This window comes from Telluria sp. ZB2R32 (assembly GCF_059685715.1).
Genome location: NZ_JCASIG010000001.1, coordinates 571062 through 686404, shown reverse-complemented (window position 1 = coordinate 686404; position 115343 = coordinate 571062). Strand labels below are relative to the sequence as shown.

Below are 115343 nucleotides of genomic sequence, written 5' to 3'. Positions count from 1 at the left end.
ACCGGCCTGCGCCGGGTCGTCACGCCGGATGCGCAGGGCCGCTTCCGCGCGACCGCACTGCCGAGCGGCAGCTACACGGTGTCGCAGATGAAGGGCGAGACCGTCGTTGCGACCACCCAGGTCGAGACGAGCATCGGCCAGGGTTCCGAAGCCGTGTTCGCGCAAGCCGCGCCGGCTGCCGGCCTGCAAACGGTCCAGGTGACCGGCCAGCGCCGCACCATCGACGTGACCAGCACGACCGCCGGCGCGACCTTCAACGCACGCCAACTGGCTGCGCTGCCGATCGCACGTAACGTCGAGGCAATCATCCAGCTGGCCCCGAACACCACCCGTGCCGACTCGCGTTTCGCCGGCGGTGCTTCGTTCGGCGGCGGCGCCGCATCGGAAAACTCGTACTACATCAACGGTTTCCCAGTCGTAAATCCACTGACCGGCCTGGGCGCATCCCAGCTGCCGTTCGGCGCCATCGCTGAAGCGCAAGTCCTGACCGGCGGCTTCGGTGCAGAATTCGGCCGTTCGATCGGTGGTGTGGTCAACATCATCACCAAGAGCGGTACCAACACCTGGGAAGCGGGCGGCATCGTCACCTGGGAGCCGGAACAGTGGCGCGCCAGCCCGCGCGACATCTTCTACGCGAATACCGGCGCGTCGTACAACGCCGCCACCGATGGTACGCTGCGCCTGGCACGCCGCCAGAACACGCAGGAACGCAAGGTCTACGGCGCCTACGTCGGCGGCCCGATCATCCAGGACAAGCTGTTCTTCTTCGCCGCGGCCGAGAAAACCGACACGGACGAAGGTCTGGTCAACGGTTTCCGTGTCGGCACCTCGAACGCCCTGAACGGCTGGCGCGACCGCAACACCGAGATCGAACGCTACATGGCGAAGATCGACTGGAACATCTCCGACAACCATCGCCTCGAGTTCACCACCCTGGGCGATACGCCGGAAGTGACCAACCGCGACCGCGGCTTCAGCTATGCGACCCGCAGCCCTGTCGGTCCGGTTACGTCGGAAGCAACCCGTATCAACGTCGACAACAACGGCGGCAAGACCAACATGCTCAAGTACACCGGTAACCTGACCGATGACCTGACCGTGACCGCCCTGTACGGCAAGACCACGTCGAAGCACGAGAACATTTTCCCTGGCTACCAGCCTGACCTGTTCCAGATTTCGTCGACGCCGACCACTCAGGTACCTGGCGTCAATTACATCAACCCACAGGGCATTACCGGTACCATTCTTGCACCTGGCGCCGAAGACGTCGTGAAATCCGGCCGCTTCGACATCGAATACCGCCTGGGCGCCCACACGCTGCGCGCCGGCCTGGACCAGAACAAGATCGCCTCGCTGAATGCGGGTGACTTCCGCGCCGGTGGCGGTATCTGGACGTACCTGCGCAGCCAGACCCCGAACCAGTCGATCGATACGGTCGCCGGCTTCACCATTCCTTCGCCTGCAAGCGGCGGCGGCTATGGTACCCAGGGCTACTACGTGACACGCGACCTGTTCTCGACCGTAACCGATTCGTACGGCGAGCAAAGCGCAATCTACCTGGAAGACAAATTCCAGGTCACCAAGGATATTCTGGTGACCCTGGGCGTGCGTAGCGAATCGTTCAAGAACCAGAACGATTCGAAGACCACCTTCCTGGAAATGAAGAACCAGATCAATCCACGTCTGGCTGCTTCGTGGGACGTATATGGCGACGCCAGCCTGAAAGTGTTCGGTACCGTCGGCCGTTATTCGGTGCCGATCCCGACCCACATCTCGGTGCGTGGCGCCGGTCGTTCGCTGTTCACCGCCCAGTATTTCACCTACAGCGGCGTGGACCAGACCACTGGCGCCCCGACCGGCCTGGTGCAGCTGAGCCCACCACTGTCGAACAACAACGAATACAACCAGGACAAGGTTGTTGCTACCCTTGCAGCGCTGGACATGAAGCCGTCGTACCAGGACGACCTGACCATCGGCTTCGAAAAAGCGTTCTCGCCAAGCCTGAACTTCGGCGGCAAGTTCACCTATCGTAAGCTGAAGCAGACGATCGACGATTTCTGCGACGTGCGTCCGTTCGAAGCCTATGCTGAAGCGAACAACATCGCCATCACCAACCCGCTGTGGGGCAATACCTGCCAGACGTTCAATCCAGGCCGGGACAATACCTTCATGGTGGACTTCGCCGGCGATGCAAACCGTCTGACCAAGGTGTTCCTGAGCGCAGAAGACCAGGGCTTCCCGAAACCGACCCGTACCTATGCCGCGATCGACCTCTTCGCCGAACATCCATTCCGCAATGGCTGGTACGGCAAGATCAACTACACCTGGTCGCGCAACCGCGGCAACACCGAAGGCCAGGTGCGTTCGGACAACGGCCAGGCTGACGTCGCCGTTACTTCGACCTGGGATTACCCTGAGCTGATGATCGGCGCCGACGGCTTGCTGCCGAACGACCGTGAGCACCAGGTCAAGGCCTATGGCTTCTATGAAGTCACCAAGGAAATCATGGTCGGTGGTAACCTGCTGTTGGCATCGGGCCGTCCACGCAGCTGTATCGGCAGCGAAGCGAATCCAGCCGCCAGCGGTTCGCCGAACTACGCCAACCAGACCTTCTGGTGCTTGGGCGCGACTCGTGCGCAGAACGTCATCACCCAGCGTGGTTCCCTCGGCCGTCTGCCATCGGATAACCGCTTTGACATGAACGTCGCTTACAAGCCAAACTTCGTTCCTGGCCTGCAAGTGCGTGTCGACGTGTTCAACGTGTTCAATCGCCAGGTTGCCCAGAACGTGACCGAAGCCTACAACAGCGGCTCGCTGATCAGCACCATCTACGGTACGCCGCTGTCGCTGACCACGCCACGTTATGGCCGTGTTTCGGTTTCGTACGACAAGAAGTTTTAATTGACAGCGCGCGTCCGCGGAATTCATTCCCCGGACGCTCCTGTCGAATACAACCCGGCTCGCCGGTAAATGCCGTCCAGTTAATCTGGGCGGCATTTTTTTTTTTGCGCCCGCCGAAAATCCCCGCTTTTTCTTGCCATTTCTCCCGGATGTAAATATTTCCGATCTCGCCGGGTTGCGCTAAATGCCGATATTAACTTGCGCGCATCGCAGTCTCCAAAAATCATCTTGTAATCAAACTACAGAAAATACCGGAGCGTTAAGCTGAGCGCATGAGTCATACACGATTTTCAATTGTTAAATTAAATAATACGCTGTAAATATATATTCTCTAGATAACGCGTAAATGCGATATGTTCATGCTACAAAAATAGGCATGATGGATAATTTTTGTTGTAAGTTTGCACAACTGTAACGTTTCCCGTTGACACACATGCAGCTCACATGTTTTTATTTGTAAGTTCAGTAACGTTCATTCGTCAGGGTGGAAGTTGAGCCTCGCCGGGGTCATGGCGGGGGGGAGAAGCTGGGCCGATGCAATGGTCTCTTGTGGAGACAGAGCAGCCGACAGGCTGATAAATCAAATAGGAATAGACATGTTGAGAAACAAAGTTTTGGTTCGCGCGTTACAGGTTGCCTTCGCAACCAGTGCTATTACCGTAGCCGTGATGCCGACCGCCATGGCGCAATCGAACGCCTCGGGTACGGTATACGGCAAGGTCGCCGCCGGTTCGGGCGACACCGTTGTTCTGAAGAGCAACGACACCAACGCGACCCGCTCGGCCACGCTCGACGCAAACGGTAACTTCCGCGTCACCAGCCTGCCGATCGGCACCTACACCGTCACCCTGACCAAGGGCGGCGCCAATGTCGGCACCACCCAGCTGGAAGTCCTGGCTGGCCAGGGCGTCGAAGCGAGCTTCGATGCACCAGCCGCCATCGCCGGCACCGCAGGCGTGCAATCGGTCCGCGTGACCGGCCGCCGCAACCGTATCGACGTGTCGAGCTCGTCGAACGGCGCAACCTTCACCGCGCGCGAACTGGAAAAACTGCCGGTCGGCCGCAACGTCGAATCGATCGTCCAGCTGGCACCGAACACCACCCGCGGTGACCCAAGCTACCCTGCCGGCGCCAGCTTCGGCGGCGGCGCGGCATCGGAAAACGCGTACTACATCAACGGCATGGTCGCCACCAACCCGCTGACCCAGCTGGGCGCGATGGAACTGCCGTTCGGCGCGATCGCCCAGGCACAGATCCTGACCGGCGGCTTCGGTGTCGAATTCGGCCGTTCGACCGGCGGCGTGGTGAACATCACCACCAAATCCGGTACCAACACCTGGGAAGCAGGCGCCCTGGCGTCGATCACACCGAAATCGACCCGCGCCAGCTACCGTGACCAGTACTATTCGAACAGCGCAGGCGTTCCTGCGACCGACGGCAAGCTGTACCTGCGCCGTGGCGACAACGAGCTGCAGCAGAAGCAGCTGTCGGCATGGGTCGGCGGTCCGCTGATCGAAGACAAGCTGTTCGGCTTCGTCGCACTCGAGCAGACCACCAACACGCAGGACAGCGTCGTCGGTACCTCCGCCTCGACCACGCTGGCGTCGAATGGCTTCCGTAACTCGAAGACCGAGACCAAGCGCTACTTCGGCAAGCTGGACTGGAACATCAACGACGACCACCGCCTGGAATTCACGGCCATCGGCGACATGCCGAAGACCGATTTCAAGTACCGTTCATACAACTACGGCACTCGTGCCGTCGGCAACACCGTCAATTCGTCGATCCACCAGGAATTCGGCCCGTCGAACCCGAACGGCGGCGAGCTGCAGAGCCTGCGCTACATCGGCAACATCACCGAAAACCTGACCGTCAACGCGCTGTACGGCGAGACCCAGGCCCGTCACATCTACGAGCCGACCAACTACGATCCGAGCATCCTGCAGATCCAGGCGTCGCCTGAAAACCGCGCTCCTGGCGTCGCCTACGTCGGCGGCCAGCGCGTCAGCGGTACCGTCCCGTTCAACGGCTCGACCGACCGCGTGAGCTCGAAGCGCCTGGACCTGGAATACAAGGCGGGCGACCACACCATCCGCTTCGGCCTGGACAACAACAAGGCCGTGTCGAAGAACGCCGGTGAAGCCTACGCCGGCAACGGTTACTGGATCTACCTGCGCGAAATCGGCGAAGACAAGCTGCCGGTGGTCAACGTGCCGTTCTCGGCAGGCAGCGCCATCATCCCGGCACTGGCTGGCTACGGTCCGCTGGCTGCCCAGGGTTATTACGTCGAGCGCGCCATCTACTCGACCATTTCGAATGCCTACGCCGGCCAGGATGCGCAGTACCTGGAAGACCGCTGGCAGGTAACGAAGGACTTGCTGGTGACGGCCGGTGTCCGTCGTGAAGGCTTCTACAACGCCAACCAGGACAACACCAAGTACATCGAGATGAAGAACCAGTACGCGCCGCGCATCAACGCAGCGTGGGACGTGAACGGCGACGGTTCGTTCAAGGTCTTCGGTAGCGCCGGCCGCTACACCATCCAGATCCCGAACCTGGTCGCCCTGCGCGGCGCCAACGGCTCGCTCAATACCGCCCAGTACTTCGCGTACACCGGCACCGACGCCAACGGCCAGCCGACCGGCCTGACCCAGCTGTCGGGCGTGACTTCGTCGAACAACGAATTCGGCCAGGCCAAGGATCCGAAAGTCGTTGCCGCACAGGACATGAAGCCGGCCTTCCAGGACGAAATCACTCTGGGCCTGGAGCGCCAGCTGACCCCGAACTACAACTTCGGCGTCAAGCTGACCTACCGCACGCTGAAGTCGACCATCGACGACACCTGCGACGCGCGTCCGCTGGAAGCCTACGCTGCGCGTAACAACATCAACACCGACAACTGGGCCGGTTTCGGTTGCGCCACCTTCAATCCGGGCGAAGCCAACACCTTCCTGGTCGACTACGCAGGCAACGGCACCTACACCCGCGTCAACCTGAGCCGCGAAGAGCTGGGCTTCGACAAGCCGAAGCGTACCTACGCCGCGCTGGACTTCTCGCTCGAGCACCCGTACCGCAACGGCTGGTATGCCAAGGTGAACTACACCCTGGCGCGCAACAAGGGCAACACCGAAGGCCAGACGCTGTCGGATACGGCGACTGCCCAGGGTGACGTGGCCGCCACCCAGACCTGGGATTACCCGGAGCTGATGGTCGGCTCGAACGGCCTGCTGCCGAACGACCGCAAGCACCAGTTGAAGGCCTTCGGCTTCTACGACCTGATGCCTGAAGTCACCGTCGGCGCCAACCTGTTGCTGGCCTCGGGCCGTCCGCGTTCGTGCATGGGTACCAACCCGAACACCTTCAACAACCCGGCTCTGGCAAACTACAACTACCAGTCGGCTTCGCGCTACTGCTTCGGCGCCACCGGTTCGACCAACACGCTGGTCGAACGTGGCACCCTGGGCCGCCTGCCATGGGAGAAGACGATCGACCTGAACGCCGTCTACAAGCCGAAGTTCGCACCAGGCCTGTCGCTGCGCGTCGACGTCTACAATGTGCTGAACGACCAGAGCGTCCAGAAGGTCAACGAGCGTTACAACACCGGCAACGCCCGTTACGCCCTGTACGAAATGGGTACCTACTTCACCGCACCACGCGCGGCGAAGTTCACCGCCGAGTACAACTACAAGTTCAACTAATCGAACATGTAGTTGAACCATGTTGTTGCTTGCGGCCCCCGTGGCCGCAACAAAAAACCGCAGCCTCGGCTGCGGTTTTTTTATGTCCGGGCGTCCTGCAACGCGTTCAGAACTGTCCCCATAGCGCATTCAGGGCGGCCACGGCCGCCAGTCCGGCCGTTTCGGTGCGCAGCACGCGCGGTCCGAGCGAGAGGGCGAGGGCGCCGGCGTCCAGCGCCGCCTGTTCTTCCTCGGCGCTGAAACCGCCTTCCGGCCCCACCAGCAAGGTCACCGCCTGCGGCCCGGCCGCGCGCGCCCAGTCGGCCAGCGAGGCGGTGGCGCGCGGCGAGAACAGGATGCGCGGCTGCGCGTTTTCCTCCCCCTCCGAGGCGGAAATGAAACGCTCGAAATCCGCCAGCGGCGCCAGTTGCGCCAGGCGGTTGCGCCCGCACTGCTCGGAAGCCGCCACGATCACGCCTTGCCAGTGCGCATGGCGTTTTTCGGCGCGCTCGCCGGACAGGCGCACGACGCTGCGCCGCGCCGCCAGCGGCTGGATCGCCGCCACGCCGAGTTCGACCGCCTTTTCGATGATCCAGTCCATTTTCGACCCTTCCGGCAAGCCTTGCGCGAGCGTGATCGCGTAGGGCAGTTCCGCCTCGACCGCCTGGTGTTCCTCGATCCGGGCGCTGGCGCGCTTTTTACCGGTCTCGTGCACGCTGGCCAGGTATTGCCCGCCGCGGCCGTCGAACAGCGTCAGGGCGTCGCCGGGCTGCATGCGCACCACGTGCAGATGGTGGGCGACCGCTTCCGGCAGGTCGACGATGGCGCCGGCGGCGAGCGGCTGGGGACAGTAAAAACGGGGCATGGCATTCCTGCAGGTGAAGAAGGGGAGGGCGCATTGTAAAGCGTGGATGGGCGCCCACCAATCCCCGGTGCCGGGGTAGTGCCGCCTCGCGCGGAGAGCGGACATCCGCATCCGTTGTATTTACGAATGTCATGCGCGGTGGTTTGACACTCATCAAGTCAAGATGATCATATCTCCTGAGCAAACCCGCGAGAAGGAAGATCATCATGACGAGAATAAAGGTATTGTCGCGCTCGGTACGCCTGATGTGCGCGGGCGCGCTGCTGGCCAGCAGCGGCGTTCTAGCCCAGGAACAACAAACCGCCGTGGTCGAAGTGACGGGAACGCGCATGACGGCGCCCGGCTTCAATTCGAACAGTCCGATTTCCTCGGTCACGGCGGAGGAGATCCGCGCCACCCAGCCGGTAGCGGTCGAGGAATTCTTCAAGGCGCTGCCGGCCGCGGTGCCGGCGATCGGGCCGGCCACCAACAACGGCACCACCGGCGCCGCGACCGTCGATCTACGCGGCCTCGGCGCCAACCGCACCCTGGTGCTGATCAACGGCCGCCGCCTCGTGCCCTTCAACCTGAACGGCATCGTCGACACCAATGCGATCCCCTTGGCCCTGCTCAGCCGCGTCGACATCCTCACCGGCGGCGCCTCGGTCGTGTACGGCGCCGACGCCGTCGCCGGCGTCGCCAACTTCAACCTGCGCCGCAACTTCACCGGGGTCGACCTCACCACGTCCTACGGCATGACCGGCGACGGGCACGACGCCAAACGCCGCCGCACCGACCTTACCATGGGCGCCAGCCTCGACGGCGGCCGCGGCAACGTCGTGCTCAGCATCGGCAAGACCCGCGCCGACCCGCTGACCCAGGGCGAGCGCGCCTACGGTTTCAATAACCTGAACTCGGTGAACGGCGCCCCGAACGGCTCGGCCACGACCGTGCCGGGGGCGTTCTCGACGGGCGCCGGCACGGCCGGCAATCCGGACGTGCTTTCCGGCGCCTGGCAGATCGATCCGGCCAGCGGGCGCCTGGTGCAGCCGGCGCAGCCGTACAACACCAATCCGCCGAACTACTACGTGACCGGCCTGGACCGCACCCAGGCGACGGCGCTGGCCAGCTACAGGATCAACAATCATGCCGAGGCCTACACCGAGGTGTTCGCCACCGACAGCGAGGTCGCCGCGTCGCTGGCGGCGACCGGCACCTTCGGCAACACGTTCAATGTCCCGATCGGCAACCCTTATATTCCGCAGGCGGCGCGCGAACAACTGTGTGCGCGGCGCGGCATCCCGGCCGTCGACTGCGTCCCCGGCAACGCCACGGTCGTGCCGCTGCTGGTGAACCGCCGCTTCACCGAACTCGGTCCGCGCTTCAGCGACTTCGACAGCAAGACGCTGCAGTACACGGTCGGCCTGAAGGGCGATATCGCCTGGGACTGGACTTATGACGCCTACTGGAGCCGCGGCAGCGCCGACCAGTCGCAGCTGCGCCGCAACTGGGGTTCGCTGGCCAGGGTCGGCCAGGCGCTCAACGCCCTGAACCCGACCACCTGCGTCGTCAACACCAACGGCTGCGTGCCGCTGAACGTGTTCGGCGCGGAAGGGTCGGTCACCCCGGCGCAGGCCGCCTTCATCAACAACAGCGCCTTGCTGAACCAGAGCGTCGAGCAGGACGTGGCCGCCATCACGCTGGCCGGCAACCTCGGCAACACCCTGCGCAGTCCGTTCGCGCAGGATCCGGTCAGCATGTCGCTGCTGGCCGAGCGCCGCAAGGTGACGGCCGGCACGCAGTCGGACGCCGCCTCGCAGCTGCAGGGCGAAGTGCTCGGCACCGGCGCGCCCCTGCCTGACCGTTCTGGCCGTTTCACGCTGAAGGAATATGCCGTCGAGCTGCTGGTGCCGCTGGCGAAGGACTTGCCGCTGGTGCGCAGCCTGAACATGGAGCTGGGCTACCGCCATACCGAATTTGCCACCGCCGGCAGGGAGGACGACTACGGCAGCTGGAAAGCGGGCGGCGAATGGGCGCCGCTGCCGATGCTGCGCGTGCGCGCCATGGTGCAGAAGGCGACGCGCGCACCGAACGTGAACGAACTGTTCGCGCCGGCCGTCACCGGCCTGTCGAACCTGGCAACCGATCCCTGCCAGCTGGCCAACATCAACCGCGCCGACGCGGCGCGCACCGGCACGCTGTCGAACCTGTGCGTGCAGACGGGCGTGCCGCTGTCCGAAGTGGGCAGCCTGCCGGCGCCATCCTCGGGCCAGATCAACAACCTCGGCGGCGGCAACACGGCGCTGGGACCCGAATCGGCCAGGACCCGCACCGTCGGGTTCGTGATCGAGCCGCTGCCGCGGCTGGCCATCTCGGTCGATTATTACGAGATCAGGATCCTCGACGCCGTCTCGGCGCCGTCGACCACCGATATCCTGGAACGCTGCTACAGCGCGGGTCAGAATCCGGGTTTTACCGTGAACGCGTTCTGCGGCATGATCGGCCGGAATACCATCAACGGCACCTTCAACGGCAACGAGGCCCGCGGCGTGTCCACGCCCTTGTCGAACCTGGGCACCCAGCGTACCGGCGGTGTCGACCTGAACGTTGCCTACCGCCTGGCCGCCAACCGCCTCGGCCTGGATGCGCGCTACGGCAACCTCGACATCAGCCTGGGCGCCAACCAGGTCAACAGCTACACATTCCAGGCCACCCCATCCTCGGTCGAGCGCGATTGCCTCGGGTACTACAGCGTCGCCTGCAACAATATCGTGGCGGCGCCGGTCTACAAACGCAAGTTCAACCAGCGTAGCAACTGGACGGTCGGCGCCTTTTCGCTCGGCTACAACTGGCGCTATGTCAGCGGCGTGATCGAGGAACCGGGCGGCCAGGTGTTCCTGCCGGCATTTGCCAGCATCCCGTCCTTCCACTACGTCGACCTGAACGCGAGCTGGAACGTCAACAAGCACGTGCGCGTGAACCTGGCGGTCACGAACGCCGCCAACAAGAAGCCGCCCATCGTCGGCGGCACGATCGGCGGCACCGCTGCCAATAGCGGCAACACTTTCCCGCAAAGCTATGATGCAGTAGGCCGGTACGTGACGCTGGGAGCGTCGGTCAGGTTCTGAGAAGGCAGGGAGGCACGGCTCTGGTAGAATAACGGGCTACGGCCTGACTGGGCCCCGCCGCCTTCCATTCCAGACTTACGACCTCATGACATCTATGCAAACCACCACCCTGATGGCCAACGCGATCCGCGCGCTGGCAATGGACGCTGTCCAGAAAGCCAACTCCGGCCACCCGGGCATGCCAATGGGCATGGCGGAAATCGCCGTCGCCCTGTGGGACAAGCATTACCGCCACAACCCGGCCAATCCAGGCTGGATGAACCGCGACCGCTTCCTGCTCTCGAACGGCCATGGTTCGATGCTGCACTACGCACTGCTGCACCTGGCCGGCTACGACCTGTCGATGGACGACCTGAAGGACTTCCGTCAGCTGCATTCGAAGACGCCGGGTCACCCGGAAGTGGGCATCACCCCGGGCGTGGAAACGACCACCGGCCCGCTCGGCCAGGGCGTCGCCAACTCGGTGGGCATGGCGCTGGCCGAATGGCTGCTGTCGTACGAATTCAACCGTCCGGGCTTCGAAGTCGTCGACCACTACACCTACGCGTTCCTGGGCGACGGCTGCCTGATGGAAGGCATCTCGCACGAGGTCGCCTCGCTGGCCGGCACGCTGCGCCTGAACAAGCTGATCTGGCTGTACGACGACAACGGCATCTCGATCGACGGTAAAGTCGAAGGCTGGTTCACCGACGACACGCCGGCGCGCTTCGCCGCCTACGGCTGGAACGTGATCCCGAAGGTCGACGGCCACAACGTCGCCGCCGTATCCGCAGCCATCGAGCAGGCGAAACAGTCGGACCGTCCGACCCTGATCTGCTGCAAGACCATCATCGGCAAGGGCGCCCCGAACCTGGAAGGCGGCGACAAGGTCCACGGCGCCCCGCTGGGCGACAAGGAAATCGCTGCCGTGCGCCAGCACCTGGTGTGGGACCCGATCCCGTTCGACATTCCTGGCGAAATCTACCAGGCCTGGGATGCGAAAGCGCGCGGCGCCGAACTCGAAGCCGCGTGGAACGCGAACTTCGCCGACTACCGCGCCCAGCACCCTGAGCTGGCTGCCGAACTCGAGCGCCGCATGCGCGGCGAGCTGCCGGGCAATTTCCAGGCAACCCTGGACGCCGCCATCGCCACCTGCATCGACAAGAAGGAAACCATCGCCACCCGCAAGGCCTCGCAGAATGCGATCCAGGCGCTGGCGCCGGTGCTGCCGGAATTCCTGGGCGGCTCGGCCGACCTGACCGGCTCCAATCTGACCAACTGGAAAGAGATCGTGGCCGTGCGTTCGGGCATCCCGGGCAACCACATCAACTACGGCGTGCGCGAATTCGGCATGGCCGCGATCCAGAACGGCGTCGCCCTGCATGGCGGCTTCATCCCGTTCGGCGCGACCTTCCTCACCTTCTCGGACTACAGCCGCAATGCGCTGCGCATGGCCTCGCTGATGAAGATCCGTTCGCTGTTCGTGTTCACCCACGACTCGATCGGCCTGGGCGAAGACGGTCCGACCCACCAGTCGATCGAGCACGTCTCGTCGCTGCGCCTGATCCCGGGCCTGGACAACTGGCGTCCGTGCGACACGGTCGAATCGCAAGTGGCCTGGGGCGCGGCAGTGCAGCGCCGCGACGGCCCGTCGACCCTGATCTTCTCGCGCCAGAACCTGCCGTACATGGAACGCGAAGCGGCGCAGGTGGCCGACATCGCCCGCGGCGGCTACGTGCTGCGCGACGCCGCCGACGCAAAAGTCATCCTGATCGCCACCGGTTCGGAAGTCGAGCTGGCGGTGAAGGCTGCCGATGCGCTGGCGGGCGAGGGCATCGCCGCACGTGTCGTATCGATGCCGTCGACCGACGTCTTCGATCGCCAGAAGGCAGACTACAAAGCGAGCGTGTTGACACGCGGAGTACCTCGTGTTGCCATCGAGGCTGGCGTCACCGACTTCTGGTACAAGTACGTCGGCCTGGAAGGCGCGGTCGTCGGTATCGACACCTTCGGCGAGTCGGCCCCGGCGCCGGTGCTGTTCAAGCACTTCGGTTTCACGGTCGAGAACGTTGTCGCAAAAGCTAAAGACGTTATCGCCGGCTAAAAGATAAAAAGGTCGCAGGGCGTTGTAAGGTGGGCGGGTCTTCCCGCCCACGCGTTCAACCCAAGTACGCATCAAGATGTCGTGCCCTTGAACGCACCCTGCCTGCTAACGGTTTTTTTTAATCAGGAGCAAAAAGTATGACCATCAAGGTTGCCATCAACGGCTACGGCCGTATCGGCCGTAACATCCTGCGCGCTTTCTACGAAGGCGGTAAACAGCAGGATATCCAGATCGTCGCGATCAACGACCTCGGCAATGCCGAGTCGAACGCCCACCTGACCCGCTACGACACCGCCCACGGCAAGTTCCCGGGCACCGTGACGGTCGAAGGCGACACCATGATCGTCAACGGCGATCCGATCCGCGTGTTCGCACAGCGCAACCCTGCCGAAATCCCATGGGGCGAGCTGGGCGTGGACGTGGTGCTGGAATGCACCGGCTTCTTCACCACCAAGGAAAAGGCTTCGGCCCACCTGAAGGGCGGCGCCAAGAAGGTCATCATCTCGGCACCGGGCGGCAAGGACGTCGACGCGACCATCGTCTTCGGCGTGAACCAGGACGTACTGAAGTCGACCGACACCGTCATCTCGAATGCTTCCTGCACCACCAACTGCCTGGCCCCGCTGGTCAAGCCGCTGAACGATGCCATCGGCCTGGAAACCGGCCTGATGACCACCGTGCACGCCTATACCAACGACCAGGTGCTGTCGGACGTGATGCACGAAGACCTGCGCCGCGCCCGTTCGGCGACCCAGTCGATGATTCCGACCAAGACCGGCGCCGCCGCCGCGGTCGGTCTGGTGCTGCCCGAGCTGAACGGCAAGCTGGACGGCTTCGCGATTCGCGTGCCGACCATCAACGTCTCGCTGGTCGACCTGTCCTTCATCGCCAAGCGCGACACCACCGTCGACGAAGTCAACCAGATCCTCAAGACCGCCTCGGAAGGCGCCCTGAAAGGCATCCTGACCTACCAGACCGAACCGCTGGTCTCGATCGACTTCAACCACAACCCGGCCTCGTCGAACTTCGATTCGACCCTGACCAAGGTCTCGGGCCGCCTGGTGAAAGTATCGTCGTGGTACGACAACGAGTGGGGCTTCAGCAACCGCATGCTCGACACCACCGTCGCGCTGATGAACGCGAAGTAATTTACTGCAACGCACGTTGAAAAGGCCGCTCCGATCTATGTCGGAGCGGCCTTTTCATATGCGCTGACCTGAACGATCAGCGGACGATGTCAGCGTCCGCCCGGCGGGGTGACCGGCATGGTCGGCATGATAGGCGGTCGCGCTTGCTGCTGGGATTCCTGCTCGCGCTGGCGCTGCGCCAGCATTTCGTACTCGAGTTTGCGCGCCTTGTTTTCCGAGGCTACCTGCTGCTCGGTCGCGCCTTGCCAGACGGCGAACTGCGTCGTCACGCGCTCGGCATCGCGCTGCGCTTGCGTGATGGTGGTCTCGTAAACGCGGGCCAGGTGCGTGCCGACCTGCTCCGCTTCGCGCGGCGTCAGTAGCCGGGCGACATCGGCAGGCACACGCTTACCGGCCGGCATGGCGTCGTTCATGTTCGCGACGAAGCCGTTATAGCATTGCTGCCAGGCGTTATAAGCATCCTGGGTCTGCTTGATCTCGGCGTTGGTACGCGACATCGCCGGTATCGCCGGCGCAGTGCAATTGAAGCGGCCGGACACCAGGTCTTCGCCCTTGTAGCCACTCGTCCAGTAGGCGATATCGGCGGCGCGCGCTTCGCGCTGCTTCAGGATGTCCAGCGATTCGACGGCGCCCGCATGGCCGCGTGCGGCCGCCTTCTGCATCCAGCTGGTCGCCGCAGCAATGTCGACTGTCGTACCGTCGCCATACCAGTACATCTCGCCCAGGCGGAACTGGGCTTCCGTGTTGCCGGCCTGCGCCAGCTTCGCATAGATCGGCAAGGCCTTGTCGTAGGCCTTTGCGGCCAGAAATTTGTCCGCATTTTCCAGTTCGCCGGCGCCGGCCAGTCCCGATACCCCCAACATCAGCACACAAAACAGTCGTTTCATCTCGCCTCCCAGTTGTAGTGAAAACAATATAGAACAATAAGTTTTAGATGGCAATATTTGCTTTCGACCTAACTATGCCAGCTGGGTAAAACGGCCGCACCAGAGCACTTTATAAAAAAAACGGGCGCCGAAGCGCCCGTTCCATCCGTCAGCCGAAGCCGATCAGAAGCGGTACTCCGCGGTCAGGCGCAGGCTGCGGCCCTGCACGTCCGCGGTGCTTTGCGGAATGACACCGCCGTTGCTCGAGAACTCACGCAGGTCGACCGCCGGACGGTGGTCGAAGATGTTGCGCACGTGGGCCGTCAGGGTCCAGCCCTTGAAGCCACGGTAGGCCGTGGTGTAATCCCAACGCACGTACGAACCGACGCGGCACTCCGATTCCGTCCAGCCGCGGGCGGCACAGCCATCAAGCGTATAGGTTTCGTCGTAGAAGTCGCCGCGCATCTGCGTGCTGCTGTTGAAGCTGGCGCGCAGCGCGTTCGAGAAGTTGCCCGAATCGAGCGAGACCGTCGTGTTGGCCACGACCTTCGGCGCGCCGTAGCGGCCTGCCAGGTTGTCGCCGTAGCTGCCCAGCGTGCTGCTGAAGTAGCGCAGATCGAGCAGGTAAGTGGCGTTGGCATCGACGTTGACGCGGCCGTAGGCGGTGCGGAAGCGTGCCGAACCGGTCACGTCGAAACCGCTGGTCTTGGTCTTGGACACGTTTTCGAACATGCCCGAGGTACCGACCAGCGGGCCGGTGGTGACGCCGTACTGCGCCTGCTCGGCGGCGCTGAAGGTCTTGTCGTTGGCCAGCGTTGCGCGCTCGATCACGCCCGGCGCCTGGTCGGCTTCCGCCGCCAGCAGGTCGTCGGTGCTCTTCAGGCCGATCTCGTCCTTGCGCTCGATGCGCCAGTAGTCGACGGCGACGCTGTAGCCCTTGACCGGCTCGAACACCAGGCCCAGCGTGGCGCTGCGCGAGGTTTCAGGGGCCAGGTCCGGGTTGTTGCGCACGTTGCTGAACACGCCGGCGGCGCACTCGTCGCTTTCGACGGCGTCGGCACGGGCGCTGAGCAGGGCATTGTTCGGATCGTCGCTGCCAAGGCCGTCGGCACGCGCGCGCAGGTCCTTGGCCAGGGCCAGGGCTTGCGGGCAGCGGCGTGGATCGGTGACGCCGTTGTTGAAGGCGAACTTGCTCGACTGGGCGCTTTCGGTCAGGTTCGGAGCGCGGAAGCCCGATTCGACGGTACCGCGCACCAGCAACTGCTTGTTCGCTTCCCAGCGGAAGGCCAGCTTCGGCGAGACGTGGGCGTCGAAGTCTTCGTACTTGTCGACGCGGGCGGCGCCGACGACTTCGAAGGTCTTGGTGACGGGAACGTTGATCTCGGCGAAGGCGGCGCCGGTCATGCGCTTGGCGTTGGCCGTGGCCGAACCGTTGCCGACGATGTCGCCGGCGAGCAGGTTGGCGGTCGGGTTGATCTCGAACTTCTCGTGGCGCAGTTCGCCGCCGAACGCGGCGCCGATCGAACGGTCGCCCCACTTGGCGACTTCGCCGCTGATCTTGCCGTCGACGAAGGTCTGGGTGATCTTGCCGTCGTAGCCGTATTCCGGGAACAGGGAGTTCAGTACCTCAGGCGAATTCTGGCCGCCGATGGCATAGCCGCGGTTGAAGAAATTCGGGTCCGTCGGGGTGTAGTCCGCGTCGAATTGCGCGTCGTCGCCGATGACCTGCTTGAAGCCGCTCGCACTGAAGGTGCCGCGGCCGCGCGATTTGGTCTTGCTGCCCATGACGCCGACTGCGGTTTCCCAGTCATACTGGTTCCACGAACCCTTCAGGCCGGTCAGCACGCGGTACTGCGAACTCTTGATGGCTTCGCTGCTGCCCGCATCGGTGAAGCGGTAGCGCAGGGCGGCAGGTGCGCCCGTCGTATTGAGCGGGTGGCTCGCCGGCAGCGACAGGTAAGTAAAGTTCAGGCGTTCGCCGGTGATCGGGTTGCCCCAGATCGAGTCGGCACTCGTCGAGTCGTAGGTCGGGTAGGCCGACTGGTAGGTGGTCTTGGTGCGCGAGTAGAGGACTTCGGCGAAGGCGTCGACGGTGTCGCTGATGCGCATCTTGCCCGAGACCAGGGCGTTGACGCGGTCGGCCGCGGGAATCGCCTGGAAGCGCTCGAAGCGGTCGTACTGGCACAGGCCGGATGCGACCGTGGTGCAACCCGGAACCGCATAGCCGCTGCCGTCGGCGCCGAGGATGTTGCCCGGATAGCTGAAGGTCGACGGTGCGCCGCGGTTGCCGAACATGCGGCCGCTGCCGGGCGCGACCGAGGTGAACTTCTCGCCGTAGGCCGGGTTGATGTCGTCGATCACGGAACGCCACATGACGGCGTCGCGCTTGTACAGTTCGACGTTGGCCAGCACGTTGTAGCCGTCGGTATCGAAGTCGCCCAGGCCGCCGGTGATGCTGGCGTTGCGGGTCTTGAATTCGCTGTTTTTGAGCGACTGGTTCTGGCTGGCTTTCAGTTGCACGCCGCGGTAGTCGTTGCGGGTGATGATGTTGATGACGCCGGCCACCGCGTCCGAACCGTAGACGGCCGAACCGCCGTTGCGCAGCACTTCGACGCGCTCGATCGCGTCCAGCGGCAGCGAGTCGAGGTTGGTGAAGACTTCGTTGTAGTCGGCCAGCGCATACGGCGCCACGCGGCGCGAGTTCAGCAGGACCAGGGTCGACTGCTTGCCCATGTTGCGCAGCGAGGCCGACGAGGCGCCGCCGGCGAACGAATTGCTGCCGCCGATGTCGGTCAGGCTGCCGGTCGAGGCGGTCAGGGTATTGAGGAGTTCGGTGACCGAGTTGGCACCGGTGCGCACGATGTCTTCGCGGCGCATGACGGTGACCGGGGTCGCCGTTTCCGCATCGATTTTCGCAATGTTCGAACCGGTCACGAAGACCTTCTGCACCGGCTGCGCGGCGTCTTGTTGTTGGGCGAATGCCATTTGCGAACATGCCAGCGCCACTGCAACTGCCAGCGCGCTCTGTTTGCTAACACTATGTAGTTTCAAGATTTCTCCAAATTGAATGACGAACCATCTGACAGGCATGTATGCCAGATGTCTCGATGCGTAATTTGAAGAAATAAAATGTTACGGTCAAGTGAGGAATGGATAGATTCTGGAGGAAATATTCATTTGTGTACAATAAACAACTGAAATATTTCTGCGATTATTTAAGCGACGTTACGCTGTATAGACAGGTAGATGCGGGACGTATAGACAATTCGTGGCGGCATTACGGCGACGCTTTTGTGGTCAAACGTTAAATGCAGGCGCGCCGGCGCCGTCGATGGGCATGACGCCCTTGCCGTGAAGGGGAGGGGTGCGGCGCCGCGGGCGCGGCGCTGGAAGTCGTGATGGAGAAGGGCGGGTCAGCGTGGCCAGGGCGTGAGGATTTCGAAGCCGTTCGCCGTCACGGCGATCATGTGTTCCCACTGGGCCGAGAGCGAACCGTCGCGCGTGACCACGGTCCAGCCGTCGTCCAGTTGCACCACTTCGTCGTCGCCGGCATTGATCATCGGCTCGACGGTGAAGGTCATGCCTTCCTTGAGCAGCAGGCCCGTATTCGGGCGGCCGTAGTGCAGCACCTGCGGGTCTTCGTGATAGACGCGGCCGATGCCGTGGCCGCAATAGTCGCGCACCACCGAGTAGCCAGCGGCTTCGGCGATCTTCTGGATCGCATGGCCGACGTCGCCCAGGCGCGAACCCGGACGCACGGTGCGGATGCCCGCCATCATGCATTCGAAGGTGGTGTCGACCAGCCGCTTGGCCTCCGCGCTCGGGGTGCCGGCGTAGTACATGCGGCTGGTGTCGCCGTGCCAGCCATCCTTGATGACGGTGACGTCGATGTTGACGATGTCGCCATCCTTGAGGATTTCCTTGTCGCTCGGGATGCCGTGGCAGACCACCCCGTTGACCGAGGTGCACAGGGTTTTGGGGAAGCCGTGGTAGCCGACGTTGGCCGGCGTTGCCTTCTGCACCTTGCGGATGTACTCGTGGCAGCGGCGGTCGAGTTCTTCGGTGGAGACGCCGGGCACGACGTATTCTCCGATCATGTCCAGGACCTCGGCGGCCAGGCGGCCGGCCACGCGCATCTTGGCGATGTCCTTGTCGTTCTTGAGTTTGATTGCCATTGTTTACCTTGAAGAATCGCGCCGGCCGCGTCGGCCGGGTGCGCACAATCCGCCATCATACCTGAGACCCCAAAAAAAACCGCCGGGCTTGCCGGCGGATCGGTCCTTCCTGCCGTGCCGCCATGGCGGCCGTCACGGCAATCTACCCGGTCAGAACCGGTACGAGGCGTTGACGTAGGCGGTACGGCCGCGCGCATCGTAGTAGCGGTCGTCGTAGCCGAACTGCTGGCCACGGCCCGCACCCGAGGTCGACGGCACGAAGGGCGGTTCCTTGTCGGCCAGGTTCAGGACGCCGGCCGTTACCGACCAGGTAGCGCTCGGGGTCCAGACGGTTTGCAGGTCGAAGGTGGCGAACGACTTGACCTTGTAGCGCACGTCTTCCTGGCCGGTGACATTGCCGCCGGTGTCGAGCACGTCGACCAGGGTCTCCTGGTCGGTATAGCCCGACTTGAAGTTCGCGCTCAGGGTGGTCGAGAAGTTACCGGTCTTGAGCGTATTGCGCCAGGTGCCGCGATTGCGGAAGGTGACCGTGCCCAGTTCATCGAAGTTGCCGATCGCCGAGTAGTAGTCGCCGTCGCGCTGGAGCTGGCTCTTCTCGCGCAGCATCTGCGAAATGTTCAGCTGCGAGGTGAGCGCGCCCCATGGCGTGCGGTAGCGGCCGGTGATGTCCCAGTCGATCCCGGTGGCGTAATACTTGCCCAGGTTCTGGTTGTTGGCCAGGAAGGCGAGGTAGTTGCGGCCGGTCGCCACGTCCACCTGCGAGCCCCAGGAGCTGGCGTAACGCAGCGGATCCTCGAACACCACCTGCTCGTTCAGCTGGCCGAAGGTGTCGCGGATGGCGACCGTCCACACGTCGGCGCCGAGGCTCAGCGCGCGGAAGGGCTCGTACCGGAAACCGATGGTGGCCTGGCGCGATTTTTCCGGTTGCAGGTCGGGGTTGCCGCCGGCGAGCTGGTCGTACTGAGTGCTGCCTGGACGGCAGATGGCGCCATTAGCGGCTGCGACTTGCTGCAGCGCAGGGGTGCAGGCGTAGCTTTCGCTGGTCACGCCGTAACCCTGGGTAGCCGCGTTCACCTGCGGCACCGTCGGGGCATGGAAACCATTGCCCACGGAGCCGCGCACCAGGAAGCTCGTCGTCGGCGACCACTTGAAGCTGGCCTTGCCGGTCCAGGCCGCGCCGAAGTCCGAGTAGTGGTCGTAACGTGCCGCCAGGCCCAATTCCAGGTTCTTGATGACAGGCATCACCAGCTCGGCGAACACACCCTTCGAGTTGCGTTTGGCGTCGTAGGGCAGCGCGCTGGCGGCGTCGCCGAAGCGCTGGTCGCACTCGAGACCAGCCGCTGGGTTGCACAGGATGCCGGCGGCCGGGTCTGCCAGGGCGCCCTGGGCGAACAGGCTCGGCCTGGACGCGTATTCCTCGCGGTTGAAGTTGACGCCCACGCCCAGCATCATGGCGCCGCCGGACAATTGCATCAGCGAGCGCGAGCCGTTCAGGCTGACCGAGTTCAGTTCCGAGACGCCGCCATCCCAGTAGCCATTGTAGGCCGCCGCGCTGATCGCTTGCTGCGCCGCCGGGCTTTGCTCGCCCGGGCCGATGAATGGATTGAGCAGGCCGCTGCTGGTGAGGTTGCCGACCGCGATCGCACCCGGATAGCCGGAGATGCTGCCTTCGACCTTGCTCTTCGAGTAGTTATACGACGCGTCGTAATCCCAGCCGGCATAGCTGCCGCGCGAACCGAGCACGGCGCTGGCGAACTGGGCGATGTCGTTCGACGTGCGCTGGCCCAGGTCGAACAGGCGGTAATAGGCGACGCTGTCGCCGGTAATGCCGACCGGCGCCAGGTACTGGTTGTGCAGCGGCGTGCCGGCGTCGATCGCGATCTGTCCCGGCACCGGGGCGATGCGCGAGCTTTGCTTGGTCTGCGAGAGCAGCACGTTGGCGTACAGTTCCTGGCCGAAGGCCTTGGTCGTCCCCGACAGCATCAAGCTGTCGCGCTTGCGTTCCGGGAAAATCTCGAGATCCTGCACGAAGTCGTAGCCGCAGTAGTCGTCGACATAGTCTTCGCCGCCAAAGGAATACGGCTGGATGACGCGGAAGGTTTTTGTGGGGCAGCTGCCATTGGCGCGCTGGTAAGGACTGATGAGTTGGCCGCGGTCGTCAGTGGCGTTGGCCGGAATCGGGCTGACCGAATACTGCTGGATGCGGTATTGCTTGCCGTTCTGCGAAAAGTTGCGCACGCCGGTGTTGGCGAACGAGCGGCTGCCCGAGGTCAGTTTGGTGCGCTCGTCGTGGCCGAAGGTCAGCATGACGTTCCAGCCGTCATCGTCGAGCGACCCGAAGCCCTTGGTCAGGCTGAAGCGGCGTTCGCGTGCACCATCTTCCGGATGCGAATAGCCGATCGTGATGTCGGCGTCCGTACGGTTGCTCTTGGTGATGAAGTTGACCACGCCGGCGATGGCGTCGGCGCCGTACAGCGCCGAGGCGCCGTCGGTCAGCAGTTCGACGCGGTCGATGGCCGACAGCGGAATCGAATTGAGGTCGAAGCCGGCCGCGAAGCCGGTCAGGGTCTGGCCGCCGAACTGCGCCAGGCGCTTGCCGTTGAGCAGGACCAGCGTACGGGTTTCGCCGATGTTGTGGATCGAAATACCCGAGAAGCCGTAGGTGTTGCCGCCGACCGAGCCGGTTTCGCCGGTCGAGCCCTGCACGCTGGCCATGCGCTGCACCAGGTCGGCCATCGAGGTGACGCCCGAGGCGCGGATCGCTTCGGCGGTCACGACTTGCACCGGCAGCGCCCCCTCGGCGGCGATGCGTTTGATCGAGGAGCCGGTCACTTCCACGCGTTGCATGGCAGGCTGTTCCGGTTGCTCTTGCGCCAGCACCGGCAAGGCGGCCAGGCCGACGCCGAATGCGATGCCGCCAGAAAACATGAGGCGTAATGATTGCGCCAATACCTTTTCTTTAAACATGTATGTTCCTATTTATGCAAATGGAAACCCAGGCCGGCAACGGCCGACCGACTGGTCGTAAAAAGATGGTGTAAAGGGAAACTGTTCCATTTACTTTTGCCATAAAAACATTGGGCAATAAGACTGTCAACGCGCACACTCTTGGGCGGGCAAGACTGTTGTAAATCGGCTATCGACGCTGGGTAGCCGAATGGAAGCGCAGCGCCCATAAAAATACGCTGTCACCGTTCGCTATGGATGAGGATTGAACTGCTGAGTTGTTTCACGGTCGAACCCGTATCGCCAACGATATGGATCTGCCATGAAAGCGCCAGGTTTCAAGAAGTGGTTTGCGGCATTGCCGACACTGAATCAGCCGCAGCGGCTACGGGTACTCGATGCCTTGCGGCCGGCGGCCGGATTGCAGCAACCGCTCGCACTGATCGAACAATTGCGCGGACCCGGGCGCCGCTGCCCGCATTGCCGCTGTCCCGGCTGGCACCGCCATGGCTGCGCGAACGGCCTGCCGCGCTATCGCTGCCGCGGGTGCCGGCGCACCTTCAACGACCTCACCGGCACGCCGCTGGCACGGCTGCGTCTGCGCGCCAAATGGCTCGATTACCTCGATGCGTTGCGCGCGTCGCGCCCGGTGCGCGCAGCGGCAGAGCAAGTGAAGGTGCACCGGAATACCGCATTCAGATGGCGCCACCGGTTTCTCGACCGGGTCAAGGACGACCGGCCGGTGTGTCTGAACGGCATCGTCGAGGCCGACGAAATGTTTCTACGCGAGTCGCAGAAAGGATCGCGCAAGCTCGACCGGGCGCCGCGCAAGCGCGGTGGCGCGGCGGCAGAGCGCGGCATCTCGCGCGAACTCGACTGCATCCTGGTAGCGCGCGACCGCAGCGGCCAGACCATCGACGCCGTGACCGGGCGCGGCGCCCTGAGCAAGGCGCAACTCGAGCGCCACTTGCTGCCCTACCTCGACCGGCAAGTGCTGCTGGTCACCGACGCGCATGCGGCCTATCGCGCGTTTGCGCGGGCGCACGGGATTGCGCACCAGGCCGTCAACCTGCGCGCCGGCGAACGCCTCCGCCGCGAGGCCGCGGGCGCCATCCATGTGCAGAACGTGAACGCCTGCCACCGCCGCTTTCGTGAGTGGCTGGCGCGGTTTCATGGGGTCGCGTCGCGTTACCTGCCGAATTACCTGGGCTGGCGCCGCGCGCTCGATGGTGGAAAGGTCACTTCCGCCGATCAATTGTTGCGTCTGACCATCGGCCCCATCAACAGCGAACGGTGACAGCGCCATAAAAAATGCCCGCCGAAGCGGGCATTTCGCCAATCAGGCGTTCGGAATCAGAACGACTGGTTGTAGCGCACGTAGAAGAAGCGGTCGATCGGCAGGTCGGCGTCGATCGTGGTAGCCGACGATGCGCCATCGAGCGTGAAGCGCGGCTTCTTGTTGAACGCGTTGTTCACGCCCAGCAGGATGCGGCCGTTCCACGACGTGTTGTAGCCGACGTTGAAGTCGTGGTACGTCAGCGAGCCGCGGCGGTTGGCGCCGGCCGTAGTGAAGCCAGGACGGACCACGGTCGGCAGGTTGCACTCCCAGCCGTTGCGCACGCTCAGGCAAGCGTCGTTCTGGGCGCTCTGGTAGCGCATGCCCCAGGTCGCGCTCCAGTTACCCAGCGACCAGTCGGTGGTGAGGTTCGACTTCCAGCGCGGGTAGTCGTATTCGCCCGAGAAGTCGTTCCAGCGTGCGACCGCCGAGGCCTGGGTCGAATACTCGTCCAGGTAGGTCGTTTCGCTGCGCAGGTTGACCTGGCCGAACGAGAAGCGCGGCAGGCGATAACGCAGTTCGAGGTCGACGCCTTCGGTCTTGATCTTGCCGAGGTTGGCGTTGCCGCGCGACAGGCCGATGACCTGGCCGGTGGCACGGTCACGCACGATGCTCGAGCAGAAGTCGCTCAGGCCTTCTTCGAAGCACTGGCGTGCGATGTAGGTCGACGACACGGCCACGATGCGGTTGTTGATCTTGATGCTGTACCAGTCGACGGCAGCCGAGAAGCCAGGCAGGAAGTTCGGGTTGTACACCAGGCCCAGGGTACGGGTGACCGCGGTTTCCGGCTGCAGGAAGGCATTGCCGGCACCCGAGTTGAACGGATACGCGGTTTGCGCGCCGGCGCTCGAGGTGATCGGCGAGCCGCTCTGGATACGCTGGCGGTAGTTGGCAGGGGTGCCGGCCACGCCGCCGAAACCGGCGGTGCAACGGCCGAGGACGGCCGTGTTGGTGGCAGCGGCGCCGTAGAGCGTGTCGCATGGGTCGAGCCAGCCGGTGTCGAAGCTCTGCTGGCCGCCACCGAAGGTATCGCCCACGGTCGGTGCACGGAAGCCTTCAGCCCAGGTGCCGCGCGCCAGGATATCCTTGGTCGGGCGGTAGGTGAAGCTGGCCTTGCTGTTGGTGGTGGTGCCGAAGTTGCTGTAGTCCGAGTGGCGGGTGGCCAGGTTGAAGTTCAGCGATTCGACGAACGGCAAGCCTTTCAGGACCGGGATGTTCAGCTCGGCGTAGGCTTCCTTGACGGTGTAGTTGCCGTAGGTGGCATTGCCGGCCAGGTCGGTCGAGTAGCCCGACTGCTCGAACTGGCCCGGCTGGTCGTAGCCGCTCACTTCGCGGTGCTCGAGGCCGGCCGCGAAGCCGAGCGCGCCGGCCGGCAGGGTGAACAGTTCACCGCCGAAGTCGATGGTGCCGCTGTCGACCTTGCTGCCGTAGGTGGCCTGGCCGGTCGACATGATGTACTTCAGCGCTTCCGGGGTCGAAGCCGACGGGCCGCCCAGGATGTTGAACGGTACGCATTCGCCCAGCGGGATCGCCGCCGTCGGGGTGCCGCACTGGACCACGCCCGAGGCGTTCACGAACGATGGGCCAACGGCGCGTTTCAGGGCCAGCAGGTTGGTGTTGCCGGTGCCCAGGGTGCCGCCGTCCGTACGGCTGTGGTTCCAGCCGGCGCTCCAGTTCCAAGGCAGGCCGCGCAGCGCGAACTCGCCGCTCAGGGTGGCGTCGACGTGCAGGGTACGGTTGGTGTTCTCGGTGGTACGCGGCACTTCGATGGTGCGGCGGTAGAAGAACAGGTCCTGGCCGGTGCCGGGGGCAATGCCCACGCCCTGGTTGCCGTACGGGTTGTAATAGCTGTCCTTGTCGATAAAGACCGGGAACTTGCTCTGCGCGGCCGACTGCAGCGGATAGCCCGCCGTTGTCGACATGCTCTTGCGCTGGGAGTACATCGCGGTGGTGGCGAAGTTCAGGTCGTACGGCAGCTTCAGTTCGCCCTTGGTGAACAGCGTGTCGAGCTTGCTCGGCATCGCGAACACCATCTGGCGCGTGGTATTGAACAGGTCGGCCGTGACCGGGGTCAGCGCAGTGACGTCGTGGTAATTGTTGCGATTGCGCGAGTCCGTACCCACACCGTCACCGAGCTGGGCGCCAGTGTGGTTCAGGATCTTGTCGAAGCCGGTCACAGTGCCGGTGGCGCTGACCTGGCGGATACGGCCCCATGGACCGGCGCCCAGGTTTTCCAGCGGATAATTCGGGCCGCGCGAGTAGGAAGTAATTTCGCGATCGCGCGCCCAGACGGCGCCGGCTTCGGTATGCGACAGGCCGAACATCAGGTTCGCCTTTTCGTTGCCCGCGCCGTAGGAAATCGAGAAGTCCTTGTTGCGGCCGTCGCCTTCTTCGTTCTGGCCGGTGTACAGGCTCAGCTGGCCGCCTTCCATCGATTTTTTCAGGATGATGTTGATCACGCCCGCGATCGCGTCCGAACCATAGATCGCCGATGCGCCATCCTTCAGGATTTCGATGCGCTCGATCATCGAAGACGGGATGGTCGACATGTCGGTGTAGCCGGCCACGGTCTGGGTCCAGCGCTTGCCGTTGACCAGCACCAGCAGGCGTTGCGAACCAAGGTTGCGCAGGTTGGCGTACTGGCCGCCATTCTCGCGGTTCGAAGTCAGGGCGCCGCCCTTGCTGAACGCCGGCGAACCGGCCGACGACATGTTGTTGATGACGTCGCCGACCGTGACGAGACCGGTCTTCTGGATCTGTTCCTGGGTCATCACCTGGACGGGCTGCGAGGTCGCCAGGTCGACCGTGCGGATACGCGAGCCGGTCACTTCGACGCGCTGCATGGAATCCTGTGCCTGAACAACCGACATCATCGACTGAAGGGCGATGGCGACTGCCAACGCGATCTTGGTACGTTGTTGCATGTATTCTCCGATTTATTGCACGCCTTGTGGGCGACTGTTATATCCAAGGTTCAACGTTGCGCTAATTCAATAACGCTGACGTATAAGATCATTCCATATTGATCAGAGTCAATATGAAACTGTGCATACGATATTGACAGTCGGGAAAATGCAACAAAGACAAAATTATTTCAAAAATATGACAGCAGGAAATATCACAATATGTAACAGTGGACGGTTCCACTGAAGAAAGCAGCCCCGGGGGTGGCTGCCGCTGCTGTCTCAGCGCAGGTCAGGGATGCTGCCCAGGCGCCTGGCCGAACAGGCTGCTCCAGAGCGCGCTGACGTTGGCACTGTGCACCGCCACCAGCGCAGGGGCAACGCGTGCCTCGCGGCCCTGCAGGCGCAACTGGTGCTGCAGCTTGCGCATGGCGCGGTAGGCGTCGGCGGCGCCTGCGGCAAGCTGGGCATCGATCAGGCCAAGTTCGGCGAAGCGGTGCAGCAGGTTGATATTGCCTGTATTTAAAGTCATCTGCGGATACGCTGCAGCGTGGCGCAGCACCAGGTACTGGACGATGAATTCGAGGTCGATCATCCCGCCCGTGTCCTGCTTCAGGTCGAACAGTTGGGTCCGGTTCGGCATGGCGTCGTGCATGCGCTTGCGCATTTTCAGCACCTCGGCCTGCAATTGCTCGGCTTGCGTGCTGCGGTCGCGCCGCAGCACGGCTTCGCGAATCGCTTCGAAGCGCGCGCCGATGGCCGCGTCGCCGGCGCAGAAACGCGCGCGCGTGAGCGCCTGGTGCTCCCAGACCCAGGCCGCATTGTGCTGGTAGCGCTCGAAAGCGCCGAGCGAGCTGACCAGCATGCCGCTGGCGCCGTCCGGACGCAGGGCCGTATCGATGTCGAACAGGATGCCGGCCGGGGTGTGCGCCGTCATCCAGGTAATGAAGCGCTGGCCGAGCTTGGCGTAATTCGAGGGCGCCATGTCGTCCTCGTCGTCGAACAGGAAGATGACGTCGAGGTCGGACACGTAGCCGAGCTCCTTGCCGCCGAGCTTGCCGTAGGCGATGACGGCGAAGCGCGGCTCCTCGACGTGGCGCGTGGCGATCGTCTTCCAGGCCCAGCGCACCGTGGCGTCGACCACGACGTCGGCCAGCGCCGACAGGTGGTCGGCCAGGCGCTCGACCGACAGTTCGCCCGCCAGGTCCAGCGCCAGCAGCCGGAACAGCTGGGCGTGGTGGGTTTCGCGCAGGATGTCGAGCTGGCGTTCGGTGTCGCCCAGCGCCTCCGCCAGCTTGGCGTCGAGGCTGGCCGCGAGCTGCGCCGGCTCGTCGATGCCGCCGCGGTCGTCGAGCAGTTCGTCGAGCAGGATCGGGTGCAGGGCGAGGAAGGTGGCCGCCCAGCCGCTGGCGTGCATCATGCGGATCACGCGCTCGAGCGTGTGCGGATATTCGGACAGCAGCGACAGGTAGGCCGAGCGGCGCGCGATCGCTTCCAGGAAGTCGAGCAGGCGCCCGAGCGTGGCGCCGTGACTGCCCACGCCGGCTTCGGCCACCACGGTGGCCACCAGCGGCAAGGCCAGGTTGACCAGGGCCAGCAGGCGCGCGCGGCTGGCGTCGGGCAGGCTTTGCATGCGCGGCGCGGCCCAGGTTGCGGCCAGGCGGCGGGCGCCGCCGGCCGGGTCGTCGAAGCCGAGCGTCGCCAGGTGGGTGGCGACGGCGGCGACCGCCTCGGGGTCGTTGGCGATGGCCTCCAGTTCGGCACGCTCCTCGCCCGGCGGCGCGCTCTTGTCGGCGAACATGTCGTCGAATTGCGCGGCCACGAAGGCGCGCTGCTCTTCGAGGCGGGCGAGCAGGGTGGCCACGTCGGGCATGCCCATCATCTGCGCCACGAGCAGGCGGTCGGCGTCGTTCGGGGGCAGGGTATGGGTCTGGGCGTCGTCCAGGTATTGCAGGCGGTGCTCGAGGTTGCGCAAGAAGGTGTAGGCGTCCAGCAGGCGCTCGACCGTGTCCGGCGTCATCAGCTCGCGTTCGGCCAGCAGGCGCAGGGTGGCGCGGGTCGAGCGTTCGCGCAGGGCCGGGTCGCGCCCGCCGCGGATCAGCTGGAACACCTGGGCCAGGAACTCGATCTCGCGGATGCCGCCGCGCCCGAGCTTGACGTTGTTGCTGCGGTCCGGATGCAGGCGCTCCTGGCGCTTCACTTCGGCGCGGATCTGGGCATGCAGGTTGCGGATGGCGTCGATCACGCCGAAATCGAGGTAGCGGCGGAACACGAAGGGGCGCACGATCGCGTCCAGCGCCGCGATATCCTCGTCCATGCCGGTCACGGCGCGCGCCTTGACCCAGGCATAGCGCTCCCATTCGCGCCCTTGCACGATCAGGTATTCCTCGACCATGTTCAGGCTGGCCGCGAGCGGCCCGGAATTGCCGTTCGGGCGCAAGGCCATGTCGACCCGAAAAGTAAAACCGTCTTCGATGACTTCCGACAGGGCGCCGATCAGGCGCCGCCCGAGGCGTACGAAAAATTCGTGGTTCGACAACTCGCGCTGGCCGGCCCCGGCGGCCGTCTCGCCGTCTTCCGGGTAGACGAAGATCAGGTCGATGTCGGACGAGACGTTCAGTTCGCCGCCGCCCTGCTTGCCCATCGCCAGCACCAGCATTTCCTGGGCGCGGCCGGATTCGGCGCCGACCGGCATGCCGTGGGCGGCGACCAGTTCGGCCATCAGGTCGGCCAGGTGGATGCGGATGGCGAAGTCGGCCAGGCCGGTCATGGCGCTGACGACCTCGTTCAGGTCGGACCGGCCTTCCAGCTCGCGCCGGATCAGCGCCGCCAGCAGCAGGTTGCGCAGGCGTCGCATGGCGCGCGGCAAGGGAATGCCGGCGCTTAGCTCGTGCGCCAACAACGCGCCGAAATCCGGGCAGGCCAGCGATAATTGGGCCAGTTGGGCGACGCGCTCTTCACGCCCGGGGGCGGCGGCGATCCAGCGTTGGTAGAAGCGCGAGGCACTAGCGGGAGAAACTGAAGTCATCGGGTGGTCCTGCACGGGTGTAAAAGCGTTCCGGCAGGCAGCTTGCGGTAGAATTGCCCGCCGTGTTGCCCCCGGTCAGCACGATGGTAAAGGTTGACGCCGCAATCCTAGCATGCGCTCTTCTTTGATTAACTGAATCACCAAAGTTCACGGCGAGCCTTTTTTATTAGCACCTTGATGCAAAATCCGGAACCGCAGGCGCCCCCGGCGGCGCCCGTGCCGCTGGCCGAGCGCTGGCGGCGGTTGCGTGCCGCCTATCGGGTGTGCAACCTGGCTTCGCATCATGTGCTCGGCTTTGTCGTCAAGCTGGCGCTGCTGGTCTATTTCGGGCTCGGCATCCTGTTCCTGGCGCTGCGCTACGCGATTCTTCCCAACATCGACCTGTACAAGAGCGACATCGAAGACGCCGCCAGCCGCGCGCTCGGCAGCCAGGTCGCCATTGCCCGCATCTATGCCACCTGGAGCGGCCTGAACCCGTCGCTGTTCCTGGGCGACGTCACCCTCACCGACAAGGCCGGGCGCCAGGTGCTGGCGCTGCCCTCGGTATCGGCCACCTTTTCCTGGTGGAGCGTGTTTGCCGCCGAGCCGCGTTTCGAGACGCTCGAACTGATCCGGCCGCAGCTGGACGTGCGCCGCGGCGTCGACGGCGCGATCCAGGTGGCCGGCATCCGCATCGACCCGCAGGACGACAAGGGCGGCCCCGGCGGCGACTGGGTGTTTCGCCAGCGCGAGATCGTCATCCGCGAAGGCCGGGTCGACTGGACCGATCTCCAGCGCGGCGCGCCGCCCTTGCGCCTGCGCGAGGTCGGCGTGGTGCTGCAGAACCAGTGGACCAGGCACAAGTTTGCCTTGAGGGCGACGCCGCCGGCCGAGCTGGCCCAGCCGCTCGACGTGCGCGCCAGCTTCACCCATCCGCGCTTCGGCGGCCGGGCGTCCGACGTCGCGCTGTGGCGCGGCGAGCTCTACGCCGACCTGCGCGAAGCGGACCTGGCCGGCTGGCGCCGCTACGTCGACTATCCGTTTGCGCTGACCCAGGGCCGCGGTTCGCTGCGCGCCTGGATGACGCTCGACCAGGCACGCCTGGCCGGTTTTACCGCCGACCTGGCCCTGGTCGGCGTGGCCGCGCGCGTCAAACCCGACTTGCCGCCGCTGCGCCTGGCGCGCGTCTCGGGCCGCCTGTCGGCCCAGGAAACGCTGGTGCCCGGTCAACAGGACGGCAAGCCGACCTTTGGCGCCAATGGCCACACGGTCAGCCTCGACAATTTCATGGTGGCCACTAGCGACGGCCGTGCGCTGCCGCCGGCCACGCTGACCGAAACTTTTACGCCGGCGCGTGCGGGGAAACCACAACGCGTGGCGATCCAGGCGCGCCAGGTCGATCTCGCTGCGCTGGCCGAGCTGGCCGCGCAGTTACCCCTGTCGAACCTGCAGCGCCAGGCGCTGGCCGACTTCGCGCCGCGCGGACGCCTGCTCGATTTCTCGGCGTCGTGGGATGGCCAGTACCCGAAACTCGCCGCCTACCGCGTCAAGGGGCAGGTTGCCGGACTCAGCCTGCAGCCACAGGCGGCGCGTATCGCGCAGGCGGCAACGGACACGGCCGCGGCGCAACCGGCCATGCCGGCGCTGCCGGGCTTCGACAACCTCTCGGGCAGCATCGACGCCACCGACAAGGGCGGCAGCATCGCCATCGATGCCGAGGCGCTGGCGCTGCGCATGCCGGCCTGGTTCGCGGAAGCCGCCATGCCGCTGGACCGGCTGGCGCTGGGCGCGCGCTGGACCTACCAGCCGCAGGAACAATTGCTGGTCGAAGTCGACAAGCTCGAATTTGCGCAAGGCAATCTGCGCGGCAATCTGTCCGGGCGCCACTTGCTGCCGCTCGGCCCGAACCACGGTCCCGGCGTGGCCGACATCACGGGCACGCTCGACGGCTTCCAGATCGCCCAGGTCGGACGCTTCCTGCCGCTGACCACGCCCCCCCACCTGCGCGACTGGCTGAGCGCCGCCCTGCAAGGCGGCATGCTGAACGACGTGCGCCTGCGCCTGCGCGGCGACCTCGCCGAGTTTCCGTTCCGCGCCGACAACGCGGCGGCGCGCGCGCGCGGCGAATTCCGCGTGGCCGGGCGCCTGCAGAACGCCGTGCTCGAATACGCGCCGGGCCACCGCACGCCGGAGAATAAACCCGCCTGGCCGCTGGCCGAAAGCATCAACGGCAGCATCGTGTTCGACCGCGCGCGCATGGAAATCCATGGCGAGACCCTGCGCACGCAGGGCCTGGATCTCACCAACGTCACCGCGGTCATCCCCAACCTCGGTTCGCACGACGCGCAACTCGACATCGGCGGCACGGCCGCCGGCGCGTTGCAGGATTTCCTGCGCTACGTGACGGCCAGCCCGGTGCCGGGCTGGATCGGCCACTTCACCGACGACACCCAGGGAACCGGCAACGCCCGCCTGGGCCTGAAACTGCAGATGCCGCTGGCGAACCTGCACGAGACGAAAGTGCAGGGCGCGCTGCAACTGCAGGACAACAACGTGCAACTGTTCCCCGACCTGCCGCCGCTGCAGGGCGCGGTCGGCAAGGTCGAATTCAGCGAGCGTGGCGTGAACCTGAACGGGATCGGCGCCAATTTCCTCGGCGGGCCGCTGGCGCTGGTCGGCGGCACCCAGCGCGACGGCTCGATCGCGATCCGCCTGGCCGGCACCCTGTCGGCCGAGGGCATGCGCCGCACTGCGCCGGTGCCGGCGATGGCGCGCCTGGCCGGGCGCCTGTCGGGCAGCACCCGTTATGGCGGTGCGATCACGGTACGCGACCGCCAGTTGATGGTCACGGTCGATTCCAGCTTGAGCGGCCTCGGCCTCGAATTCCCGGCGCCGCTGAACAAACCCGAGGCAACCGAATTGCCGCTGCGCTTCGTGCTCAATGGCGCACCCACCACGCCCGAGGGTGTCGGGCGCGACGAACTGCGCCTGTCGCTCGGCAATGCGGTGGCCGCGCGCTATGTGCGCAGCCGGACGCCGCACGGGGCGTGGACGGTCGAACGGGGCGGCATCGGCGTCAACCTGCCGGCGCCGGAACCGGACGAGGGCATGATGATCAACGTCGACATGAAGTCGCTGAATGTCGATGCCTGGCTGGCGGCGGGGCGCGCGATCGCAGGTGAAAGCGAAGCGGGCGCGCCGGCCGCGGGCAGCGGTCCGAATTTCGCCCAATATGTATTGCCGACCACGATCGCGGCGCGCGCCTCGGAACTGTTCATCAACGAGCGCCGCATGGCCGACGTCGTGGTCGGCGCCTCGCACCGCGGCAGCGCCTGGCAAGCCAACATCCATTCGCGCCAGGCCACCGGCTATCTCACCTGGAGCGAAGGGCAGGGCCAGGGCCTGGGCAAGGTCACGGCGCGCCTGGCCTCGCTCGTGATCCCGGAATCGCAGGCGGCCGAAGTGAAGGAACTGCTCGAATCGAACCGCGGCGCCAGCGCCACCATCCCGGCGCTCGACATCGTGGCCGAGCGCTTCGAACTCTTTAACAAGCAGTTCGGCCGCCTCGACCTGCAGGCGAGTAACGTGCAAGCGCTGGCGGGCAGGGAATGGCGCATCGACCGGCTGTCGCTGACCAATCCCGACGGCCACCTGAAAGCGACCGGCCGCTGGCTGACCAAGGATGGCAAGAGCAATACCGGCATGAATTTCACGCTCGACATCCTCGACGCCGGGCGCCTGCTGGATCGCCTCGGCTTCCCGGAAACGCTGCGCCGCGGCAAAGGCAAGCTTTCGGGCGATTTGTCCTGGAGCGGCTTGCCGTATGCGCTAGACATTCCGACGCTGTCCGGGCAGATCGAACTGAACGTGGGCGGCGGCCAGTTCCTGAAGCAAGACCCGGGCGCGGCCAAGCTGCTCGGCGTGCTCAGCCTGCAAGCGCTGCCGCGCCTGTTGAAGCTCGACTTCCACGACGTGTTCTCGGAAGGCCTGGCGTTTGATGGCATCAGCGCCAACGCCATGATCACGCGCGGCGTCGTCAAGACCGATAATCTCAAGATGCACGGCGTGGCCGCCACCGTGCTGATGGACGGCACCGCCGACATCGCCAACGAGTCGACCGACCTGCGCGTGGTCGTGATCCCGGAATTCAACCTCGGCACCGGACCGCTGGTGTATGGCCTGGCGGTGAATCCCGTCATCGGCCTCGGTTCCTTCCTGGCGCAACTCTTCCTGCGTGCACCGGTCATGAAGGCGCTGACCTACCAGATGCGCATCACGGGGCCGTGGAAATCGCCTACCATTACCAAACTCGACAACCCGCCGCCGCGCGCGGCCGCCAAAGCGAAGGAATAAGCCCATGACCCGCGTCGCCGCAGTCCAGATGGTGTCCACCCCCGACGTCGACCAGAACCTCGCCAGCGCACGGCGCCTGGTGGCCGAAGCGGCCGCCACTGGCGCCACCCTGGTGACCCTGCCCGAATACTGGCCCATCATGGGCATGAGCGACACCGATAAAGTGCGCCAGGCCGAGCCGGAAGGCGCCGGCCCGATCCAGGATTGCATGGCCGCGCTGGCGCGCGAGCACGCCATCTGGCTGATCGGCGGCACGCTGCCGCTGCGTTCGCACGAATCGGGCAAGGTGCTCAACACCACCCTGGTCTACGACCCGCAAGGCGCGTCGATCGGGCGCTACGACAAGATCCACCTGTTCGGCTTCAACAAGGGCAGCGAATCCTACGACGAGGCGCGCACCATCGTGCCGGGCGAATCGGTGGGCAGCTTCCAGGCGCCGTTCGGGCGGGTTGGCCTGTCGGTCTGCTACGACCTGCGCTTCCCCGAGCTGTACCGCGCCATGGGCGAATGCGCGCTGATCGTGGTGCCGGCGGCATTCACCCACACCACCGGCAGCGCGCACTGGGAAGTGCTGCTGCGGGCGCGCGCGATCGAAAACCAGTGCTACGTGCTGGCCTCGGCCCAGGGCGGCACCCACGCCAACGGGCGGCGCACCTTTGGGCACAGCATGCTGGTCGATCCGTGGGGCGAAGTGAAAGACGTGCTGCGCGAGGGGGAGGGCGTGGTGTCGGGCGAGCTCGATCCGGCTTTCCTGGCCTCGGTGCGCGAGAGTTTGCCGGCGTTGAAGCACCGGAAAATGTAGCTGCGCGAGGGTGCGGGGGCTGGTTGAACGCGTGGGCGGCGTTCACGCCGCCTGGTCGCAACTTGTGCCGGTGTAGCCGCCCACCCTACGGCCTGCTGCATACCGGCAGGGTGGGGGCTCTACCGTTGACGCATGAATTCCTGCACGCTTGGCGCCGCCCACGCGTCCAACCAGCCGATGCGCAGCCGCGCCCTGCGCTTCGTGCATATGGAACCACCACCCGTGTCCGCATCGGTACGATCCGGCCGGATATGGCACAATGCCCGCATCCATACGAGACACACACGCAAAATGACCCCATTCGAACCGAACCTCTCCTCCCTGGCCGTCGCGCGCGATGTGCTGTTGACGCCGTTTGGCCTGGACGAAGGCAAGTTGCTGCGCACGCTGGGCACGATGTTCACCCACAAGGTCGACTATGCCGACCTGTACTTCCAGTTCACCAAGAGCGAGGGCTGGAGCCTGGAAGAGGGCATCGTCAAGACCGGCAGTTTCTCGATCGACCAGGGCGTGGGTGTGCGCGCCATCTCGGGTGAGAAGACGGCCTTTGCCTATTCCGACGAAATTTCCGAATCGGCGCTGCTGGACGCCGCGGCCGCGACGCGCACGATCGCGCGCGCCGGCGCCGGCCGCGTGAAAGTGGCGGGCGTGACGACGCCCACCGGCGGCCGCTCGCTCTACCTGCCGCGCGACCCGCTCGCCTCGCTCGATGCCACCGCCAAGGTGCGCCTGCTCGAGCGCGTCGAAAAGATGGCGCGCGCCAAGGATCCGCGCGTGGTGCAGGTGATGGCGGGCCTGGCCGGCGAATACGACGTGGTGCTGGTGGTGCGCAGCGACGGCGTGCTGGCCGCCGACATCCGGCCGCTGGTGCGCGTGTCGGTGACCGTCATCGCCGAACAGAACGGCCGCCGCGAAACCGGTTCCTCGGGCGGCGGCGGACGTTTCGACTACGGCTATTTCGACGACGAAATCCTCGAACGCTACGCCGACGAAGCGGTGAAATCGGCGCTGGTGAACCTCGATGCGCGTCCGGCCCCGGCCGGTCCGATGACGATCGTGCTCGGACCGGGCTGGCCCGGCGTGCTGCTGCACGAAGCCGTCGGCCACGGCCTTGAAGGCGATTTCAACCGCAAGGGGTCGTCGTCCTACGCCGGCATGATCGGCCAGCGCGTCGCCGCCAAGGGCGTCACCGTGGTCGACGACGGCACCCTGCAGGACCGCCGCGGTTCGCTCAACATGGACGACGAGGGCAATCCGACGCAGTGCACGACGCTGATCGAGGACGGCATCCTGCGCGGCTATATCCAGGACACGATGAACGCGCGCCTGATGAAGATGCCGATCACCGGCAACGCGCGGCGCGAATCCTTCGCCCACCTGCCGATGCCGCGCATGACGAACACCTACATGCTGGCCGGCGACAAGGATCCGGCCGAGATCCTGGCCTCGGTCAAGAATGGCCTGTATGCGGTGAATTTCGGCGGCGGCCAGGTTGACATCACCAACGGCAAGTTCGTGTTCTCGGCTAGCGAAGCCTACATGATCGAAGACGGCAAGATCACCTATCCGGTGAAGGGCGCGACCCTGATCGGCAACGGTCCGGAAGTCATGAACCGCATCTCGATGATCGGCAACGACATGGCCCTCGATTCGGGCGTGGGCGTGTGCGGCAAGGAAGGGCAGAGCGTGCCGGTGGGTGTGGGGCAGCCGACCTTGCGTATCGATGGCGTGACGGTCGGCGGTACGGCGTAACGCTTGTTCCTCCCGCGATCAACAAATGCCCGGCGCTGCCGGGCTTTTTTTTTGATCTACCGAAACGGTGGTGCTTGACCGTAGGGTGGGCGCCCCGAGCCCACGCGTGACGTTCGCATGACGCATACGTCCGCGTGGGCACAGGGGCGCCCACCCTACCGCTCTTCGATTAAAACCTGTACGTCAGCCGCGCATACACCGTCCTGCCGAGCGGGTCCGTGTGGCGCGGATCGTAGCCCAGCTGGAAGTTGGTGACCTGGTTGGTGAAGGGCGGCTCTTCGTCGAACAGGTTCTTGATGCCGGCCGTCAGTTCGAACATCTTGTTGCCCGTAAAAGTGCTGGACAGCGCCCAGGTGGAATAGTGGCCGACGTTGTTGGCGAACTCGGGGGCGACCGAGGTGTTCTGGTCGACGTAGTGCGACATGTAACGGTTCGACAGGTTGAAGGTGTAGTCGCCTTTCACCAGGGTCAGCAGCAGGTTGTGGCGCCAGCGGAAGACCGGGGTGGCGTCGGCGTAGCGGCCGGCGTTCTCGGTAAAGGCGCCGCCGCGTTCGTTCTGGTAGTCGTACTTGTTGACATAGGTGCCGTCGAGACTGAGGCTGAGGTTGCCGAATGGATTGCGCGGCAGCCGGTACAGCAGCGACAGGTCGAGGCCGCGGGTGCGCACTTCGCCCAGGTTGCTGGTGATGTCGAGCACGTAGTCCAGGCGGTTGCCGGCGGCGTTGTAGACGAACAGGTCGCGGTAGCGCTCGAAGTTGGCGAAGATGGTCTGCTCGGCTAGCGCGGAGATCTGGTCTTTCAGTTTGATGTCCCACCAGTCGGCCGACACCGTCAGCGAAGGCAGCGGCTCGAGCACGATGCCGGCGCTCCAGGTGCGCGAGCGCTCCGGCTCCAGGTTGGGGTTGCCGCCGCCGCGGACGTTCTGCTGCTGTTCGCAGACGATGTTCGGGTTGGCGCCGGGGACCGGCGTCCCGCCAGGACATAGCAGCGGGTCGTTGTAGGTGTCGGAACTGTTGGTGGTGGTTTGCGGGCCGAACAGGTCGAACAGGGTCGGCGCGCGGAAGCCCTTGTTGAACGAGCCGCGCACCAGCAGTTCGCGGGTCGGCTGGTAGCGCAGCGAGACTTTCGGATTGAAGCTGCCGCCGACGTCGCTGTAGTGGTCGTAGCGCGCCGCGAAGTTCAGTTCCAGGTCCTTGATGACCGGCACGTTGAGTTCGCTGAACACGGCGCCGATGCTGCGCTGGCCCGACTGGTCCTGGGCGTCGGCCGAGCCCGAGCTCGATGCCTGCGAGGCGAGCGCGCGGTTGACGAAGTATTTGGCGCGGTCGCGCCGGAATTCGGCGCCGATGGCGAAGCCGAGCGGGCCGGCCGGCAGCGTCATCAGCTCGCGGCTGGCGCGCGCATCGATGGCGCTGCTGTTGATGCGCGCATGCAGGTATTCGCCCAGCAGCAGGGAGTCCTGCAGGTAGGCGGCGCCGGCCGGGCTTTGCGGCCCGAAGGGATTGAGGATGCCGGCGCCGACGCCGTCGATCACGCGCTGGTCGATGACGTAGCCGGCGTCGAAGATGCTGCGTGCGCGCCCGAGCGAATGCGAGATCGCGGTGTTGTAGTCCCAGCCGGCCAGCGTGCCTTCGAGGCTGGCCAGCACGCGCACGGTGGTGCTGCTGTCCATGTTGATGCGCCCGCCGGTCTCGGTGGGGCGCCAGCTGATGTCGAGGTTTTCGCCAGTCAGGCCCGGAAAGGCGGGATTGACACCCGCGCCCGGATAATAGGGACTGGCGCCGGTCATGGTCACGCCGATGTTCGACAGCGGGGGCGGCGCGACGCGCGATTCTGTGGTGCTGCGCCCGAACACGAATTCGATGCTGGCCAGGTGCTCGGGCGTGAGCTGGCGGTTGAACTTGCCCATCGCGCTGTACTGGCGCGTTTTCGGGATGTTGTCGACGTACTGGGTGTAATCGAATTCGCAGACCGGGTCGTCGGTGGCCGGGGCGGTGTCGGGCGACGTTCCCGTCGCGCCGCAGCCGCTGGCGAAATAGGGATTGCCGGCGATGCCGAGATCGGAAAAGAAGTTGGCCGGAAAGGTGGTGCGGCTGATCTCGTTCATGCCGCGCTCGGGGCGCACGCCGGTGCGCGAAAAGCTGCGGTCGGTCGCGCGCAGGGCGCTTTGCTGGTGGTAGTCGAGCACGCCGAACATGCTGTAGCCGTCGCTGCCGAGGTCGCCCAGGCCGCCAGAGATGTTGATGCGCTGCTCGCTGCCGCCGCCGCGCCGCAGCGGCTCGTAGCCTTCGACGGTGAGGGCGCTGCCCTTCACCGAACGGCGGGTGATGAAGTTGATGACGCCGCCGATGGCGTCGGTGCCGTAGATGGCCGAGGCGCCGTCGCGCAGCACCTCTACCCGTTCGAGGGCGGCGATCGGGATGATGTTCAGGTCGACCGTGTCGGCGAAATACGGGTGGTTCGCCAGGCGTCGGCCGTTGAGCAGCACCAGCGTCTTGTCGCCGCCCAGGCCGCGCAGGTCGGCGCTCGAGCGCCCGCCGGTGCCGGAGCCGACCGCCGACGAACTGACCGTCTGGGTCTGGTTCATCGGGATGGTGTTGAGGACATCCTGGGCCGTGGTCAGGCCCTGCTTCGCGAAGTCGGCGGCGCGGATGGTGGTGATCGGCAGCGAGGCTTCCGCCGCGATGCGCTTGATCGAGGAGCCCGTCACTTCGACGCGCTGGATCGGCTGGCCGCCCGTCTCCTGCGCAGGGGTGTCCTGGGCTGCGGCGGGCTGGCAGGCCAGCAGGCCCAGGCCGGCGGCAACGCCGCCGAACAGCCGGCGCAAGCTTGGTTGACCAGTACAGGACAAGATGGTTTCATTCATTTCGGCTCCTGGAATCGGGTTATGTGCCTTGTGTCCTGCCAGGTCAACGTGCTGGGCACAATACATTGACCGCAAGCAAGGACAAGCGGGGGGGCGGTGGGGTAGTCGAACCGAGTCTTGCATCGCATTGCGCGCGTCAGGTGATATCAATCAAATAAGCCAGCCTTCGCACGCGGCCGCCGACGCGGGCTTTAGGCAGCGCAAAACGGTTGTGACTCCCGCACCACAGCGTGCCCGGTGCAGGAATGCCGCAAGCCACGTCCGGCCATGCGGCACCGGACGTGGCCGTTCCCTGCGTCAGAAGGTGTAGCGCGCCCCCAGGCTGAAGGTGCGTCCGACCGCGCCCGCATAGTCGAGCGGGTTGTAGGCCTGGGCGCCGTAGGTCAGTGGATCGAGCGGGGCCACCTTGTCGAACAGGTTCTCGATCGTGCCGAACACTTCCCAGCCGGGGCGTGGCTTCCAGCGCGCCACCAGGTCGAAGGTCGTGAACGAGGCCAGTTCGCAACCGCTCGGCGCATCCTGCCCGTTGGCGAAGTGGCTGGCGCAGCCATCCGGGTCGCCCTTGAACAGCACATTGTCGATCGGTCCGCGGTAGTTGGCGTTGAGCGACACACGCCAGTCGCCGCGGTCCCAGGCCGCGCGCAGGTTGACGCGGTGGTCCGGGGTGCCGATGCAGTTGGTGACGTCGCAATTGCCGTGGGTGCCGGCGAAGTCGCGTTCGCTGCCATCGCGCTCGGTGCGCAGCCACTTGTCGAGGTAGGTCCATTTACCGTCGAGCAGCAGGTTGCCGTAGCCCTCGGGCAGGCGCAGCGTGGTGCGCGCATCGACGTCGATGCCGCGCACCTTGGTCGAGGCCGAGTTGACGTAGTTCGCCAGCACCGCCGTGATCGCACCGGGGTCGCCGGGGATACCCACTTGCGCCGTGCTCGGGTCGCGCGCGACCTGGCCGTTGGCGATGGCCACGTCGGTCAGTTCCTGGTTGATCTCGTTCTTGCGCTTGATCTGCCAGAAGTCGATCGAGATGCTGGTGCGCGGCAGCGGGTCCCAGATGATGCCGAAGTTGTAGCTCTTCGAGCGTTCCGGCGACAGCCCCGGGTTGGGCGAGGTGATGACCGCGATCGGGCCGGGGTCGCAGGCGATTTCCACGCCCAGGGCGCAGCGCAGCGGGTCCTCGGCGGTGGCGAAGGCCGCCAGCCCGCCGACGCCGTTCTCGGCCGCGCTGGGAGCGCGGAAGCCCTTGGCGAAGGTGCCGCGCAGTGCCAGCTGGCGCGAGGGCTGCCACTTGACGCCGACCTTGGGGGTGTAGGAATCGCCCACGTCGGTGAAATGGTCCCAGCGCATGGCGCCGGTGATCTCGAGACCGGGCAACACCGGCGCCAGTGCTTCGCCATACAGCGCGAACACGTTGCGCGCGCCGCTGTAGGCCGAATAGCCGAGCCCGATCACGTTGCCGCGCTCGGTGCCGGTGGTGGGATTCAGTTCGGTTTCCTCGCGCCGCCATTCGGCGCCGACCGCGACGCCGATGGCGCCGCCGGCCAGTTTGCCGAATTCGCGGGTGGCCTTGACGTCGCCCTGGACGATCTTGGTATGGGCATCGCTGCCGATCTTCGGTGCGATCGCCGCGTACACCCCTGGGTCGTTGAGGCCGGCATTCTCGCCGATGCGCCAGACAGCGCCGGGCGGCAGCGCCGCATAGGCGGGACTGGTGGCCAGCGCCGCCGCGATGTTGGGCGCCGACGGGTCGAGCATGGCGAAGGTGACGTCGCGCTGCAGGTAGCCGTAGCGTTCGTTGGTCACGTTGCTGCGCGAGAACAGCAGCGAGGTATCGAATTCCCAGCCCGCCACGGTGCCGCGCACGCCGGCCAGGGCGCGGATGAAGAAGGAATCGATGTTCGACTGGCGCGGGCCGACGTCGCCGGCCAGGTAGCGCAGGCGCGCCGGCGTACCGAAATAGGGGTTGTCGGGATGGGTCGCGCCGAGCTGGACGCCGGCGTTGCTGACCGGTCCGCCCGGAAAGCCGACGTTGGCGCTGACGGTATTCGGCGTGGTCGACGACGCAGTCTTGCTCGAATACAGGTTCCACTCGGTGTAGGCTTCCAGCTCCGCCGGCAGCTTCCAGGTGCCGCGTCCGAACAGGCTGTAGTTCTCCTGCTCGGGCTGCATCTGGTTGTAGACCAGGGTCGAGTCGATCAGGCAGCCGCCGCCGGGGTCGCCCTGCGGGTGGCTGGTGAAGTTGCCGCAGGCCGCGCCGGGAAAGGTCTGGGTGAAGCCGCTCGCCGGGTCGAGGCTGCCGCGGTTGAAATAGTCGTTGGTGACCGGGTTGCGCACGTTGCCGTTGATGGCGCTGCCGGCGGCATTGTTGCCGGTAATCGCCCCGGTGCCGCCCAGCGCCTCCTGCGCCGAGTAACCCCAGTTGCGCAGGTCGATGCGGCCGATGTAGCGGCGGTCGGCGCGGTCGCGCAGCCAGATGTCGTTGCTGCGCTTGAACTCGAAATTGAACAGCGCGTTGTAGCCGTCGGTATCGAGGTCGCCGACGCCGTGGGTGATGGCGAAATTCTGCTCTTCGCCATCCCATTCCTTGCTGATGCCGAGCAGGCCGCGCACGGTGGTGCCCTTGAAGTCGCGCCGCAGGATGATGTTGACCACGCCGGCGATCGCGTCCGAGCCATAGATGGCCGAGGCGCCGTCCTTCAGGATCTCGACGCGTTCGACGGCGTCAGTCGGGATCACGTTGAGGTCGGAAAACACTTTCTGGCCGTCGTCGGCCAGGCCGTAAGGGGCCATGCGCCGGCCGTTGAGCAGCACCAGGGTCGAGGCAGTGCCGAGGCCGCGCAGCGAGATGCCCGAGGCGCCGGCCGCGAAGCCGTTGCCGAAGCTGGTCGGCACCGAACCCTGGTTGTCCACCGCCAGCGTCTGCAGCAGTTCGGAGACGGTGCTCTTGCCGGAGCGCTCGATGTCGGCGCGGTTGACGGTCAGTACCGACGAAGCGGTTTCGGCCTCGGCACGGCGGATGTTACTGCCGGTGACGACGACGCGCGCGACCGGCCGCTCGGCCGCGTCCTGGGCTGCTGCCGGCGGCGGCGCCAGCAGAACCAGGCCGATCGCGCCGCCACCAGCGAACAGGCGCCGCACTGATCGGGATAACAAGGTTTCGTTCATTTCCGAACTCCCAGAGAGATGGAGATCCCGGTCGCGTGGCCGCGCTTGGCTTCGCCTCAAGCATCAGCTCTAAAGAAACTGATCCAATGCAAGGAAACATGCTGGCCGGACGGGGGCTTGACGTGACTTTTGCATTGAAGGCAACAACTTGTCTGATATCTCTCAATGGTGATCGGAGTGTTCAAAAAGCTGTCGGTTTCACGCAACCGCTTGTCCACAATTCCTGGTGCAAGCCGCAAATGACGCACTGCGACAAATTCCTTGCCAATATTCACAGCCAGGGGTTATAGTCATTTCAACCTTTTCGGATTGCTCCATGCGCCACGCTGCCTTCTTTACCTTTTATTTTTGGTTTAGCCATTCCAGCCTTCAGGCGGTGGAGTAGCGGCAGGTTCACGCGACAAGCGACCAGACCGAACACACGAAACCGCCAGCGATGGCGGTTTTTTCATTTGCAGACCATAGATACGGAGTACCGCATGCCTCGCACCGACGATTTACGCATCCGCGAAATGAAGGAACTGACGCCACCCTCGCACCTGATCCGCGAGTTTCCGGTGACGCCGGCGGCCGAGGAAACCGCGTCCAGCGCGCGCGTGGCGCTGCACCGCATCCTGCATGGCCAGGACGACCGCCTGATGGTGGTGATCGGGCCGTGCTCGATCCACGACCCCAAGGCGGCGATGGAATACGCGCGGCGCCTCGTCGAGCAGCGGCGCCGCTTTGCCGGCGAACTGGAGATCGTGATGCGGGTGTATTTCGAAAAGCCGCGCACCACCGTTGGCTGGAAGGGGATGATCAACGATCCCTACATGGACAACAGCTTCCGCATCAACGACGGCCTGCGCATGGCGCGCGAGCTGCTGCGCGACGTCAACGAGATGGGGCTGCCGGCCGGCACCGAATTCCTCGACGTAATCAGCCCGCAATACATCGCCGACCTGATCAGCTGGGGCGCAATCGGGGCGCGGACCACCGAATCGCAGGTGCACCGCGAGCTCGCTTCCGGCCTGTCCTGTCCGGTCGGCTTCAAGAACGGCACCGACGGCAATATCAAGATCGCGGTGGAAGCGATCAAGGCCGCTTCGCAGCCGCACCACTTCCTGTCGGTGACCAAGGGCGGCCACTCGGCCATCGTCTCGACCGCCGGCAACGAGGATTGCCACGTCATCCTGCGCGGCGGCAAGGCACCGAACTACGATGCCGCCAGCGTCGACGAGGCCTGCAAACAGGTTGCCGGCCTCGGCCTGGCCTCGCGCCTGATGATCGACGCCTCGCACGCCAACAGTTCGAAAAAGCCGGAAAACCAGGTGCCGGTGTGCGCCGACATCGCGCGCCAGATCGCCGGCGGCGACGAGCGCATCGTCGGCGTGATGGTCGAATCGCACCTGCTGGCCGGGCGCCAGGACCTGGTGCCGGGCAAGGAACTGGCGTACGGGCAGTCGGTGACCGATGGGTGTATTGATTGGGAAACCAGCGTTGGCGTGCTGGAGGGGCTGGCGGCGGCGGTGCGCCAGCGCCGGCTGCGCGAGGAGTAAAACCGGCGGGTTGCGCGTGCTCCGGCTTCGTTTGACGTTTCGATCGGCATATGCCGTACCGCGTGGGCTTGGAGAGCCCACCCTACATTACGCAGCGGCCAACAATACAGTGATGACAGTAGGGTGGGCACTTGTGCCCACGCGGTCGTACCGTTGCATACCGTAGTGTTTGAGGCGTACCACGTGGGCTCGAGAGCCCACCCTACAAAAAACCCGGCCGGGGCCGGGTTCGGGTTACTGCTGATTGCTTAGTACTGGTAGCGTGCCCCCACCTTGAAGTAGCGGCCGATGGCGCCGCTGGCGTCCATCGGGTTGTAGCTGAGGCCGCCGTAGGTCAGCGGGTCGAGCGGGGCCACCTTGTCGAGCACGTTGTTGATCGATGCGAACAGTTGCAGGTGGGTGTTGACGTTGTAGCGCGCCGACAGGTCGAGCGTGGCGAACGAGCCCAGGCGGCAGCCGTTCGGGGCATCGGCGCCGTTGGCGAAGCGCGAGGCGCACAGGTCGCCGTCAAAGGCGACGTTCTTCATCTCGCTGCGCCAGTTGGCCGTGGCGGCCAGGCTCAGGGCCTCGCGATCCCACGAGGCGACGGCGCTGATCTTGTTCTTCGGCGTACCCGCGCAGTTCGAGGTGTCGCAGTTGCCGTGGGTGCCGGCGTACTGGTAGCGCACGGCGGCGGACTCGGCCCGCTCCCACGACGAGATGTGGGTCCAGGTCAGGCCGAACGTGGCGCGGCCGTAGTCGCCCAGGCGGATGCGCTGGCGCAGGTCCAGGTCGACACCCTTGACCTCGGTGAAGCTCGAGTTGCGGTAGGGCGCTTTCGACAGCAGCAGGCTGCCCGTGTTCGGCAGCACGACGCCATTCACGACCAGGTTGTTGTCGGCGCGGATCGCGTCCGGCAGCGCCGCCGCCTCGTTGTACGGCATCGGGTTGATCTCGTTGCTGCGCTTGATGCGCCAGCCGTCGAGCGCGATGCTGGTGCCCGGCAGCGGATCCCAGACCACGCCCAGGGTCACGCCTTTCGAGGTTTCCGGCTGCAGGGCCGGATTGCCGACTTTCACCGCGCCGACCGCGACCGCGCAATCGGCCAGGGTGGCGCCGCCGGCGGCCGGGGTGCCGCCCGGGCAGCGGATCGGGTCGCGCGCGTTGGCGGTGCCGGTGCTCTGGCTGGCCGGACCCGATTCGGCCGGTCCCGGCGCGCGGAAGCCTTCCGAATAGGTGCCGCGCAGGGCGAAGCTCTGGACCGGGGTCCATTTCACGCCAACCTTCGGCGTGGTCGACGAGAAGTTTTCGTAGCGGTCATAGCGCAGTGCGCCATTGACTTCGACACCCTTCAGCACCGGTGCGGCGACTTCGACGAAGACCGCCTTGATGTCCTGGTCGCCCTGCGCCGCCACGTAAGAGGCGTTGATCGAACCGTTCTCGGTGCCCGACAACGACGGGTTATCGAGCTTTTCGCGGCGGTATTCGGCGCCGAAGGCCACGCCCAGGGCGCCGCCCGGCAGCTGCATCAATTCGCGCGAGGCCTTGAAGTCGAGGATGTCCAGGCGCGTGGTCGAGTGCGAAGTGGCGCTGCGCGCGATCGCCGCGTACAGCGACGCCGGATTGCGGCCGGCCTGGTTGCCGATGTAATACGGGAACAGCGGGCTGGCCGGGTTGCCGAGCGCGGCGGCCAGGGCCGGCATGACCAGCATGTTGCTGTAGTCGAGGTCGAGCGTGGAGCGCGAATGCACGTAGGCGGTGTCGTAATCCCAGCCGTACATTTGCCCCTTGACGCCGACCACGGCGCGCATGAAGGCATTGTCGGCCGAACGGGTCGAGGGGCCGACGTCGAAGGCCGAATAGCGCAGGTTGACCGGTACGCCGTAGGGATTTTGCGGGTGGTTGGCGGCCAGCACGATGGCGTTGGCGCCCGAGCCGTAGTTGATGACGCCGGTCGGGAACGCGGCGTTCGGCGGGAAGGCGACCGTCGGCGACACCGATGGCGGGATCAGCGTGAACTCGGTGTCGCGGCGCGAGTAGCCGGCTTCGGCATACAGTTCGTGGCCGCCGCCGAGGCGCTTGCCGAAGCGGGTATAAATGTTGATGCCGCTGATCTCGGGCTGCATCGAGCGGAACTGGTCGGCGTACCAGAGGCAGCCGCCTGCCGGGTCTTGCGCGGTGGTGGTCGACAGTGCCGCGCAGCCCGGCAGCGAGACGTAGTTGCCGGTCAGGGGATTACGCAGCGCGCCGGTCGGGGTCGGGCTGGAAGCGCCCGGGGTGATGAAACCGGAGGCGAACTGGGTGTTTTGCGGATAGCCCCAGCGGCGGATGTCGCCGGCGCCGATCCAGTCGCGCTCGGAGCGGTCCTCGTTCATCAGTTCGCGGTTCGAATACGACTCAATGTTGAGCAGGACGTTGTAGCCTTCCTGGTCGAGCGTGCCCAGGCCCCAGGTGATCGATCCCTTGGCCATTTCGCCGTCGTGGTAGCGCGACTGGCCGACTTCGCCCTTGAGCACCAGGCCGGTGAAGTCACGGCGCAGGATGATGTTGACGACGCCGGCGATGGCGTCGGCGCCATAGGTCGAGGAGGCGCCGTCCTTGAGGATCTCGATGCGCTCGACCGCTTCCATCGGCACGGTCGAGAGGTCGGTAAAGCTCTTCTGGCCATCGTCGGCGCGCGCGAACGGCGCCATGCGGCGGCCGTTGAGCAGCACCAGGGTCGAGGTCGCGCCGAGGCCGCGCAGCGAGATGGCGGTCGAGCCTGCGGCGAAGCCGTTGCCGAAGCCGGTCGGCAAGGAGCCGGCGCCGTCGGCGGTCAGGGTTTGCAGGTACTCGGAGACGGTGCTCTTGCCCGACTTGACGAGGTCTTCGCGGGTGACGACCTGCACCGGCGAGGCGGTTTCGGCGCTGGCGCGCTTGATGCTCGAACCGGTGACTTCGACCCGGGCCATCGGCGCGTCCGCCGTCCCGCTGACCTGGGCAAAGGCGGGCAGGGCGAAGGCGCTGGCCAGGGCCATGGAAACGGCTTGCGACATCATCGTTCTTTTATGCATCGTTACTCCAAAATAGCCAAAGGGGAATTTTTATAGAATATATGCATGTTACTTTTCGGGAAAGCGTAGTTAAAACTTTCCATGAATGCGCCATGCATATGCGATATCGTTTTTCTTGAGTCGAAATGTAGTCGGTTCATTCCGATGTATTTATAAAAACATGTGGTCAAAGCAACGTCAAGGCGGCATGAATATGCATGACATGGAAACAACACTTTGATATTCGAAACGTGTGGCGATTGACAGCTCAGCGGTATCCGGCATGGTTGGACGTTGCTGCGGTGCAGCAGATCGAAGTCGCCGGAGGCTTCCGATGTAGGGTATGGTTACGCCTTTTGGATACGGCCGGGTGCGCAGGGCGCGTTTGGTAAAAGTATGCTGGCTTACATATTGCGCCGACTCTGGCAGATGCTGCCGACCATGGCGGGCGTTATCGTCCTCGTCTTCGTGCTGTTCAACTGGGTGGGCGGCGACCCGTCCTATCTGCTGGCCGGCAAGATGGCGGACGAGGCGGCGATCGCCAACATCCGCGCCCAGCTCGGCATCGACCAGCCGTATCACATGCAGCTGTGGATCTTCGTGCAGCAGATCCTGACCTTTGATTTCGGCAATGCCTGGAGCACGGGCGAGCCGGTGTCGCACATCATCGCCAGCCGGCTCGGGCCCTCGCTGACGGTGCTGGTGCCCCTGACCATCCTCGAAACCTTGTTCGGCATCGCGCTGGCCCTCGGCATTGCCTTCGTGCGCGGCTCGCTCACCGACCGCGCCGTGATGGTGGCTTGCACGGTCGGCATGTCGATTTCGATCCTGGTCTACATCATCGTGTTCCAGTACTTCTTCGCCTACAAGCTGGGCCTGTTCCCGGTGCAGGGTTGGGGCAACAGCCTTGGCGAAAACCTGCTGCGCTATGCGCTGCTGCCGATCATCATCGGGCTGGCCGTCTCGATCGCGCCGACCCTGCGCCTGTACCGCAGTTTCGTGCTCGACGAAGTGCACCAGGATTATGTGCGCACCGCGCGCGCCAAGGGCTTGAGCGAGCGTCGCATCGTCTGGGTGCACGTGCTGAGGAATGCCGCGATCCCGATCATTACCCACGTGATGGCGAACCTGCCGGCGCTGCTGATCGGCGCGTTCTTGCTGGAACGCTTTTTCGGGATTCCCGGCATCGGGCGCGAAGTGATCCTGGCGGTGGAGCGCAGCGATTTTCCGGTGATTAAAGCGATCACCGTGTATGTCGCGGCCGCGACCATGGTGTTCAACCTGCTGGCCGACTTGCTGTATGGCGCGGTCGATCCGCGCGTACAACTCAAATGAGGGCGGCCGTGATGGAACACGCCGTATCGCCCGGCCTGTGGACACTCGCCTGGCGCCGCCTGCGCGCCGATCGCGTCGCGATGGCGGCGCTGGCGGTGGTCGGCGCTTTCCTGCTGATGCTGGTGCTGTCGAGCGCCGGGCTGGTCGCGAGCGACTGGGAAGACGAGGTGGCGGTGAATTACGCGCCGCCGGGGTTTGTCGGGCCTGACGCCGCCACGGCTGCACTGGCGCGGCCGCAGGCGCCCACGCCACCGAATGCCTTCGATCCGCTGGCGGAGGAACTCGGGCAGTTGAAGGCTGAGGTACAAGCCACGCATCCGCCGCGCCCGAAAGCGTTGACGCTGCCCTTCGGCGCCGACAAATGGGGGCATGACGTGCTCAGCAAAACCATCAAGGGCGGCGAGACCTCGATCGTGGTGGGGCTGGTGGCGGCCTTCGTCGCGGTCGCGCTCGGCACCCTGTTCGGCGCCGTGTCCGGCTTTTTCGGCGGCGTCGTCGACGACCTGTTCAACTGGTTCTACAGCATTTTTACCTCCATACCGTCGATCCTGATGATCCTGACGGTGGCCGCCGTGCTCCAGCAAAAGGGCGTGACGACAATCGTGCTGATCCTCGGCCTGACCGGCTGGACCGGCCCCTATCGCCTGATCCGCGCCGAATACATCAAGCACAAGGCGCGCGAATACGTGATGGCGGCCGATGCGATCGGGGCGTCGAGCTGGCGCAAGATGTTTTCGCACATTTTCCCGAACGTCTCGCACGTGGCGCTGGTGCAGTTGTCGATCCTGGTGGTCGGCTTCATCAAGGCCGAAGTCATTTTGTCCTTCCTCGGCTTCGGAGTGCCGGTGGGGACTGTCTCCTGGGGCAGCATGCTCAACGAAGCGCAGAACGAACTGATCCTGGGTAAATGGTGGCAGCTGGCGGCCGCGGCCGGGGCGATGGCCTTGCTGGTGACGGCGTTCTCGCTGTTCACCGATGCCCTGCGCGATGCGCTCGATCCGAAATTAAAGTGAGGTCGCAATGAGCACCGAATCCACGATGCTGCTGCAGGTGCGCGACTTGCGCATTGCCTTCCGCGTCGACAAGAAGAACACGGTCGAAGCGATCAAGGGCATTTCCTTCGACGTGCCGCACAACGCCACCGTGGCGCTGGTGGGGGAGTCGGGCAGCGGCAAGTCGGTCAGTTCGCTGGCCGTGATGGGGCTGCTGCCGGTGGAGACGACGATTGTCGATCCACAGTCGCGCGTGCTGTTCGACGGGCGCGAGCTGTTGCAGCTGTCCGTGGCCGAGCGCCGCCGGCTGTGCGGCAAGGACATCGCGATGATTTTCCAGGAGCCGATGTCCTCGCTGAACCCCGTGTTCACGGTCGGCTTCCAGATCGGTGAAGTGCTGCGCCAGCACATGGGCATGAACAAGAAAGCGGCGCGTGCGCGGACGCTGGAATTGCTGGAAGAGGTCGGCATTCCCGATCCGGCCAACAAGATCGACGCCTATCCGAGCCAGATGTCGGGCGGCCAGCAGCAGCGCGTGATGATCGCGATGGCGATTGCCTGCGAACCGACATTGCTGATCGCCGACGAGCCGACCACCGCGCTCGACGTGACGATCCAGAAGCAGATCATGGAACTGATCGCGGCCCTGCAAAGGAAGCACCGCATGTCGGTGCTGTTCATCACCCACGACCTCGGACTGGTGGGAGAAATTGCCGACCGCGTGATCGTGATGCGCCATGGCGAAGTGCGCGAGGAGGGCAGCGCCGGCCAGGTCTTCGGCGCCCCGCGCGACGCTTATACCCGGGCGCTCCTGCATTGCCGCCCGACCCTGGACAGCCGCCCGGTGCGGCTGCCGGTGATCGACGATTTTCTGCAGGGCCGCAGCGATGCGCTGGCCGCGCTGCCGCAGCGTGCGCGCGGCTATGCGCCGGACGACGAGAACGTGCTGGTGGTGAACAACCTGGCCAAGACGTTTACCTTGCGCGATGGCCTGTTCGGCAAGCGCGCCTTTCACGCCGTAAAGGACGTGTCGTTCACGCTGCCGCGCGGGAAAACCCTGGGCGTGGTCGGCGAATCGGGTTCCGGCAAAACCACGGTCGGCCTGACCCTGCTGCGCCTGCACCGCGCTACCGGCGGCAGCGCGCACTTCGACGGACGCGATCTGTTCGCCATGTCGGACCGCGAATACGCGGCTTATAAACGGCGCATCCAGATCATCTTCCAGAATCCCTACGCCTCGCTCAATCCGCGCTTTACGGTAGGCCAGATTTTGTTGGAACCGATGCGCATCCATGGCATCGGACTGGACGACCGCGAACGCACCAATAGGGTGCATGCGTTGCTGGAACGGGTCGGCTTGCCGGCCCAGGCTTTTTACCGCTATCCGCACGAGTTTTCCGGCGGCCAGCGCCAGCGCATCGCGATTGCGCGCTGCCTGACGATGAAGCCGGAGATCCTGGTTTGCGACGAATCGGTGTCGGCGCTCGACGTGTCGGTGCAGGCCCAGGTGCTGAACCTGCTGCAGGATCTGCAGGGCGAGTACAAACTGAGCTACATCTTCATTTCGCACGACTTGTCGGTGGTGCGCTATATCGCCGACCGGGTGATGGTGATGCACCATGGTAGCGTGGTCGAAATGGCGGATTCTGACGAGCTCTACCGCAATCCGCAGCACTCTTATACGCGATCGCTGCTCGCTGCCATTCCACGCGTTGCATAAACGTTACAGAATCCGGCGCCGCCAGTCCGCCGCCAGCCGATAAAGGCGAATTCCGCTACCATGGATGGATGTCACAGCTTACCGTCCTGATCCAGAACCACGGCGTCTTCCTTGTCTTCGGCACCGTGTTGCTGGAGCAGTTCGGCTTGCCGATTCCCGCCTTTCCCGTGCTGGTGCTGGCCGGCGCGATGGCGTTCGAGGGCGGCGCCAGCTGGCAGCTGTGCCTGCTGGCGGTGGTGCTCGCCTGCCTGGTGTGCGACTATTTCTGGTTCCGCGCCGGGCGCTTCTACGGCAAGCGCGTGTTGCGCCTGCTGTGCCGCATTTCGCTGTCGCCCGATTCGTGCGTCAACCAGACCGAAGACCGCTTCCGCCGCTACGGCCCCAAGTCGCTGCTGGTCTCGAAATTCGTTCCCGGTTTTAATACCATTGCCGCGCCGATGTCCGGCGCGCTCGGCACCGATACCCGCACCTTCCTCGGTTTTTCGGTCACCGGCGCGCTGCTCTGGGGCGGCACCGGGATCGCGGTCGGCGCGATTTTCCACGACAGCGTCGACCGCGTGCTCGGGGCCCTGGAAACCATGGGCAGCGCCGCCCTGATGGCGTTGGCCAGCCTGCTGGCGCTGTTCGTCGTCTACAAATACATCGAACGGCGCCGCCACCGCGCCACGCTGGTGGTGCCGCGCATCGCGATTGCCGAACTGCAGGCGCTGATGGATGGCGGGCACGATCCGCTGATCATCGATGCGCGCAGCGTGACGGCGCAGGCGCTCGAATCCGCCATTCCCGGCGCGCTGCTGTTCAATGCCTGCGAGCCGGGCCAGTTGATGGCCGGGCTGGACAAGGATCGCCACATCGTCGTGTATTGCAGTTGTCCGAATGACGTGACAGCGGCGCAGGTGGCGAAGCAATTCCTGGCCAATGGTTTTCACCGGACACGGCCGCTGCATGGCGGGCTCGATGCCTGGCATGCGCATCATGGGGCTGCGGTGGAACCACAGGCAGCGCCCCGGTTGGCGTGACGTAGTCGGACTACTTATTCTCTGCCTTGGCAATTGCGTAACGTAGGGTGGGATCTTGAGCCCACGCGGGCAGCGGTTGCGAATCAGCAAGTGCAATTTGTCCGCTGATGTACGCCTTCCGGGCTGTCGGTATCGTCCAGGCCCGGATGCACTGTCCCGCGTGGGCTCAAGAGCCCACCCTACGGTACGCCACCGCCAATATATATAAAAGAGCTGGAGTCTGTACCTAAACTACAAAATCTCCTTGTCAGTCCGCAAAGAAATCCAGTAAGCTTGGGCCTCCCCCAGCCTGATTCTCCGCAATGACTGCTTCCTTGCCCGCACACCTCGCCCCCCACGCCAGCCCGTTCGATAGCGCACGCCTGCTGGCCGACGTCGGCGGCACCAATGCGCGCTTTGCGCTCGAGCGGGCGCCGGGGCGATGCGAAGCGGTGCAGGTGCTCGCTTGCGGCGACCATGCGAGCTTTGCCGATGCGATGCGTGCCTACCTGGCTTTGCCCGAGGTGCAGGCCGCCGGCCCGGTGCGCCATGCGGCGGTGGCGATCGCCAATCCGGTCGACGGCGACCAGATCCGCATGACGAACCACCACTGGCAATTCTCGATCGAGGCGGTGCGTCGTGAGATTGGCCTGGAGACGCTGCTGGTGGTCAACGATTTCTATGCGCTGGCGCGATCGCTGCCGCATCTGCCCGAATCGGAGAAGGTGCAGGTCGGGGGCGGCGTCGCCCGTGCCGGCGCACCGCTGGGCTTGCTGGGCGCCGGTACCGGGCTCGGCGTCTCCGGCCTGATTCCGGCGGGCGCCGGCTGGACCGCACTCAACAGCGAAGGCGGGCACGTCACCTTTGCGCCGGCCAACGAACTCGAAGTGGCGATCCTGCAATATGCCTGGCGCGAGTTCGAGCATGTCTCGGCCGAGCGCTTCCTGTCGGGTGCGGGCGTCGAGCTGATCTACCGCGCGCTGGCCCACGTGCAGGGCAACGTGTCGGAAAACCTGTCCGCGCCGGAAATCTCGCGGCGCGCGCTGGCGGGGGAGTGCGCCTTGTCGGATCAGGTCTTCGATGTCTTCTGCGGCATGCTCGGCTGCGCCGCCGGCAACCTGGCCGTGACCCTGGGCGCCCAGGGCGGCGTATACATCGGCGGCGGCATCGTGCCGCGCCTGGGCGAACGCTTTGTTAATTCCCCATTCCGTCAGCGCTTCGAACAGAAGGGCCGGTTCGCTTCCTACCTGGCCCAGGTGCCTACCTACGTGATCACCGCCGAATATCCGGCTTTCCTTGGCGTGTCTGCCGTTTTGGCGGAAAAACTGTCGGCTTGAGGCCAAAGCGGCCGCGCAGCCCTTGCGCAAGTGGCCGTTCTTGTGTTTTATCGGTTACAATGACCCACAGTTGAAAGAAACGATGTCGATCGCCATCACGGCGCGCCTGTCTCCGGGCCGCGTGTAACGTCCGCGTTTCGTCGAATCAGTTTCGTCGGAAATCATCTGTAGGCCGCCCGCCTTGCACGCGTGCAGCCGTTTGAGCGTGTGAAAAAATCGTCAGGGCAAGGCGCATCGTCGAAGACAGTACGCCGGTACGGCGAGACGATGCAACGCCGCCATGGCGTTTTTTTCACGCGCTCAATGGGCGGGTCCTGTCCCGCCACCGTTATTCCGCCCGCCGCGTCCAAGCGCGGGCCTTGATTCCTGTTTATGTATGCAGCACTGCGCGAGCAGCATTGCGAACCGCGTTGGCGACTGGCCTGCGCTGCGCCCATTCCGGCCAGCCGTCCACCGCTGGACGCTTATTTGTTTGATAGTTTCCTGGCGCAAGCCTGAATAACGTCGAGAATGAAGACTGATGAGGCCAAGCGGGTCCTCGAGACCGCCTTGCTGTGCGCGCGCGAGCCGATGTCGCTGCACGGCATGAAGAAGCTGTTTGCCGACGTCGACGCCAACGGGCGCATGATTGGTAGCGGTATCGGAACGGACACCATCAAGTTGCTGCTCGAAGAATTGCGCCACGACTGGCAGGACCGCGGCATCGAGATCGTCAGCCTGGCGTCGGGCTGGCGCTTCCAGAGCCGCCCGGAAATGAAGCCGTATCTCGACCGGATCACGCCGGAAAAGCCGCCCAAGTATTCGCGGGCCACGCTCGAGACGCTGGCGATCATCGCCTACCGCCAGCCGGTGACGCGCGGCGACATCGAGGAAATCCGCGGCGTCGCGGTGAACTCGCAGACGATCAAGATGCTGGAAGACCGTGGCTGGATCGACGTCGTCGGCCACCGCGAAGTGGTAGGGCGTCCAGCCCTGCTGGGTACGACGAAGCAATTTCTCGACGATTTGGGCCTGGCGTCGCTGGGGCAATTGCCTCCGCTAGATAGCATCGCCGACGCCCAGGATGGGCGCAGCCTGGAAGCGCTGGAAGCGGCGCTGCAACAGAATTTTAACAAGACGGACGCGCCTGCGGACGTCGACGAACAAGTTACTTCACCCGTTGAAGTCCCGATACACGACCCGCAACCGGCCTTCGGCGTGGACAGGGTCAACAACATTGATACGAACGATGAATCCAACTGACACCGATACCATGCCTGGCGAACCGGGCAAGGACGAGGCGGCCAAACCGAAACGCCGCACCAAGGCTGCCGCCGCTGCGCCTGCCGCTCCTGCTGCTGACGTTGCTGCTGGCGCTGCAGCCGATGCCGCACCGGCCGCGAAGCCGAAGCGCCGCACCAAGGCGGCCATCGCCGCCGAGGCCGCCGCCGCAGCCCCTGCTACTGCGCCTGCTGTAGCCGCCGCGCCTGTTGCCGACATTGCTCCGGCGCGCGTTTCCGTACGCAAGCCACGCGCACCAAAGGCCAAGCCGGCCGAAGCGCCGGTCCAGGCGATGGAAACCTGGCCGCAGCCGGTCGCGACGCCGGCACCGGCGCCAACGACCGACAACATGGCTGCCGCCGATGCGCCGCGCCAGGGTGAAGCCAAGGCCGACGGCCAGCGCAAGCCGCGCGGTCCGCGCCAGATGCGCGAACAGCGCGCCGTGCGCGAAGCGCGCCAGCCGGCCGCCGTTCCAGCGGCCGCGCCGGAAGCACAGGCGGCCGCGCAGGCAGCCAATCCTGCGCCAGCCGCAGCCGAGCAGGGCGCCGCCAATGCCGAAGTGCGCCGCGAGCCGCGCCAGGCCAAGGGCAAGGGCAAGAACAACAAGGGTACGCCACGCAATGGCCAGCCGAACGGCCAGCCGAATGCCCAGGCATCCGGCCAGCAGGGCGGCCGCAACCAGGGCGGCAAGCAGGGTGGCAAAGGCAAGCCGGGCGGTAAACCAAGCGACGCCGACGCCGTGTTCTCGTTCGTCACCTCGGATGCATTCGACGCCAACGACGGCGGCCGTGGCCAGCAGTCGAAGGCCGTGCGCCGCGACCTGACTTCCGACGACGACGCGCCCAAGCTGCACAAGGTGCTGGCCGAAGCCGGCCTCGGTTCGCGCCGCGACATGGAAGACCTGATCGTTGCCGGCCGCGTGTCGGTGAACGGCGAGCCGGCCCACATCGGCCAGCGCATCCTGCCGACCGACGCCGTGCGCATCAACGGCAAACTGATCCAGCGCCGCGTCAACAGCAGCAAGCCGCCGCGCGTGCTGGTGTACCACAAGCCGGCCGGCGAAATCGTCAGCCACGACGATCCGGAAGGCCGTCCATCGGTGTTCGACCGCCTGCCAACCATGAAGACCGGCAAGTGGCTGGCCGTCGGCCGCCTCGACTTCAATACCGAAGGCCTGCTGCTGTTCACGACCTCGGGTGACCTGGCGAACCGCCTGATGCACCCGCGCTACAACATCGACCGCGAATACGCCGTGCGCACGCTGGGCGAACTCGAAGAAGGCATGCGCCAGAAGCTGCTGGCCGGCGTCGAACTCGAGGACGGCCTGGCCAACTTCACGAAAATTGCCGACGGCGGCGGCGAGGGCATCAACAAGTGGTACCGCGTGGTGATCGGCGAAGGCCGCAACCGCGAAGTGCGCCGCATGTTCGAGGCGGTCGGCTTGACCGTCTCGCGCCTGATCCGTACCCGCTACGGCGCGATGACGCTGCCGTCGGGCCTGAAGCGCGGCCGTTGGGAAGAGCTGGAAGAAAACGACGTGCGCAGCTTCATGGCCGCGTTCGGGATCGAGAAGAAGGGCGCTGCCGGCGGCGATCATAAAGGCAAGGGCAAAGGCGGGCAGCAGGCCGATCCGCGCCGTTCCGACGGCAACCGCATCGACCGTGCCGACGCCAATCGCAACGTCGATCCGTTCGGTCCGCCGGTGGCGCGCGTCGGCGTGCCGCCGCGTGGCGGCCAGGGCCAGGCGCCTGCCGGCCGTGGCGCTGGCGGTGCTGGCGGCAAGGGCCGCGGTGGCAATGCCGGCGGCTTCGGCGGCGGCGCATCGGGTCGTCCGGGCAGCGGTGGCAACAGCAGCCGTCCACGCCAGCCGGATCCGCTGCAGACCACCTTTGGCTTCAGCAACGCCGGCGGCGCGCGCCGCGGCGGTGGCCATGGTTCGCGCGGCGCCGAGCCGGGTTTGCCGCGTCGTGGACGTCGGGGCTAGATAGTCGAAAAGGCAGGTGATCCGCATGGGCTCGCGAGCCCATGCGGATCACCGCTTGATTATCGGCAGCGTGTCCTCATGTAGGGTGTCCGGGAATGAGGTCGTGTCCGGTCACCCGTCGCAAGGCGGGCATGCCCGCCCTACGTGCGACCGTTAGCGGTGAAATCTCGGGCCTGTTCGATATCCGCTTTAATAGCGTGCGCAGCCGTTGTTGGCTTGCCCATAAAATGGTATGTCGATTGCAGCGTGCCCTCGAATACGTTATAATTTGCAGCCTAATCGAAGTCCTTTCCCAGTATTAAATTGGTGCAAGTGCTTTCATCTGGTTGGGTTGTAAATACAAAAGATGGGCAGATGCCCATTTTTTTTTTGGTAAAACGTTTTAACGCCCTTGGAGAAGTGTCGTGCAGCAGTTTGATTTGATCGCCAAGACAGTCGGTGGCCTCGGCTATGACCTCGTGGATGTCGAGCGGGGCGAGCGCGGGATCCTGCGCGTGTTTATCGATTTCCCGGCTGCCGTCGCGGAAGAAAAGGGCCCGATTACCGTCGAGGACTGCGCAAAGGTGAGTCACCAGTTGTCGCACGTGCTGACGGTGGAGAACGTCGATTACGAACGTCTCGAGATTTCGTCGCCCGGGCTGGACCGCCCGGTGCGCACCCTGGCCGATTTCGAGCGCTTCGCCGGCCACGAATGCACGGTGAAGCTGCGTCTCGCCATGCCGGGCACCGCGAACCGGAAGACCTATACGGGCATCCTGGTCGCGCCGGAAGGCGACAAGATCGGTCTGGAATTTGAAGGTAAGGATGGGCCCGCGTTGTTGGAATTTACGCTGGCCGAATTGGACAAGGCACGATTGGTGCCGCAGGTGGATTTTAGGAGTCGCAAAGCATGAGTCGCGAAATTTTGTTATTGGTTGATGCGCTTGCGCGCGAAAAAAACGTCGATAAGGAAGTGGTGTTCGGGGCGCTCGAGTTCGCCCTGGCCCAGGCCACCAAAAAACGCTATGAAGGCGAGGTCGACATTCGCGTGAGCATCGATCGCGACAATGGCGAGTTCGAAACTTTCCGCCGCTGGCACGTCGTGCCCGATGAGGCCGGCCTGCAACTGCCGGACCAGGAAATCCTGCATTTCGAAGCAAAAGAACAGATCGCCGACATCGAAGTCGACGAATACATCGAAGAGCCGGTGGAATCGGTCGACTTCGGCCGCCGCTTCGCCCAGGACACCAAGCAAGTGGTCCTGCAGCGCGTGCGTGACGCCGAGCGCGAACAGATCCTGCAAGACTTCCTCGAGCGCGGCGATTCGCTGGTGACCGGCACGATCAAGCGCATGGAACGCGGCGACGCGATCGTCGAGTCGGGCAAGATCGAAGCGCGCCTGCCGCGCGACCAGATGATCCCGAAGGAAAACCTGCGTATCGGCGACCGCGTCCGTGCCTATATCCTGCGCGTGGACCGCAACATGCGCGGCCCGCAGGTGATCCTGTCGCGCACCGCGCCGGAATTCATCATGAAGCTGTTCGAACTGGAAGTTCCAGAGATCGAGCAGGGCCTGCTGGAAATCAAATCGGCTGCCCGTGACGCCGGCGTGCGCGCCAAGATCGCGGTCTTCACGAGCGACAAGCGCATCGACCCGATCGGTACCTGCGTCGGCATGCGCGGTTCGCGCGTGCAGGCCGTGACCGGCGAACTCGGCGGCGAGCGCGTCGACATCGTGCTGTGGTCGGACGATCCGGCCCAGTTCGTCATCGGCGCGCTGGCGCCGGCGAACGTGTCGTCGATTATGGTCGACGAAGAAAAGCACGCGATGGACGTGGTGGTCGACGAAGAGAACCTGGCGATTGCGATCGGCCGCTCGGGCCAGAACGTGCGCCTGGCCTCGGAACTGACCGGCTGGAAGATCAACATCATGACGGCCGAGGAATCGGCCAACAAGGTGGCCCAGGAAACGGCATCGATCCGCACCCTGTTCATGGAAAAGCTGGACGTCGACCAGGAAGTGGCCGACATCCTCGTCGAGGAAGGTTTCTCGAGCCTGGAAGAAATCGCCTACGTGCCGATTTCGGAAATGCTGGAAATCGAATCCTTCGACGAAGAAACCGTGAACGAGCTGCGTACCCGTGCCCGTGACGCCCTGGTGACCGAGGCGATCGCTTCGGAAGAGGGCCTGGAAGGCATGGAAGAGCAACTGGTCAACCTCGAAGGCATGGACCGTACGACCGCCGGCAAGCTGGGTCTCGCAGGCATCAAGACGGTGGAAGCCTTTGCTGGCCTGGCCTACGACGAATTCGGCGCCATCCTGGCCCTGTCGTCGGACCGCGCCCGTGAACTGATCAAGAATGAATTTAATGATGTGACCGACGATGAGATGAAGCTGGTCGACAGTAAATATGATGACCGTGTCAAAGCGTTGCAGGCGAAAGCCTGGAGCCTTGCAGAAACGGCCAAGGCATAATTTGCAAATCTTTATCATCTCCGCGACACATAGAAAAGAGGACTGAATGGCGAGTAACAACGTAGCCCAATTTGCCACCGAACTGAAGATGCCTGCAGATTTGCTGCTGACGCAGCTGCGTTCCGCCGGCGTCGATAAAAGCTCGACGTCAGATCCCTTGTCAAAGGATGATAAGGACAAGCTGCTGAACCACCTGCGCCGTACCCACGGCGCGGCGGATTCGACCGAGAAGAAGAAAATCACGGTCACCCGCAAGGAAACGAGCGAGATCAAGCAGGCGGACGCATCGGGCAAGTCGCGCACGATCCAGGTCGAAGTGCGCAAGAAGCGTACCTTCGTCCAGCGTGACGACCCAGCCCAGGCGCCGGCCGCCGCGGCACCAGTCGCACCGGTCATCGACGAAGCCGAAATCGCACGCCGCGAGGAAGAGTCGCGCCGTCACGCCGAGCTCGTCGCCCGCCAGGAAGCGGACCTGCGTGAAAAGCAGGAACGCCTGGCCAAGCTCGAAGCGGAACGTGCCGAACAAGCCAAGGCCGACGAAGAGCAGGCCAAGCGCGACGCCGCCGAAGCGTCCAAACGCGACGCCGCCGCTGCCGCTGCCGCCAGTTCGGCTGCCAGCGAGCAAGCCAAGCAGGCTGCCGCCGACGAAGCCAAGCGCAAGACCGAAGCTGCCGCCAAGGAAGCCGCCGAACGCGCTGCCGCCACCGAGCGTGCACGCAAGGCCGTGGCCGACGAAGTGGCCCAGATCAAGCTGATGATGGCGCAGCCGCGCCGCGTCATCAAGGCGCCCGAACCGGTGCCGCCGCCGGTCGTGGCCAAGCCGGCCGCACCTGCCGGCACGCTGCACAAGCCTGCCGACAAGAAGCCGGCCGACGGTACCGCCGCCAAGCCGGGCGACAAGAAGCCGGGCGACAAGAAGTCGATCAAGTCGGCCAACGTGTCCTCGACCTGGTCGGACGACGCCAAGAAGCGTGGCGCCCCTGGTGGTGCGAAGGGCCGTGGCGCCCCGAGCGCGCCGAGCGGCCGCGACGGCTGGCGTTCGGGCGGCCGCAGCGGTGGCCGCCGTGGTTCGCACAGCGATGACCGCGAAACCAACTTCCAGGCGCCGACCGAGGCGATCGTCAAGGACGTCCACGTCCCTGAAACGATCACCGTGGCCGAACTCGCCCACAAGATGTCGGTGAAGGCGTCGGAAGTCATCAAGCAGCTGATGAAGCTGGGCCAGATGTGCACCATCAACCAGGTGCTGGACCAGGAAACCGCGATGATCGTGGTGGAAGAGATGGGCCATAAAGCCTTCGCTGCCGCCGAGGACGATCCGGAAGCGATCCTGGCCGACCAGGGCGAACACGCCGAGTTCGAATCGACGGCGCGCGCGCCGGTCGTGACCGTCATGGGTCACGTCGACCACGGTAAAACCTCGCTGCTGGACTACATCCGCCGTGCGAAAGTGGCCGCTGGCGAAGCCGGTGGCATTACCCAGCACATCGGTGCATACCACGTGGATACCCCGCGCGGCATGATCACCTTCCTGGATACCCCGGGTCACGAAGCGTTCACCGCGATGCGTGCCCGTGGCGCCAAGGCGACCGACATCGTCATCCTGGTGGTGGCGGCAGACGACGGCGTGATGCCGCAAACGAAAGAGGCGATTGCCCACGCAAAAGCCGCCGGTGTGCCGCTCGTCGTGGCGATCAACAAGATCGACAAGCCGGGTGCGAATACCGACCGCGTCACGCAGGAACTGGTGGCCGAAGGCGTCGTGCCGGAAGAATACGGTGGCGATTCGCCATTCGTGCCGGTGTCGGCAAAAGTCGGTACCGGTATCGACGACCTGCTCGAGCAAGTGCTGCTGCAGGCCGAAGTGCTGGAACTGAAGGCGCCGGTCGGCTCGCCGGCCCGTGGCCTGGTGGTCGAATCGCGCCTCGACAAGGGCCGTGGCCCGGTCGCGACGATCCTGGTGCAATCGGGTACCCTGCGCCGCGGCGACGTGGTGCTGGCCGGTTCGGCGTATGGCCGTGTCCGTGCGATGCTGGACGAAAACGGCAAGGCGATCACCACCGCCGGTCCGTCGATCCCGGTCGAGATCCAGGGCCTGACCGAAGTGCCGGCTGCCGGCGAAGAAGTCATGGTCATGGCCGACGAGCGCAAGGCGCGTGAAATCGGTCTGTTCCGTCAAGGTAAGTTCCGTGACGTGAAGCTGGCCAAGCAGCAGGCGGCGAAGCTGGAAAACATGTTCGACCAGATGGGCGAGGGCGAGGTCAAGAACTTGCCGCTGATCATCAAGACGGACGTGCAGGGTTCGCAGGAAGCACTGGTCGGTTCGCTGCAGAAGCTGTCGACCTCGGAAGTGCGCGTGCAGGTCGTCCATGCAGCGGTCGGCGGCATTACCGAGTCGGACGTCAACCTGGCAACCGCCTCGAAGGCAGTCATCATCGGCTTCAACGCCCGTGCCGACGCCCAGGCGCGCAAGGTGGCCGAAGCCAATGGCGTCGACATCCGTTACTACAGCATCATTTATGATGCGATCGACGAAATCCGCACCGCACTGTCGGGCATGCTGGCGCCGGAAAAGCGCGAGACCATCACCGGCCAGGTCGAGATTCGCCAGGTCATCCTGGTCTCGAAAGTCGGCGCGATCGCGGGCTGTCTGGTCACCGATGGCGTGGTCAAGCGTACCTCCTCGGTCCGCCTGCTGCGCAACAACATCGTCATCTGGACCGGCGAGATCGACTCGCTCAAGCGCTTCAAGGACGACGCGAAAGAAGTGCGCGCCGGTCTCGAGTGCGGCCTCTCGCTGAAGAACAACAACGAGATCCAGGTGGGCGACGTGCTGGAAGTGTTCGAAGTGACCGAAGTGGCCCGTACGCTGTAATCCAAAGCGCGGCTCAAGAAGCGCCATCCGCCGGGTTTCAAAGCCCAGCCGATGGCGTTTTTTTTACGGTTGACCGTGGTGTAACGTAGGGTGGGCATGCCCACGCGTTACGCACGTATGCCCCTCGAATCCGTACGCCCCGCCCGCCCCATTCGATGTACCATCATCAAAAAAACATAAAGCAATCACCATGGCAAAACACAGCAAAACCATTCCCCAGCGCGGCCTGCGTGTCGCCGACCAGATCCAGAAAGACCTGTCGGAACTGATCGCCTTCGAACTGAAGGACCCGCGCGTCGGCATGATCACCCTGACCGAAGTCCAGCTCACGCCCGACTACGCTCATGCCAAGATCTACTTCACCCTGCTCAAAGACAGCAAGGAAGAAGTGAAGCAGACGCTCGAAGGCCTGAACAAGGCGGCCGGCTATCTGCGCAACATGTTAGGCAAGCGCCTGCATATCCACACGCTGCCGGCGCTGCACTTCATGCACGACACCTCCACCTCGCGCGGCCTGCAGATGTCGGCCCTGATCGACCAGGCGAACGCCGTGCGCGCCGCCGACTTCGACGACGGTAGCGCTCCCGCACCGGAAGCGGACGACGATACCAAGTGAACGCCCGCCCGCCCAAAAAGCCGCGCGACCTCGTCGACGGCGTGCTGCTGCTCGACAAACCGGTCGGCCTGTCGTCGAACGACGCCCTCATCAAGGCCAAGCGCGTGATGAACGCGAAAAAGGCCGGCCACACCGGCACGCTCGACCCGTTCGCGACCGGCTTGCTGCCGCTGTGCTTCGGCGAAGCGACCAAGTTTTCGCAAGACTTGCTGGAAGCGGACAAGACCTATGAGGCGACGGTCCACCTCGGCATCATGACGAATACCGGCGACACCGAAGGCGAAGCGATCGAGACGCTGCCCGTCGACGTGACGCTCGCGCAGATCGAGGCCGCGCTGGCGCGCTTCCGCGGTCCGATCCTGCAAGTGCCGCCGATGTATTCGGCGCTGAAGCGCGACGGCAAGGCCTACTACGAATACGCGCGCGAAGGCATCACGCTCGAGCGCGAGGCGCGGCCGGTGACCATCCACAGCCTCGAGCTGATCGGCTACGAAGCACCAATGCTCAAGATCCGCGTCACCTGCAGCAAGGGCACCTACGTGCGCGTGCTCGGCGAAGACATCGGCGCAGCGCTCGGCTGCGGCGCCCACCTGAACGCACTGCGCCGCATCCAGGTCGGCGCGCTGACGGCGGAGAGCATGATCACGCTGGAAGACCTGCAGGCGCACGCCGAACCGCTGTCGCTGCTAGCGCCGGTCGATGCGCTGCTGTCGACCTTCCCGTCAGTGGAACTCACGCCCGAGCTGGCGAAGCGTTTCCTGAACGGCCAGCGCCTGGCGTTGGGCAAGGAGTCGGTGACGGTGCCGGCCGAGCCGGGCAGGGTGCGTGTGTACTGTGACGGCAAGTTGCTGGGGACGGCGAATTTGCAGGAGTACGCCGTCCTCGCGCCGGAACGCTTGATTGCGGCGACGTAAGGTGGGCGGGTCTCCCGCCCACGCGTTCAATCCGAACAAGCAGGACAGCGCCGGCATTTGTTTGTTGTTATTTGAATGTCCAAAAAGCGCTAACATGGCGCATCGTTCCGCGTGGGCACAGAGTGCCCACCCTACCAAGCCATTGAAATTGCGGGCCTTTTCATGAAGCCGTCACATGAAACCTGCTATACTACGCGGTTTCCGAAATCGGCAGCATCGGAACACATCCGCGAGTTCATCCGCAACATCACGCACATCACGCTGAAAATACATGTCAAATACCAAACGCGCAATTCGTAATATTGCAATCATCGCCCACGTTGACCACGGCAAGACCACCCTGGTCGACCAGCTGCTCCGTCAGTCCGGCACCTTCCGTGAAAACCAGGCGGTGGACACCCGCGTGATGGACTCGAACGACCTCGAAAAAGAACGCGGCATTACGATTCTGTCGAAGAATTGCGCGGTCGAGTACGAAGGCACCCACATCAACATCGTCGACACCCCGGGCCACGCCGACTTCGGCGGTGAGGTCGAGCGCGTGCTGTCGATGGTCGACTCCGTGCTGTTGCTGGTCGATGCCCAGGAAGGCCCGATGCCGCAAACGCGCTTCGTGACCCGCAAGGCACTGGCCCTGGGCCTCAAGCCGATCGTCGTCGTCAACAAGGTCGACCGTCCGGGCGCGCGCGCCGACTGGGCCATCAACCAGACCTTCGAACTGTTCGACAAGCTGGGCGCGAACGACGAGCAGCTCGACTTCCCGATCGTCTACGCCTCGGGCCTGAACGGCTACGCCGGCCTGACCGAAGACGTGCGCGACGGCGACATGAAGCCGTTGTTCGACGCCATCCTGCAACACGTGCCGGTCCGTGACGACAATCCGGAAGGTCCGCTGCAGATGCAGATCACCTCGCTCGACTACTCGTCGTACGTCGGCAAGATCGGCATTGGCCGCGTCAACCGCGGTACCGTGAAAACCGGCCAGGACGTCATCGTCATGAACGGTCCTGACGGCACCCCGATCAAGGGCCGCATCAACCAGGTGCTGAACTTCAAGGGCCTGGAGCGCGTGCTGGTGGACTCGGCCGTCGCCGGCGACATCTGCCTGATCAACGGTATCGAAGAAATCGGCATCGGTTCGACCATCTGCGCACCGGACACCCCGGAAGCGCTGCCGATGCTGACCGTCGACGAGCCGACCCTGACCATGAACTTCATGGTCAACAACTCGCCACTGGCCGGCCGCGAAGGCAAGTTCGTCACCAGCCGCCAGCTGCGCGAGCGTCTCGAGCGCGAACTGAAAGCCAACGTCGCACTGCGCGTGGCGCCGACCGACGACGACACCACCTTCGAAGTCTCGGGCCGCGGCGAGCTGCACCTGACGATTTTGCTGGAAAACATGCGTCGCGAAGGCTTCGAGCTGGCCGTGTCGCGTCCACGCGTGGTCTTCAAGATGGTCGATGGCGTGCGCCACGAGCCGTACGAGAACCTGTCGGTCGACGTCGAAGAAGTCAACCAGGGCGGCGTCATGGAAGAACTGGGCCGCCGCCGTGGCGACCTGCAGAACATGGAATCGGATGGCAAGGGCCGCGTGCGTCTCGAGTACCTGATCCCGGCGCGTGGCCTGATCGGCTTCCAGGGCGAATTCATGACCCTGACCCGCGGCACCGGCTTGATGAGCCACGTGTTCCACGAGTACGCACCGGTCGACAACAGCCGTGGCGAACTGGCCGGCCGTCGTAACGGCGTGCTGATCTCGCAGGACGACGGCGCCGCCGTTGCCTACGCGATCTGGAAACTGCAGGACCGCGGCCGCATGTTCGTGTCGCACAACGATCCGGTGTACGAAGGCATGATCATCGGCATCCACTCGCGCGACAACGACCTGGTCGTCAACCCGATCAAGGGCAAGCAGCTGACCAACGTGCGTTCGTCGGGTACCGACGAAGCCGTGCGCCTGGTGCCGCCGATCCAGATGTCGCTCGAGTACGCAGTCGAGTTCATCGAGGACGACGAACTGGTCGAGATCACGCCGAAGTCGATCCGCCTGCGCAAGCGCTACCTGAAAGAGCACGAGCGCAAGAAGGCTTCGCGCGAAGCGTAATACCAGGCGCGGGACGTCAAGTCCCGTGTCCGTGAAAAACCGCTGTCACCGCATGCAAATGCGGGGCAGCGGTTTTTTTATGGGTGTCGTAGGGTGGGCACTTGTGCCCACGCGGTACGGTGGGGATGCGCCCGCAGCCATAATCCATTCCTGGGCCGTGCATGCGTACGACCGCGTGGGCTCGAGAGCCCACCCTACGAAACTTGCGCCTTACGGACCCATCCGGTGTGCGGGAATTTTATCCGGATTGCTAAGATGCCTCATGAGCATCCTCTGGACTTACCTGAAACCCCACTGGCGCCTCGGCCTGCTCGCCCTGGTCTTCGCCACCGTGTCCCAAGTACTGGCCCTGGTCGATCCGATCATCTTCGGCCGCATCATCGACCACGTCACCCAACGTCGTCCGGGCGACGCCGACCCCATGCCCTACGTGATGCGCCTGCTCGGGCTGGCGGTGCTGGTGGCCGTGCTGTCGCGCCTGGCCAAGGCCCTGCAGGAATACGTGACGCGGCTGGTGGTGCAAAAGCTGGGCGTGGCGATTTTCAACGACGGCTTGCGCCACCTGTTGCGCCTCAAATTCCAGGAGTTCGAGGATTTGCGCAGCGGCGAGATGCTGTCCTTGCTGCAGAAGGTGCGCGCGGACAGCGAGCGCCTGATCAACACCTTCATCAACACGGCCTTTGCGGCGCTGGTCGGCGTGAGCTTCCTGGCCTGGTATGCGGTGACCAAACACTGGCTGCTGGTGCCGGTGTTCCTGGTCGGGGTGCTGGTGCTGGGCGGGCTCACGGGGCTGCTCTCGCGCGAGATCAAGACCCAGCAGCGGTCCATCACGCGCGAGACCAACCGCAACTCGGGCTTCATTACCGAATCGCTCCGGAATATCGAGCTCATCAAAAGCCTGGGGCTGACCTTTCCCGAAATTCGCCGCCTGCGCAGCCAGACCGATGCCATCTTCGCGCTGGAGATGGAGAAAGTGAAGCGCATCCGGCTGCTTTCCTTCCTGCAGGGTTCGACGCTGAGCCTGTTGAAACTGGCGATCCTGTTTGCGCTGTTGTGGTTGATCTTCCGCGACGTGCTCTCGACCGGCGAGCTGATCGCGATGCAGTTCATTTCGGTGTCGATCTTCGCGCCGCTGCAGGAGCTGGGCAACATCATCCTGGCGCACCGCGAAGCCGAGGCCTCGCTGCTGAACTTCAAGACGCTGATGGACAAGCCGGTCGAGCGCCGTCCGCCCGATCCGGTCGAAGTCGGGCCGCTCACCGAACTGCGTTTCAGCGAAGTGCGCTTCCGTCACAAGGGCGCGCCCGAGGATGCGCTGGGCGGCGTGTCGTTCTCGGCCACGCTGGGGCAGACGGTCGCGTTCGTGGGGCCGTCGGGTTCGGGCAAGTCGACGCTGGTGAAGCTGCTGGTGGGCCTGTACACGCCGAATGGCGGCGAGGTGTCGTACAACGGCGTGCGCACGACCGACCTGCGCTACAACCGCGTGCGCCGCCAGATCGGCTTCGTGACGCAGGAGACCTATCTGTTCGCCGGGACGATCCGCGACAATATCCGCTTCGTGAAGAGCGATGCGACGGACGAGGAGATCGTGGCGGCGATGCGCGCGGCTTCGTGTGCCTACCTGCTCGAGCGCTCGCCCGAGGGTTTGGATACCGTCATCGGCGAGCGCGGCATGAAGCTGTCGGGCGGCGAGAAGCAGCGCCTGTCGATCGCACGGGCGCTGGTGCGCCAGCCGGCGCTGCTGATCTTCGACGAGGCGACGTCGGCGCTCGACTCGATTACCGAGGAGCAGATCACGAATACGGTGCGCGAGATTTCGGCGCGCGCGGCGCAGATGACTATTTTGATCGCGCACCGGCTGTCGACGGTGATGCATGCCGATACCATCTTCGTGCTGGAGAAGGGGCAGGTCGTCGAGAGCGGGACACATGCGCAGCTGCTCGAAGTGCGCGGTTTGTATTACGCGATGTGGCGCCAGCAGATTGGGGAGCGGCCGGTGCCGGTGGCCGCCGGTGTGAGTCCCGAGAATTGATTCTCGAGGTGCGAATGGTGTACCGCGTGGACGGAGTCCACCCTACGGTTAGTGGATGACGGTGCTGTTTTTGTAGGGTGGACTCCGTCCACGCGGTCTCACCCTTAGCGCAGCCCCAATAAAGCAAGCACCCGCTCGCGGCTGACGCCGACCAGCGCCGAGGTGATCGCCAGCAGCGACTCGTAATCGTGGTTGGCCGCCGTCGAGGCGAAATCCTGCGCCGTGATGGCGAGATCCTCGGCGCTCAGTTCGGATTTGGCGGCGCGCGCGCTGGCAGCGCTGAGCGCGGCGCTGGTGGCCTCCTGCGAGCGGCGTACGCGTTCCAATGCCTGCACCACGTCGCGCAGATTCTGGCGCAACGTCTCGGCGTTGCCGCTGCCGATGTTTTCGAGTTTGACGTCGGGCGCGATGGCCTCGGTGGCGACGCGGCCGCGGCCGGAGACGGCGATGCTGTCGCGTACCTGCGGCCAGTCGGCTTCGGCCGTCCTGAATTCGATGCGGCCCTGGCCGTCGAGAGCGGCACGCACCTTCACCGGCGCCAGCGTGCGGTCCAGGCGGGCGGCGATCTGTTCCGGCGTCATCTCGGACTCGAACGCGGCGGCCAGTTGCGGACCGCCGGCGCCGCCGACCGAGAACGACAGCGACACGGGCGCGGCCGCCTGCAGCGTGGCGGCGTCGAGGCCGTTGATGCGGAAGCGCTGCTGCGCCGGCGCGCCGTCCGAAAAGGAGAGGTGGGCGTCGACCGAGCCGCCGGCCTGGGCGCCGCGGGCGGCAAGCGTCGCGCCCAGCTGGCGGGCTTTGCTTTCCAGGTCGCGCGCGCCGCTCTTCATGCCGGCGAGTTTGGCGGAGAGGGCGGCTTTCACCGATTCGAGCTGGGCGGCGACGCGCTCGAGATAATCGCGTGCTTGCTGGGCGCTGGCGACGTCGCCCTGCAGACGCGCATCGAAGGCGTGGGGACGGCGTGCCGGCGCCTGCACGGCAGGGCGCGCGGCCGCACGCGCTTCAGGCGCTTTCTCCGGTACAGGCTGGGAACGCACGAGCGCCGACGCGCCTGTGGCGGCGCCGGCGTTGACGGTGGCATTGGTGTTGACCTGCAGTGGCGTGGAAGCGGGGCGGAGCGTGGTGTCCATCGATTACAGTGCGGAGAACAGGGACAGCGTGCCGATCCGGCCATACGCCTTGTAGGTCGCTTGCAGGGCCGTGGAATAGCCATTCAGTTCGGTCGCGGCGACGCCCATGTCGAGCTGGCCGATGTCGGTGATGGCCATCTGGTTCGACAGGCTGACGTTGCCGTGATTCGCGTCGAGCGTATCGAGGATGTTCTGCTTGCCGCCGACGACGGCGATCTTGCCCGACACCAGTTCCAGCGCGTCGTCGAAGCCGGCCAGGTTCGCTTCCAGCACGGCGCGCGTGGCCGGGGCGTTGACGTTCAGGCTGGCGCTGCCGAGCGTGGCGATGGTCGCGTCGAGGCGGTTGAGCAGCTGCTCCATGCCTTTGACGTTGTCGTTGGCGACCTGGGTCAGGCCGTTACCCACTACCACGCGCTGTTCGTTGACGTTGCCGGCATAGCTGTAGCGCGCACCGGCGGGGGCGGCAGCGTCGTAGGCCATCGGGGCGGTCGCGGTGTTCGTGCCCGAGAAGACGTAGCGGCCTTCCTGGTCGACGCTGTTGGCGCTGAACAGCAGGCTGTCGCGCAGCGCCTCGAGCGGGCTGACCATGGCTTGCAGGTCGGCCGTCGTGTTGCTGCCGTCGAGCGCCCAGACCAGCTGGTCGCGGCCGGCGGCGATGTCGTTCACCATGCTGCCCAGGTAGCCCTCGTTTTTCGACAGGCGGATCTTGATCGAGGCGATGTTGTCGCGGTACTGGCCGATGGCCGCTTCCTCGCGCTGCAGGCGCGAGACGCGCACGCTGTCGACCGGATCGTCCGACGGCACCCCGATGCGCTTGCCGCTGGCCATCTGCTGGGTCAGCTTGCTGAGGCGCTCCTGGTTCAGCGTGAGCGACTGGTTCATGTTCGACTGGTACTGGGCGGTGGCGATGCGCATGATTCTTCCTTAACCCATCATCGCCAGCGTGGCGTCGAACAGGGCGTTAGCGACCGACATGACTTTCATGTTGGCCTGGTACATGTTCTGGTATTCGACGAGATTGACGGCTTCCTCGTCCTGGTTGACGCCGCTGGTGGACTGCCAGTCGTCTACCGCATGGGTACGCATGGTCTGGGCGGTCGCCAGCGCGGCCTGGTTCTGCTGGCTGATGACGCCGAGCTTGCCGACCAGCTGGGTGTCGGCATCGGACAGCAGCACGGTGCCCAGGCCCGTGACGTTCACGGTCTGGCTGTTGATGCCGACCAGTTTCAACAGGTTGCCGGTGTCGCCTTGCGTGCCGTCGCTCGAAAAGGCGAGGTCGGTCGCCTCGAAGCCGGCGGCGACGCCCAGCATGTTGTTGGCGCCCGCGGTGAAGGTAAACAGCGGCTTGCCGGCGCTGCCGTCCATGGCATAACCGGCCGTGAGCTGGCTGTTGACCTTGTCGGCCAGCTGGCGTGCGATGTCCTCGGTGCCTTTTTGCATTGGGCGCAGCATGTCCTGCTCGTAGACGCTCAGGCCGCCGAGCTGGCCGCCGAGTTTGGCCGCATCCAGGCCGAAGGTGGTCGAGGCGAAGGTGAGCGTGAAACTCTGGGCGCCGACGCCGCCGACTGTCTTGAGTTCGGCGGCGACGTTGCCGATCACGAGGGCCTGGCCGGTCTTCAGGGAGACGTCGCGCACGCCGCCCGGCTGGTCCGACACTTCCAGCGCCATCTGGCCGGCCAGTTCGTCGATCGCCAGGTCGCGCGCATCGATCAGCGAGGATGCCGGCGCGCCGACCGCGTTCGCTGCCGTGATGCGCGCGTTGAGGGCGGCGATCTTGTTGACGTTGGCGTTGGCCGAATCGACGATCGCGCTCCTCTGCTGGCTGACCGATTGCTGCTGGGCGTTGTAGACGTTATTCAGGCTGTTGAAGCGCTGGGCCAGCAGGCCGGCGGCGGTGAGCACTTGCTGGCGCAGCGGGGTCGAGGTGGCGTTGTCGCCGGCGACCGCATTGAGCGAGGAGAAGAACTGGTCGACCGCGACGGAGAGGCTGGCGGTGTCGTCGCCCATCACGCGTTCGAGCTGGGTCAGGTAGGGCTGCGTTTGCGCATACTGGCCGGTCTCGCTGGCCGCGCGCCACATCTGCTGGCTTTTATAACCATCCGAAAAGCGCAGCAGCGAGCTGACCTGCACGCCATTGCCGACGGCCTTGCCGCTGGCGTCGGCACCGACGGCCGACAGCAGGGCGGCCTGGCGGGTGTAGCCTTTCGTCTGCAGGTTGGCGATGTTCTGGCTGGTTGCCGACAGCGCCAGCTGCGAAGCGAGCGCGCCCGACAGCGCGTTGGTCATGATGGTCATGGAGGTCTTTCTGGAGGAAACTGGGCCTACCTTGGACAGGCGACCGGCGGCGTGAAAATATTAAGTGCTGCCGGGCGTATTTTTGGCGGGCAGCAGCTGGCGCAGGATGGCGTCGGCGACACCGAAGGCGCGCTGGCCGGCCATCTGCTTCGAGAGGATGCCGTCGGCCATGTCCTGCATGTCCTGGTTGACTTTGTCCTTGAAGACGCTGTCCTCGTCGGCCATCTCGCGCGTGGTCGAACGCATGTCCTTCAACATCTGCGAGATGAAGAAGCTTTCGAATTCGACGGCGGCTTTCGTCGCTTGCGCGACGTGCGCTTCGTCTTCCGCGGCGGGCGTCACGGCATCATGCTTGACGACGCCGGCGCGCGGCAGCAGCGGATTGAGGGGCGTGGTGCGGTCCATCAGATCACCACCAGTTCGCCTTCGATGGCGCCGGCCTGGTCGAGCGCCTGCAGGATCGCCATGATGTCGTCGGGCGTGGCGCCCAGGCTGTTGACGACGTCGATGATCGTCTGCAGCTTGGCGCCGGCCGGCCACTTGAACATCTGGCGCCCGCCGCCCTGGTCGACCGACAATTGCGATTGCGGCGTGACGGCGGTCTGGCCGCGCGACAGGGGACCGGGCTGGCTGACGTTCGAACTTTCGGAGATTACGACCTTCAGCGCGCCGTGGGTGACGGCGGCCGATTTCACGCGCAGGCCATCGGCGATCACCACGGTGCCGGTGCGCGAATTGAACACCACCTTCGGTACTTCGGTGCCTGCTTCGACGGAGAGGTTCGAGAGCTTGGCGACAAAGGCCACGCGCTCGGTCGGGTTACTGGGAGCGACCACTTCGACGCTGGTACCGTCGGCGGTGGTGGCGACCTGGCCGAAGCGGCGGTTGATCGCTTCGACCACGTTGGTCGCGGTCTCGAAATGCGGGTGGCGCAGGCGCAGCAGCACTTGCGGGCGGGTGGCGAAATCGGTGGCGATTTCGCGCTCGATCATGGCGCCGTTCGGAATGCGGCCGGTGGTCGGCGTGTTCACCGTCACCGACGAGCCGCTCTTGCCGGACGCGGACAGGCCACCGACGACCAGGTTGCCCTGTGCCAGCGCATAGACCTCGTTGTCGGCCGCGCGCATCTGCGTCATCAGGAGCGTACCGCCGCGCAGGCTTTTCGCGTCGCCCAGCGAGGAAACGGTGACGTCGATCGCCTGGCCGCGGCGGTAGCCGGGCGGGAAGACGGCCGAGATCATGACGGCGGCGACGTTCTTGTTCTTGGCGTCCTGGCCCTCGGGCAGCTTGACACCGAATTGCTTGAGCATGTTCAGGACCGACTGGCTGGCGAATTTCACCTGGGTCGAGTCGCCCGAACCGTTCAGGCCGACGACCAGGCCATAGCCGACCAGCGGATTTTCGCGCACGCCCTCGATGCTGACCAGATTGCGCAGCGCCTGGGCGGCCTGCGCGGGCACGGCCGCGGCCAGGCCGAGCGCGGCGGCGAATACGATACGGGAAACGAGGGCAGTGCTACGAAATTGAATCATGTTCATCCTGGATTAAAACGGCATGAGGGGGCCGGTGAAAAACCGCGTCAGCCAGCCCGCCGAGTTGGCATCGGCCAGCACGCCCTTCGCCGAATACGCGATGCGGGCATTGGCCACGCGCAGCGACGACACCTGGTTGTCGGCATCGACGTCGGCGGCGCGCACATAGCCTTTCAGGCGGACGAATTCTTCGCCCTGGTTCAAGGTCATGTTCTTTTCGCCCGCCACCCGCAGCAGGCCGTTCGGCAGCACTTCCTGCACGATCACGGTCAGCGCGCCGGACAGGGCGTTCTGCTGGGTGCTGGTCGAGTCGCCGGCGAAGCTGCGGTCGGCCGAAATATCGACACCGGTCTTGCCGAAGGTTTTACCGAGGGCGCCCAGCGGGGTGATGCCCACCGACGAACCCTTGCTGAAACTGGTGCCGGCACGCTTGCTGGCCTGGGTGGTCTCCTGCAGGATCACGGTGACCACGTCGCCCACGCGGTAGGCACGCGCGTCCGAGGTGAGCGACAGCGCATCGCTGCTGAACACGCCGCCCGACACGCCACGTTGCACCGTGCGCGCCACCGGAACCGCATCCTCTTCAGGTGCCGCCGCGATCGGGGCGCGAGAAGCACAGCCGGCCAGCAACACCAGCATCATAGTTGCCGCAAGGCTAGAACGGAGCATTATCGGGCCGCCTGCGCCAGGTATTGCAGCATATTGTCAGCCGCCGACAACACTTTGGTGTTCATCTCATAAGTGCGTTGTGCGGCGATCATGTCGACCATTTCTTCGACGACCTGCACGTTCGAGCCTTCCAGCGCGCCTTGCTTGAGTTTGCCCAGCGCGCCATCGCCCGGACGGCCTTCGGTCGGCGCGCCGCTGGCGGCCGTTTCCGAGAACAGGTTTTCGCCCAGCGCCAGCAGGCCGGCCGGATTGACGAAGCCGGTCAGCGTCAGCGCGCCGATTTCGGCGGGCGCCGCCTGGCCGGGAATGGTGGCGGAGACGGTGCCGTTTTCGGCGATGGTGATCGCGGTGGCGTTGTTCGGCACGGTGATCTGGGGCACCAGCGGCAGGCCCGAGGCATTCACCAGGGTGCCGTTGGCGTCGATCTGCAGCTGGCCGGCGCGGGTGAAGGCGGCGTCGCCGTTCGGACGGCGCACCTGCAGGAAGCCATTGCCGGAGATGGCGACGTCGAGCTGCTGGCTGGTGGTCTGCAGCGAACCGTTGGTGAACACTTTCTGGGTGCCGACCAGGCGCGTACCGTTGCCGAGCTGGACGCCGTTGGAGACGGTGTTGTCGGCGCTCTGCGCGCCCGGCTGGGCATCGACCTGGTAGTGCAGGTCTTCGAACACGACGCGGTCGCGCTTGAAGCCGACGGTGTTGACGTTGGCGAGATTGTTGGCGATGGCTTGCAGCTTGGCGTCTTGCGCCTGCACGCCGGTCTTGCTGATCCACATTGCTGGATTCATGAAATTCTCCTGTCCTGTCAGCGGGCGTGCTTACGCGCCCAATAAACGGTTGCCCGCCTCATTCATCTTGTCGCCGGCCTGGAACAGTTTCATCTGCAATTCGAAACTGCGGTTCAGGGCCATGGTCGCGACCATCTCTTCGACGGCCGAGACGTTGCTGCCTTCGAGCGAGCGGCCGCGCACGGTGACGTTGGCGTCGGCCGGCAGCTGCTCGCCATTGCGGGCGACGATCAGGCCGGCTTCGTTTTTGGTCAGTTCCGGGCCTTCGGCATTCACCAGGCGCAGCTTGTCGATGGTCTGCATCGTGGTTGCGCCTTCGGCCAGCACCGAGATCGTGCCGTCGGTGCCGACTTCCACCGCCGAATGCGGCGGCAGCACGATCGGGCCGCCTTCGCCCAGCAGCGGACGGCCGGCCACCGACAGCGCACCGTTGGCGTCGATGTCGATCGAACCGGCGCGCGTGTAGGCTTCGGCGCCGCCGAATTCGACCGCGAAGTAGCCGCTGCCGGTGATCGCCACGTCGAGCGGACGGCCGGTTTCGCGCACGCTGCCGGGTTTGGTCGAGATGGCGTCGGCCTGGGTCTGGGCCATGTGCACATCGTCGTAGCCGTAGCCGCCCAGCGATTTCGTCGTCACCAGTTCGAGGTTGGCGCGAAAGCCCGGCGTGTCCATGTTGGCCAGGTTGTTGGCGTGGACCTGCTGGGCACGCAGCGTGTGCTCGGCGCCGGAGACGGCGGTGAAGATCAGTTTATCCATGGTGCGTCAGCGCTTAACCGAGGGCCTGCATCAGGGTTTGCATCATCTGGTTCTCGGTTGTGATGACCTTCGAGTTCGCCTGGTAGTTACGCTGCGAAGTCATCAGGCCGACCAGTTCCGAAGTGATGTCGACGTTCGAGCCTTCGAGCGAGCCGGTATTGAGTTTGCCGGCCAGGCCCGCGCCCGGGGTGCCGAACAGGGCCAGGCCCGACGCGGCATTCGCCTGCCAGCTGGTGTCGCTGGTGGCGGTGAGGGCGCCTTCGTTGCCGAAGGTGGCCAGGGCGATGGTGCCGACGGTCTGCTTCTGCTCGTTGCTGTAGCGCGCCACGACCGAACCGTCCGCCGCCAGCTCGACGCCGACGTAGGTGCCCGAGGCATAGCCGTCGGTGCTGTTGGTGGTGCTGGTCGCTTCGCCGGCGAACTGGGTGGTGCCGGTGTAGTCGATCGAGAACGTGATCGGAGCCGCGCCGTTGGTCGGGGTCAGGGTCAGCGCGCCGCTGTCGGTGCTTGGGGGCAGCTGGCCGAGGGCGTCGAAGTTCAGTGCTTTGGTGGCTGCGGGCGCTGCGCCGTCGAAGCCGTAGTGCACGGTGACGCTGTTGCTGGCGCCCTTGACGAAGTACTGCGACACGGTGTGCTGGGTGCCGAGCGAATCGTACAGGACCGATTGCTTGACCATGTTGTAGCTGTCAGGCTTGCTGGCGTCGAAAGTCGCGTTGGTTGGCGGCGCCCAGTCGGCCGACAGGTTGCCGACGAAATTCACGCCGGTCGAGGCCTTGGCGGCGATCTGGCCAGTCGGGATCTTGATGTCGCCCATGGTGCCGAGCGTGCCGTTCACGGACGGGCCATAGCCCTGCACCTTGCGGCCGACGGCGTCGATCAGGTTGCCGGCGTTGTCGGCTGCGAAAATGCCGACGCGGCTGTACGACATCGTGCCCTGGCTGTCGCGGCTGACGAAAAAGCCGCGGCCTTCGATGGCGGCGTCGAGCGAGCGGCCGGTCGATTCAACCGAGCCGTTGGTGCCGATGTTCTGGGTCAGCGAGCCGACCGAGACGCCGTTGGCCTGCTCGCCGGCGTACATGGCGGAGAAGTTGGCGCGGCTGCTTTTGAAGCCGTAGGTGCTCGAGTTGGCGATGTTGTTCGAAACGGCTTCCAGCTGCTCGTTGATGGCCTGGATACCGGAGAGGGCGATGTTGAAGCTCATGTCACGTTCCTTGAATTAGTTGGCGGCGACCGTGGTGGCCTTGCCGTTGAAACCAGTGATGGCGGACGGGTCGACGTCGCCGACACCAGCCACCTGCAATACGACGGCGCCGGTGCCCGACAGACGCACGCTGTCGACACGGCCGGCAAGTTCGACCGGGACGGCCGCGCCGTCGGCGCTCTGCGCCGAGATCGCGTAGCTGCCCGGGGCCAGGCCGAGAGCGGCCGGGTCGATCGTGAATTGTTGTGCGCCGGCCGCGTGGAACGGCAGCGACAGGGTATGCGCCTGGCCATCGGCGCCCGTCAACACCAGGTTGGTGGCGCTGCTGGCCGACGGCAGCCGGACGCTGCCCGACACAGGGTTGCCGTCCAGGCGCACGCGGTCGGCGGCGACGGTCACCGTCGATCCGACCTGGCCGCCCATCGCCAGCACCTGCAGGCTTTGCAGCACGCTGGCGCTGGCGCTGGTGGTTTTACTGAGGCTTTGCAGCGCTTCGGTTTGCGACAGTTGCGACAGCTGGTTGACGAACTGGCTCGGGTCCGACGGCGCCAGCGGATCCTGGTTGCGGATCTGGGCCACGAGCAGCTTGGTGAACATGTCCTTGTTGGCGGAGACGTCGGCGCTGGTCGAGACGGCATCGGCCTTGGCGCCGGCGGTGTTGTTTGGACTTGCGAGGGAATTATTGGTCAGCATGCGTTCAGGCTTCGCCCAGTTTCAGCAGCGACTGCTGCATCGATTTGATCCGGCCCAGCACTTCGACATTGGTCTCGAAGGCGCGCGAGGCGGACATCATGTCGGCCATTTCGGCCACGGAATTGACGTTGGAATAGACGACCATTCCCTCGGCATCGGCCAGCGGATTGCCCGGCTCGTAGACCTTGCGCACCGGGTCGGCGCTTTGCACGACGTCGAGCACCTGCACGCGCCCGCCGGCGTCGTTTTCCATCACTGCGGCAAACACGGGTTTGCGGGCGCGGTAGGCTTCGGCTTCCGACGGCGCGGCGGTGTCGGCGTTGGCCAGGTTCGAGGCGATGGTGTTGAGGCGCACCGACTGCGCCGTCATGGCCGAACCGGCGATGTTGGAGATGTCCTTGAAACTCATAATTATTATTGGCCGTTGATGGCTTTTTGCAGACCGCGCAGCTTCATGTTGATGAAGGTGAGGCTGGTCTGGAAGTCGGAGGCGTTTTGCGAGAACGCGGCCTGTTCGACGCCGATTTCGACGGTGTTGCCGTCGGCGCTGGGGTGGAAGGGCACGCGGTACAGGGCTTCGCCGTCGCCCAGCGACAGTTCGCCGTTTTCGTCCGAAGCACGTTCCTGCATCACCGCCGCGAAGTCGAGGTCGCGCGCCGTGTAGCCTGGTGTGCTTTCGTTGGCGATGTTCGCGGCCAGCACACGGGTGCGCTCGGCGCGCACGTTCAGCGCGTCGGCGTGGACTCCCAGTGCGTCCTTAAAATTAATCGTCATGGTCGATCTCCGTCGTGAACTGCAGTGTGTTTCGTTAGAATGGGTAACTCTTTGATGCCGGGGTTTGTTGCAATGATTGTTCGTGCCGCTCGTTTTATCGTCCTGCCGGTCCTGCTCGCTGCGCTGCAGGCAGCCGCCGCGCCCGCCGTCCTTTCCATCGCCAGCCAGGTCGAGGAGGCTGCCCGCGCCCAGCTGGAAGCACAGGCTGCCGCGTCGGGGCTGACCGACGCCCAGTTCGAATTGACCGTCGTGCCGCCGCGCGTGGCGCCCAACTGCCAGGGGCCGGTCCAGGTCGATACGCTCGATACCCGGCAGGCGACGCGGATGCGCTTTGCGGTGCGCTGCCCCGGGCCCGGCGCCGCCCGCCTGGAGTACATCGTACGCGCCCGGATCTCGGCGTCGGTGGCGGTCCTGGTCGCGCCGGTTGCCGCCAACGAGGTGCTCACCGACGCTCATCTTACCGTAGGGCAACGTGACATTACCAGTATTGCGGACCCTGTCATCGCTCCAAATGATGCTGTAGGGCAAACGAGCCGCAGATCGTTGCGTGCGGGCGACGTTCTCCGTAACAGTTCGCTAACGGCCCCGACCCTGGTGAAGCGCGGGGATGCCGTGGTAATGATTGCGCGTATCGAAGGGATCGAAGTCAGCACGGCCGGCGAGGCGCTCGACGCCGGTGCGAAAGGGGCAACGATCCGGGTGAAAAACAGCACCAGCGGCCAGACGCTGCGCATGCGCGTGGTCGCGCCCGGCACCGTCGAGCCGGTCGACATGCCACGTGTTAATCAGGTCAACCGTTAGATCCCTGCAACTTGCCCGCCAGGCGCGCCAGCTTGGCGGCGTAGGCCGGGTCGGTGGCATAGCCGCCCTTCGCCAGCCCCTGGGCAAATGCATGGGCGTCGCTGCCGGCGCCGATCGCGCCTTTGTAGCGCGGATTGTCCAGCAACATCTGGGCGTAGTCGCGGAAGGCGGCGGCGCCGTCCGGATAGGCACGGAAGCGTTCCTTCGTCTTGATGGCGGCGCCGCCGACGTATTCGGTGGTGGCCGCTTCGGCCACCGCGCCATCCCACTTGCGGCCCGCCTTGATGCCGAACAGGTTGTGGCTGCTGTCGCCGCCCGCATTGCGGATCGGACGCTGGCCCCAGCCCGATTCGAGCGCGGCGTGCGCCTGCACCAGTTCCGGGGCGACGCCGAGTTTATCGGCGGCTTCCCTGGCCCATGGCGCGATGTTGTCGAGGAAGGCTTGCTGGTCGTCGCTGTTCGAATCCCCGTCGGCTTCGGGCGCGGCCACCACCGCGGCGGCGCTGCGCGCATGCCACAGGCTGCCTTCCGGCGTCAACTCGGGCGTGGAGGCGCCGCCGCCGTTCTGGATGAAGCTGGCGACTTCGCCCTGGACGTCGGCGAAGGCACGCCCAAAACCGCTGCCGCCGCCGATGGCGCCCGTCGGCCGGGTCGGGGCGGTAGGCAGCGTCGCCGAGATGGCGCTTGTCGAAAAATCAGCGTGGCGCATAGGTACCGTCCGAATTGTGCAGCACGCGCTGCATCACGGTGAATTGTTCGGCCAGCAGGTTGCCGTTGCGGGTCGTGGCACCCTTGCAGGCGACGACCAGGCGTTCCAGTTCGTTCCAGGCGCTGGCCAGCCTGGCGCGCCCGGGTTCCGGCTGGGCCGCGATGAAGCCGGCCATCGTGCCGTCCGCGCCGTGCAGGGCGCGCACCAGGGCCACGCGCTGCTTGCGGCGTGCCTCCATCGCGTCCAGGGCGGGCGTCAGTTCTTCAGCCAAAGCACCGAGTTCGGCACCCTGGTGACGCAGCGCGGCCTGGAACTGGCGTTCGAGCAGGGAGTGAATGCTCTGCGCGGCATCGAGATCCTGCTCAACACCATTAATCAAGGCGGCCACCGCCTGCTGCCGGGTCATACGGCTCAGCGATGGGCTCACCTCGGTCCTCCGTGGAAGCGCTGGATCAGGCCGGCGAGGCGCGCCGGGTCGAACGGCAGCTCGCCCTTGGCCAGCGCGTCGCGCAGTTCGGCCACGCGCGCGGCGTCGAAGTCGGGTAGGGCGGCCAATGCCTTGGCGGCCGGTTGCAGCACTTCCGATTGGAGGGGAGCGTTGCTTGCCGCCGCGGGCGCCGCTGGTGCTGCTGCAGGCGTTGCGCCGCCGATCGCAGGCGTCATGGTCGGGGTGACGTTGGGTGCGCCGGTTCCGGTGATTTTCATGCGGGTACCTCGGGTTTTCGATTGAATCGTCATGGTTACTTCGCCAGTTGGCCGCGCAGCGACGCGGTGTCGTCCGCCGCCGTCTTGCCGGGCGCGCTGACCGACACGCCTTCGAGCAGCGTTTCGGTGGCGCCCGGCGCGCCGAACATTGCCGCCACCGAGCGCGATTGGGCGCGCGTCAGGATCATCAGTTCGATACGGCGGTTGATGCCGGCATCGGTACGCTTGGCGTCGAGCGGCGCGCGGTCGGCCATGCCGACCACCTGCAGCACGCTGTCGCCGCGCATGCCTCCCTGCAGGAGCTGGGCGCGCGCGGCCATCGCACGGTTCGAGGACAGCGACCAGTTCGACATGCCGGTTTTTTCGGCGAAGGTGTATTGTACCGAGTCGGTATGGCCGACGATCAGCATCTGGTTTTCCATCTGCGCGAACAGCGGCGCCATCTTTTGCAGCAGGCGCGCGAAACGTCCGGTCGGCAGCGCGCTGCCGCGCATGAACATGCCCTGGCGGTCGGTATCGTGCAACATGACGCGCAAACCGTAGGGCGTGATTTCCGATTGCAGGTTGGCCGCCAGGCCGGCGTCTTCGCTCATCTTTTCCAGCTTTTTCGACAGCAGGTTCAGGTCGGCCGGCGAATCGTAGGAGACGCGCGCTTCCGCGGCCGCTGCGCCGGCGCCGGCATCCTTGCCGGGACCCGGACCGGTACCGTCGTGCAGCGTCGGGAAGCGTTCGATCAGGCTGCCGCTGGGGGCGGTCGCGATCGACGGCCGGTCGCCCGGGCCTTCGAGCTGGCCGGCGGCGGCATCCTTCATCATGTTCTGCACCGCTTCCTTCTCGCGCGCGGCCATCAGCCACAGCACCAGGAACAGCGACAGCAGGGCCAGGCAAAAGTCGGCGAATGCGACTTTCCAGGCGCCGCCGTGCTCGTCGTGGTCGTGCTTGCCGCCGCCACGCTTGATGATGGTCTGTTCGTGCTGCTTGTCGTTGGGCTTGGACACTGCTTACCCCGTCATGCGGTCGCCGGTGCGGCGCCGCTTGTTCTGCGATTCGTCTTCGCCGCCCATGGCGTTGATCCACTGTTCCAGCTGGGCGAAGCTCGGCTTGGTGTTCAGCTGGATCAGGCGCCGGCCGGCGTCGATCGCCAGCAGGGCGGGCTTGCCGGCCACGTGGGTGCACAGCACCACCTTGACGGTTTCCATGGTCGAGGCTTCGCCGTTGACCAGCTGCTTCATCATGTTCGACAGCGGATCGAGCAGGCCGTAGCAGAAGAAGATGCCGATGAAGGTACCGACCATCGCCGCGCCGACCTTTTCCGCGATCGCGCCCGAATCGGCGCCTTCGGCCACCGAATACATGGCCATCACGATGCCGAGGACGGCGGCCAGGATGCCGAAACCGGGCATGCCTTCGGCGATCTTGTGCAGCGATTTCGACGGCTGCATGAGTTCTTCGTGGATGGCGCCGAGTTCCTGTTCGAGCACGCCCTCGAGTTCGTGGGCGTTGATCTTACCCATCGCCATCAGGCGGAAGTTATCGACGATAAAGGCCAGCAGCTTCGGCTCGTCCAGGATGCGCGGATAACGCTGGAAGATCGCGCTGTCTTTCGGTGCTTCGACGTGGGCGTCGAGGGCCTTGAGGCCACCGGCGGCCAGTTGCAGCAGTTCGTACATCAGCAGCAGCAGCTGGCGCTGGAATTCCGAATCGTGTTTTTTACGCGATGCGATTTTTTTCAGCTGGTGCGCCATCTCGGTCAGCACGTGCTTTTCGTTGCCGATCACGAGGGCGCCAAAGGCGGCGCCGACGATGATCAGGATTTCGATCGGGTGCCAGATCGCAGTGACCGTGCCGCCCATCAGTGCGAAGCCGCCGAACACGCAGCCGAGCACGATGAAAATACCTAGGAATTGCTGCATGACAGGCCTTTCTGGATGAGGATCATATTGTTTGTTTTTTAAACTTCAGCGCGCGCCGATGGCGGCTTTCATCTTGGCCAGCGCGCTCTTGTTGAGCTGGCAGACGCGGGCGTCGGACAGGTCGAGCACGGCGGCGATTTCCTTGTAGCTCAGCTCGAACTCGTAGATCATCTGGATCACGCGCTGCTCGCGCTCGGACAGCGCGCCCAGTGCCTGTTCCAGGCTGCGCCGCACCATGAAGGCTTCTTCCGGGCCGGGCATGCTGTTGGCGGGGTCGAGCGCTTCCTGCAGCACTTCGTCGAAGCTCATCATCTCTTCGGCGCCGTCGTCGAGCAGGTGCTGGTGGTACGCTTCCTGGGTGATGCCGAGCGCATCGGCGGCTTCCTGCGCGCTCGGCTCGCGGCCCAGCTTGCGGGTGAGGGCGCGCAGGCCGTCGCGCACGCGGTGCGCATCCTGGCGCACCGCGCGCGGACGCCAGTCCTGGCGGCGCAGCTCGTCGAGGATGGCGCCGCGGATGCGCAGGGACGCGAAGCTGCCGAAGCCGGTGTCGGGCGCGCCGTAGCGGCGCAACGCTTCCAGCAGGCCCATCAGGCCGATCTGCTCCATGTCCTCGCGCGACATGACGCCGGACACCTGCGAGTTCAGCTGGCGCACGATGCGCTTGACCAGCGGCGCATAGGCCACCAGATGCTGCTGCTCCTCGCGCGCGCTCATGCCGGCCGACGCCTGCTGGTAGCCGCCGGCGCAGGCAGCATCGGCGTAGTCGCCGTAATTGTCTGAAAAGGCCACGTGGTCCCCAGCCGTCATTCGACGATCAGCTTGCCGATCATGACTTCGCCGAACGGCTTTTCCCGTTCCTCGCTGGCATAGTTGGCATCGAAAGTCTTGTTCAACTGCGCGGCAACCTGCTCGACGGTCATGCTCGAAGCCTGCGCCAGCGTGAAGCTCGAGAGCGAGCGCACGGCGATCGCGCGCAGCAGCGGCAGGTGTTCCTTGGTCGGCTTTTCGCCCTTGGCGTCGGTGGCCAGCACCAGGTCGGCCGACAGGTAATGCGTCGTGCCCTCGTTCGGCGCGCGGCGCAGCATCACGATCACCTTGTCGAGCGTGACGTATTTGGGCGGCGCGTCCGACTTTTCCTTTTTCGGCGCAGCCTTGGGGGCAGCTTCTGCGCCATGCGCCGGTTCCTGCGACTTCATCCACCACATGGCGCCACCGGCCGCACCTGCGGCCACCAACACGACGGCGACGACGCCGAGAATCATCTTGAGCTTGCTGTTCATTGATCTTGTCAGGGTTATTCTTGATTGATTAGCTGCGGCCCTGGGCGCGACCGCTCAGTGAGAGACCGTCCAGCGAGAACGACGAAAATCCGCTGTTTGCTTCGGCCAGGGCATTGCCCGGGTCTTGTTCCTGCTGGCGCCCATCCTGCTGGCGCCCGCGGCCTTCACCGCCGGCGAACATCGGCGCCCCGTTAGCCGCGCGCGGCGTCGGGACGACGTTGACCGACACGTCGCTGAACTGGCGCTGGGCCAGGTCGTTGCGCAGGTTTTCGCTGACCGTCTGCAGCTGGCGCAGCACTTCGCCATGGGTTGCCGAGATCTGCACCTCGAGCGAACCGGCGCTGTGGCGGATCGCGATTTCCACGCGGCCCAGCATCGGCGGCTCGAGGCGGATCACGGCTTGCTCGGCCTTGCTGCCGACCTGAAGCTGGAGACGCTCGCCGAGCGCTTCCTGCAGGGTCTGGCGCCATGCGGTCGGCGGACCAGACAGCGTGACGGTATCGCCCGTGCGTTGAGGCGTGCCAGCGACCGGCGCGCTTGTGCTCGCCATGCCGGCGATGTTGGCGGCGCCACGCTCGGTGACCGGTGCGGCCTGGTCCTGCGGCGTGTCGGCGTTCGCTGCCGATGTATCGGCGGGAAGCGCGGCCGGCGCCGCCTTTGCAACCGCAGCCTGGACCGGCATGTCGGCCAAGGGCAGCGCAGGAGCGGCAGCCGGCCGGGCGGCCAGATCGGCGCGGCCTGCGCGGCCCGATGCAGGGCTGCCGACCGGTGGCGAAACCTCGGTATCGGCAGCCGGCGCCGGTTCTTTAGCGGCCGGCAGGGCTGAAGCACCAGGCAATGCGGCAACGACCGCCGCCAGCGTCGCCTGGGGAACTGGCATCAATGGCATCGGCATCGCCATCGCACCCAGCAGCGGCGTATCGGCGGCCTGCTGCTGTTCTTCGACACGGATGTCGTCCGCTGCCGGTGCGCCGTCGGGCGCAGCTGCAGCTGCAGTTGCGTCCACGTCCGTTGGCGCCATCTGGTCGAGGCCGAGCCATTGCGCGAACGCGAGCGCCGGTTGGACGAGCGCCGGCTGGGCGGCGTCCACAGTGTTGGGCACCGCAGCGGCTGCGTCAAACGTAGCCGGCGCAGCCGCATCGTTCGCAGCCGTTCCCTTGGCGGCAGGCGCCGGCCCGTTCAGGTTAGTCAGTGTCAGGTTCATTCTTGGTGTCCAGCCGTTTCCATGTCACCGGTGAGCGCGTACGCCATCCAGCCATCCTTGTTGTTGCGCATCCCGGCAAGCCGGGCGCCGAGCGCATCGAGTGCTTCGGAGCAGGCGGCGGCGGCGCCGTCATGGGCCGCGCGCAACTGCGCCAGTGCGGCCAGCTCGTTGCGGTTCCAGGCGCCGCGGGCGGCGAGCGTCGCCAGTTGCGGCGCCAGCGCGGCGGCGAGGGCGCCCAGGTACTCCCAGTCTTGCGCCGCGCCGGCTTCCTTGAAACCGGCGGCGAGCCTGCCGAGCGCTGCGCTCCTAGGCATTGCGTGCCTGTACGCCTTGCCAGCCCTGGCGGATCGTCGTCAACACGCCGACCACGTCGTCGACCATGGCCGGATCCATCTTGATGCCGGCGCCCTGCAGGCGCGACGAGCAGAAGTCATACAGGTTGGCCAGGTTGGCGACGGTGTCGCCGCCGCTGTCGAAGTCGAGCGAGCTCGACAGGCCGTTGATGATCTCGCAGCACTTGTCGATGCCGGCCGCTTTCTGTTCGTAGCGCTTGCCGACGATGTGGGCGCGCACGCGCGCCAGTTCGTCGAGCAGGCCGTCGGTCAACAGCAGGACGAGTTCGACCGGGGTTGCGCGCGAGGTCTGCGAGTCGAGATTGACCGCATGATAATTACCGTAAGCTTCTTGATAGGACATGGCGATGAGTTAGGCGTGAAGTTTAATCTTTGGCGCTGCTGAACAAACTGTCGAACAGCGAGGTGTTATAGGACATATTGCTTTGAACGGACTGCAGTTGGGTGAACTGCGCCAGGTAGCGCGCATAGGCGCTGTCGTACTGTTTGTCGAGTGCGGTCTGTCGTTCGGTCAGGCTGCTTTGCAGCTTGCTGACGGCATCCTTGCGGCTGCCGATCTGGCCATTCGCGCTGCTGGTCCAGAGCTTCAGGTAGCCGTCGAGCTGGCCGGCGATGCCGCTGGCGCCGGTCGTGGACGTACTGCCGATCAGCGTATCGAGGCCGGTCGGGTTCAGCGCCAGCGCCTTGTTCAGGCGGGTGCTGTCGAGCGTGAGCGTGCCCTGGCGGTTGGCGGTGATGCCGAAGTTGGCCAGACTGCTGGCGCCCGTGCTGCGCAAGGCGTTGACCATGCGGTCGCGCAGTGCGCGCACGCCGCTGTCGCCGGCAAAGGCGCCGGCTTCGCCGCCGCTTTTCGGGTCGCCCGGGCTGACCAGGCCGTCGATGGCCGTTTTCAGCTTGTTGTAGGCGTCGACGAATGCCTGCGCGTTCGCCGCCGTCCTGGTCGCGTCCGACGCCACCGTCAGCGTCACCGGCGTGCTGCCCGCGGCCTGCGCCTTCGTCAGCGTCATGGTGACGCCATCGATCACGGACAGCGTATTGCTCGCCTGGCGGATTTCGGTACCGGTGGCCGAGCCGACGCGTACCACCGCATCGAGTGCCGGCGCCAGCTCGTTGCGCGTGCCGCCCAGCTTGGCCGCGAGACCGGCATCCGTGCCCGTGCTGCTGACCGAAATGGTGTTCGCGAGGCCCGTCGTTTTCGAGGTCAGCACCAGTTCCGAGGTGGTCCCGGTGGTCACGACGGCAGCGGACATGCTGGTGTTATCGGCTGCGCCGTTGATCGCCGCCGCGAGCTCGCGCACGGTCCAGTTGGCCTTGGTGCCGAGGTCGATCGAAAACGAACTACCGCCCACGCCCAGCGTCAGCGAGCCGCCGCCGGCGAAATCGGTCATGCCGCCATACGAGACCTTGTGCGCGCTGGCGACCTGCTCGACAAAGAAGCTGTAGCTGCCCGGCGCTGCGTTGGCCGTCGCGCTGGCGCTGGCAATGGCGGTGTCGCTGAAGACCGCGCTACTGGCCGACATCGTCTTGTTCAGGCCCGTCAGCGAGGCAAGGCTGCTCTGGAAGGCACTCAGGGCCGAGCCGAGCGTGGTCAAGCCCTTTTCGGTGGCGGTTGTTTGCGCGCCCTGGCGCGTCAGGATCGCCTGGCGTCCCGACGTAAAGGATTCGGCCAGGGCCTGCGCGGTCGAAGCCGGATCGTAGTTGGTGGAAATGCCTGCCATATTGTTGTTCTCCTTGGAATTCGTGTTACGCCCGGCCCGCCAGCCATGACTGGGTAGCGATCTCGTCTTCACGCTTGCGCGCGGCACGATCCTGCTCGCGCGCCAACGCGTCCTGCTGCTGCTCGAGCACCTTGCCGAGCAGTTCGCGGCGGGTCCATGCCTGCGCCAGGTTGCGCTGCGAGACCGCCATGTTCGCCTCGTGCAGCTGGAGGTCGGTACGGTGGGTGTCGGCCAGTGCGAACACGGCCTGCTTGTACTGGCCGCAGTTCAGCGCCAGCGCGGGGGCCAAACGTCCCGCGCTTTCGCCTGACGCTCCGCTGCCTTCGGCCAGCGAGTGCAGGCGCTCGAGGTTGGCCGCGTAGCGCGCACGCGTCGCCTCCTGGCGGGCGAGTTCGGTCTGCAGCTTGTCGACCTCCGTGCTGCGCAGCTGCACCAGTGTGCCCAGGCTGTGGATCTGATCACGGCGATTCATTGCATCATTCCTTGCAGTTGCGGTACGCACGCGTCAAGCGGCGCGCCTTCGCGCGTGCCCTGGCACAGGAAGGCTTCGATGTGCGGCTGCAGGCGCACCGCGCGGTCGGTTTCCGGATCGGCGCCCGGCGTGTAGGCGCCCAGTGGAATCAGGTCGCGCACGCGCGCATGGCGCGCCAGCGAGGCTTTGAGTTTGCGCGCCGCGTTCGAGTGCTCGGGCGTGACCACTTGCGCCATGCAGCGGCTGATCGACTGGGCGACGTCGATCGCCGGATAGTGGCCGCGCTCGGCCAGTTCGCGCGTGAGCACGATGTGGCCATCCAAAATCGCGCGCGCCGTGTCGACCACCGGATCCTGCTGGTCGTCGCCTTCGGCCAGCACGGTATAGATTGCGCTCATGCTGCCCTCGGCGTGCTCGCCGTTGCCGGCCGATTCGACCAGTTGCGGCAGGTTCGAGAACACCGACGGCGGATAGCCGCGCGTGGCCGGCGGCTCGCCCAGCGACAGCGCCACTTCGCGCAGCGCCATCGCGTAGCGGGTCAGCGAGTCGACCAGCAGCAGCACGTTCTGGCCGCGGTCGCGAAAGTGCGCCGCGATCGAGTGGCACAGTTCGGTCGCCATCACGCGCATCATCGGCGACTCATCCGCCGGCGCCACCACCAGCACCGCGCGTTTCAAGCCTTCCGGTCCGAGCGACTTCTCGACGAATTCGCGCACTTCGCGGTTACGCTCGCCGATCAGGCCGACCACGACCACGTCGGCCACGGTCTGGCGCGTGATCAGGCCGAGCAGCACCGATTTGCCGACGCCGGAACCGGCCATCAGGCCGACGCGCTGGCCTTTACCGAGGGTCAGCATCGAATTGATCGCGCGCACGCCGACGTCGAGCGGCTCGTCGACCGGGGTCTTGCGCAGCGGGTTGACCTTCGGTGGGGTGAAGTTCAGCGGCTGGTCGCCGCCGAGGCGGCCGAGGCCGTCGATCTCTTCGCCCAGGCCATTGACCATGCGGCCCAGCCACGACGGGCCGATCATCAGGCTGGCTGCGGTTTTTTCGGGCAGCACGCGCGCCCCGGTGGCCAGGCCGTTCGCCTTCTTGAACGGCATCAGGTACGACACCTTGTCGCGGAAACCCACGACCTGGGCATCGAGCCAGCCACCGTCGTTGAGTTCGACGCGGCAGCGCTGGCCGGTGTGCAGCTTGCAGCCGACCGATTCCAGCAGCAGGCCCTGCGCGCCGACCAGGCGGCCGGTCGGCGTGGCGACCGGTACCGCGTCGATGTCGAGCGAACGCAGCGTCTCGAACAGGGCCGTCATGCCGCGTCTCCTTCCGTGGCGGCGACGGCGTCGCGCACCTGGTCCATGCAGGCGGCCAGGCGGCCCTGGCAGCCGGCGTCGACTTCATGGTCGCCCGCTTTCACGCGGATTTCGCCCGCGACGAGCGACGGGTCGGCGAGCAGGTTCCACTTCTTGGCACGCTTCGGATCGAGCTCGGTCACGCGTTTGAGTTCCTCGGGGTTCATCAGCACTTCGACCGTGTCGCGCGCCGGCGGCATCGCGGCCAGGGCTTCGTCGACCAGGGCCAGCAGCTGGGTTGGCTGCAGCGCCAGTTCGGCGCGGATCACCTGGCGTGCGATCTTGCCGACCAGGTCGACGACTTCCTTGCGCTGGGCGGTCTTGAAATCGCTTTTCAGTTTTTTCAGGGCGCGCAAGGCGGCGTCGACGGGTTTGCCGATCTGGTCGAGATGCGCCAGCGCCTGGGCGCGGCCTTCTTCCAGGCCGCGTTCGAGGCCCTCGGCCTGGCCGCGCGCAAAGCCTTCGGCGCGCGCCGCTTCGTAGCCGGCGTCGAAGCCATCCTGCTGGCCCTGGCGGTAGCCGGCGGCCAGCGCGCTGTCCCAGTCTTCCTGTGAAGGAGCACCAACGCCGCCGGCTGGCAAAGTACCGTTGGCGGCGCGCACCTGGTGCAGGGGCGGAAAGTGAAAAGGCCGGAACTGCTTCATTCGGCGGTGGCCTCGGCGAACAACTGCACGTCGATCTCGCCGGCATCGGCCAGCGCCTTGACGGCCACCATGATGTCCTTGCGCGTCTGCTCGATGCGCGACATCGGCACCGGACCCGAACGGCGCATCAGGTCTTCGAAACTCTGCGCCTGGCGCTTCGGCATCGCCATCAGGATCGCGTCACGCAGGGCCGGCTCGGCGCCCTTGAGTGCGATGGCCCACTGCTCGAGCGGGATGTCGTCGAGCAGGCGCGTGATGACCTGTTCGGTCTGGCGCGACAGGATGAAGAAGTCGTACATCGACATCTCGATCTGGGATACGACGTCCGGATCGTGGGCGCGCAGCAGTTCGACCATGCCGGCACGGTTGTTCGGCAGGCGGTTCAGGATCTCGGCGACCTGGCGCACGCCTTCCACGCTGGCGCTTTGCGTGTCGAGCGCGGACAGGCAGCGCGTGACCAGTTCTTCCAGTTCCTGCAGCAGGTCGCGGTCGATCTCGTCGAGGCGCGCGAGGTTCAGCAGCACCAGGTCGCGGCTGCTTTCGGGCAGCCCTTCGATGATCTGGCCGGCCAGGCTCGGCGCCAGGAAGGCGAGGAAGACGGCCTGCATCTGCACGTGTTCGTGCGAGATGAATTCGGCCAGCCACTTCGGCGAAGCGTACTGCAGGCGCGCCATCATCGGGCGGATCGCGTCGCCATAGATCGTGTTCAGGACGCTGTTGGCGATGTCGCTGCCCAGTGCCAGGTCGAGCGAGCGCTTCAGGTAGGTGCGCGAGGCGCCGTGCAGGCCACTTTGCTCGCGGTAGTCGTCGAAGAAATTCTGGACCGCGTACTTGACCGAATCGACCTTGATGCCGCTCATGCGCGACATCACCTGGGTCAGTTCGATCAGTTCGTCGCGCTCGAGGCAGCGCAGCACGGCGGCGGCCGGCTCTTCGCCGATCGACAGCAGGACGATCGCAGCTTGCTCGACCGGGGTCAGGACGGCGCCCTCGGCGTTATTGTTCAGTTCGGCCATGTTTTTTCTGCACCCATTGTTTGACGACTTCGGCAACGCGCTCCGGTTCTTTACCGGCCAGCACTTTGAGGTGATCGACCATCACATCGACGGCGGAGCCGGCAGGAGGCAAATCGTAGTTTTCGAGCAGCGGCACGACGGCGGCGGCGCCGGTGCCGGCAGCAGCGGGCAGCGCCGCGGCAGCCATGGCCGGGGCAGCGCTGGCAGTGGCGACATTCGGCAGCGCCGCGGTTGGGGCTGCGCCCGGTGCAGGCAGCGCCGGCGTCATGCGCGCCGTGACGGTACGCAGCATCGGACGGGCCAGCAGCAGGTAGGCGAGCAGAGCACCGACGATCCACAGGCCGTAGCGGACGGCGTCGACGATGGTGTCGCGCTCCTGGTACCACGGCTCGACCGGGGCCACGGCAGGGAAGGTCAAGGCCGAGACAGCCAACACGTCGCCGCGCGCCTGATCGATGCCGAGGCCGCCGCGCAGGATCTTGTCGATGTTCGCCAGTTCGGCAGGCGTGTAGCCGACCTTGGCGTTCGCGGCGCTGGCATTGTTCAGCACGACGGCGACGGACAGCTTGCGCAGGCGGCCGCGCGAACGCTTGATCTGGGTGATCGCGCGGTCGTAGGCGTACTGGCGGGTGGTCGCGTTCTTGCGCGAGTTGTTGTTGTCGTTGGCCTTGTCGGCGGCAGCAGCGGCGCCATCGGCGGCCGGCGCGGCCGGATCGCTTGGCACCGGCGGACGGTTCGACAGCGTGCCCGGCACACCCATCGCCAGGCGGCTCTTTTCCAGCTCTTCGCGCATCGCTTCGCTGGTGACCTTCGGCGCTTCGCCGTATTTTTCCTGGGTTTCCTCGATCTTGTCGTTGTCGATGTCGGCGGTGACGCTGACCTTGAAATTGTTCGCCCCCAGCACCGGACCGAGCAGCTCGTTGACGTTGGCGCGCACTTCGTTCGACACGCGCAGCGCGGCGGCGTCGCCTTGGCTGGCGCCCTCAAAACCTTCGCTCAGGTCGACGCGCGAGGACAGGTAGTTGCCGGCCTGGTCGACCAGCGACACACGTGCCGGCGACAGGCTCGCCACGCTGCCCGACACCATGTTGACGATCGCGGCGATCTGCTCGTTGCCGAGCGTCTTGCCCGGTTTCGTTGCGATCACGACCGAGGCCGAGCTCTGGTCCGAGGCGCCGGCGACGAACGAATTGCTCTTGGCGATGGCCAGGTGCACGCGCGCCGACGCGATCGCATCGAGCGTCAGGATGCTTTGCGCCAGTTCGCCTTCCAGGCCGCGGCGGAAGCGCACGTCCTGCACGAATTGCGACACGCCCAGCGGATCGTTCTTGTCCATCAGTTCGAGCCCGGCCGGCAGTTGCGCGGTCACGCCCTTGGCAGCGAACAGCATGCGCACCTTGCCCAGTTGGCCGGACGGTACCATCACCTGGCCGCTGTCCGGATGGATGCGGTAGGGGATCTGCTCGGCATCGAGCACGGTCATCATGTCGCTGGCCGCGACTTTTTCGCGGGCGCCGAAGACCGGCTTGTAGTTGGCCTGGTCCTGCCACATGAACATCATGACGGCAGCGGTGATGACCACGGCCAGCACCAGCAGCGGGGTCAGGTTGTTGCGCAGCGCAGGAGACAGCGCCCCGAGCCTGGCGCCGCCGAAGGCATTCTTGAGTTTCTCAATCACGTTGGGATTTTCCGTTCCGTATGGGGTTGACGATGCGCGTTGCCGTTACGTCAGACCGGGAGCTTGATCAGTTCATCCATCGCGCCCATCACCTTGTTGCGCACTTGCATCAACATCGAAAAGGACAGGCTGGCTTCCTGGCTGGCGAGCATGGCGCCGACCAGGTCGTCGCTTTTACCGCTGTCGACGTCGGCCATCTTTACGGCTGCGGCTTGATCTTGCGCATCGACACTCTGGATCGCATTCTTCATTGTTTGAGCAAAAGAGAAGTCGGTTTGCGCTGCAGGCGTTGCCAGGTCGACAGATGGTGCAATCGCCAGGCGCTGCGCGTCGTTTGTCAGTGCAGCAAGGTCGGCTTTGATCTGGCCGGCTAATTCAATTCCCATTTGTTAAATCCTATGCGTTCGATGTTGCCTGCGAGTGACAGGCTGAGTAGTTTTTTTGCGACATTTGACGATCAAAATTTAGCTTCTTTGCGGCAAATGTTAAATTCTGCGCATGTAAAACCTGCATCAAAAGGCGATTCAAAATTCAGCAGATTTCACGCTTTTCCCCCGTGAAACAGCCCGTTTCCCCGGGAAGTGGCGCAAATGAAGATACGATCTTACCGTAGGGCAACGGGGAATTCAAAGCGGAATATCAAGTGAGCCGAAACATCTAAGCAGGTATAATTGTTGCCTTCGGGAATGAAATAAAAATACGCTGTTTCAATCTCATCAATTCGCCTCATCAAATCGTATATGCCGCGCATTTATGCCACTTAACAATTCAACTGTTCAAGAGCGTCCGCATCAAGTGCTCGATCCGACCCTGTTGGGCCGGCCCGTGCACTTATTGCCGACCTTTGCGGCTGCCTTTGCCGAGGACATGACGGCCATGCTGTCCGCGCCGGGTTGGCGCCGCTACTGGAGCAGCTTCGAACTGGCACAAGTCGCGTTCGAGCGGGCGCCCGACAGCAGTGCCTTGCGCTGGCTCGGCATGGGCGGTGCGCACGGCGTCGCCGCCGTCGCCTTCGAGCGCGCGCTGCTGGTTGGCCTGCTCGAGGCGCGCTACGGCGGCAAGGGGCCTGCCAGGCCGCTGCGCGACCCGGCAGGGGAGCGCGTAACCGCTACTGAGGAACGCCTCGCGCTCACGCTGACGCAGCAGTTGTTCGAAGTACTGGCGATGCGGGTGCGCGTCGCCGCCAGCGCCGCCGGCGTGGAAGTCGAGCGGCGTGCCGCGGCTTCCGGCGCCACGGCGGTGACGCCGGCCGCGGCGCCCGCCAGGAACGCCTGGGTGCTCGCCATCACGCTGCGCGAGCCGCAGGGTGCCGGCACGGCGCAGTGTTACATGGCGCCCGACGCCCGCATGATGGGCCTGATCCTGCAGGCGCTGCAGCCGGAGCGCCCGCAACGCGCGGCGCGTCCGGGCGAATCGATCGGCACCAGCCTGAAGGTCAAGCTCGACGGCCGCCTGGTCACGCACGAAATCACGCTCGAAGCCTTGTTCGCACTGAAGGTCGGCGACGTGATCCCGGTTTCCGTCGGCCGTGCCGACGTCCTGCTCGACGATGCCCGCCTGTTCACGGCGGCGGTCGCCGAGCACAAAGGCAAGCTGTGTTTAACCTCTTTTGAAGACGCTGAATAAATGGACATGAACCTCAACGAGCAACTGGCCGACGACCTCCTGATCGACGACAACGTGGAAGTGGGCGCACCTTCTCGCAATCCACGCCTGCCGCAGATGATGCGCCGTATTCCTGTCACCCTGACGCTGGAAGTGGGCTCGGCCCGCATCTCGCTGCAGGACCTGATGGACCTGGGCCCGGCGAGCGTGCTGCCGCTGGACGCGGTGGCCGGCGAGCCGCTGGTCATCAAGGTCAACGGCGCCCCGATCGGGCGTGCCGAAGTGGTGGTCGCGGGCGAGCAGTACGGCCTGAAAGTGATCGATCTCGATGGCCTGAACCTGGACCTGATCACGGCATGATGTTATTCAAGAGCGGCGTGTTGCGCCGCGGTGCACCAGCTGTCGTGCTGGCGGGCGCCGCTCTATTTTTGGGAAGTGCCCCCGCCAGCGCCCAGGACCTGATGGCCGGCGTCATCCCCGGCGCGAATACCGGGATGAGCGTCAAGTCGCAGATCCTGGTGCTGATGACGCTGCTCGGGCTGTTGCCGGTGCTGGTCATGATGACCACCAGCTTCACGCGCTTCGTGATCGTGCTCTCCCTGCTGCGCCAGGCCCTCGGCCTGCAGCAAGGCTTGCCGAGCCGCGTCGTCACCGGCATCGCGCTGATCCTGACCTTGCTGGTGATGCGCCCGATCGGGGTGCAGGTCTGGAACGAAGCCTTTCTTCCTTACGACCAGAACAAGATCGGCCTGGAACAGGCCTTGAAGACGGCCGAAGTGCCGCTGTCGCGCTTCATGCTGGCGCAAACCAGCAAGAGCGCGCTGGCCCAGGTCGCGCACCTGGCCGGCGAAGCGCCGAACCTGAAGCCGCAGGACCGCGCCTTTACCGTCAAGCTGGCCGCATTCGTCCTGTCGGAACTGAAGACCGCCTTTCAGATCGGCGCCATGCTGTTCATTCCCTTCCTGATCATCGACCTGGTGGTGTCCTCGGTGCTGATGGCGATGGGCATGATGATGCTCTCGCCACTGGTGATTTCGCTGCCCTTCAAGCTGCTGCTGTTCGTGCTGGTCGATGGCTGGACCCTGACCGTCAACACGCTGGTCGGCAGTATCCACGGCTATTAGAAGATGATTGAATGAGTCCCCGATTTATGAGTCCCATCTATGAGTCCTGACATTGCGGTCGACCTGGTCGCCGAAGCGCTGCGCGTGGTGATGCTGCTGGTGATGGTGCTGGTGGTGCCCGGCCTGTTGATCGGCCTGGTGGTGGCGCTGGTGCAGGCAGCCACCCAGATCAACGAACAAACCCTGAGCTTCCTGCCGCGCCTGATGGTGACGCTGGCGGTGCTGATCCTGGCCGGCCACTGGATGACCGGCTACCTGATGGATTATTGCGTGTCGGTGTTCCAGCGCGCCGCCACCATCGCGAGCTAGATGGATTTCGTCAGCTATCTGCTGCCGCTGATCGGCGCGCTGTGGTGGCCGTTCTGCCGCATCATGGCGCTGCTGTCCTCGGCGCCGGCAATCGGCGACGGCATGGTGCCGATTCCGGTGCGGGCACTGCTGTCGCTGGTGCTCGCCTTTTTGATGCTGCCGCTGACGAAGAACATGGTGATGCCCGACCCGTTTTCGCTCGCCGGCGTGGTTGCCATGTTCGAGCAGGCGGTGATCGGCGGCGTGCTTGGCTTCGCGCTGCAGTTCGCCACCTCGGCGATCTCGATGCTGGGCTTCCTGGCGTCGAGCCAGATCGGCTTTTCGATGGCGCAGATGAACGATCCGGTCAATGGACAGCAATCCGACGTGATCTCGAGCCTGATGTCGCTGGTGGCCATTTTTGTGTTCTTCGCCATCGACGGCCACCTGCTGCTGGCCACCATCCTGGGCCAGAGTTTCAACGCCTGGCCGGTGGGGCAGGGGTTACAGGCGATGACGCTGCAGGCGGTGGCGCTGAACCTGGGCTGGGTGTTTGCCGCCGCCATGCTGCTCGCCCTGCCGATCGTGTTCTCGACGATGGTGGTGCAGGTCGGCTTCGGTTTCCTGAACCGGGTGGCGCCGTCGCTGAACCTGTTTTCGCTGGGCTTTTCGCTGGTGACCCTGTTCGGCCTGCTGATGCTGGTGCAGCTGGTGCGCTTCATCCCGGAACACTACATCCAGCTGACGAACGCGGTACTCGAAATGCTGCAGCAACAGATGAGGGCGGCCCGTGGCTGACAACGGCGACAAAACCGAAAAGGCCTCAGCCCAAAAGCTGAAAAAGGCGCGCGAGGAAGGGCAGGTCGTCCGCTCCAAGGACTTGTCGACTGCGATCGGCATCCTGGTCAGCCTGAAGGTGTTTTCGATGATGCTGCCGGATTACCTGGAGTCGTTCCGCTCCCTGTTCCGGCTGGTCTACGTGCCGCTCGGCGAAACCGGAGCCATCGAGAACGCGATGTCGGTGGTCTTCATGGCCGCCGCCATGCTGTTCGTGAAAATGGTGCTGCCGCTCGCGGTGGTGCCGCTGGCGATCGTCATCGGCGGCCTGGTGCCGGGCGGCTGGATCATGTCCGGCAAAAACATGGTGCCGAAAGCGGAGCGCCTCAGTCCCATCAAGAACCTGGGCAACCTGGTCAGCCAGAAGCACCTGATCGGCTTTGCGACCTCGGTGGCCAAGGCGGTGGTACTGGGCTTCGTGCTGACCCATGTGACGAGGTCGAGCATCTCGGCCTATGTCGACCTGCAGCGCCTGCCGCTGGGCGACGCCATCGTGCACGGCGGGACCATGATGTTCGACGCCCTGTTCGCGCTGGTGGCGGTGTTCGTGATCTTCGCCGTGCTCGACGTGCCGATCCAGGCCTTCCAGTTCGCGAAAAACCAGCGCATGAGCAAGCAGGACCAGAAGGAAGAGCACAAGACCAGCGAAGGCCGGCCGGAAGTGAAAGGGCGCATCCGCCAGCTGCAGCGCCAGCTGGCCCAGCGCAACGTGAACAAGACGGTGCCGACGGCGGACGTGGTGATCGTCAACCCCGAGCACTATGCGGTGGCCCTGAAGTACGACACCGACCGCGCCGAAGCGCCGTTCGTGGTGGCCAAGGGTGTCGACGAGATGGCCTTGTACATCAAGAGCGTCGCTGCCAACCACAAGATCGAGACCGTGACGCTGCCGCCGCTGGCGCGCGCGATCTACAACACCAGCCAGGTGCAGCAGCAGATTCCGGCCCAGCTTTACCAGGCCGTGTCGCAGGTGCTGAACTATGTGCTGCAATTGAATGCTTTCCGTGACGGCCGGCGCCAGGCGCCGCCCCGGATCCCGACTGACGTGGCCGTGCCACACCATTTGAGCGAGGTATCCGCTTCATGAATTCGTTGAACGCCTTTGTCGCCGAGCTGCGGCGCCAGAAGTACGCCGCCCCGGTCTTCATCCTGATGCTGCTCGGGATGATCATGCTGCCGCTGCCGCCGGTGCTGCTCGACGTCCTGTTCACCTTCAACATCGTGCTGTCGCTGATCGTGATCCTGGTCGCGGTGAGTGCGAAACGCCCGCTCGACTTCTCGGTCTTCCCGACCGTGATCCTCGGCACCACGCTGATGCGCCTGGCCCTGAACGTGGCGTCCACGCGCGTGGTCCTGCTGCACGGCCACGAGGGCACGCACGCCGCCGGTAACGTCATCGAATCCTTCGGCAACGTCGTCATCGGCGGCAATTTCGTGGTCGGCCTGGTGGTGTTCATCATCCTGATGATCATCAACTTCGTCGTGGTCACCAAGGGTTCGGAGCGTATCTCGGAAGTGTCCGCGCGCTTCACGCTGGATGCGCTGCCCGGCAAACAGATGGCGATCGACGCCGACCTGAACGCGGGTCTGATCAACCAGGAAAAGGCGACCCAGCGCAGGAAAGACGTCGCGGCGGAGGCCGACTTTTATGGCGCGATGGACGGCGCCTCCAAGTTCGTGCGCGGCGACGCGGTCGCTTCGATCCTGATCCTGATCATCAACCTGATCGGCGGTATCGCCATCGGCGCGCTGATGTACGACCTGCCGCTGGCGGACTCGTTCCGCGTGTATGCGCTGCTGACCATCGGCGACGGCCTGGTGGGCCAGATCCCGGCGCTGCTGCTCTCTGCCGCGGCCGCGATCCTGGTCACGCGCATCGGCGAAGCCGGCGACCTGGATAAACAGGTCGGCAACCAGCTGCTGGCGCAGCCGCCGACGCTGTTCGCGGCCGCCGGCGTGATGGTCATCCTGGCCTTGATCCCGGGCATGCCCTTCTTTACCTTCGCCGTGTTCGCCGTGGCCCTGGGCTATGCCGGCTACCGCCTGCACACGCGCGTGCAGCCGGCCGATACGGGCGGCGTGGCCGCCATCGAAGCGGCGCTGCGCGACGACCGCGCGCCGGAACTCGACTGGGAACAGCTGCCGGTGGTGCAGCCGATTTCGGTGGCCGTCGGTTACAAGCTGGTGAACATGGTCGACAAGGCGCAGGGCGAGCAGCTCACCAAACGCATCAAGGGCATCCGCCAGAGCCTGTCCGAATCGATGGGCGTGCTGCTGCCTGCGATTGGCGTGCGCGACGATCTCGCGCTGCGCCCGTCGCAGTATTCGGTCAGCCTGTCGGGCGTGGTGGTGGCCGAAGGCGAAGTGCATCCCGAACACCTGATGGCGATCCCGTCGCCGAACGTGTATGGCGAACTCGATGGCATTCCCGGCCTGGAACCGGCCTTCGGCATGGCCGTGACCTGGATCACGCCCGACCAGAAGGGCCATGCGCTGGGCCTCGGCTACCAGGTGGTCGAAGTGCCCAGCGTGATCGCGACCCACTGCTCGAAGGTGATCCGCGACCACCTGCATGAACTGTTCCGCCACGAAGACGTGCCGGCGCTGATGGAGCGCCTGACGGCGCTGTCGCCGAAGCTGGCCGGGGCGCTGGAAAAGGCGCTGAACCACACCCAGCTGCTGCGCGTGTTCCGTGTGTTATTGGCGGAGGGCGTGTCGCTCAAGGACATCGTCGTCATCGGCACCACGCTGCTGGATGCTTCCGAGACCACCAAGGATCCGATCCTGCTGGCGGCCGAAGTGCGCTGCGCGCTGCGCCGCCAGATCGTCTCGACCATGTTCGGCAAGAAGAAGGACATGCCGGCCTTTAATTTGTCGGCCGAACTCGAGAACATGCTGCTCGGTTCCCTGAACCAGGCGCGCCAGAGCGGCGGCGGCAAGGTCGCGCTGGACAACTACCCGATCGACCCGCAACTGCTCTCGCAACTGCAGATCAACATGCCGGTCGCGCGCGAGCAGATGAAGGGCCAGCACACGCCACCGCTGCTGCTGGTGCTGCCGCAGGTGCGCCCGCTGCTGGCGCGCTACGCCAAGCTGTTCGCGCCGGGATTGAACGTGCTGTCGTATAACGAGATTCCCGAGAACCGGGAAGTGTCGATCGTGGGGACCGTCGGGTAAGCATACGGTGTAACGCGTGGAGTCAGGAGGCTCGGCGCCCCCCCTCCACCCTACGAATACCGATGATTGTAGGGTGGACTCCCGAGTCCACGCGTGAAATATGAACAGATGCCAGCCTCACACCTGGAATGAAATATTCCTTCACCGAGCCGACTTCGGTGAAATAAAATTTCACCCCTGCGCCGGCAACATCAACGCCAGTTCCGCCACCGCCTGAAACACCGGCAAGGTCAACACCTGCGCCGCATCCTCCGCCGCCAGCAGCGCATGCGCCGAGGCCGCCGGCGCGATCCCCGTCCTGAAACTCCAGCGCACCACGACCAGCCCGGCACGCGCCACCGCCGCCTCGAGCGCCGGCTGCAGCGCGCGCAGGCGCGCCGCTGCATACGCATCCGGCGCCGCCAATTCGATCGCCACGCCGCCCGGCGCCGGCTCGACCTGCAGCGCGACGTGGGTGCCGTCGGCCAGCGCCAGCTCCAGCCGCAGCGCGGCCCGCGGGCGGCGCCGGCGCCCGCCACCGCCGTCGGCGCCCTTGCGCAAGACCTGCAGATGCTGCGCCTGGGCGTTCCCCGCATGCACCGTGAAGCGCCAGGCGTCGGCCGGCAACTGGCCGTCGAGCGGCCGCATGGGCGCGCGTCCGTCCTGGCCTGCAAGCAGCTGCAACGGGGCGAGGGCGCCGGCGCGCGTGCGCCATTCGCGCTCGGCCAGGGTCGCGCCATAGCTGCCGACCATCGCGCGCCAGTTGCCGGCGAGGGTACGGCCATCGGCCTGTGGGAAGACCATCTGGCGCGTCATGAATACCTGGTCGGGCCGCATCGCGGCGCCGTCCTGGTGCTCGGCGGCGCCGGCGCCGGCCTGCGGGTTGGCCAGCGGCTGCGATTGCGGCAGCGGCAGCTGGCTGTCCGCGGCGACGGCGAAAGCGACCGGTGCGATCGCCGTGATCGCAGTCGCCTGCAGCGAAGGCAGGACCGGGGGAAGCAGGGGAGCGGAGAGCGAAAGTGGGTTCATGGCGCGATCCAGGTAAAAAAAAGGCCAGCCTCGAAGCGGCTGGCCCGTGATACGTCCGGCCGGGTTCAGCCGGCGCCGGCCGTGATTACTGCAGCAGCGACATGACCATCGACGACATCTGGTTGGTCTGCTTGAGCATCGCGGTACCCGCCTGCATCAGCATCTGGCTCGAGGTCATCTTCGCGCTTTCGGTAGCGAAGTCGACGTCCATGATGCGGCCGGCTGCAGCCTGCGTGTTGGTGCTGATGTTCGACAGGTTGTTGTAGACGTGGTCGAGACGGTTCGAGGTCGCGCCGATCTTCGAGCGCAGCGTGCTGACCGAATCGATCGCCTGCGACAGCTCGTCGATGGTGGCGTTGGCATTGCTCACGCCGAGGGCGTCGGTGGTGCCGCTGATGTCGGTACCGACGGTCGAGGCGCCGGCAGCGGCGGTAGTGCCGCCCGAGTAGCGGGTGCTGGTGGCGGTCAGCTTGGTGTGCACAGCGGCCAGGTCGGTCGTGAAGTCGCCGGCCATGGTTTCGGCCTTGTCGGCGCCGATCTGGAAGGTGATCGAGGTGGCCAGCTTGCCCGTGTCCTTGTGCAGCAGGGCGGTGCCGCCGAACTTGGTGTTCTTCATGATGTTGCCCAGCTCGTCGGCCAGCGAGTCGTACTCGGCTTGCATCGCGGTGCGGTCATCCTTCGACGACGAACCGTCGGCGGCCTGGGTGGCCAAGTCCTTCATGCGCACCAGGATGTTGCCGGTTTCGTTCAGCGCGCCTTCGGCGGTTTGCAGCATCGATACCGAGTTCTGGGTGTTGCGCATCGCAACGGCCATGCCGCTGGTCTGCGACTTCAGGCGGGTGGCGATCTGCAGGCCGGCAGCGTCGTCGCTGGCCGAGTTGATGCGGAAACCAGTCGACAGGCGGGTCATCGTGGTCGACAGCTTGTTCTGGGTCGACGACAGGGAATTTTGTGCGGACAGCGAGGCGGCGTTGGTGTGAAGGCTCAGCATGGTTGGCTCTGTTTATCTGGTTGGTCAATGAGCAGTTCAGTTGCTCTCACAAGTACAAGACGACCGTTCTCATTCGTTCATTAAATTCCGCATGGAAATAATTTGAGTTATTTTTCGCGCGCGCAAAAAAAAAGCCAGCCGGAGAGCGGCTGGCCTTTGATCTTCCGGCCAGCAGGCCGGAATGTATTGCGATTACTGCAGCAGCGACATGACCATCGACGACATCTGGTTGGTCTGCTTGAGCATCGCGGTGCCCGCCTGCATCAGCATCTGGTTCGAGGTCATCTTCGCGCTCTCGGTGGCGAAGTCGACGTCCATGATGCGGCCGGCGGCGGCCTGCGTGTTGGTGCTGATGTTCGACAGGTTGTTGTAGACGTGGTCGAGACGGTTCGAGGTCGCGCCGATCTTCGAGCGCAGCGTGCTGACCGAGTCGATCGCCTGCGACAGCTCGTCGATCGTCGTGTTGGCGTTGGTCACGCCGAGGGCGTCGGTGGTGCCGCTGATGTCGGTACCGACGGTAGTAGCGCCGGCTGCGGTGCCGCCCGAGAAGCGGGCGCTGGTGGCGCCGATCTTGTCGTGCACGGCGGTCAGTTCGGTCGTGAAGTTGCCGGCCATGGTTTCGGCCTTGTCGGCGCCGATCTGGAAGGTGACCGATGCGGCCAGCTTGCCGTTTTCCTTGTGCAGCAGGGCGGTGCCGCCGAACTTGGTGTTCTTCATGATGTTGCCGAGTTCGTCAGCCAGCGAGTCGTACTCGGCTTGCATCGCGGTGCGGTCATCCTTCGACGACGAACCGTCGGCGGCCTGGGTGGCCAGGTCTTTCATACGCACCAGGATGTTGCCAGTTTCGTTCAGGGCGCCTTCGGCGGTTTGCAGCATCGACACCGAGTTCTGGGTGTTGCGCATGGCGACGGCCATGCCGCTGGTCTGCGACTTCAGGCGGGTGGCGATCTGCAGGCCGGCAGCGTCGTCGCTGGCCGAGTTGATGCGGAAACCGGTCGACAGACGGGTCATCGAGGTCGACAGCTTGTTCTGGGTCGACGACAGGGAATTTTGTGCGGACAGCGAGGCGGCGTTGGTGTGAAGGCTCAGCATGGTTGGCTCCAGTTGGTGGGGTTCAAGGAGCAGTTCATCTGCTCTCACAAGTACAGGACGACCGCCCGAAGCACTTCATTAAATGCCGTACGGAAATTTTTTCGAATTCTTTTTCTGAATGGTTCGTAACGAGAGGTGTGGCAAAGGTGTTGCGAGAATCCCGACATCCCGCCCCGGGGCGCCACTAATCTTGCCGCACGTAAACACCTCCCTCTATAATGGAAGGCCAGCGTGCCATCGTCGCCCGCCGTCCCGCACCACGCGCATCCGCGTCCGGCCCCACTCATCAGCAAAGGTACGTCATCATGGGAAAACACAGCAAAGGCGCACGTTTCACGTCCGCCAATCCAGCCGCGGCACGTGCGGCTGCACTGTTTGCCGAAGGCGTGGCGTTGCACCAGAACGGCCAGCTCGGGCGCGCCATGGCCGCCTACGAACAGGTGCTGCGCCTGGTGCCGAAACACGTCGAGGCCTTGCACCATACCGGCATCCTCGCTTTCCAGGGCGGGCATTACCAGGACGCGTCGCGCTTCATCGGCTCTGCGATTGCGCTCAGCCCCGACATGCCGGCCGCGCATGCCAATCTCGGCAACGCCCTGAAGGAGCTCGGCCGCTACGATGAAGCCCTGGCCAGCTACGAACGCGCGCTGATGCTGCAACCGGACGACGCCGACACGCTGTATAACCGCGGCACCGCACTCCAGACCCTGGCCCGCTACGACGAGGCGCTGGCCAGCTTCGCGCGTGCCCTCGCGCTCAATCCGGGCGACGTCGACGCGCTCAACAACCAGGCGGTGGTCCTGCATGAACTGCAGCGCAACGACGAAGCGCTCGCCAGCCTCGACCGCGCCCTGGCGCTGAACCCGGCGTTTGCCCACGCCGCCAACAACCGCGGCAACGTCCTGAAAGACCTCGGCCGCTTCGAGGAAGCGCTCATCAGTTACGAGTCGGCCCTGCTCGCCTGGCGCGAGTTTGCCGACGCCTGGTACAACCGCGGCATCATCCTGCACGTGCTCGGCCGTCCTGAGGATGCGCTGGCCAGCTACGACAATTTGCTCCACCTGAACCCCGACTCGGCCGCCGGCTGGCACAACCGCGCGCTGGCCTTGCAAGTGCTCAAGCGCCGTCCCGAAGCGCTGGCCAGTTGCGAGCGCGCACTGGCGCTGCAGCCGGACAACCCGGAAATCCTGCGCCACCGCAGCCGCCTGCTGGCGCAGCTGCACCAGCACGACGCCGCCCTGGGCAGTCTCGACCAGCTGAGCGCCCAGCGTCCCGACGATCCGAAGACCCTGCACCTGCGCGCCCAGACCCTGCGCGAACTCGGCCAGCTCGACGCCGCGCTGGCCAGCATCGACCGCGCGCTGGCAGCCGAGCCGAATCGCTACGAATACCTGCTCACGCGCGGTACGCTGCTGCGGTCCATGCTGCGCTACCCGGAAGCGCTGGCCTGTTTCGAAGAGACGCGCGCGCAGCGTCCGGATGCGGCGGCGAGCCACACCGATTGCGGCATCGTGCTGGCCGACCTCGGCCGCTTCGAAGAGGCCGGCACCGCCTACGACCAGGCGCTGGCGCTCGATCCCGACTTCGCGCTGGCGCGCTGGAACCGCGCGCTGCTGAACCTGCTTCTGGGCGACTTCGTCGGGGGCTGGCAGGATTACGAAGCGCGCTGGAACGTCGAGGCGCTCGGCGTATTCCATGAAAAGCGCGACTTCGACGCGCCGCTGTGGCGCGGCACCGAGCCGCTGGACGGCAAGACCATCCTGCTGCACGCCGAACAGGGCCTGGGCGACACGCTGCAGTTCTGCCGCTACGCACCCCTGGTCGCCCAGCGTGGCGCCCGCGTCATCCTGGAAGTGCAGCCGGCGCTGGTCGACCTGCTGCGCAGCCTGCCGGGCGTGCACCAACTGGTGGCCAAGGGCGACCCGTTGCCGCCGTTCGACCTGCATTGCCCTCTGCTGAGCCTGCCGCTGGCATGCGGCACCCGGCACGACGCCATTCCTGATCCGGGCGCCTACCTGGCACCGGACGCGGCCAAGCTGGCCGAATGGGCGGCCATTCTCGGCGCAAAGACGCGCCCGCGCGTCGGCCTGGTGTGGAGCGGCAATCCGCACCACCGCCTCGACCGCTACCGCAGCCTGCCGTTTTCCGTCATCGCGGGCCTGGTGTCGGAAAAATACGAGTTCGTCTCGCTGCAGAAGGAGTTGCGCCCGCTCGACAAGCTCGTGTTGCAGATGAAGCGCAACGTGCGCCATGCCGGCGAACGCCTGAACGATTTCTCGGACACGGCGGCACTGGTGGCGCAGATGGACCTGGTCATTACGGTCGACACCAGCGTGGCGCATCTGGCCGGCGCCATGGGCAAGCCGGTCTGGATCCTGCTGCCCGGCGGCACCCTGGCCGACTGGCGCTGGCTGTGCACGCGCGAAGACAGCCCCTGGTATGGCAGCGCCCGGCTGTATCGCCAGGAAACGGCAGGGGACTGGACGCCGGTGATGGCGCGCATTGCGGCCGACCTGGACGCACGGTTCGGGTGATGCCGGCATCCGGCGCCATCGTCATGCAGGAGCCGAACCCACGCCCGGCCTGTCCGGGCCGGGCCTGTCCAGACCGGGCCTGTCCTAGCGCGGCAGGGTCACGCCCGCGCGCGCCCTGACCATGTCGCTCGTCCCCTCGAGGTACTTGAGGAAGCCGAAGAGCGAGAACTGGTGCTGATAGTCGCGCGCGAAATCACGACACTGCGCGCGGTGCGCCTCGGGCGATTGCATGACACGTTCTGCCCGGGCACGTAAGCCGCCGGGTGCGCCGTCGAAGAACAGGCCACCGTAATCGCCGCCGAGGAAGGTCTCGTACTGCCAGTTCGACCCCATCAGGAAGCCCGACCGGTTGCCCATTGCACGCAGGGTACGGTCGTGCAGCGCGTCGTTGATGGGCGCCACATCGAGAATGCCGTAGCGGGACGCAAACTGGAACGCATTGTCCGACATTGCGTCAAACGAGAGAAACTCGTGGTGGCGGTTTTGCCTGAGCCGGAAACGGTCCCATCCGCGCCCGTAGATCTTGAGCGGCACATCCGCAAGTTCGTTGACGACATGCTCGGCCACCGCATTGCGATAAATCTTGTCGAGCAGCATATGAAGGTGCAGGCGTACCGCCAGCTCCGAGCTCTGCAGGTCCTCGCGGAGCATTGCCATCACCTCCGGATCGAGCAGGCCGTCGATGATGTCGTGATGATTCGTGCGGTTGCCATTCCTGAATTCACTGATGATCGCGTCCGCGGCAATGAGCAGGAAGTGTGCAACGCGTTGCTGCGAGGCGCCGCGCCATCCATCCAGGGTTGCGTCGAGATCGTCGATATTCTTGGGAAAGACGAAGAAATCTCCCTCGAATCGGCCCTGGACGCCGTCGGTAAACGGAACCGGCGGCGGAAAGAACGTTGCGTTCGTCTGGCGCGGCAGGTAGGTGTTTGCGAACATGGCGAACGACGCCATGCCGTAGATATGCTGCAACCATGGCGACATCGCCTTGTGATGAACAGGCATGTGGCACGGATGGTCGCCGTGATAACTGAGTACCGGCACCTTCAGCTCGTCCCAGACGGTGGTGGGGTCGGTGTCCGTCGCGCCGATCTGCGAGCCCAGGCCCTGCCACGAGACGACGAAATCGATGCCCCTGCTGTTGATTTCACCGAGCTCGTGCATGAGCGAATCGTCCAGGTTCACGATGTGCGTCGGGCGGCCCATCCGCTCGAACGCCTGCTTCATGCATGCGCTGAAGTAGCTGAAGGGATCGTTCTCTCCCCCGCGCCAGTTGATTATTACGATGCTCATAGTTGTGCGAGATGATCTTGAAGTGGGAGAGTGGTGCGACATGCCGTCGATGTGCAAAACGATATTGCCGGGATGATTTGCTGTCGCTGCCGTCATTCTAGATGGAAGCAGACTGTCAATGCAATCGGGCACCATCAGCACCCCGGGCCGCCGTGCCGACGCCGAAGCCTCACCCATAAGCGCCGCTCCATGCTGCTGCGGTACAATACCGGTCCCGCAAGCGCGGCGCCTCGAGCCGCCGCCCGACTCCTTCTTCGCCCCCATGACTCTCGAAACGACTTCTTCGCCTGCTCCAGGTGGCCGCCGCCTGTCGGTCGCCCCGATGATGGACTGGACCGACCGCCACTGCCGCGTCTTCCACCGCCAGATCACCCGCCATACCTGGCTCTACACCGAGATGGTGACCACCGGCGCCCTGGTGTATGGCGATGTCGAACGCCACCTGCGCTACGACGAGGTCGAGCATCCGATCGCGCTGCAGCTGGGCGGCAGCGAGCCGGCCGACCTGGCGAAGAGCGCGAAGCTGGGGCAGGAGTGGGGCTATGACGAGATCAACCTGAACTGCGGCTGCCCGTCCGAGCGCGTGCAGCGCGGCGCCTTTGGCGCCTGCCTGATGAACGAGCCGCTACTGGTGGCCGATTGCGTGAAGGCGATGCGCGACGCGGTCTCGATTGACGTCACGGTCAAGCACCGGATCGGCATCGACAAGAACGAGGACTACGGTTTCGTGCGCGATTTCGTCGGCACCATCGCCGATGCCGGCTGCCGCACCTTCATCGTCCACGCGCGCAACGCCGTCCTGAAGGGCTTGTCGCCCAAGGAAAACCGCGAGATCCCGCCGTTGCGCTACGAGGTGGCGTACGAACTCAAACGCGAGTTTCCCGAGCTGGAGATCATCATCAACGGCGGCGTGAAGACCGACGACGAGATCGCGCTGCACCTGCAGCACCTCGACGGCGTCATGCTCGGGCGCGAGGCCTATCACAACCCCTACCTGATGGCGAACTGGGATGCGCGCTTCTATGGCGACACGGCGGTGCCGAAGACGCGCGCCGAGGTGCTGGCGGCGATGGTGCCCTACATCACGGCCCAGCTGGCGCAATACGGCCCGCTCGGCCTGAAGCTCAACAGCATCACGCGCCACATCCTGGGCCTGACCGCCGGCCTGCCGGGCGCGCGTGCCTTCCGCCAGATGCTGTCCGATCCAAAGAAGCTGGCCGGCGCCGATCCATACCTGCTGCTCGAGGCGGCGGCGCACATCCGCAACATGTAATTGCAGTAGTGGGCACGGGCCTTTGGCGGCCCGCTACTTTCCCATTTTCCTTTCACCGCTGTGATAGCTTGCTCTCCATTGGCGGCTGCCGCACGCCTGTATTCTTGGCTCCTGAATCACATAATTTTCCGCACGGCATCCTCTGTAATTGGATTTACAAGAACAAGCGTGCCAATTTTCTTGCGTGTAGGAAATTTACTACACGGAAGTCAAAATTTGTGTAGACAGATCGCACCTGCGCTTGCTCTACAGCAAGAGCCAATCCATAATTTGCCCACTGAGTTGACGAGCGGCAATGGATGTTCGTCTTTCATGCAGTCGCACAATGTTGGCATTTCGGATGCGGGATCGCACCGGGCACATCTGACCAGGAGACAGGAAGCAAAATGAATGTATCGAAGATGAAAGTCGGCATGCGCCTCGGACTGGGCTTCGCCCTGGTGCTGGTGCTGCTCGTGACGGTCACCGTGGTCGGCATCATGCGCATGGCGCAGATCCAGGACCGCCTCGACCACGTGGTCAGCGTCAACAACGTGTCGAGCCGCGCCGTCATCGAAATGCGCAACAACGTGCAGGACCGCCTCGCATCGCTGCGTGTGCTGACCCTGATGACCGAAGCCACCGAGATGGAACCGGAACTCAAGAAGTTCAAGGACCAGACCGCCCAGTACGACGCAGCCCAGAAAAAGCTGAGCAACATCTTCGCCGCTGCCGGCAGCGACACCGAAAAGGCCTTGCTGGCAGAAATCAAGGGCCATGAAGCAGCCGCCATGCCGGCCATTGCCAAGGCGTCGGAACTGTATCTCGCGAACGACGCCATGAGCGCCACCCGCGTCATGATCAAGGAAGTGCGTCCGGTCCAGAAGAAGTGGACCGAAGCGCTCGACAAGCTGGTCGCCATGGAAGACGCGCAAAGCGCCCAGAGCCAGCGCGATGCCGAATCGGCGTTTGCCGGCACCCGTAACTTCATGCTGGTCATGCTGCTGGCGGCGGTTGCCATCGGCGTGGCCGCGGCCTGGATCATCACCCGCGGCCTGATCCGCCAGCTGGGCGGCGAGCCCGACTACACCACGAAAATCGCCGGCAGCATCGCCCACGGCGACCTGGCCATTGCCATCGACACCCGCACCGCCGAGAAGGGCAGCCTGCTGGCCGAGATGAACGAAATGCGCAACAGCCTGGTGCGCATCGTCGGCCAGGTGCGCCGCGGCACCGAGACCATCGGCACCGCCTCGCGCGAAATCGCCGCCGGCAACATCGACCTCTCTTCGCGTACCGAACTGCAGGCCAGCTCGCTGGAAAAGACCGCCTCGGCGATGGAAACCCTGACCACCACCGTGCGCCAGAACGCCGACCATGCCCGTGAAGCCAACCAGCTCGCGGCCAGCGCCTCGGACGTGGCGCGCAAGGGCGGCGACGTGGTCTCGCAAGTGGTCGGCACCATGGGCGAGATCAACAGCTCGGCCAACAAGATCGCCGATATCATCAGCGTCATCGACGGCATCGCCTTCCAGACCAATATCCTGGCGCTGAACGCGGCAGTCGAGGCGGCCCGTGCCGGCGAGCAGGGCCGTGGTTTCGCGGTCGTCGCCTCGGAAGTGCGCAACCTGGCGCAGCGTTCGGCGGCGGCGGCGAAAGAGATCAAGACCCTGATCGGCGACTCGGTCGAGAAGGTCGAACGCGGCAGCAAGCTGGTCGGCCAGGCCGGCGTGACGATGGAAGAGGTCGTGGCCAGCGTCAAGCGCGTCACCGACATCATGGGCGAGATCGCCAGCGCCAGCGCCGAACAGAGCGCCGGCATCGAGCAGGTCAACATGTCGATCATCGAGATGGACAGCATGACCCAGCAGAACGCGGCCCTGGTCGAGGAAGCGGCAGCCGCCGCCCAGAGCCTGCAGGACCAGGCGGGCGAACTGAGCCGCGTGGTCAGCATCTTCAGGCTGGTCGAAGGCGAGCAGCACAGCATCGAACCGGTGCCGGCTGCCCCGGTGGCAGCGGTAGCGGCCGCACCGGCAACGGCGCCGAAGCTGCCGGCAGCCCGCCCTGCGCGCCCGGCGCTCAAGAAGAGCGCCGCCGCGGCAGCGCCGGCCAAGGCGAAGAAGTCGCCGGTTGCCGCGGGCAGCGACGACTGGGAAGAATTCTGATTTTAATTTACGGCATTCGCCGGACTCACTGAAAGACCGCAGGCAGTCAGCGGCACATTAACTAGAACTACAAAGGAACGACAATCATGAAAAAGACCACCCTGAGCATCATCGCTTTCGCTTTCGCTTTCTCCGCCGTCGCCGGCTCGGCCTTCGCGGGTGAAACCCCGGCCTCGTTCGACCCGTCGAAGTGCAAGGTCGAATACCCGAAAGCATCGCTGATGAACGAAGAGCAGGGCACCACCTCGATGTCGTTCCTCGTCAACACCGACGGCAGCGTCGCCGATTCGAAGCTGGACAAGTCGAGCGGCTTCAAGGGCCTCGACAACGCCGCCAAGAAAGGCCTGTCGGCCTGCAAGTTCAAGCCGGGCCTGAAGGACGGCGCGCCGGCCCAGACCTGGGCCAAGGTCGACTACGCCTGGAAGCTCGACTGATTTCCTGCTCGATCCCGCACCAACGACAGCCGGCCTTGCGCCGGCTGTTTCGTTTTGTGGCGGCCCCATCTGTGCGCTGGAAGAATGGCCCGGAGAGTAGCATCAAGTTTCTAGTCTGTTAATGGAATCGGGCCAAATGTATCGATTGTAAGCACTTGCATCAGAGCTACTGTGCGCTGGAACGTTTGGCTATAGTGATCTCACACCGAACCGAAAGGAGCACTACCATGAAACGAATCCTCTTCACTGTCGCCGCTGCCATCATCAGCACCGCCGCCTTCGCCCCGGTGGCCCAAGCACAGCACACCCGCACCGAGGTCATCGTCGTGCAAAAGGCGCCGCCTGCGCTGCGCCGCGAAGCCGTCCCTGCGGCACGCCGCGGCTATGAATGGGTGCCTGGCTACTGGAACTGGACCGGCCGTCGCTATACCTGGGTTGGCGGCCACTACGAGAAAGTTCGCGCCGGCTACGTCTACGCCCGCCCGGAATGGCGCCGTGACCGCGGCGGCTGGGTCCTCGACCGCGGCGGCTGGCGCAGTGGCGACCGCGTTGCCGGTCCAGGCCGCGACCGTGACGGCGACGGTGTCCCAAACCGCCACGATGCGCGTCCGAACAACCCGAACCGTTACTGATCGGGCAGCGCCGGCGACAGTCGGCGCATGCAACGAACAGGCCACCTGCCGCTCGCCGCCAGGTGGCCTTTTTCATGAGCAGGTAATTTGCAAGTGCGTCCGGTGCCGACGGATTTACCAATTACAATATCGGACCTTACTTTCGCGACATATATGCTGAATCCGACCACCGCCCGCCACAGCAATGTCTTCGCCCGCCTGCTTGGCGTCACAATACTGACCATACTGTTTGCTGCCTGTGTGCAGGCGGCGCCAAGCACGGAGAAAGGCGCGGTCCCGGTGCGTATCGGCCTCGACGCCGAATTCGGCCTCGACAACAGCACCTCGGCCCAGGCCGTGGAACTCGGACTGCGCACGGCGATCGGCGAAATCAACCGTGCCGGCGGGGTGCTGGGCGGACGGCCGCTCGAGCTCGTCACGAAAGACCACCGGTCGCTGCCGGCGCGTGGCATCCGCAATATCGAAGAGTTCGCGCGCATGCCCGGCCTGGTCGCCGTCTTCGGCGGCAGGTTCAGCCCGGTCATCATCGAAGAGCTGCCGACGCTGAAGGCGAGCAAGACCCTGTTCATGGCGCCCTGGTCGTCGGCCGACATGATCGTCGATAACGGCATGCACCCGAACTACGTCTACCGCCTGTCGCTGCGCGACAGCCTGGCCATGCCCAAGCTGCTCGCCACGGCGCGCAAGCGCGGCCTGAACCATGTCGGACTGCTGCTGACGAATACGTCCTGGGGCCGCAGCAACCTGGCGGCGGCGGAAAAATTCGTCGCTGCCCACAAGGACGTCCGCATCGTGCAAACGGCCTGGTATAACTGGCGCGACCAGACCCTGGTGGCCAGGTACAAGGCGCTGCGCAATGCCGGCGCCCAGGCGATCGTGCTGGTCGCCAACGACGACGAGGCCGCCGTGCTGGTGCGCGAAGTCGCCGCCTTGCCGAAAGCCGAACGCATGCCGATCCTGAGCCATTGGGGCGTGACCGGCGGCGAGTTCACCCGCCAGGCCGGGCCGGCCCTGCACCAAGTCGACTTTACCGTGATCCAGACCTTTTCCTTCTTCAAGGCCGACAAGGGGCAACTGGACCATTTCATGCGCAACCTGGCCGCGGTCTCGCCGATCCGCCGCATCGAAGACATCCAGGGTCCGGTCGGCGTGGCGCACAGCTACGACCTGATGCACATCCTCGCCAAGGCGATCAACCAGGCCGGCAGCACCGACCGCAAGGCGGTGCGCGATGCCCTGGAAAAGCTGCGCACGCACCGCGGCCTGATCAAGTCGTATGCGCCGCCGTTCACGCCGGCGCGCCACGAAGCGCTGGACGCGCGCGAACTGCTGATGGCCCGCTACCGTAGCGACGGCGTGCTGGTGCCGACCGGCGACCGATGATGTGGTCGACCTTCCGCGCGGCGAGCCTGACGCAGCGCTTCGCGATCGCCTCGGCCATCCTGACCGCCGCCGCCGTGCTGCTGGTGGCGGCAGCGTCTTTCTGGCTGGTCGACCGCCAGCACGATGCTGCGAACGCGCTCATGCAGGAGCGTGAGACCGCCTTCAATGCGCGCATGGTGGGCAATACGCTCGCCACGCTGGCCTCGCGCATGGGCGACGTCGCCAACAGCCCGATCCTGGCCACCGGCCTGGTCGACAGTGCCGGCCGCGAAACCTATCTCGCTCCGTTCCTGAACAGCCTGCGCCAGATTAACGGCATCCCAGTCCAGGTATTGTTTACCGATTTCGAAGGCAAGCCGATCGCCGGCAATGGCCTCGAACGTTTCGATGACGAGCAGATGACCTGGCTGCGCGCGCGCATCGACCAGGGGACCGAAAGCGCGGCCATCTTCGAACGGCCCGGGGGCGCGGAGCTGGTCGGCACCAACCTCCTGCGCTATTCGCGCACCAATACGCCGGAGGGTGCGTTGTTCTATAAGGTCCGGATCAAGGATTTACGGCCGATTCCATCCTCCTTGATCCTCTGGGAGGGGAAGTCACCGGTGCCGTCGAACGGTCCCGGCCTCCAGATGCCCGTGCAAGTGCCCGGTGAATTTAGCCACTTGGGCCTGAAGCTGAAGGTCAACCTGTCCGGCATCAGCCCGGCGCTGCAAACTCCCTGGTCGCAGTACAGCCTGATCGGCGGGATTGCCGCGCTGCTGGCGCTGGGGGTGTTCCTGCTCGGGTCGCGCCTGTCGCTCGGCCTGACCCAGGACCTGCGCAAGCTCGAACAGTTCGCAGGAAAACTGGGCGAGGAGGGCATCGGCGCCGCGCGCGCGGAACTGGCCGGCAGCAGCGAAACGGTGACCCTGGCGCGCTCGATCAACCGCATGCTCGACCACCTGCACCGCCAGCAGGCGCACCTGCAGCGCGAGCACGAGCGCAAAGACGAGTTCCTCGCCATGCTCGCCCACGAACTGCGCAATCCGCTGGCCCCGATCAGCAGCGCCGCCCAGCTGCTGCGCGTGCTGTACGCCGACGTCCCCCGCATCAAGGACACCAGCGAGATCATCAGCCGCCAGGTCACGCACATGACGCACCTGGTCGACGACCTGCTCGACGTCTCGCGCGTCACGCGCGGCCTCGTCACCATCAACAAGACGCAGGTCGAACTCGGCGCCGTGCTGCGCGAAGCCGTCGAGCAGATCATGCCCGTCATCAAAGCCCGCGGCCACCACCTGACGCTCGACATCGCGCCGCAGCCGATGCCGGTCAGTGGCGACCGCACCCGGCTGATCCAGGTGGCGGCCAACCTGCTCAACAACGCGGCCAAGTACACGCCGAACGGCGGCCGGATCGTCGTGTCGCTGCAGCAGCAGGACGGCGCCGCGCTCTTGCAGGTGCGCGACAACGGCATCGGCATCGGTCCCGACTTGCTGCCGGTCGTGTTCGACCTGTTCACCCAGGCCGAACGCACGCCCGACCGCGCCCAGGGCGGTCTCGGACTCGGCCTGGCGCTGGTAAAGAAACTGGTCGAGCTGCACGACGGCAGCGTCGAGGCGCACAGCGGCGGGCAGGGGCAGGGAAGTACGTTCAGTATTCGCCTGCCCTTGCTGCCGGTTGCCGCTGACGTGGTTACCGCTATGCCGGGTGCGGTTATATCGAAAGCTACCGGCGCCATGCGCATCCTGGTGGTCGACGACAACGTCGACGCGGCCGCCACCTTGTCCATGTTGCTGGAGGCCGCCGGGCACCAGGTCGCGGTCGAACATTCGGCGCACGCGGCGCTGGCGATCGCCGCCGAACGGGACTTCGAGGTCATCCTGCTCGATATCGGTCTGCCCGACATGAGCGGGCATGAACTGGCCGGCGTTCTGAAACAGCTGCCGCGCTGCGCCGGCAGTGCGCTGGTCGCCGTCAGCGGCTACGGGCAGGCGCAGGACCGGAGGATGTCGCAGCAGGCGGGGTTTGCGGCGCATCTGGTCAAGCCGGTGGGGGCGGGGGAGCTGATCGAGACGATTGGACGGGTGCGGGCGGGCCGCAATGGGCAGGCGGCGCCGCTCGCGGGGTGAGCATGAACAGACGCGCTACTCGACAATGCGTTACAACGTAAAATAATGCCTTTCGCGCCTGCCCCCACTCTCCGTCCATGTCTTCGAGCACCCTGAACTTCCTGACCGGCGGTGGCAACACCGCAGAGTTGATCCGCGCTTTTCCGTGGCACGCCACCGCGCTCGGTCCCATCGACAGTTGGCCGGGCAGTTTGAAAACGGTGGTCGGCGTGATGCTGCGCTCGCCGGTACCGATCGTGACCCTGTGGGGGCCTGACGGTCATATGATCTACAACGATGGATATGCCGTGATTGCCGGAGGACGGCATCCGCAGCTGCTGGGGGCAAAAGTACGTGAGGGCTGGCCGGAAGTCGCAGCCTTCAACGACCACGTCATGAACGTGGTAATGGCTGGCGAGATCCTCAGCTATGCCGACCAGGAGATGACGCTGCACCGCAGCGGCAAACCGGAACGGGTCTGGATGAACCTCGATTATTCGCCGGTGGTCGACGAGACCGGTGCGATTGCCGGGGTCATGGCGCTCGTCATCGAAACCACGGCCAAGGTGCAGGCCGAGCGCCATATCCAGGGCGAGCGTGCGCGCCTGGCCGTCATGTTCGAGCAGGCGCCGGGATTCATGGCGCTGCTGACCGGCAGCGAACACCGCTTCGATTTCATGAACGAGGCCTTCAAGCAGCTGATCGGCGGACGCGCATGGCATGGCCTGGCCGCGCGCGAGGTCTTGCCCGAGCTGGCCGGCCAGGGCTACTTCGACACGCTGAACCAGGCCTTCGCAAGCGGCCATGCCGTCACCGGCCAGGCGATCCCGTTCCGCCTCGCCGGCGGGGACGCGACCGGCGCGGACGCGACTGGTTCGACGCGCTACCTCGATTTCGTCTACCAGCCGCTGAAGGACCAGGCCGGCGAGGTGTTCGGCCTGTTCGTCGAAGGCGCGGACGTCACCGAGCGCATCGTCGCCGAGTCCGCGCTGCGCGAGAGCGAAGCCAAGTTCCGCGCCTTTGCCCAGGCCATGCCGCACCACGTGTGGACGGCGCCGGCGCATGGCCAGCTCGACTGGTTCAACGAGCGCGTGTACGCGTATTCCGGCGCGCGCGAGGGCGAACTCGATGGCGACGGCTGGGCCGGCATCATCCATGGCGACGACCTCGCTTCGGTGGCGCAGCAGTGGAGCGACTCGATCGCCAGCGGCCGGCCCTACGAAGTTGAATTTCGCATCCGCCGCCACGACGGCGCCTACCGCTGGCACCTGGTGCGCGCGGTGCCGATGAAGGACGAGGACGGCCAGGTGATCCGCTGGATCGGCAGCAATACCGACATCGAAGAGCAGAAGGCGACGGCGCAGGCGCTGGCGACCCTGAACGCGACGCTCGAAGACCAGGTCTCCGAGCGCACCGCCGAGCGCGACCGCATCTGGCGCCTGTCGATGGACATCATGCTGGTGGCCGACTTCAACGCCCAATTGACCGCCGTGAACCCGGCCTTCACCGCGACCCTGGGCTGGCGCGAACAGGAGGTGGCCGGCAAATCCTTCCTCGACCTGGTGCATCCCGACGACGTGGCGTCGACTGTCGCCCAGGTCGGCTCGCTGAGCGGCGGCGGCCATGTATTCCGCTTCGAAAACCGTTACCAGCGCAAGGATGGCAGCTATTGCACGCTGTCCTGGACGGCCGTGCCGGATGCGCAGTACATCCACGCGATCGGGCGCGACATCACGGCCGACCTCGAGCAAGCCGCATCGATGCGCCGCACCGAGGCGGCGCTGCAGCAGGCGCAGAAGATGGAAACCATCGGCAAACTCACCGGTGGGGTGGCGCACGACTTCAACAACCTGCTGCAGGTTATCTCGGGCAACCTGCAACTGGTGGCGCCGGACTTGCGCGATCAGCCGCTCAGCCGCAAGCGCATCGAGAACGCGCTGGCCAGCGTCGCGCGCGGCGCCAAGCTGGCCAGTTCGCTTCTTGCGTTCGCGCGCAAGCAGCCGCTCGAACCGAAAGTGGTCAAGGTCGGGCGCCTGATCACCGGCATGGAAGACATGCTGCGGCGCAGTCTGGGCGAAGAGATCGACATCGAAACCGTGATCTCGGGCGGCCTGTGGAACACGGCGATCGACGTCGGCCAGGTGGAAAACGCCATCCTGAACCTGGCCATCAATGCGCGCGACGCCATGAACGGCAGCGGCAGGCTGACCATCGAGGTCGCCAACGCCATGCTCGACAGCAGCTATTGCGCGACGCATCCCGACGTCGCACCGGGTCAGTACGTGGCGGTCGCCGTCAGCGATACCGGCAGCGGCATGCCGCCCGAGGTCGTGGCGCGCGCCTTCGAACCCTTCTTCTCGACCAAGGCGGAAGGCAAGGGCACCGGCCTGGGGCTGTCGATGGTCTATGGCCTGGTCAAGCAGTCCGGGGGCCACGTCAAGATCTACAGCGAAGTCGGCGAAGGCACGACCATCAAGCTGTACCTGCCGCGCACGCACGAAGCGGAAGACAACTATGTCGCACTCGATACCCAGCCGGTGGTGGGCGGCACCGAAACGGTGCTGGTGGTCGAGGACGACGACGCCGTGCGCGCCATCGTGGTCGACATGCTGACCGGCCTGGGCTACCGGGTGCTCAAGGC

The 115343-nt window shown here is 65.1% G+C and carries 83 protein-coding genes (2 of these 83 cut by a window edge); 40 read left to right on the top strand and 43 right to left on the bottom strand.

Features of this window, described 5'->3' with window-relative positions; translation table 11 throughout:
- Positions 1-2901, top strand: the 3' portion of a protein-coding gene (locus AC56LG_RS02920) for a TonB-dependent receptor (RefSeq protein WP_497164629.1). The gene continues 168 nt to the left of window position 1, outside the view; only the last 2901 of its 3069 coding nucleotides appear in the window; its start codon lies off the left edge, out of view; the stop codon is at positions 2899-2901.
- Positions 2902-3581: 680 nt separating this feature from the next.
- Complete coding sequence (locus AC56LG_RS02915) at positions 3582-6599, top strand: TonB-dependent receptor (protein WP_497164628.1); 3018 nt, start codon at positions 3582-3584, stop codon at positions 6597-6599.
- A 106-nt stretch (positions 6600-6705) separates the two neighbouring features.
- On the opposite strand, the gene AC56LG_RS02910 is transcribed toward AC56LG_RS02915, so the two are convergent.
- Positions 6706-7443: a 16S rRNA (uracil(1498)-N(3))-methyltransferase gene (locus AC56LG_RS02910; protein ID WP_497164627.1), complete on the bottom strand. Its 738-nt coding sequence runs from the start codon at positions 7441-7443 to the stop codon at positions 6706-6708.
- A gap of 206 nt (positions 7444-7649) precedes the next feature.
- Between AC56LG_RS02910 and AC56LG_RS02905 the strand changes: the two genes are divergently transcribed.
- From AC56LG_RS02905 to gap, 3 genes are all read left to right on the top strand, one after another.
- The gene (locus AC56LG_RS02905; RefSeq protein ID WP_497164626.1) at positions 7650-10550 is read left to right on the top strand and encodes a TonB-dependent receptor domain-containing protein; all 2901 of its coding nucleotides are present in this window, start codon (positions 7650-7652) and stop codon (positions 10548-10550) included.
- An 85-nt stretch (positions 10551-10635) separates the two neighbouring features.
- Positions 10636-12633 (top strand): transketolase, encoded by a 1998-nt coding sequence (gene tkt, locus AC56LG_RS02900; RefSeq protein WP_497164625.1) that lies wholly within the window; start codon positions 10636-10638, stop codon positions 12631-12633.
- Positions 12634-12770: 137 nt separating this feature from the next.
- A complete protein-coding gene (gene gap, locus AC56LG_RS02895) occupies positions 12771-13781 on the top strand; it encodes a type I glyceraldehyde-3-phosphate dehydrogenase (RefSeq protein WP_497164624.1) in 1011 nt (336 codons plus the stop codon).
- 89 nt (positions 13782-13870) lie between these two features.
- On the opposite strand, the gene AC56LG_RS02890 is transcribed toward gap, so the two are convergent.
- From AC56LG_RS02890 to AC56LG_RS02875, 4 genes are all read right to left on the bottom strand, one after another.
- The gene (locus AC56LG_RS02890) at positions 13871-14668 is read right to left on the bottom strand and encodes a tetratricopeptide repeat protein (RefSeq protein WP_497164623.1); all 798 of its coding nucleotides are present in this window, start codon (positions 14666-14668) and stop codon (positions 13871-13873) included.
- Positions 14669-14830: 162 nt separating this feature from the next.
- Positions 14831-17632 carry a TonB-dependent receptor domain-containing protein gene (locus AC56LG_RS02885; RefSeq protein WP_497164622.1) on the bottom strand — a complete coding sequence of 934 codons (2802 nt, stop codon included), beginning with the start codon at positions 17630-17632 and terminating at the stop codon, positions 14831-14833.
- A 428-nt stretch (positions 17633-18060) separates the two neighbouring features.
- Entirely contained in the window at positions 18061-18822 is a 762-nt protein-coding gene (map, locus tag AC56LG_RS02880; protein WP_497164621.1) for a type I methionyl aminopeptidase, read from the bottom strand.
- Positions 18823-18972: 150 nt separating this feature from the next.
- Complete coding sequence (locus AC56LG_RS02875; protein ID WP_497164620.1) at positions 18973-21789, bottom strand: TonB-dependent receptor domain-containing protein; 2817 nt, start codon at positions 21787-21789, stop codon at positions 18973-18975.
- Positions 21790-22090: 301 nt separating this feature from the next.
- Here AC56LG_RS02875 and AC56LG_RS02870 point away from each other — a divergent pair, with 301 nt between their 5' ends.
- On the top strand, positions 22091-23065 hold the full coding sequence (locus AC56LG_RS02870) for an IS1595 family transposase (RefSeq protein ID WP_497164619.1): 975 nt from the start codon (positions 22091-22093) through the stop codon (positions 23063-23065).
- A 56-nt stretch (positions 23066-23121) separates the two neighbouring features.
- Here the strand turns inward: AC56LG_RS02870 and AC56LG_RS02865 are convergent, their stop codons facing one another.
- On the bottom strand, positions 23122-26028 hold the full coding sequence (locus AC56LG_RS02865; RefSeq protein WP_497164618.1) for a TonB-dependent receptor domain-containing protein: 2907 nt from the start codon (positions 26026-26028) through the stop codon (positions 23122-23124).
- Positions 26029-26299: 271 nt separating this feature from the next.
- Positions 26300-29035, bottom strand: a complete 2736-nt coding sequence (gene glnE / locus AC56LG_RS02860) for a bifunctional [glutamate--ammonia ligase]-adenylyl-L-tyrosine phosphorylase/[glutamate--ammonia-ligase] adenylyltransferase (RefSeq protein ID WP_497164617.1) — start codon at positions 29033-29035, stop codon at positions 26300-26302.
- 177 nt (positions 29036-29212) lie between these two features.
- On the opposite strand from glnE, the gene AC56LG_RS02855 reads away from it, so the two are divergent.
- The 3 genes from AC56LG_RS02855 (at position 29213) to tldD (ending at position 35921) form a co-directional block, all read left to right on the top strand.
- Positions 29213-33367 carry a YhdP family protein gene (locus AC56LG_RS02855; RefSeq protein ID WP_497164616.1) on the top strand — a complete coding sequence of 1385 codons (4155 nt, stop codon included), beginning with the start codon at positions 29213-29215 and terminating at the stop codon, positions 33365-33367.
- A 4-nt stretch (positions 33368-33371) separates the two neighbouring features.
- Positions 33372-34169 (top strand): carbon-nitrogen hydrolase family protein, encoded by a 798-nt coding sequence (locus AC56LG_RS02850; RefSeq protein WP_497164615.1) that lies wholly within the window; start codon positions 33372-33374, stop codon positions 34167-34169.
- Between the two features lie 291 nt (positions 34170-34460).
- Entirely contained in the window at positions 34461-35921 is a 1461-nt protein-coding gene (gene tldD, locus AC56LG_RS02845) for a metalloprotease TldD (protein ID WP_497164614.1), read from the top strand.
- A gap of 169 nt (positions 35922-36090) precedes the next feature.
- On the opposite strand, the gene AC56LG_RS02840 is transcribed toward tldD, so the two are convergent.
- Both AC56LG_RS02840 and AC56LG_RS02835 read right to left on the bottom strand, forming a co-directional pair.
- A complete protein-coding gene (locus AC56LG_RS02840; RefSeq protein ID WP_497164613.1) occupies positions 36091-38787 on the bottom strand; it encodes a TonB-dependent receptor in 2697 nt (898 codons plus the stop codon).
- A 297-nt stretch (positions 38788-39084) separates the two neighbouring features.
- The gene (locus tag AC56LG_RS02835; RefSeq protein ID WP_497164612.1) at positions 39085-41946 is read right to left on the bottom strand and encodes a TonB-dependent receptor; all 2862 of its coding nucleotides are present in this window, start codon (positions 41944-41946) and stop codon (positions 39085-39087) included.
- Positions 41947-42425: 479 nt separating this feature from the next.
- Between AC56LG_RS02835 and aroG the strand changes: the two genes are divergently transcribed.
- A complete protein-coding gene (aroG, locus tag AC56LG_RS02830) occupies positions 42426-43484 on the top strand; it encodes a 3-deoxy-7-phosphoheptulonate synthase AroG (RefSeq protein ID WP_497164611.1) in 1059 nt (352 codons plus the stop codon).
- A gap of 248 nt (positions 43485-43732) precedes the next feature.
- On the opposite strand, the gene AC56LG_RS02825 is transcribed toward aroG, so the two are convergent.
- Complete coding sequence (locus AC56LG_RS02825; protein ID WP_497164610.1) at positions 43733-46516, bottom strand: TonB-dependent receptor; 2784 nt, start codon at positions 46514-46516, stop codon at positions 43733-43735.
- A gap of 375 nt (positions 46517-46891) precedes the next feature.
- On the opposite strand from AC56LG_RS02825, the gene AC56LG_RS02820 reads away from it, so the two are divergent.
- The 14 genes from AC56LG_RS02820 (at position 46892) to AC56LG_RS02755 (ending at position 67117) form a co-directional block, all read left to right on the top strand.
- Positions 46892-47830, top strand: coding sequence for an ABC transporter permease (locus AC56LG_RS02820; RefSeq protein WP_497164609.1), 939 nt, complete (start codon positions 46892-46894; stop codon positions 47828-47830).
- Between the two features lie 11 nt (positions 47831-47841).
- Positions 47842-48843, top strand: a complete 1002-nt coding sequence (locus AC56LG_RS02815; protein WP_497165011.1) for an ABC transporter permease — start codon at positions 47842-47844, stop codon at positions 48841-48843.
- 7 nt (positions 48844-48850) lie between these two features.
- Complete coding sequence (locus AC56LG_RS02810) at positions 48851-50542, top strand: ABC transporter ATP-binding protein (RefSeq protein ID WP_497164608.1); 1692 nt, start codon at positions 48851-48853, stop codon at positions 50540-50542.
- A 68-nt stretch (positions 50543-50610) separates the two neighbouring features.
- A complete protein-coding gene (locus AC56LG_RS02805; protein ID WP_497164607.1) occupies positions 50611-51561 on the top strand; it encodes a DedA family protein/thiosulfate sulfurtransferase GlpE in 951 nt (316 codons plus the stop codon).
- Between the two features lie 302 nt (positions 51562-51863).
- Positions 51864-52877: a glucokinase gene (locus AC56LG_RS02800; RefSeq protein WP_497164606.1), complete on the top strand. Its 1014-nt coding sequence runs from the start codon at positions 51864-51866 to the stop codon at positions 52875-52877.
- Between the two features lie 510 nt (positions 52878-53387).
- Positions 53388-54119 (top strand): SMC-Scp complex subunit ScpB, encoded by a 732-nt coding sequence (gene scpB / locus AC56LG_RS02795; RefSeq protein ID WP_497164605.1) that lies wholly within the window; start codon positions 53388-53390, stop codon positions 54117-54119.
- Positions 54106-56121 carry a 23S rRNA pseudouridine(2605) synthase RluB gene (rluB, locus tag AC56LG_RS02790; protein ID WP_497164604.1) on the top strand — a complete coding sequence of 672 codons (2016 nt, stop codon included), beginning with the start codon at positions 54106-54108 and terminating at the stop codon, positions 56119-56121. The genes scpB and rluB overlap by 14 nt, the downstream gene beginning before the upstream one ends.
- Before the next feature lie 404 nt (positions 56122-56525).
- The gene (gene rimP, locus AC56LG_RS02785; RefSeq protein ID WP_497164603.1) at positions 56526-57014 is read left to right on the top strand and encodes a ribosome maturation factor RimP; all 489 of its coding nucleotides are present in this window, start codon (positions 56526-56528) and stop codon (positions 57012-57014) included.
- Complete coding sequence (gene nusA, locus AC56LG_RS02780; protein WP_497164602.1) at positions 57011-58576, top strand: transcription termination factor NusA; 1566 nt, start codon at positions 57011-57013, stop codon at positions 58574-58576. The genes rimP and nusA overlap by 4 nt, the downstream gene beginning before the upstream one ends.
- 46 nt (positions 58577-58622) lie before the next feature.
- Positions 58623-61451 (top strand): translation initiation factor IF-2, encoded by a 2829-nt coding sequence (gene infB / locus AC56LG_RS02775; protein WP_497164601.1) that lies wholly within the window; start codon positions 58623-58625, stop codon positions 61449-61451.
- 190 nt (positions 61452-61641) lie between these two features.
- Positions 61642-62067: a 30S ribosome-binding factor RbfA gene (gene rbfA / locus AC56LG_RS02770; RefSeq protein WP_497164600.1), complete on the top strand. Its 426-nt coding sequence runs from the start codon at positions 61642-61644 to the stop codon at positions 62065-62067.
- Entirely contained in the window at positions 62064-62981 is a 918-nt protein-coding gene (gene truB / locus AC56LG_RS02765; RefSeq protein WP_497164599.1) for a tRNA pseudouridine(55) synthase TruB, read from the top strand. The genes rbfA and truB overlap by 4 nt, the downstream gene beginning before the upstream one ends.
- 271 nt (positions 62982-63252) lie before the next feature.
- Entirely contained in the window at positions 63253-65085 is a 1833-nt protein-coding gene (gene typA / locus AC56LG_RS02760) for a translational GTPase TypA (protein ID WP_497164598.1), read from the top strand.
- 262 nt (positions 65086-65347) lie between these two features.
- The gene (locus AC56LG_RS02755; RefSeq protein WP_497164597.1) at positions 65348-67117 is read left to right on the top strand and encodes an ABC transporter ATP-binding protein; all 1770 of its coding nucleotides are present in this window, start codon (positions 65348-65350) and stop codon (positions 67115-67117) included.
- Positions 67118-67221: 104 nt separating this feature from the next.
- Here AC56LG_RS02755 and AC56LG_RS02750 read toward each other — a convergent pair whose 3' ends face one another.
- From AC56LG_RS02750 to flgB, 12 genes are read right to left on the bottom strand one after another with little or no spacing between them, the layout of a single operon-like run.
- Positions 67222-68247: a hypothetical protein gene (locus tag AC56LG_RS02750; RefSeq protein WP_497164596.1), complete on the bottom strand. Its 1026-nt coding sequence runs from the start codon at positions 68245-68247 to the stop codon at positions 67222-67224.
- Between the two features lie 3 nt (positions 68248-68250).
- Positions 68251-69162 (bottom strand): flagellar hook-associated protein FlgL, encoded by a 912-nt coding sequence (gene flgL, locus AC56LG_RS02745; protein WP_497164595.1) that lies wholly within the window; start codon positions 69160-69162, stop codon positions 68251-68253.
- A gap of 9 nt (positions 69163-69171) precedes the next feature.
- The gene (gene flgK / locus AC56LG_RS02740; protein WP_497164594.1) at positions 69172-70542 is read right to left on the bottom strand and encodes a flagellar hook-associated protein FlgK; all 1371 of its coding nucleotides are present in this window, start codon (positions 70540-70542) and stop codon (positions 69172-69174) included.
- Positions 70543-70602: 60 nt separating this feature from the next.
- The gene (locus AC56LG_RS02735) at positions 70603-70947 is read right to left on the bottom strand and encodes a rod-binding protein (RefSeq protein WP_497164593.1); all 345 of its coding nucleotides are present in this window, start codon (positions 70945-70947) and stop codon (positions 70603-70605) included.
- Positions 70947-72074: a flagellar basal body P-ring protein FlgI gene (locus AC56LG_RS02730; RefSeq protein ID WP_497164592.1), complete on the bottom strand. Its 1128-nt coding sequence runs from the start codon at positions 72072-72074 to the stop codon at positions 70947-70949. Before AC56LG_RS02730 ends, AC56LG_RS02735 begins: the two co-directional genes overlap by 1 nt.
- A gap of 12 nt (positions 72075-72086) precedes the next feature.
- Entirely contained in the window at positions 72087-72743 is a 657-nt protein-coding gene (flgH, locus tag AC56LG_RS02725) for a flagellar basal body L-ring protein FlgH (protein ID WP_497164591.1), read from the bottom strand.
- Positions 72743-73528 carry a flagellar basal-body rod protein FlgG gene (flgG, locus tag AC56LG_RS02720; protein WP_497164590.1) on the bottom strand — a complete coding sequence of 262 codons (786 nt, stop codon included), beginning with the start codon at positions 73526-73528 and terminating at the stop codon, positions 72743-72745. The genes flgH and flgG overlap by 1 nt, the downstream gene beginning before the upstream one ends.
- 30 nt (positions 73529-73558) lie before the next feature.
- Complete coding sequence (locus AC56LG_RS02715; protein WP_497164589.1) at positions 73559-74284, bottom strand: flagellar basal body rod protein FlgF; 726 nt, start codon at positions 74282-74284, stop codon at positions 73559-73561.
- Between the two features lie 13 nt (positions 74285-74297).
- The gene (locus tag AC56LG_RS02710; protein ID WP_497164588.1) at positions 74298-75485 is read right to left on the bottom strand and encodes a flagellar hook protein FlgE; all 1188 of its coding nucleotides are present in this window, start codon (positions 75483-75485) and stop codon (positions 74298-74300) included.
- Positions 75486-75500: 15 nt separating this feature from the next.
- Positions 75501-76178, bottom strand: coding sequence for a flagellar hook capping FlgD N-terminal domain-containing protein (locus AC56LG_RS02705; protein ID WP_497164587.1), 678 nt, complete (start codon positions 76176-76178; stop codon positions 75501-75503).
- Positions 76179-76182: 4 nt separating this feature from the next.
- Positions 76183-76587 (bottom strand): flagellar basal body rod protein FlgC, encoded by a 405-nt coding sequence (gene flgC, locus AC56LG_RS02700; RefSeq protein ID WP_497164586.1) that lies wholly within the window; start codon positions 76585-76587, stop codon positions 76183-76185.
- Between the two features lie 5 nt (positions 76588-76592).
- Positions 76593-76952: a flagellar basal body rod protein FlgB gene (flgB, locus tag AC56LG_RS02695; protein WP_497164585.1), complete on the bottom strand. Its 360-nt coding sequence runs from the start codon at positions 76950-76952 to the stop codon at positions 76593-76595.
- 39 nt (positions 76953-76991) lie between these two features.
- On the opposite strand from flgB, the gene flgA reads away from it, so the two are divergent.
- Positions 76992-77753, top strand: coding sequence for a flagellar basal body P-ring formation chaperone FlgA (gene flgA / locus AC56LG_RS02690; protein WP_497164584.1), 762 nt, complete (start codon positions 76992-76994; stop codon positions 77751-77753).
- Here the strand turns inward: flgA and flgJ are convergent.
- From flgJ to fliE, 17 genes are read right to left on the bottom strand one after another with little or no spacing between them, the layout of a single operon-like run.
- On the bottom strand, positions 77743-78462 hold the full coding sequence (gene flgJ, locus AC56LG_RS02685) for a flagellar assembly peptidoglycan hydrolase FlgJ (protein WP_497164583.1): 720 nt from the start codon (positions 78460-78462) through the stop codon (positions 77743-77745). The genes flgA and flgJ overlap by 11 nt on opposite strands.
- Complete coding sequence (locus AC56LG_RS02680) at positions 78449-78889, bottom strand: flagellar protein FlgN (RefSeq protein ID WP_497164582.1); 441 nt, start codon at positions 78887-78889, stop codon at positions 78449-78451. Before AC56LG_RS02680 ends, flgJ begins: the two co-directional genes overlap by 14 nt.
- A complete protein-coding gene (gene flgM, locus AC56LG_RS02675; RefSeq protein ID WP_497164581.1) occupies positions 78886-79167 on the bottom strand; it encodes a flagellar biosynthesis anti-sigma factor FlgM in 282 nt (93 codons plus the stop codon). The genes AC56LG_RS02680 and flgM overlap by 4 nt, the downstream gene beginning before the upstream one ends.
- Before the next feature lie 35 nt (positions 79168-79202).
- A complete protein-coding gene (locus AC56LG_RS02670) occupies positions 79203-80165 on the bottom strand; it encodes a flagellar motor protein MotB (protein ID WP_497164580.1) in 963 nt (320 codons plus the stop codon).
- A 3-nt stretch (positions 80166-80168) separates the two neighbouring features.
- The gene (gene motA / locus AC56LG_RS02665; protein WP_192049501.1) at positions 80169-81080 is read right to left on the bottom strand and encodes a flagellar motor stator protein MotA; all 912 of its coding nucleotides are present in this window, start codon (positions 81078-81080) and stop codon (positions 80169-80171) included.
- 45 nt (positions 81081-81125) lie between these two features.
- On the bottom strand, positions 81126-81887 hold the full coding sequence (locus AC56LG_RS02660) for a FliA/WhiG family RNA polymerase sigma factor (protein WP_497164579.1): 762 nt from the start codon (positions 81885-81887) through the stop codon (positions 81126-81128).
- Positions 81884-82360 (bottom strand): flagellar basal body-associated FliL family protein, encoded by a 477-nt coding sequence (locus AC56LG_RS02655; protein ID WP_497164578.1) that lies wholly within the window; start codon positions 82358-82360, stop codon positions 81884-81886. Before AC56LG_RS02655 ends, AC56LG_RS02660 begins: the two co-directional genes overlap by 4 nt.
- 28 nt (positions 82361-82388) lie before the next feature.
- Positions 82389-83564, bottom strand: a complete 1176-nt coding sequence (locus tag AC56LG_RS02650) for a flagellar hook-length control protein FliK (protein ID WP_497164577.1) — start codon at positions 83562-83564, stop codon at positions 82389-82391.
- A complete protein-coding gene (locus tag AC56LG_RS02645; protein WP_497164576.1) occupies positions 83561-83878 on the bottom strand; it encodes a hypothetical protein in 318 nt (105 codons plus the stop codon). Before AC56LG_RS02645 ends, AC56LG_RS02650 begins: the two co-directional genes overlap by 4 nt.
- Positions 83871-84260 (bottom strand): flagellar export chaperone FliS, encoded by a 390-nt coding sequence (gene fliS, locus AC56LG_RS02640; RefSeq protein ID WP_497164575.1) that lies wholly within the window; start codon positions 84258-84260, stop codon positions 83871-83873. The genes AC56LG_RS02645 and fliS overlap by 8 nt, the downstream gene beginning before the upstream one ends.
- 22 nt (positions 84261-84282) lie before the next feature.
- The gene (fliD, locus tag AC56LG_RS02635; protein WP_497164574.1) at positions 84283-85635 is read right to left on the bottom strand and encodes a flagellar filament capping protein FliD; all 1353 of its coding nucleotides are present in this window, start codon (positions 85633-85635) and stop codon (positions 84283-84285) included.
- Positions 85636-85660: 25 nt separating this feature from the next.
- On the bottom strand, positions 85661-86107 hold the full coding sequence (gene fliJ / locus AC56LG_RS02630; protein ID WP_497164573.1) for a flagellar export protein FliJ: 447 nt from the start codon (positions 86105-86107) through the stop codon (positions 85661-85663).
- Positions 86104-87420 (bottom strand): flagellar protein export ATPase FliI, encoded by a 1317-nt coding sequence (gene fliI, locus AC56LG_RS02625; RefSeq protein WP_497164572.1) that lies wholly within the window; start codon positions 87418-87420, stop codon positions 86104-86106. Before fliI ends, fliJ begins: the two co-directional genes overlap by 4 nt.
- Positions 87417-88103: a flagellar assembly protein FliH gene (gene fliH / locus AC56LG_RS02620; protein ID WP_497164571.1), complete on the bottom strand. Its 687-nt coding sequence runs from the start codon at positions 88101-88103 to the stop codon at positions 87417-87419. Before fliH ends, fliI begins: the two co-directional genes overlap by 4 nt.
- Positions 88100-89119: a flagellar motor switch protein FliG gene (locus AC56LG_RS02615; RefSeq protein ID WP_497164570.1), complete on the bottom strand. Its 1020-nt coding sequence runs from the start codon at positions 89117-89119 to the stop codon at positions 88100-88102. Before AC56LG_RS02615 ends, fliH begins: the two co-directional genes overlap by 4 nt.
- Entirely contained in the window at positions 89100-90797 is a 1698-nt protein-coding gene (fliF, locus tag AC56LG_RS02610) for a flagellar basal-body MS-ring/collar protein FliF (protein WP_497164569.1), read from the bottom strand. The genes AC56LG_RS02615 and fliF overlap by 20 nt, the downstream gene beginning before the upstream one ends.
- Positions 90798-90847: 50 nt before the next feature.
- Positions 90848-91183, bottom strand: a complete 336-nt coding sequence (fliE, locus tag AC56LG_RS02605) for a flagellar hook-basal body complex protein FliE (RefSeq protein ID WP_497164568.1) — start codon at positions 91181-91183, stop codon at positions 90848-90850.
- Positions 91184-91592: 409 nt separating this feature from the next.
- Here fliE and AC56LG_RS02600 point away from each other — a divergent pair, with 409 nt between their 5' ends.
- Genes AC56LG_RS02600 through AC56LG_RS02570 form a run of 7 tightly spaced genes read left to right on the top strand, consistent with a single transcriptional unit; the run spans position 91593 to position 97828 of the window.
- Positions 91593-92423 carry a FliM/FliN family flagellar motor switch protein gene (locus AC56LG_RS02600; protein ID WP_497164567.1) on the top strand — a complete coding sequence of 277 codons (831 nt, stop codon included), beginning with the start codon at positions 91593-91595 and terminating at the stop codon, positions 92421-92423.
- The gene (locus AC56LG_RS02595; RefSeq protein WP_497164566.1) at positions 92424-92762 is read left to right on the top strand and encodes a FliM/FliN family flagellar motor switch protein; all 339 of its coding nucleotides are present in this window, start codon (positions 92424-92426) and stop codon (positions 92760-92762) included. It abuts the gene before it with no gap.
- Positions 92759-93526 carry a flagellar type III secretion system pore protein FliP gene (gene fliP / locus AC56LG_RS02590; protein ID WP_497164565.1) on the top strand — a complete coding sequence of 256 codons (768 nt, stop codon included), beginning with the start codon at positions 92759-92761 and terminating at the stop codon, positions 93524-93526. The genes AC56LG_RS02595 and fliP overlap by 4 nt, the downstream gene beginning before the upstream one ends.
- Before the next feature lie 39 nt (positions 93527-93565).
- Positions 93566-93835, top strand: coding sequence for a flagellar biosynthesis protein FliQ (fliQ, locus tag AC56LG_RS02585; RefSeq protein ID WP_497164564.1), 270 nt, complete (start codon positions 93566-93568; stop codon positions 93833-93835).
- Positions 93836-94612, top strand: coding sequence for a flagellar biosynthetic protein FliR (fliR, locus tag AC56LG_RS02580; protein WP_497164563.1), 777 nt, complete (start codon positions 93836-93838; stop codon positions 94610-94612).
- Complete coding sequence (gene flhB, locus AC56LG_RS02575; RefSeq protein WP_497164562.1) at positions 94605-95738, top strand: flagellar type III secretion system protein FlhB; 1134 nt, start codon at positions 94605-94607, stop codon at positions 95736-95738. The genes fliR and flhB overlap by 8 nt, the downstream gene beginning before the upstream one ends.
- Positions 95735-97828 carry a flagellar biosynthesis protein FlhA gene (locus tag AC56LG_RS02570; RefSeq protein ID WP_497164561.1) on the top strand — a complete coding sequence of 698 codons (2094 nt, stop codon included), beginning with the start codon at positions 95735-95737 and terminating at the stop codon, positions 97826-97828. Before flhB ends, AC56LG_RS02570 begins: the two co-directional genes overlap by 4 nt.
- A 171-nt stretch (positions 97829-97999) precedes the next feature.
- Here the strand turns inward: AC56LG_RS02570 and AC56LG_RS02565 are convergent, their stop codons facing one another.
- From AC56LG_RS02565 to AC56LG_RS02555, 3 genes are all read right to left on the bottom strand, one after another.
- Positions 98000-98836: a hypothetical protein gene (locus AC56LG_RS02565; protein WP_497164560.1), complete on the bottom strand. Its 837-nt coding sequence runs from the start codon at positions 98834-98836 to the stop codon at positions 98000-98002.
- An 85-nt stretch (positions 98837-98921) separates the two neighbouring features.
- On the bottom strand, positions 98922-99827 hold the full coding sequence (locus AC56LG_RS02560) for a flagellin N-terminal helical domain-containing protein (protein ID WP_497164559.1): 906 nt from the start codon (positions 99825-99827) through the stop codon (positions 98922-98924).
- Between the two features lie 192 nt (positions 99828-100019).
- Positions 100020-100919: a flagellin N-terminal helical domain-containing protein gene (locus tag AC56LG_RS02555; RefSeq protein WP_497164558.1), complete on the bottom strand. Its 900-nt coding sequence runs from the start codon at positions 100917-100919 to the stop codon at positions 100020-100022.
- Between the two features lie 305 nt (positions 100920-101224).
- On the opposite strand from AC56LG_RS02555, the gene AC56LG_RS02550 reads away from it, so the two are divergent.
- A complete protein-coding gene (locus AC56LG_RS02550) occupies positions 101225-103453 on the top strand; it encodes a tetratricopeptide repeat protein (protein ID WP_497164557.1) in 2229 nt (742 codons plus the stop codon).
- Positions 103454-103537: 84 nt separating this feature from the next.
- On the opposite strand, the gene AC56LG_RS02545 is transcribed toward AC56LG_RS02550, so the two are convergent.
- Positions 103538-104680, bottom strand: a complete 1143-nt coding sequence (locus AC56LG_RS02545; protein ID WP_497164556.1) for a hypothetical protein — start codon at positions 104678-104680, stop codon at positions 103538-103540.
- 328 nt (positions 104681-105008) lie between these two features.
- Between AC56LG_RS02545 and dusA the strand changes: the two genes are divergently transcribed.
- The 7 genes from dusA to AC56LG_RS02510 form a co-directional block, all read left to right on the top strand.
- Positions 105009-106019 carry a tRNA dihydrouridine(20/20a) synthase DusA gene (gene dusA / locus AC56LG_RS02540; RefSeq protein WP_497164555.1) on the top strand — a complete coding sequence of 337 codons (1011 nt, stop codon included), beginning with the start codon at positions 105009-105011 and terminating at the stop codon, positions 106017-106019.
- Between the two features lie 386 nt (positions 106020-106405).
- Positions 106406-108163: a methyl-accepting chemotaxis protein gene (locus AC56LG_RS02535; protein WP_497164554.1), complete on the top strand. Its 1758-nt coding sequence runs from the start codon at positions 106406-106408 to the stop codon at positions 108161-108163.
- A gap of 86 nt (positions 108164-108249) precedes the next feature.
- Positions 108250-108597, top strand: coding sequence for an energy transducer TonB (locus AC56LG_RS02530; RefSeq protein ID WP_497164553.1), 348 nt, complete (start codon positions 108250-108252; stop codon positions 108595-108597).
- 227 nt (positions 108598-108824) lie between these two features.
- On the top strand, positions 108825-109229 hold the full coding sequence (locus AC56LG_RS02525; protein ID WP_497164552.1) for a YXWGXW repeat-containing protein: 405 nt from the start codon (positions 108825-108827) through the stop codon (positions 109227-109229).
- 153 nt (positions 109230-109382) lie between these two features.
- Positions 109383-110612 (top strand): ABC transporter substrate-binding protein, encoded by a 1230-nt coding sequence (locus AC56LG_RS02520; RefSeq protein ID WP_497164551.1) that lies wholly within the window; start codon positions 109383-109385, stop codon positions 110610-110612.
- Positions 110609-112723 (top strand): hybrid sensor histidine kinase/response regulator, encoded by a 2115-nt coding sequence (locus tag AC56LG_RS02515; RefSeq protein ID WP_497164550.1) that lies wholly within the window; start codon positions 110609-110611, stop codon positions 112721-112723. Before AC56LG_RS02520 ends, AC56LG_RS02515 begins: the two co-directional genes overlap by 4 nt.
- Before the next feature lie 77 nt (positions 112724-112800).
- On the top strand, positions 112801-115343 hold the 5' portion of the coding sequence (locus AC56LG_RS02510) for a PAS domain S-box protein (protein WP_497164549.1). 688 nt of this gene lie beyond the right edge of the window; the window shows 2543 of its 3231 coding nt (coding positions 1-2543); it begins with the start codon at positions 112801-112803; its stop codon lies off the right edge, out of view.

What these genes read in the sequence shown, in the direction of transcription:
- AC56LG_RS02915 (WP_497164628.1), top strand. Translation starts at nt 3,582, where the DNA reads ATGGCGCAATCGAACGCCTCGGGTACGGTATACGGCAAGGTCGCCGCC.
- AC56LG_RS02910 (WP_497164627.1), bottom strand. Translation starts at nt 7,443, where the DNA reads ATGCCCCGTTTTTACTGTCCCCAGCCGCTCGCCGCCGGCGCCATCGTC.
- AC56LG_RS02905 (WP_497164626.1), top strand. Translation starts at nt 7,650, where the DNA reads ATGACGAGAATAAAGGTATTGTCGCGCTCGGTACGCCTGATGTGCGCG.
- tkt (WP_497164625.1), top strand. Translation starts at nt 10,636, where the DNA reads ATGACATCTATGCAAACCACCACCCTGATGGCCAACGCGATCCGCGCG.
- gap (WP_497164624.1), top strand. Translation starts at nt 12,771, where the DNA reads ATGACCATCAAGGTTGCCATCAACGGCTACGGCCGTATCGGCCGTAAC.
- AC56LG_RS02890 (WP_497164623.1), bottom strand. Translation starts at nt 14,668, where the DNA reads ATGAAACGACTGTTTTGTGTGCTGATGTTGGGGGTATCGGGACTGGCC.
- AC56LG_RS02885 (WP_497164622.1), bottom strand. Translation starts at nt 17,632, where the DNA reads ATGGCATTCGCCCAACAACAAGACGCCGCGCAGCCGGTGCAGAAGGTC.
- map (WP_497164621.1), bottom strand. Translation starts at nt 18,822, where the DNA reads ATGGCAATCAAACTCAAGAACGACAAGGACATCGCCAAGATGCGCGTG.
- AC56LG_RS02875 (WP_497164620.1), bottom strand. Translation starts at nt 21,789, where the DNA reads ATGTTTAAAGAAAAGGTATTGGCGCAATCATTACGCCTCATGTTTTCT.
- AC56LG_RS02870 (WP_497164619.1), top strand. Translation starts at nt 22,091, where the DNA reads ATGAAAGCGCCAGGTTTCAAGAAGTGGTTTGCGGCATTGCCGACACTG.
- AC56LG_RS02865 (WP_497164618.1), bottom strand. Translation starts at nt 26,028, where the DNA reads ATGCAACAACGTACCAAGATCGCGTTGGCAGTCGCCATCGCCCTTCAG.
- glnE (WP_497164617.1), bottom strand. Translation starts at nt 29,035, where the DNA reads ATGACTTCAGTTTCTCCCGCTAGTGCCTCGCGCTTCTACCAACGCTGG.
- AC56LG_RS02855 (WP_497164616.1), top strand. Translation starts at nt 29,213, where the DNA reads ATGCAAAATCCGGAACCGCAGGCGCCCCCGGCGGCGCCCGTGCCGCTG.
- AC56LG_RS02850 (WP_497164615.1), top strand. Translation starts at nt 33,372, where the DNA reads ATGACCCGCGTCGCCGCAGTCCAGATGGTGTCCACCCCCGACGTCGAC.
- tldD (WP_497164614.1), top strand. Translation starts at nt 34,461, where the DNA reads ATGACCCCATTCGAACCGAACCTCTCCTCCCTGGCCGTCGCGCGCGAT.
- AC56LG_RS02840 (WP_497164613.1), bottom strand. Translation starts at nt 38,787, where the DNA reads ATGAATGAAACCATCTTGTCCTGTACTGGTCAACCAAGCTTGCGCCGG.
- AC56LG_RS02835 (WP_497164612.1), bottom strand. Translation starts at nt 41,946, where the DNA reads ATGAACGAAACCTTGTTATCCCGATCAGTGCGGCGCCTGTTCGCTGGT.
- aroG (WP_497164611.1), top strand. Translation starts at nt 42,426, where the DNA reads ATGCCTCGCACCGACGATTTACGCATCCGCGAAATGAAGGAACTGACG.
- AC56LG_RS02825 (WP_497164610.1), bottom strand. Translation starts at nt 46,516, where the DNA reads ATGCATAAAAGAACGATGATGTCGCAAGCCGTTTCCATGGCCCTGGCC.
- AC56LG_RS02820 (WP_497164609.1), top strand. Translation starts at nt 46,892, where the DNA reads ATGCTGGCTTACATATTGCGCCGACTCTGGCAGATGCTGCCGACCATG.
- AC56LG_RS02815 (WP_497165011.1), top strand. Translation starts at nt 47,842, where the DNA reads ATGGAACACGCCGTATCGCCCGGCCTGTGGACACTCGCCTGGCGCCGC.
- AC56LG_RS02810 (WP_497164608.1), top strand. Translation starts at nt 48,851, where the DNA reads ATGAGCACCGAATCCACGATGCTGCTGCAGGTGCGCGACTTGCGCATT.
- AC56LG_RS02805 (WP_497164607.1), top strand. Translation starts at nt 50,611, where the DNA reads ATGTCACAGCTTACCGTCCTGATCCAGAACCACGGCGTCTTCCTTGTC.
- AC56LG_RS02800 (WP_497164606.1), top strand. Translation starts at nt 51,864, where the DNA reads ATGACTGCTTCCTTGCCCGCACACCTCGCCCCCCACGCCAGCCCGTTC.
- scpB (WP_497164605.1), top strand. Translation starts at nt 53,388, where the DNA reads ATGAAGACTGATGAGGCCAAGCGGGTCCTCGAGACCGCCTTGCTGTGC.
- rluB (WP_497164604.1), top strand. Translation starts at nt 54,106, where the DNA reads ATGAATCCAACTGACACCGATACCATGCCTGGCGAACCGGGCAAGGAC.
- nusA (WP_497164602.1), top strand. Translation starts at nt 57,011, where the DNA reads ATGAGTCGCGAAATTTTGTTATTGGTTGATGCGCTTGCGCGCGAAAAA.
- infB (WP_497164601.1), top strand. Translation starts at nt 58,623, where the DNA reads ATGGCGAGTAACAACGTAGCCCAATTTGCCACCGAACTGAAGATGCCT.
- rbfA (WP_497164600.1), top strand. Translation starts at nt 61,642, where the DNA reads ATGGCAAAACACAGCAAAACCATTCCCCAGCGCGGCCTGCGTGTCGCC.
- typA (WP_497164598.1), top strand. Translation starts at nt 63,253, where the DNA reads ATGTCAAATACCAAACGCGCAATTCGTAATATTGCAATCATCGCCCAC.
- AC56LG_RS02755 (WP_497164597.1), top strand. Translation starts at nt 65,348, where the DNA reads ATGAGCATCCTCTGGACTTACCTGAAACCCCACTGGCGCCTCGGCCTG.
- AC56LG_RS02750 (WP_497164596.1), bottom strand. Translation starts at nt 68,247, where the DNA reads ATGGACACCACGCTCCGCCCCGCTTCCACGCCACTGCAGGTCAACACC.
- flgL (WP_497164595.1), bottom strand. Translation starts at nt 69,162, where the DNA reads ATGCGCATCGCCACCGCCCAGTACCAGTCGAACATGAACCAGTCGCTC.
- flgK (WP_497164594.1), bottom strand. Translation starts at nt 70,542, where the DNA reads ATGACCATCATGACCAACGCGCTGTCGGGCGCGCTCGCTTCGCAGCTG.
- AC56LG_RS02735 (WP_497164593.1), bottom strand. Translation starts at nt 70,947, where the DNA reads ATGGACCGCACCACGCCCCTCAATCCGCTGCTGCCGCGCGCCGGCGTC.
- AC56LG_RS02730 (WP_497164592.1), bottom strand. Translation starts at nt 72,074, where the DNA reads ATGATTCAATTTCGTAGCACTGCCCTCGTTTCCCGTATCGTATTCGCC.
- flgH (WP_497164591.1), bottom strand. Translation starts at nt 72,743, where the DNA reads ATGCTCCGTTCTAGCCTTGCGGCAACTATGATGCTGGTGTTGCTGGCC.
- flgG (WP_497164590.1), bottom strand. Translation starts at nt 73,528, where the DNA reads ATGAATCCAGCAATGTGGATCAGCAAGACCGGCGTGCAGGCGCAAGAC.
- AC56LG_RS02715 (WP_497164589.1), bottom strand. Translation starts at nt 74,284, where the DNA reads ATGGATAAACTGATCTTCACCGCCGTCTCCGGCGCCGAGCACACGCTG.
- AC56LG_RS02710 (WP_497164588.1), bottom strand. Translation starts at nt 75,485, where the DNA reads ATGAGCTTCAACATCGCCCTCTCCGGTATCCAGGCCATCAACGAGCAG.
- AC56LG_RS02705 (WP_497164587.1), bottom strand. Translation starts at nt 76,178, where the DNA reads ATGCTGACCAATAATTCCCTCGCAAGTCCAAACAACACCGCCGGCGCC.
- flgC (WP_497164586.1), bottom strand. Translation starts at nt 76,587, where the DNA reads ATGAGTTTCAAGGACATCTCCAACATCGCCGGTTCGGCCATGACGGCG.
- flgB (WP_497164585.1), bottom strand. Translation starts at nt 76,952, where the DNA reads ATGACGATTAATTTTAAGGACGCACTGGGAGTCCACGCCGACGCGCTG.
- flgA (WP_497164584.1), top strand. Translation starts at nt 76,992, where the DNA reads ATGGGTAACTCTTTGATGCCGGGGTTTGTTGCAATGATTGTTCGTGCC.
- flgJ (WP_497164583.1), bottom strand. Translation starts at nt 78,462, where the DNA reads ATGCGCCACGCTGATTTTTCGACAAGCGCCATCTCGGCGACGCTGCCT.
- flgM (WP_497164581.1), bottom strand. Translation starts at nt 79,167, where the DNA reads ATGAAAATCACCGGAACCGGCGCACCCAACGTCACCCCGACCATGACG.
- motA (WP_192049501.1), bottom strand. Translation starts at nt 81,080, where the DNA reads ATGCAGCAATTCCTAGGTATTTTCATCGTGCTCGGCTGCGTGTTCGGC.
- AC56LG_RS02660 (WP_497164579.1), bottom strand. Translation starts at nt 81,887, where the DNA reads ATGACGGCTGGGGACCACGTGGCCTTTTCAGACAATTACGGCGACTAC.
- AC56LG_RS02655 (WP_497164578.1), bottom strand. Translation starts at nt 82,360, where the DNA reads ATGAACAGCAAGCTCAAGATGATTCTCGGCGTCGTCGCCGTCGTGTTG.
- AC56LG_RS02650 (WP_497164577.1), bottom strand. Translation starts at nt 83,564, where the DNA reads ATGAACCTGACACTGACTAACCTGAACGGGCCGGCGCCTGCCGCCAAG.
- AC56LG_RS02645 (WP_497164576.1), bottom strand. Translation starts at nt 83,878, where the DNA reads ATGCCTAGGAGCGCAGCGCTCGGCAGGCTCGCCGCCGGTTTCAAGGAA.
- fliS (WP_497164575.1), bottom strand. Translation starts at nt 84,260, where the DNA reads ATGTCCTATCAAGAAGCTTACGGTAATTATCATGCGGTCAATCTCGAC.
- fliD (WP_497164574.1), bottom strand. Translation starts at nt 85,635, where the DNA reads ATGGCAGGCATTTCCACCAACTACGATCCGGCTTCGACCGCGCAGGCC.
- fliJ (WP_497164573.1), bottom strand. Translation starts at nt 86,107, where the DNA reads ATGAATCGCCGTGATCAGATCCACAGCCTGGGCACACTGGTGCAGCTG.
- fliI (WP_497164572.1), bottom strand. Translation starts at nt 87,420, where the DNA reads ATGACGGCCCTGTTCGAGACGCTGCGTTCGCTCGACATCGACGCGGTA.
- fliH (WP_497164571.1), bottom strand. Translation starts at nt 88,103, where the DNA reads ATGAAGCAGTTCCGGCCTTTTCACTTTCCGCCCCTGCACCAGGTGCGC.
- AC56LG_RS02615 (WP_497164570.1), bottom strand. Translation starts at nt 89,119, where the DNA reads ATGGCCGAACTGAACAATAACGCCGAGGGCGCCGTCCTGACCCCGGTC.
- fliE (WP_497164568.1), bottom strand. Translation starts at nt 91,183, where the DNA reads ATGGGAATTGAATTAGCCGGCCAGATCAAAGCCGACCTTGCTGCACTG.
- AC56LG_RS02595 (WP_497164566.1), top strand. Translation starts at nt 92,424, where the DNA reads ATGGACATGAACCTCAACGAGCAACTGGCCGACGACCTCCTGATCGAC.
- fliP (WP_497164565.1), top strand. Translation starts at nt 92,759, where the DNA reads ATGATGTTATTCAAGAGCGGCGTGTTGCGCCGCGGTGCACCAGCTGTC.
- fliQ (WP_497164564.1), top strand. Translation starts at nt 93,566, where the DNA reads ATGAGTCCTGACATTGCGGTCGACCTGGTCGCCGAAGCGCTGCGCGTG.
- fliR (WP_497164563.1), top strand. Translation starts at nt 93,836, where the DNA reads ATGGATTTCGTCAGCTATCTGCTGCCGCTGATCGGCGCGCTGTGGTGG.
- AC56LG_RS02570 (WP_497164561.1), top strand. Translation starts at nt 95,735, where the DNA reads ATGAATTCGTTGAACGCCTTTGTCGCCGAGCTGCGGCGCCAGAAGTAC.
- AC56LG_RS02565 (WP_497164560.1), bottom strand. Translation starts at nt 98,836, where the DNA reads ATGAACCCACTTTCGCTCTCCGCTCCCCTGCTTCCCCCGGTCCTGCCT.
- AC56LG_RS02560 (WP_497164559.1), bottom strand. Translation starts at nt 99,827, where the DNA reads ATGCTGAGCCTTCACACCAACGCCGCCTCGCTGTCCGCACAAAATTCC.
- AC56LG_RS02555 (WP_497164558.1), bottom strand. Translation starts at nt 100,919, where the DNA reads ATGCTGAGCCTTCACACCAACGCCGCCTCGCTGTCCGCACAAAATTCC.
- AC56LG_RS02550 (WP_497164557.1), top strand. Translation starts at nt 101,225, where the DNA reads ATGGGAAAACACAGCAAAGGCGCACGTTTCACGTCCGCCAATCCAGCC.
- AC56LG_RS02545 (WP_497164556.1), bottom strand. Translation starts at nt 104,680, where the DNA reads ATGAAGCAGGCGTTCGAGCGGATGGGCCGCCCGACGCACATCGTGAAC.
- dusA (WP_497164555.1), top strand. Translation starts at nt 105,009, where the DNA reads ATGACTCTCGAAACGACTTCTTCGCCTGCTCCAGGTGGCCGCCGCCTG.
- AC56LG_RS02535 (WP_497164554.1), top strand. Translation starts at nt 106,406, where the DNA reads ATGAATGTATCGAAGATGAAAGTCGGCATGCGCCTCGGACTGGGCTTC.
- AC56LG_RS02530 (WP_497164553.1), top strand. Translation starts at nt 108,250, where the DNA reads ATGAAAAAGACCACCCTGAGCATCATCGCTTTCGCTTTCGCTTTCTCC.
- AC56LG_RS02525 (WP_497164552.1), top strand. Translation starts at nt 108,825, where the DNA reads ATGAAACGAATCCTCTTCACTGTCGCCGCTGCCATCATCAGCACCGCC.
- AC56LG_RS02520 (WP_497164551.1), top strand. Translation starts at nt 109,383, where the DNA reads ATGCTGAATCCGACCACCGCCCGCCACAGCAATGTCTTCGCCCGCCTG.
- AC56LG_RS02515 (WP_497164550.1), top strand. Translation starts at nt 110,609, where the DNA reads ATGATGTGGTCGACCTTCCGCGCGGCGAGCCTGACGCAGCGCTTCGCG.